The organism is Cohnella panacarvi Gsoil 349 (assembly GCF_000515335.1).
Taxonomy (GTDB): domain Bacteria; phylum Bacillota; class Bacilli; order Paenibacillales; family Paenibacillaceae; genus Cohnella; species Cohnella panacarvi.
This window is the reverse complement of sequence record NZ_KI911563.1, coordinates 750401-865743: the sequence shown is the minus strand read 5'-3', so window position 1 is coordinate 865743 and position 115343 is coordinate 750401. Positions and strand designations below refer to the sequence as shown.

98 protein-coding genes (1 of these 98 cut by a window edge) are annotated in these 115343 nt (G+C 56.4%); 69 read left to right on the top strand and 29 right to left on the bottom strand.

Annotated features, from left to right (window positions below; all coding sequences use genetic code 11):
• Positions 1–78: 78 nt before the first annotated feature.
• Positions 79–1344 carry an FAD-dependent oxidoreductase gene (locus tag COHPA_RS0104000; RefSeq protein ID WP_027084910.1) on the bottom strand — a complete coding sequence of 422 codons (1266 nt, stop codon included), beginning with the start codon at positions 1342–1344 and terminating at the stop codon, positions 79–81.
• Between the two features lie 254 nt (positions 1345–1598).
• On the opposite strand from COHPA_RS0104000, the gene COHPA_RS0103995 reads away from it, so the two are divergent.
• From COHPA_RS0103995 to COHPA_RS0103920, 16 genes are all read left to right on the top strand, one after another.
• Positions 1599–3233, top strand: a complete 1635-nt coding sequence (locus COHPA_RS0103995) for a response regulator (RefSeq protein WP_027084909.1) — start codon at positions 1599–1601, stop codon at positions 3231–3233.
• A gap of 119 nt (positions 3234–3352) precedes the next feature.
• Complete coding sequence (locus COHPA_RS24185; RefSeq protein WP_027084908.1) at positions 3353–4978, top strand: sensor histidine kinase; 1626 nt, start codon at positions 3353–3355, stop codon at positions 4976–4978.
• A 167-nt stretch (positions 4979–5145) separates the two neighbouring features.
• Complete coding sequence (locus tag COHPA_RS0103985; RefSeq protein ID WP_027084907.1) at positions 5146–6078, top strand: ABC transporter permease; 933 nt, start codon at positions 5146–5148, stop codon at positions 6076–6078.
• Between the two features lie 24 nt (positions 6079–6102).
• Positions 6103–7014, top strand: a complete 912-nt coding sequence (locus COHPA_RS0103980) for a carbohydrate ABC transporter permease (RefSeq protein WP_027084906.1) — start codon at positions 6103–6105, stop codon at positions 7012–7014.
• 89 nt (positions 7015–7103) lie between these two features.
• Positions 7104–8705 (top strand): ABC transporter substrate-binding protein, encoded by a 1602-nt coding sequence (locus tag COHPA_RS22945; protein ID WP_027084905.1) that lies wholly within the window; start codon positions 7104–7106, stop codon positions 8703–8705.
• 87 nt (positions 8706–8792) lie between these two features.
• Positions 8793–10145 (top strand): hypothetical protein, encoded by a 1353-nt coding sequence (locus COHPA_RS0103970; RefSeq protein ID WP_027084904.1) that lies wholly within the window; start codon positions 8793–8795, stop codon positions 10143–10145.
• 18 nt (positions 10146–10163) lie between these two features.
• Positions 10164–13298, top strand: coding sequence for an alpha-mannosidase (locus COHPA_RS0103965; protein ID WP_027084903.1), 3135 nt, complete (start codon positions 10164–10166; stop codon positions 13296–13298).
• Between the two features lie 6 nt (positions 13299–13304).
• Positions 13305–13964, top strand: a complete 660-nt coding sequence (locus tag COHPA_RS0103960; RefSeq protein WP_035119368.1) for an SGNH/GDSL hydrolase family protein — start codon at positions 13305–13307, stop codon at positions 13962–13964.
• Positions 13965–14220: 256 nt separating this feature from the next.
• Complete coding sequence (locus tag COHPA_RS0103955) at positions 14221–14754, top strand: hypothetical protein (protein ID WP_027084901.1); 534 nt, start codon at positions 14221–14223, stop codon at positions 14752–14754.
• A complete protein-coding gene (locus COHPA_RS0103950) occupies positions 14747–16249 on the top strand; it encodes an AAA family ATPase (protein WP_027084900.1) in 1503 nt (500 codons plus the stop codon). Before COHPA_RS0103955 ends, COHPA_RS0103950 begins: the two co-directional genes overlap by 8 nt.
• 140 nt (positions 16250–16389) lie before the next feature.
• Entirely contained in the window at positions 16390–16941 is a 552-nt protein-coding gene (locus tag COHPA_RS0103945; RefSeq protein ID WP_425393676.1) for an RNA polymerase sigma factor, read from the top strand.
• Positions 16941–18125, top strand: coding sequence for a hypothetical protein (locus tag COHPA_RS0103940; RefSeq protein WP_027084898.1), 1185 nt, complete (start codon positions 16941–16943; stop codon positions 18123–18125). Before COHPA_RS0103945 ends, COHPA_RS0103940 begins: the two co-directional genes overlap by 1 nt.
• An 84-nt stretch (positions 18126–18209) precedes the next feature.
• The gene (locus COHPA_RS0103935) at positions 18210–19079 is read left to right on the top strand and encodes a 3-hydroxyacyl-CoA dehydrogenase family protein (protein WP_027084897.1); all 870 of its coding nucleotides are present in this window, start codon (positions 18210–18212) and stop codon (positions 19077–19079) included.
• Positions 19076–20293: an acetate/propionate family kinase gene (locus COHPA_RS0103930; protein WP_027084896.1), complete on the top strand. Its 1218-nt coding sequence runs from the start codon at positions 19076–19078 to the stop codon at positions 20291–20293. Before COHPA_RS0103935 ends, COHPA_RS0103930 begins: the two co-directional genes overlap by 4 nt.
• A 51-nt stretch (positions 20294–20344) precedes the next feature.
• The gene (asnS, locus tag COHPA_RS0103925; protein WP_027084895.1) at positions 20345–21652 is read left to right on the top strand and encodes an asparagine--tRNA ligase; all 1308 of its coding nucleotides are present in this window, start codon (positions 20345–20347) and stop codon (positions 21650–21652) included.
• Positions 21653–21699: 47 nt separating this feature from the next.
• Positions 21700–22407, top strand: a complete 708-nt coding sequence (locus tag COHPA_RS0103920) for a DnaD domain-containing protein (RefSeq protein WP_027084894.1) — start codon at positions 21700–21702, stop codon at positions 22405–22407.
• Between the two features lie 111 nt (positions 22408–22518).
• On the opposite strand, the gene mtnB is transcribed toward COHPA_RS0103920, so the two are convergent.
• The 7 genes from mtnB to COHPA_RS0103880 form a co-directional block, all read right to left on the bottom strand.
• Complete coding sequence (gene mtnB, locus COHPA_RS0103915) at positions 22519–23166, bottom strand: methylthioribulose 1-phosphate dehydratase (RefSeq protein ID WP_027084893.1); 648 nt, start codon at positions 23164–23166, stop codon at positions 22519–22521.
• Positions 23163–23873, bottom strand: coding sequence for a 2-hydroxy-3-keto-5-methylthiopentenyl-1-phosphate phosphatase (locus COHPA_RS0103910; protein WP_027084892.1), 711 nt, complete (start codon positions 23871–23873; stop codon positions 23163–23165). The genes mtnB and COHPA_RS0103910 overlap by 4 nt, the downstream gene beginning before the upstream one ends.
• Positions 23870–25093, bottom strand: a complete 1224-nt coding sequence (locus COHPA_RS0103905) for a 2,3-diketo-5-methylthiopentyl-1-phosphate enolase (protein ID WP_027084891.1) — start codon at positions 25091–25093, stop codon at positions 23870–23872. Before COHPA_RS0103905 ends, COHPA_RS0103910 begins: the two co-directional genes overlap by 4 nt.
• A gap of 19 nt (positions 25094–25112) precedes the next feature.
• Positions 25113–25988: a pyrroline-5-carboxylate reductase gene (gene proC / locus COHPA_RS0103900; protein ID WP_027084890.1), complete on the bottom strand. Its 876-nt coding sequence runs from the start codon at positions 25986–25988 to the stop codon at positions 25113–25115.
• A 12-nt stretch (positions 25989–26000) separates the two neighbouring features.
• Positions 26001–27248: a glutamate-5-semialdehyde dehydrogenase gene (locus COHPA_RS0103895; protein ID WP_027084889.1), complete on the bottom strand. Its 1248-nt coding sequence runs from the start codon at positions 27246–27248 to the stop codon at positions 26001–26003.
• The gene (proB, locus tag COHPA_RS0103890) at positions 27245–28369 is read right to left on the bottom strand and encodes a glutamate 5-kinase (RefSeq protein ID WP_027084888.1); all 1125 of its coding nucleotides are present in this window, start codon (positions 28367–28369) and stop codon (positions 27245–27247) included. Before proB ends, COHPA_RS0103895 begins: the two co-directional genes overlap by 4 nt.
• Positions 28370–28854: 485 nt before the next feature.
• Complete coding sequence (locus tag COHPA_RS0103880) at positions 28855–30030, bottom strand: pyridoxal phosphate-dependent aminotransferase (RefSeq protein WP_156926591.1); 1176 nt, start codon at positions 30028–30030, stop codon at positions 28855–28857.
• Positions 30031–30167: 137 nt separating this feature from the next.
• Between COHPA_RS0103880 and COHPA_RS0103875 the strand changes: the two genes are divergently transcribed.
• A complete protein-coding gene (locus COHPA_RS0103875) occupies positions 30168–30965 on the top strand; it encodes a carbon-nitrogen family hydrolase (RefSeq protein ID WP_027084886.1) in 798 nt (265 codons plus the stop codon).
• Between the two features lie 45 nt (positions 30966–31010).
• On the opposite strand, the gene COHPA_RS0103870 is transcribed toward COHPA_RS0103875, so the two are convergent.
• Complete coding sequence (locus COHPA_RS0103870) at positions 31011–31913, bottom strand: LysR family transcriptional regulator (RefSeq protein ID WP_027084885.1); 903 nt, start codon at positions 31911–31913, stop codon at positions 31011–31013.
• A gap of 241 nt (positions 31914–32154) precedes the next feature.
• On the bottom strand, positions 32155–33402 hold the full coding sequence (locus COHPA_RS22940) for an IS3 family transposase (RefSeq protein WP_027084884.1): 1248 nt from the start codon (positions 33400–33402) through the stop codon (positions 32155–32157).
• 529 nt (positions 33403–33931) lie between these two features.
• Between COHPA_RS22940 and leuC the strand changes: the two genes are divergently transcribed.
• The 4 genes from leuC to COHPA_RS0103845 all read left to right on the top strand — a co-directional run bounded on the left by leuC (position 33932) and on the right by COHPA_RS0103845 (position 40574).
• Complete coding sequence (gene leuC, locus COHPA_RS0103860; RefSeq protein WP_027084883.1) at positions 33932–35356, top strand: 3-isopropylmalate dehydratase large subunit; 1425 nt, start codon at positions 33932–33934, stop codon at positions 35354–35356.
• A gap of 15 nt (positions 35357–35371) precedes the next feature.
• A complete protein-coding gene (gene leuD / locus COHPA_RS0103855; RefSeq protein WP_027084882.1) occupies positions 35372–35974 on the top strand; it encodes a 3-isopropylmalate dehydratase small subunit in 603 nt (200 codons plus the stop codon).
• A gap of 192 nt (positions 35975–36166) precedes the next feature.
• Complete coding sequence (locus tag COHPA_RS0103850; protein ID WP_027084881.1) at positions 36167–37789, top strand: N-acetylmuramoyl-L-alanine amidase family protein; 1623 nt, start codon at positions 36167–36169, stop codon at positions 37787–37789.
• A 55-nt stretch (positions 37790–37844) separates the two neighbouring features.
• Positions 37845–40574: an S-layer homology domain-containing protein gene (locus COHPA_RS0103845; RefSeq protein ID WP_027084880.1), complete on the top strand. Its 2730-nt coding sequence runs from the start codon at positions 37845–37847 to the stop codon at positions 40572–40574.
• A gap of 51 nt (positions 40575–40625) precedes the next feature.
• On the opposite strand, the gene COHPA_RS0103840 is transcribed toward COHPA_RS0103845, so the two are convergent.
• Complete coding sequence (locus COHPA_RS0103840; protein WP_027084879.1) at positions 40626–41177, bottom strand: DUF3231 family protein; 552 nt, start codon at positions 41175–41177, stop codon at positions 40626–40628.
• Positions 41178–41341: 164 nt separating this feature from the next.
• Here COHPA_RS0103840 and COHPA_RS0103835 point away from each other — a divergent pair, with 164 nt between their 5' ends.
• From COHPA_RS0103835 to COHPA_RS0103780, 12 genes are all read left to right on the top strand, one after another.
• Positions 41342–42244, top strand: a complete 903-nt coding sequence (locus COHPA_RS0103835; RefSeq protein ID WP_027084878.1) for an aldo/keto reductase — start codon at positions 41342–41344, stop codon at positions 42242–42244.
• 133 nt (positions 42245–42377) lie between these two features.
• Positions 42378–42770 (top strand): hypothetical protein, encoded by a 393-nt coding sequence (locus tag COHPA_RS26020; protein ID WP_027084877.1) that lies wholly within the window; start codon positions 42378–42380, stop codon positions 42768–42770.
• Positions 42771–42784: 14 nt separating this feature from the next.
• Complete coding sequence (locus COHPA_RS0103825; RefSeq protein ID WP_027084876.1) at positions 42785–43519, top strand: response regulator transcription factor; 735 nt, start codon at positions 42785–42787, stop codon at positions 43517–43519.
• Positions 43516–44565 carry a sensor histidine kinase gene (locus COHPA_RS0103820; RefSeq protein WP_027084875.1) on the top strand — a complete coding sequence of 350 codons (1050 nt, stop codon included), beginning with the start codon at positions 43516–43518 and terminating at the stop codon, positions 44563–44565. Before COHPA_RS0103825 ends, COHPA_RS0103820 begins: the two co-directional genes overlap by 4 nt.
• A gap of 60 nt (positions 44566–44625) precedes the next feature.
• Positions 44626–45861 carry a molybdopterin-dependent oxidoreductase gene (locus COHPA_RS0103815; protein ID WP_027084874.1) on the top strand — a complete coding sequence of 412 codons (1236 nt, stop codon included), beginning with the start codon at positions 44626–44628 and terminating at the stop codon, positions 45859–45861.
• 127 nt (positions 45862–45988) lie between these two features.
• On the top strand, positions 45989–46663 hold the full coding sequence (gene nth, locus COHPA_RS0103810; protein WP_027084873.1) for an endonuclease III: 675 nt from the start codon (positions 45989–45991) through the stop codon (positions 46661–46663).
• Positions 46660–50361 (top strand): dynamin family protein, encoded by a 3702-nt coding sequence (locus COHPA_RS0103805; protein ID WP_027084872.1) that lies wholly within the window; start codon positions 46660–46662, stop codon positions 50359–50361. The genes nth and COHPA_RS0103805 overlap by 4 nt, the downstream gene beginning before the upstream one ends.
• Before the next feature lie 259 nt (positions 50362–50620).
• Complete coding sequence (locus COHPA_RS0103800; protein WP_027084871.1) at positions 50621–52405, top strand: ABC transporter ATP-binding protein; 1785 nt, start codon at positions 50621–50623, stop codon at positions 52403–52405.
• Entirely contained in the window at positions 52402–54201 is a 1800-nt protein-coding gene (locus COHPA_RS0103795; protein WP_027084870.1) for an ABC transporter ATP-binding protein, read from the top strand. Before COHPA_RS0103800 ends, COHPA_RS0103795 begins: the two co-directional genes overlap by 4 nt.
• A 161-nt stretch (positions 54202–54362) precedes the next feature.
• Complete coding sequence (locus COHPA_RS0103790) at positions 54363–55178, top strand: GDSL-type esterase/lipase family protein (RefSeq protein ID WP_027084869.1); 816 nt, start codon at positions 54363–54365, stop codon at positions 55176–55178.
• Positions 55179–55195: 17 nt separating this feature from the next.
• Positions 55196–56170, top strand: a complete 975-nt coding sequence (locus COHPA_RS0103785; protein ID WP_027084868.1) for an ABC transporter ATP-binding protein — start codon at positions 55196–55198, stop codon at positions 56168–56170.
• Positions 56163–57152, top strand: coding sequence for an ABC transporter permease (locus tag COHPA_RS0103780; protein WP_027084867.1), 990 nt, complete (start codon positions 56163–56165; stop codon positions 57150–57152). The genes COHPA_RS0103785 and COHPA_RS0103780 overlap by 8 nt, the downstream gene beginning before the upstream one ends.
• A gap of 64 nt (positions 57153–57216) precedes the next feature.
• On the opposite strand, the gene COHPA_RS0103775 is transcribed toward COHPA_RS0103780, so the two are convergent.
• On the bottom strand, positions 57217–58386 hold the full coding sequence (locus tag COHPA_RS0103775; RefSeq protein WP_027084866.1) for a S1C family serine protease: 1170 nt from the start codon (positions 58384–58386) through the stop codon (positions 57217–57219).
• A 316-nt stretch (positions 58387–58702) separates the two neighbouring features.
• On the opposite strand from COHPA_RS0103775, the gene parE reads away from it, so the two are divergent.
• Positions 58703–60676, top strand: a complete 1974-nt coding sequence (gene parE / locus COHPA_RS0103770) for a DNA topoisomerase IV subunit B (protein ID WP_027084865.1) — start codon at positions 58703–58705, stop codon at positions 60674–60676.
• A gap of 89 nt (positions 60677–60765) precedes the next feature.
• Positions 60766–63270, top strand: coding sequence for a DNA gyrase subunit A (gene gyrA, locus COHPA_RS0103765; RefSeq protein ID WP_027084864.1), 2505 nt, complete (start codon positions 60766–60768; stop codon positions 63268–63270).
• On the opposite strand, the gene COHPA_RS25770 is transcribed toward gyrA, so the two are convergent.
• Entirely contained in the window at positions 63267–63443 is a 177-nt protein-coding gene (locus COHPA_RS25770) for a hypothetical protein (RefSeq protein WP_169733244.1), read from the bottom strand. The genes gyrA and COHPA_RS25770 overlap by 4 nt on opposite strands.
• 189 nt (positions 63444–63632) lie before the next feature.
• Here COHPA_RS25770 and COHPA_RS22930 point away from each other — a divergent pair, with 189 nt between their 5' ends.
• Positions 63633–64139 carry a MarR family transcriptional regulator gene (locus tag COHPA_RS22930; protein WP_027084863.1) on the top strand — a complete coding sequence of 169 codons (507 nt, stop codon included), beginning with the start codon at positions 63633–63635 and terminating at the stop codon, positions 64137–64139.
• Positions 64140–64235: 96 nt separating this feature from the next.
• Here the strand turns inward: COHPA_RS22930 and COHPA_RS0103750 are convergent, their stop codons facing one another.
• The 3 genes from COHPA_RS0103750 to COHPA_RS0103740 are packed head-to-tail and all read right to left on the bottom strand — an operon-like array spanning position 64236 to position 67210.
• The gene (locus tag COHPA_RS0103750; protein WP_027084862.1) at positions 64236–65486 is read right to left on the bottom strand and encodes a CapA family protein; all 1251 of its coding nucleotides are present in this window, start codon (positions 65484–65486) and stop codon (positions 64236–64238) included.
• 39 nt (positions 65487–65525) lie between these two features.
• On the bottom strand, positions 65526–66395 hold the full coding sequence (locus tag COHPA_RS0103745) for a class I SAM-dependent methyltransferase (RefSeq protein ID WP_027084861.1): 870 nt from the start codon (positions 66393–66395) through the stop codon (positions 65526–65528).
• Between the two features lie 56 nt (positions 66396–66451).
• Complete coding sequence (locus tag COHPA_RS0103740) at positions 66452–67210, bottom strand: response regulator transcription factor (RefSeq protein WP_027084860.1); 759 nt, start codon at positions 67208–67210, stop codon at positions 66452–66454.
• A 168-nt stretch (positions 67211–67378) separates the two neighbouring features.
• Between COHPA_RS0103740 and COHPA_RS0103735 the strand changes: the two genes are divergently transcribed.
• On the top strand, positions 67379–69466 hold the full coding sequence (locus tag COHPA_RS0103735; protein WP_027084859.1) for a sensor histidine kinase: 2088 nt from the start codon (positions 67379–67381) through the stop codon (positions 69464–69466).
• Positions 69467–69487: 21 nt separating this feature from the next.
• Here the strand turns inward: COHPA_RS0103735 and COHPA_RS0103730 are convergent, their stop codons facing one another.
• Positions 69488–69829 (bottom strand): helix-turn-helix domain-containing protein, encoded by a 342-nt coding sequence (locus tag COHPA_RS0103730; protein ID WP_027084858.1) that lies wholly within the window; start codon positions 69827–69829, stop codon positions 69488–69490.
• 183 nt (positions 69830–70012) lie between these two features.
• Here COHPA_RS0103730 and COHPA_RS0103725 point away from each other — a divergent pair, with 183 nt between their 5' ends.
• The gene (locus tag COHPA_RS0103725; protein ID WP_027084857.1) at positions 70013–70282 is read left to right on the top strand and encodes a Clp protease/crotonase-like domain-containing protein; all 270 of its coding nucleotides are present in this window, start codon (positions 70013–70015) and stop codon (positions 70280–70282) included.
• A gap of 353 nt (positions 70283–70635) precedes the next feature.
• A complete protein-coding gene (locus COHPA_RS0103720; protein ID WP_027084856.1) occupies positions 70636–71388 on the top strand; it encodes an SDR family NAD(P)-dependent oxidoreductase in 753 nt (250 codons plus the stop codon).
• A gap of 46 nt (positions 71389–71434) precedes the next feature.
• On the opposite strand, the gene COHPA_RS0103715 is transcribed toward COHPA_RS0103720, so the two are convergent.
• A complete protein-coding gene (locus COHPA_RS0103715; protein ID WP_027084855.1) occupies positions 71435–71746 on the bottom strand; it encodes a Dabb family protein in 312 nt (103 codons plus the stop codon).
• 60 nt (positions 71747–71806) lie between these two features.
• On the opposite strand from COHPA_RS0103715, the gene COHPA_RS0103710 reads away from it, so the two are divergent.
• On the top strand, positions 71807–73153 hold the full coding sequence (locus COHPA_RS0103710) for an MFS transporter (protein WP_051421737.1): 1347 nt from the start codon (positions 71807–71809) through the stop codon (positions 73151–73153).
• Here the strand turns inward: COHPA_RS0103710 and COHPA_RS0103705 are convergent.
• Positions 73134–74021, bottom strand: coding sequence for an AraC family transcriptional regulator (locus COHPA_RS0103705; protein ID WP_027084853.1), 888 nt, complete (start codon positions 74019–74021; stop codon positions 73134–73136). The genes COHPA_RS0103710 and COHPA_RS0103705 overlap by 20 nt on opposite strands.
• Before the next feature lie 139 nt (positions 74022–74160).
• Here COHPA_RS0103705 and yicI point away from each other — a divergent pair, with 139 nt between their 5' ends.
• The 10 genes from yicI to ltrA all read left to right on the top strand — a co-directional run bounded on the left by yicI (position 74161) and on the right by ltrA (position 87548).
• Entirely contained in the window at positions 74161–76482 is a 2322-nt protein-coding gene (gene yicI / locus COHPA_RS0103700) for an alpha-xylosidase (protein WP_027084852.1), read from the top strand.
• A 156-nt stretch (positions 76483–76638) separates the two neighbouring features.
• Positions 76639–78432 (top strand): histidine kinase, encoded by a 1794-nt coding sequence (locus COHPA_RS0103690; protein ID WP_027084851.1) that lies wholly within the window; start codon positions 76639–76641, stop codon positions 78430–78432.
• Positions 78419–79957, top strand: coding sequence for a response regulator transcription factor (locus COHPA_RS0103685; protein ID WP_169733243.1), 1539 nt, complete (start codon positions 78419–78421; stop codon positions 79955–79957). Before COHPA_RS0103690 ends, COHPA_RS0103685 begins: the two co-directional genes overlap by 14 nt.
• 132 nt (positions 79958–80089) lie before the next feature.
• The gene (locus COHPA_RS0103680) at positions 80090–81046 is read left to right on the top strand and encodes an ABC transporter permease (RefSeq protein WP_027084849.1); all 957 of its coding nucleotides are present in this window, start codon (positions 80090–80092) and stop codon (positions 81044–81046) included.
• 14 nt (positions 81047–81060) lie between these two features.
• Positions 81061–81969, top strand: a complete 909-nt coding sequence (locus COHPA_RS0103675) for a carbohydrate ABC transporter permease (RefSeq protein ID WP_027084848.1) — start codon at positions 81061–81063, stop codon at positions 81967–81969.
• An 86-nt stretch (positions 81970–82055) separates the two neighbouring features.
• Positions 82056–83777, top strand: coding sequence for an ABC transporter substrate-binding protein (locus COHPA_RS0103670; RefSeq protein WP_027084847.1), 1722 nt, complete (start codon positions 82056–82058; stop codon positions 83775–83777).
• A 315-nt stretch (positions 83778–84092) separates the two neighbouring features.
• Positions 84093–84428, top strand: coding sequence for a PadR family transcriptional regulator (locus tag COHPA_RS0103665; protein WP_027084846.1), 336 nt, complete (start codon positions 84093–84095; stop codon positions 84426–84428).
• Positions 84425–85174, top strand: a complete 750-nt coding sequence (locus COHPA_RS24180; protein WP_027084845.1) for a VanZ family protein — start codon at positions 84425–84427, stop codon at positions 85172–85174. The genes COHPA_RS0103665 and COHPA_RS24180 overlap by 4 nt, the downstream gene beginning before the upstream one ends.
• The gene (locus COHPA_RS0103655; RefSeq protein ID WP_027084844.1) at positions 85171–85707 is read left to right on the top strand and encodes a DUF1697 domain-containing protein; all 537 of its coding nucleotides are present in this window, start codon (positions 85171–85173) and stop codon (positions 85705–85707) included. Before COHPA_RS24180 ends, COHPA_RS0103655 begins: the two co-directional genes overlap by 4 nt.
• A 449-nt stretch (positions 85708–86156) precedes the next feature.
• Positions 86157–87548, top strand: a complete 1392-nt coding sequence (gene ltrA, locus COHPA_RS0103650; protein ID WP_027084843.1) for a group II intron reverse transcriptase/maturase — start codon at positions 86157–86159, stop codon at positions 87546–87548.
• A gap of 56 nt (positions 87549–87604) precedes the next feature.
• Here ltrA and COHPA_RS0103645 read toward each other — a convergent pair whose 3' ends face one another.
• From COHPA_RS0103645 to COHPA_RS0103630, 4 genes are all read right to left on the bottom strand, one after another.
• Positions 87605–88243, bottom strand: coding sequence for a hypothetical protein (locus COHPA_RS0103645; protein ID WP_027084842.1), 639 nt, complete (start codon positions 88241–88243; stop codon positions 87605–87607).
• A 14-nt stretch (positions 88244–88257) separates the two neighbouring features.
• Entirely contained in the window at positions 88258–88665 is a 408-nt protein-coding gene (locus COHPA_RS0103640; protein ID WP_027084841.1) for a permease prefix domain 1-containing protein, read from the bottom strand.
• On the bottom strand, positions 88662–88991 hold the full coding sequence (locus COHPA_RS0103635) for a PadR family transcriptional regulator (protein ID WP_027084840.1): 330 nt from the start codon (positions 88989–88991) through the stop codon (positions 88662–88664). The genes COHPA_RS0103640 and COHPA_RS0103635 overlap by 4 nt, the downstream gene beginning before the upstream one ends.
• Before the next feature lie 230 nt (positions 88992–89221).
• The gene (locus tag COHPA_RS0103630) at positions 89222–89638 is read right to left on the bottom strand and encodes a VOC family protein (RefSeq protein WP_027084839.1); all 417 of its coding nucleotides are present in this window, start codon (positions 89636–89638) and stop codon (positions 89222–89224) included.
• Between the two features lie 141 nt (positions 89639–89779).
• Between COHPA_RS0103630 and COHPA_RS0103625 the strand changes: the two genes are divergently transcribed.
• Together COHPA_RS0103625 and COHPA_RS0103620 are read left to right on the top strand one after the other, a co-directional pair.
• A complete protein-coding gene (locus tag COHPA_RS0103625; protein WP_027084838.1) occupies positions 89780–90259 on the top strand; it encodes a DUF6530 family protein in 480 nt (159 codons plus the stop codon).
• 1 nt (position 90260) lies between these two features.
• Positions 90261–90650 (top strand): GIY-YIG nuclease family protein, encoded by a 390-nt coding sequence (locus COHPA_RS0103620; protein WP_027084837.1) that lies wholly within the window; start codon positions 90261–90263, stop codon positions 90648–90650.
• Positions 90651–90731: 81 nt separating this feature from the next.
• On the opposite strand, the gene COHPA_RS0103615 is transcribed toward COHPA_RS0103620, so the two are convergent.
• Complete coding sequence (locus tag COHPA_RS0103615) at positions 90732–92159, bottom strand: AAA family ATPase (RefSeq protein WP_027084836.1); 1428 nt, start codon at positions 92157–92159, stop codon at positions 90732–90734.
• Between the two features lie 299 nt (positions 92160–92458).
• On the opposite strand from COHPA_RS0103615, the gene speD reads away from it, so the two are divergent.
• The 4 genes from speD (at position 92459) to COHPA_RS0103595 (ending at position 95524) form a co-directional block, all read left to right on the top strand.
• A complete protein-coding gene (gene speD, locus COHPA_RS0103610; RefSeq protein ID WP_027084835.1) occupies positions 92459–93271 on the top strand; it encodes an adenosylmethionine decarboxylase in 813 nt (270 codons plus the stop codon).
• A gap of 121 nt (positions 93272–93392) precedes the next feature.
• Positions 93393–93971 (top strand): LURP-one-related family protein, encoded by a 579-nt coding sequence (locus COHPA_RS0103605; RefSeq protein ID WP_027084834.1) that lies wholly within the window; start codon positions 93393–93395, stop codon positions 93969–93971.
• A gap of 1 nt (position 93972) precedes the next feature.
• Positions 93973–95154 carry a winged helix-turn-helix domain-containing protein gene (locus COHPA_RS0103600; RefSeq protein WP_027084833.1) on the top strand — a complete coding sequence of 394 codons (1182 nt, stop codon included), beginning with the start codon at positions 93973–93975 and terminating at the stop codon, positions 95152–95154.
• 190 nt (positions 95155–95344) lie between these two features.
• Positions 95345–95524, top strand: a complete 180-nt coding sequence (locus COHPA_RS0103595) for a hypothetical protein (protein ID WP_027084832.1) — start codon at positions 95345–95347, stop codon at positions 95522–95524.
• A gap of 60 nt (positions 95525–95584) precedes the next feature.
• On the opposite strand, the gene COHPA_RS0103590 is transcribed toward COHPA_RS0103595, so the two are convergent.
• Positions 95585–96109, bottom strand: a complete 525-nt coding sequence (locus tag COHPA_RS0103590; RefSeq protein WP_027084831.1) for a DUF3231 family protein — start codon at positions 96107–96109, stop codon at positions 95585–95587.
• 189 nt (positions 96110–96298) lie between these two features.
• Between COHPA_RS0103590 and COHPA_RS0103585 the strand changes: the two genes are divergently transcribed.
• From COHPA_RS0103585 to efeB, 4 genes are all read left to right on the top strand, one after another.
• The gene (locus tag COHPA_RS0103585) at positions 96299–97279 is read left to right on the top strand and encodes an aldo/keto reductase (RefSeq protein ID WP_027084830.1); all 981 of its coding nucleotides are present in this window, start codon (positions 96299–96301) and stop codon (positions 97277–97279) included.
• A gap of 241 nt (positions 97280–97520) precedes the next feature.
• On the top strand, positions 97521–99008 hold the full coding sequence (locus tag COHPA_RS0103580; RefSeq protein ID WP_027084829.1) for an FTR1 family iron permease: 1488 nt from the start codon (positions 97521–97523) through the stop codon (positions 99006–99008).
• A 36-nt stretch (positions 99009–99044) separates the two neighbouring features.
• A complete protein-coding gene (gene efeO / locus COHPA_RS0103575) occupies positions 99045–100235 on the top strand; it encodes an iron uptake system protein EfeO (RefSeq protein ID WP_027084828.1) in 1191 nt (396 codons plus the stop codon).
• Between the two features lie 26 nt (positions 100236–100261).
• The gene (efeB, locus tag COHPA_RS0103570) at positions 100262–101500 is read left to right on the top strand and encodes an iron uptake transporter deferrochelatase/peroxidase subunit (protein WP_035119993.1); all 1239 of its coding nucleotides are present in this window, start codon (positions 100262–100264) and stop codon (positions 101498–101500) included.
• Positions 101501–101564: 64 nt separating this feature from the next.
• Here the strand turns inward: efeB and COHPA_RS0103565 are convergent, their stop codons facing one another.
• Both COHPA_RS0103565 and COHPA_RS0103560 read right to left on the bottom strand, forming a co-directional pair.
• Positions 101565–101828 (bottom strand): DUF2653 family protein, encoded by a 264-nt coding sequence (locus COHPA_RS0103565; protein WP_027084826.1) that lies wholly within the window; start codon positions 101826–101828, stop codon positions 101565–101567.
• Positions 101829–101845: 17 nt separating this feature from the next.
• A complete protein-coding gene (locus COHPA_RS0103560; RefSeq protein WP_027084825.1) occupies positions 101846–102286 on the bottom strand; it encodes an SHOCT domain-containing protein in 441 nt (146 codons plus the stop codon).
• Between the two features lie 172 nt (positions 102287–102458).
• On the opposite strand from COHPA_RS0103560, the gene COHPA_RS0103555 reads away from it, so the two are divergent.
• Entirely contained in the window at positions 102459–103022 is a 564-nt protein-coding gene (locus COHPA_RS0103555; protein ID WP_035119992.1) for a DUF309 domain-containing protein, read from the top strand.
• On the opposite strand, the gene COHPA_RS0103550 is transcribed toward COHPA_RS0103555, so the two are convergent.
• A complete protein-coding gene (locus COHPA_RS0103550) occupies positions 102985–103560 on the bottom strand; it encodes a beta-class carbonic anhydrase (protein WP_027084823.1) in 576 nt (191 codons plus the stop codon). The two genes, COHPA_RS0103555 and COHPA_RS0103550, sit on opposite strands and share 38 nt — an antisense overlap.
• A gap of 28 nt (positions 103561–103588) precedes the next feature.
• A complete protein-coding gene (locus COHPA_RS0103545; RefSeq protein ID WP_027084822.1) occupies positions 103589–103924 on the bottom strand; it encodes an iron-sulfur cluster biosynthesis family protein in 336 nt (111 codons plus the stop codon).
• A gap of 134 nt (positions 103925–104058) precedes the next feature.
• On the opposite strand from COHPA_RS0103545, the gene COHPA_RS0103540 reads away from it, so the two are divergent.
• From COHPA_RS0103540 to COHPA_RS22920, 8 genes are all read left to right on the top strand, one after another.
• Positions 104059–105591: a carboxypeptidase M32 gene (locus COHPA_RS0103540; protein ID WP_027084821.1), complete on the top strand. Its 1533-nt coding sequence runs from the start codon at positions 104059–104061 to the stop codon at positions 105589–105591.
• A gap of 134 nt (positions 105592–105725) precedes the next feature.
• On the top strand, positions 105726–106790 hold the full coding sequence (locus tag COHPA_RS0103535; RefSeq protein WP_027084820.1) for a hypothetical protein: 1065 nt from the start codon (positions 105726–105728) through the stop codon (positions 106788–106790).
• A gap of 34 nt (positions 106791–106824) precedes the next feature.
• On the top strand, positions 106825–107865 hold the full coding sequence (locus COHPA_RS0103530; RefSeq protein ID WP_027084819.1) for a hypothetical protein: 1041 nt from the start codon (positions 106825–106827) through the stop codon (positions 107863–107865).
• Between the two features lie 124 nt (positions 107866–107989).
• Positions 107990–108964: an aromatic acid exporter family protein gene (locus COHPA_RS0103525; RefSeq protein ID WP_027084818.1), complete on the top strand. Its 975-nt coding sequence runs from the start codon at positions 107990–107992 to the stop codon at positions 108962–108964.
• 100 nt (positions 108965–109064) lie between these two features.
• Positions 109065–109628, top strand: a complete 564-nt coding sequence (locus tag COHPA_RS0103520) for an outer spore coat protein CotE (protein WP_027084817.1) — start codon at positions 109065–109067, stop codon at positions 109626–109628.
• Positions 109629–109836: 208 nt separating this feature from the next.
• Positions 109837–111270 carry a putative amidoligase domain-containing protein gene (locus tag COHPA_RS0103515; RefSeq protein WP_027084816.1) on the top strand — a complete coding sequence of 478 codons (1434 nt, stop codon included), beginning with the start codon at positions 109837–109839 and terminating at the stop codon, positions 111268–111270.
• A 168-nt stretch (positions 111271–111438) separates the two neighbouring features.
• Positions 111439–114093 carry a DNA mismatch repair protein MutS gene (gene mutS / locus COHPA_RS0103510; RefSeq protein WP_027084815.1) on the top strand — a complete coding sequence of 885 codons (2655 nt, stop codon included), beginning with the start codon at positions 111439–111441 and terminating at the stop codon, positions 114091–114093.
• Positions 114094–114095: 2 nt separating this feature from the next.
• Positions 114096–115343 carry the 5' portion of a S41 family peptidase gene (locus COHPA_RS22920; RefSeq protein WP_027084814.1) on the top strand. 183 nt of this gene lie beyond the right edge of the window, so only the first 1248 of its 1431 coding nucleotides appear in the window; its start codon is at positions 114096–114098; the stop codon falls past the right edge of the window.

Genomic DNA, 115343 nt, shown 5'->3' with positions numbered 1-115343 from the left:
ACAGATTGCGTGCGAGCGATAGCGTTTAGCATGGCCACATAACGTTACTGCGGCGCACCTCCGGGACAGTCCCTCGTGTTATCGATGCGGATGCTCCGGCTTCCAGAGCCTGACGTTCTGGGCAGCCATCGCGAGGTGCAGCTCATCGATCGGAACGTCCCGGCACTCGCAAGCCCGATCGATAGAGAGGGAAGCCGCGATTCCGGCAGCTTGCCCCAGCGCATAGCAGGTCGCTTGAACGCGCATGGACGACATCGCGACATGAGTGGCGGAGATGGCGCGGCCTGCAACGAGCAAATTGCCGAAAGCAACCGGAACCATGCACCGGTATGGAATATCGTAACCGTCGACATGCCGTTCATCCGTCGTTCGGTGACCGTCGGGGCTGTGGATGTCGATCTCGTAATTCGTTTGAGCGACGACATCTTCGAACCGCCTGCCGTTCGTTAGGTCGGATTCCGTCAACGTATACAGCCCTTGGATTTGGTTCGTCTCCCGCACGCCGGTCTGTCCGGCGACATGCGACAACGCATAGTTCTCGAAGCCGTTGCGTTGCAAGTAGTCGACGATCGAGAACACTTGTCTTAACGCTTCCGGTTCCGCGGCATTCACATCCGCGATCCGAGCGCCGTGGCCTTTCACTCTGGTCATGTTGACGAGCAGCATGCCGTCATCGTTCTGTTCCCAGAACAGATGCCGGCCTTGAGGAAGTTCATCCACGCTCCGATAGGCGGGGCACCCTTCCGGCAAATAGCGTCTGACGGGCTTGCCCGTATTCTGCATCATGAACATAAGCGTCATCGGTTGCGTCATTCCGTCGCTTTCTCTTCCGGACGTGAACGGGACGCCAAGCTCGATCGCCATTCTCGCATCGCCGGTGCAATCGATGAACCGCAAGCCCCGTATCGCTTGTAGTCCTTCCCGAGTCGATACGATAACGGCTTCCACGGCGCCATCGCCTGCGACGGTGCCGACGAATTCCGCGTGGAAGAACGTCTCGACGCCTTCCTTGCGCATCTTCTCGTTCAAATAATGGCGTAGAACGAAAGGGGAGAATTGAGGAGCGATCGATTGGTCATGGCCCGGAGGCAATGCGGAATCGAGCATCTCGGCAATGAATTCCCTGTAAATGCCGGTGACGTTGCCGATCGGCATGAAGATGCTCACGTTGCCGAGGGTTCCCATTCCCCCTAGCTGTCCGGATTTCTCCAGTAGAATGACTCTTTTGCCGGAACGGGCGGCCCCGATCGCGGCTGCCGTTCCTGCCGGCCCCCCTCCCACCACGATGACGTCAGCGGAATCGTATACGGGAATTTGTCGCTTATAGGAATAGGCGGCGCTCATCTTCTTTCACTCTCCTTGTTGTCTTCCTCTAACCTCTTCATTCAGATTATAGAGAATCGCATACGGTCTAGCGATGAAGTAATTCCATACGGACGTGATCGATTCGAAGATGTTTCAGGTCGCCGAACGAATCCCATGAACGTATAGAATTGCATCACGAACTCCTCGCGGTAGATCATCGACAGGACGGTGAGTCAACCTTATAATGGTACAAATGCCGCGAAAGCGCTTCATCGCCCATCGGAGGTGCCGCCATGTACAAAATATTAGTGGTCGACGACGAACCAAGGGTATGCATCGGCATACGCAATTTCCTGCTGTCTTCGGACATGAATATTTCCGTCGTCGAGACGGCTTTGAACGGGTTCGAGGCGATCGACTATTTGCGAATGGATCGTTACGATCTCGTACTGACCGATATCCAGATGAGCCGGATGAGCGGACTCGAGCTGATGGAGACGATCTATCTGGAGCAACCGAATCTTCCCGTTATCGTCATATCCGCGCACGAGAATTTCGAATTCGCCACGAAGTCGCTTCGGTTAGGCGCGCGCGATTATTTGGTTAAACCGGTGCAACAAGCGGAGCTGCTCCGCGTCGTCCGCAGCGTGCTCGTCGAGAAGGAGGAGGCCGGCAAGCTGGCGCTCGAGCAGACGATGCGGAAGCGTTCGAGCGACGCGGCCGAGGCGGAACGAAGACGCGAAATTCTCATGGAGCTCGTAACCGAACGAGGGCTGTCGAACAAAGATTACGACGAGCTAGTCGCGGAGCTGGGCGATCAGATCAAAGGCCCGAATTACGGGATCGTCTCCGTTCGTCTGGATCTGAGCCGAGGAGGCTTCAGCAACAAAGCGATGGTCCTGCAAGATCGGAAACTGCTGAAATACGCGGCGCTGAACCTGTTCGAGGAGAGCCTGTCCGAATGGAACGGCTTAACGTTGGGCGGATTCGGGAACGAACTGATCGGCATCGTGCAGCCGAACGATCGGGATTTGGCGGGGCAAGGCTTCACTTTGCAGTCTCAGATGCATTTCATCGGACAATTCGTATCGAACAATTTCAAGCAATATTTGAACTTGGACGCGACGATCGGGATCAGCAGCCTGCGCGACGACGTCGCCTTATTGCCGAAGCTCATGGAAGAAGCGGTCAGCGCCGCCGAATGGAAGAAGCTTCATCCCGAACAGAACGTGTTCCATTACGAGGATATAGCCGCGCAAGAAAGCCTGAATATGGTCGGATGGATGGCTAAAGTGGAAGAGTGCGTCCGGCGGTTGAAGTCGGACAGCGACAGCGAGCGGATCGTGCAGGACATGGTCCAAGCTTTGAACGATCTCGGACAGGAATCGGAGCAGGTTCATAGTTATTTCGGCATGCTGGTATACAGAGTCTACGGATTGCTGCTGGACAACGGGCAGGGCAACGGCGTTTCGATTCGGCGCTTCGATCCTGAAGTCTATTTTCGGGATATGTCCGTCCCCGGTAAGCTCGATCGTCTTCCATCTTACGTTGATGAGGCCGGCCGGACGTTGCGCGAGTTAGCTCGCGAACGGGAGATGACGATACTTGCCCGCATTATGGGCTATATCCGGCAGCATTACCGCAATCCCGAGCTTAAGATCCAAGATATCGCGGCAGAAGCGCATTTCAGTCCCGCTTACTTCGGCTATTGGTTCAAACGGGAAACGAAGAAGAACGTCTGGGATTACGTGACCGAGCTGCGCATCGAGGAAGCGAAGCGACTGCTTGTCACGACGCCCAAGAAGCGATACGAGATCGCCTACGAAGTCGGCTACGAATCGCCGGAACACTTCAGCCGCATGTTCAAGCGCTACGCCGGGGTCAGTCCCGCCGATTATCGCAAAGAGGGTCAGGGGGAATACGACTGAAGCTCAAATATAAAGTCACGATCGCTTTTGCGTTATTCATCGTCGGCCCGTTCCTGGTCGTCGGGTGGATCTCTTCTTATAAAACCGTTCAATCCATGCAGGATGAAGTGGGACGTACGATGCTTCAACTGGCGAAGCAGAACCATGCGACGATCCAGAAGACGATGTCGGCCGTCAACGACAAGACGATTACGTTCCTGGACAACCATCTGATCGACCGTACGGGTCCGAACGAGTTCTGGTACAACGTAGAGACGCTCGGAGACATCAATCGGGCCGACGAAATTCTGGATCGATGGTCATCGGACGGCACGGGCTACACGCTGTATATGATGAATACCGAAGGGAAACGAACGCAGTTCGATCTGTCGCACAAAGCGAGCGGCTTCAAATACTTCGATATCGGACTCGAACAGCTCCCCGCTTGGACCGATCAGGCCGTCAGCAAACGGGGAGCCGGGGCGTTTCGTCTCATTCGCTCTTCCGACGGCTTGGTTACGGTAAGCTTCGTAAGAAGCATCCTGAATAGCCAGAATTATAACGAGGTGTTGGGATTTCTGGTCGTCTCCCGCCTGGAGGTGCTGCTTCGAAGAGATCTGTTGTCCGTAGAGCTTCCGGAGCATGCCGGTACGATCTATTTGTATAACGACCAGGACGAGTTGCTTATGCAAGCCGGCTCGACGGACAGATCCGCGGCGATCGTTCCGGAATCCGCCAGACAGACGGAGTCGGGTTACTTCTTTGCCCGCGAAAACGGGGAAAGATGGTTGTACGCGCATTCTTACGAGCAACTGTATCACACGAATCTCGTCTACCGCATTCCGTTGGATTCGATTACCGGCAGCCAGACGTCCTTCCAATGGACGATCATGATCTTATCGGCGATCTACTTGGCGCTCGTACTGCTGTTTGTCCTTTACTTGCTGCGCGTTATCGTTAAGCCGTTGCATCGGCTCGTCTCGATAACGAAGATATACGAGCCCGGCGTTAAAATGGATATGAGCGGAGAACTGATACGCCCGGACGAATTCGGAATTTTATACGGCGCGTTCATGCGGATGACGCGGAGATTGGATCGCTCGATCGAGGACAATTATCTGATGAAGCTACGCCAGCAAGAAACCGAACTCGCTACCCTTCACTCTCAGATCACCCCGCACCTGCTATACAATACGCTCGACTCTATTTACTGGTATGCGCTCGATAACGGCAATACGGAAGTCGGAGAAATGGTCATGGATCTGTCGATGCTGCTGCGTATCGGTCTCAGCAAAGGGAAGACGATGATACCGATCGATGAAGAAGTGAAGCACGTACAGGCATACTGCCGGCTGCAGGCGAAGCGTTACCCGGGCACGTTCGAGGCGCATTGGGATATCGAGGAGGATGCGTTAGCGTATACGACGCCGAAAGTCATCGTGCAGCCGCTCGTCGAGAACGCGATATTCCATGGGGTAGGCGGCATGGACGGAGAAGGCGAGATCTGGATTCGCGTACGCCGTACGGAAAATACGATCGAGATGACGGTCGAGGACAACGGCTTCATGAAGGTGGACATCGACAGGCTGAACGCGATCGTGCGAGGAACGATCGAGGACGCGGGTTACGGCATCCGTAACGTTCATAAGCGCGTCCAATTGCATTACGGCGAATCCTACGGGTTGCAGTACTACCCGCGGGAAGGCGGGGGAGTGAAAGCCGTCATCACCCTCCCGTTGCGCGAGCGACGTCAGGACGAACGATGATAGGAGAACAAACGCAGCCATTCCGGTTGCGTTTTTTTTTGTATGGTTGCAACGATTGTCGACAGCGTCGAAACGCGCCTTATACATCACACGGTTATTGGAATATATCATCGTCTTGCATGGGGGGCCTAGCCTATACTGAGATCAATCGAGAGGAGAGGACGCATGTGAAAGAGAGAACGGGGATCGCGCTCTTTATCCATTCTCTATGGAAGTTCAGGTTTCTGACGTTGATGCTCCTGCCGGCGCTGGCCGTGTTGATCGTCAACAATTATATGCCGATGTTCGGGGTATTCATCGCCTTCAAGAATATCAACTACATCGACGGTATTTTCGGAAGTCCTTGGGTCGGGTTAACCAATTTCGAGTTCCTGTTCAACTCCGGCTCGATATGGCGAATCACGCGCAATACGGTGGGATACAGCCTCGCCTTCATGGTCGTCAACACGGTGCTGTCCGTGGCGATCGCGATCGCGATCAACGAGCTTAGAGGCCGATTGGCGAAGACGTACCAGACGTTCTTGATCATGCCTTATTTCTTGTCCATGATCGTTGTCGGTTACTTGGCCTACGCGTTCCTGAATACGGACAAAGGATTTCTAAATTCGTCTTTGCTCGATTGGTTCGGAATCGACCCGGTTTCCTGGTATTCGGAGAAAGCCTATTGGCCTTACATTCTGATTCTGGTCAACGCGTGGAAGAACGTCGGCATCGGCGCGGTCATCTATATCGCCGCGATCGCGGGCATCGACAACGAATACTATGAGGCCGCGGTCATCGACGGGGCGACGAAGTGGAAACAAACTTTGCATATTACGCTGCCGCTCATACAGCCGATCATCGTTATCTTAACGATCTTGTCGATGGGAAGCGTGTTCAATTCCGACTTCGGATTGTTCTACCAGGTTCCAATGGATTCGGGGGCGTTGTATCCCGTCACGGATACGGTCGACACTTACGTCTACCGCGTGCTGATCGAGCTTAATGATATCGGAATGTCTTCGGCGGCTGCTCTGGCGCAATCCGTGCTCGGATTCATCCTCGTGCTGCTCACGAACTCGGCGGTGCGCAGAATCAATCGGGAACAAGCGCTATTCTAGACAGAGAATCGAGGTGAACCCATCATGACCTATTCAACCAGCCGTCGAGAGAATACGATCTCCAAGGCCGCGAGCGCGGCGCTTCATATCAGCTTCATCCTGCTCGCTCTTGTATGCGTCCTGCCCGTCGTACTCGTCGTCATCGTATCCTTCACGCATAACGATGCGTTAGTCACCGAAGGTTACCGCTTCTTCCCGGAGAAGCTATCTTCGATCGCCTACGAGAGCTTGTTCAAGGATTACGGGACGATCGTGAGAGCGTACGCCGTCAGCATCGGACTTACCGTCGTCGGAACCGCTCTGAGCGTCATCCTGATGGCGTTGTACGCCTATCCGATTTCGCGCCGTGATTATCCGTTTCGCACGTTCTTCACGTTCATCCTATTCTTCACGATGTTGTTCCATGGAGGCGTGGTGAGCAAGTATATCGTTTTCACGCAAGTATTCGACTTATTGGACTCCTATACGGCTCTGCTGCTGCCGCTGCTCATTATTCCATTCAACGTGATCATTATGCGAACGTTCTTCCAATCGACGATTCATCCCGCGCTGATCGAATCGGCGAGAATCGACGGAGCCGGCGAATTCCGCGTGTTCTTCCGGATCGTCCTTCCGTTGTCGCTGCCCGTACTCGCCACGATGGGGCTGCTGGGTATGATCGTGTTCTGGAACGACTGGTTCAATTCGCTTCTGTTCATCCGGACGGAGGAGAAATATCCGCTGCAATATCTGATGCTCCGGGTGCTCAACGACGTTCAATTCCTGCGGGCGAACGTGCAGCTCGCGGCGCAGAATCCGGAGCTGATGCGCAATCTGCCGAACGAATCGCTTCAGATGGCTTTCGCGGTCGTCGGCATGGGACCGATTCTGCTCGTGTACCCGTTCTTCCAGAAGTTTTTCATCAAAGGCCTGACGGTAGGCGCCGTCAAAGGCTGATTCCCTGCGGTAGAACCGGCTCGCGGAACCATGGCCGCCGGCCGATCTATACATTATGATTTAATTATATTAGGAGGGGTACGAAAGCAATGAGACAAAGAAGATCGATCGCGGTTGTCGTCGCCGTCGTGCTTGCGGCCATGCTGGTGCTGCAAGCTTGCTCGTCGAACAAGAATAACAACGCGGGAAGCGAAAGTCCGAGCGCGGTTTCCAGCGCAAGCGCTTCCGAATCGCAGAAGCCGTCCGAATCGGCTTCCCCGGCGTCTGAGCTTAAACCGTACGAAGTCTCCATCACTTACTTCGGCACGCCGGAAGCGGACGTCGCACTGGTCGAGGAGAAGCTTAGCGAGTTCTTCAAGGAGAAGATCAACGCAACGATCAAGCTTCAACCGATCTCTGCGAGCGACTATCAGAACCGGACTGAACTCATGATGAATACGGGCGAGAAGATGGACCTGGTGTTCACCGCGTCCTGGCTCAATTACTTCGGCAACGTAACGAAGGGAGCTTTCCTTGAGCTGGACGAACTGCTCGATAAGCACGGCCAAGGCATCAAAGATACGATCCATCCGCTTTACCTGGAAGCGCCGCGCATGAAAGGCAAGCTGTACGCGGTGCCGACGAACAAGGAGATTACGCAAGGGCAATCGTTCACTTATCGCAAAGACATCGTCGAGAAGTACAACATTCCGATCGAAACGATCAACAAGTGGGCCGATCTGGAGCCGTGGTACGAGAAGATAAGCAAGGAAGAGCCCGGCATGCTCAACCAGTTCATTAACGGAGGCTCGGGTAACCAAGGCGGCGGCGTCTACATGATGTTCGAGACGAATTCCAACTATCGTCCGATCGGCCCGACGCCGGGCAAAACCCAGATGTTCTTCGTCGATTACACGTCGCCGGACGTGAAGGTGAAGACGATTCTCGATCCCGAGCTCGTCGACATCAACAAGCGCGAGTTCGAGCTGTTCCGCAAGTATTACGAGAAAGGTTACATCAACGCGGACGCGGCGACCAACAAGGCGGATATCGGGGAATTGCGCCGCCAAGGCAAAATCTGGGTGGCGTCCGGCGTATGGAAGCCGGGCAGCGACATCGAGCTTAAGATCGCGGATAACAATCAATACGATTACGTCTCCCATGTCGTGACGGAACCGATCGTAACGACGGATCTCGCTACCGGCTCCATGATGTCCATCTCGAGAACGTCCGAGGATCCGGAACGCGCCATGATGGTGCTGAACTACCTGCACACCGATCCGTACGTGGTCAATCTGATCGTGCACGGCATCGAAGGCAAGCACTACAAGAAGGTCGGCGACAACCGTATCGAGCCGATCGCCGATTCCGGTTACGGCGCATCGGCGCTGTTCTGGGTCATCGGCAGCCAGATGCTGAACTACTTGAAGCCGGGTCAGCCGGACGATCTGTACGAGAACTGGAAGAAGTTCAACGACACGGCCGTTCGCTTCCCGTTAATGGGCTTCGTGTTCGACGATACGAAGGTGAAGAACGAGGTCTCCCAGCTCATCGGCATCGTGTCGGAATACAAGACGCTCGCTACGGGCGCGCTGTCCAACCCGTCCAAGCTGCTCGACGAGCGGAACGCCAAGCTGAAGTCGGCGGGCGTAGAGAAAGTGCAAGCCGAGCTGCAAGCCCAGATCGACGCTTGGCTGGCGGATAATAAGTAAGCAGTGTCTCAAACTTGCTTCGGAGAGTCTCCTTCGGGAGACTCTTCGCTGTCAAGACAACGATGCGGCAAAGGAGATTCGACGACCATGAAACCCGAAAATTTAATTTATACGTTCGTCAGCTACGCGACGCATGTCGATACGAGTTGGGGGAAAGGCATCGCGATCGACGGGATCGATCGGACGGCCGCGATCGCGCATAAGCACGGCATTCCGGTTACCTGGATCGTCAACGCGACATCCGCGCCGGTGCTCGCGGACCGCATCCGGTCGTGGCACGACCAGTACGGCGACGACGTCATCCTGCAGACGCCCTTCTACGCCGACGAATCGGAGAAGTCCAAGGCGCGGTTGAAGGAATCGCTCGAGCACGGTTGGCGCGTCTTGCAAGAGACGTTCCCATGGGCGAAGACGAAGATCGTCGCTCGCGGCAGAATCTACAACGAATTCCTCGAGGTCGCGGAGGAGCTAGGATTCGACGGCATATGGGGCTATTGCTGGGAGCAGACCTGGTGGGACGGCATTACGCACAAGGGAATCCCGTGGGGCTCTTGGTACATCGACGGCTCTCGTTTCAAAGCGCCGCATCCGGGCAAGGGCAAGCTTGTCGCCAGCGAATGGACGGCTCGAGACTTGCATGCGACGTACCACTCCGGCAGTCCATGCGTCTACTCCACCGATCCGAACGACGTGCTGCGGGCGGGTTTGTGCACGGGAGAGGATATCGCGTATTGGAAAAACTTGTTTCACGGCTATCTAGACAATACGGACCATAACGAGCGGGTTTATTTTCTGCAGCAGCAGGAAAGCCACGAGATGGAATACACCGACCGGTTCGCCGTCTATCCGGCTTCCCATGTCGAAGAGTGTTCGGGCATGCTCGATCTGTTTTTCGAATACATCACGCAATATCCGATAACGCTAACGACGCTCCCGCTTGCAATAGAAGAATATCACAAGCGGAACGAGAAGACGGCGGCCTCGTACATGCTGACCCGGGATACGCTTCATCGTCCGGACGTGAACGAATACACGATGACGCTAGGCGGCACCGCGTCAGGTCCTTGGCCGGATACGTTCCACTATTACGACAACGAATGCCAAATGGCGTTCGTCTATGGGGCGTGCGCGCCCGATCGGCTGCGGAATTACGTCGGCAAAGGCGATATGGGCGATACGTTCGAAGAATCCGTTCCGCAAGTGTTCGTGAGCGGTTACGAGAAGACGGAGGACCGCATTCGGATGACGTTCGAGATCGGCTACCACGCCCCGATGCCTTTCGGCCTCGTCTACTGGGACGATCTGGAAGGGTTCGAGGTCGGCTCCTGTTCGGATGGAGTCGCGGCGAAGCGGATTCAAGATCGGCTTGTGTTCCTGCGGTTCCAACTGACGGGAGCTCCGGCGAGAATCGAGCTCGTTCTGGAGAAAAGCGCACACTAGGAGGAGAGGAGGAACGGAATGTTCTGGATCGAGGAGAAGCTTGCGGCAAGGATCGACGAGCTTGAGCCATACCGTTATCGAGATCCGGTCAAGCTCCGCCGATTTCTAGCGCTGACGGACGCGGAAGGAGCGATCGGAGCAAGGCCGCCGACCGAAGGGGATTGGGAGGGCATGCAGCTCGGCGAGCGCTGGCAAGGGCGGGATCGCTATGTATGGCTAGCGGCGGACGTTGAGATCCCTAGCGAATGGAAAGGCAGGAAATCGGTAGGTCTATTCGATTTCGGCAAGACGGACCCTGGCAATTGCGGCGGGTTCGAAGCGCTGTTGTATCTGAACGGACAGCCGTATCAAGGGGTCGACGTCAATCATAAGGAAGTGTTCCTGCCGCCGGGCTCGGAAGGCCAGAAGTTATCCCTTTGCTTCAGGCTTTGGTCCGGCCTGGAAGGCGGAGGAGAGCCGCGGGAGCAGGAGCACCGGCTGAACAAGGCGGAGCTGGCATGGCTGGACGAGGCGGCGGACGACTTGTACTACACGGCCAAGGCGACGCTAGCCACGATCAAGGAGCTGGCGAAGGAAGATCCGGCGCGCTTGGAGCTGTTGAACGCCTTGGATCGCGCTTTGTTTCGGCTCGATTGGGCGAAGCCCGGATCCGATCGGCACTACGACACGATCGCCGACGCGCAAGCGTTGCTGCGGTCGGAAATCGGGCGAATCGGCAAGTCGCATCCCGTAAGCGTCACCTGTATCGGCCACACGCATATCGATGTCGCCTGGTTATGGCGATTGAAGCATACGCGGGAGAAGTCCGCAAGGTCGTTCTCGACCGTGCTTCGCTTAATGGAGATGTATCCGGAGTATACGTTCCTCCAATCCCAGCCGCAGCTCTATGCCTACATCAAGGAAGATTACCCGGAAATATTCGCGCAGTTGAAGCGGAGAATCGAAGAAGGTCGCTGGGAAGCGGGCGGGGCCATGTGGCTCGAAGCCGACTGCAATATCCCGAGCGGCGAATCCCTCGTGAGGCAGATTCTAACGGGTACGCGGTATTTGGCGCGGGAATTCGGCGTTCGATGCACGTATTTATGGCTCCCGGACGTATTCGGGTACAGCTGGGCGCTGCCCCAAATTCTGAAGCAATCGGGCATCGACACGTTCATGACGACGAAGATCAGCTGGAACCAGTACAACCGTCTTCCGCACGATACGTTCTTCTGGCGGGGAATCGACGGCACGGAAATACTGACGCACTTCATTACGACGCCCGAGAAATCGGACATGTGGTGGTATACTTACAATGGGGATGTCACGCCTTTCACGGTTAAAGGAATATGGGACGGGTACCAAGACAAGAACGTCAACCGCGAGCTTCTGCTTGCGTACGGATATGGAGACGGCGGAGGCGGCGTCAACCGCGACATGCTGGAGATGCGGCGGAGGCTGCAAGAAATGCCGGGGCTGCCGAACGTGGAGACCGGGCGCGCCGATACTTATTTCGACCGACTGCAACGCACGGTCGCGGAGACGGACCGATACGTACACACGTGGGACGGCGAGCTATATTTGGAATATCATCGCGGCACTTATACGAGCCAAGCCGCGATCAAGCGATGGAACCGCAAGCTTGAGCTCATGCTGCGCGAGACCGAGTGGCTGAATACGATTCGGAGCGCCGGCATGGCGGAATCTAGCTGGCAGACGTATCCGCAGCAAGCATTGAACCAAGCTTGGACGATCGTCCTTCGCAATCAATTCCATGACATCATTCCCGGCTCCTCGATTCGCGAAGTGTACGAAGACGGCATCCGGGAATACGAAGAGGCGCGGTTGATCGTCGAAGAAACGTGGAGAGAAGCGACGTTGGCGATCGCCGATCCGTCGCCTTCCGAAAACGGAGTTACGTTGTTCAACGGCTCTTCCCGGCAGCGTTCGGATCTCGTGAGATTGGAAAGCTGGGACGGCGATAGACGGTTCGGATTGCGCGACGCCGCCGGCAACCGGATGGGGATGCAGGTTGCGACCGACGGCTCCGTATATGTCTTCGCGGAAAATTTGCCGGCCATGGGGTTCGCGACGTTCGACATCGATGACGAGCTTGTCCCCGGGCATGCGACACCTTTTCTCGCGCGGCCCGACGGAATCGTAACGCCTTTCTATGAAGTCTCGTGGAACGGGAAGGGGCAGCTTACGAGAATTTACGATCTTGAGAACCGCCGCGAATTATTGAGGCCGGGCGAATGCGGCAACGTGCTGCAAGCGTTCGAGGATAAGCCGAAAAATTTCGACGCCTGGGACATCGATATTTTCTACCAAGAGAAAATGCGGGAAGTCGACGAGCTCGTAAGCGTCGCCGTCAAAGACATCGGCGAACTGTTCGCCTCCATCGAGTTCGTCTGGACTTACATGGACTCGAGGATCAGTCAGGAGATGATCGTCTACGCGAACGATCGCAGGATCGATTTCGCGACCCGGATCGATTGGAAGGAGCGGCAGCAGCTCCTGAAGGCGGCGTTCCCGGTCAATGTGCGCGCGACCGAGGCAACTTACGACATCCAGTACGGGAACGTCAAGAGGCCGACGCATTGGAATACGAGCTGGGACGGCGCCAGGTTCGAAACCGTCGGTCACCAATGGGCCGATCTATCCGAACGGGGTTACGGCGTCAGTCTGCTGAACGATTGCAAGTACGGCTACGACATCAAGGATCACGTCATGAGGCTTTCGCTGATCAAATCCGCGATATGGCCGGATCCGTCCGCGGACGAAGGCATACATCAATACACTTATGCTTTGTACCCGCATGAAGGCGATTGGTGCGCCGGAGGCACAGTAGAAGCGGCATGGGCGTTAAACAATCCGATACGTTCGGCGCGAGGATCAGCCTTCGCGAAGCGATTCTCGTTATTCGAGCCGTCGGCTTCGCATGTGATGATCGACGCGGTCAAGAAGGCGGAAGACGGGAACCGGCTCGTCCTGCGCGTCCACGAATTCGCGGGCGCTCGCGGAGCGGTAACGATCCGGAGCGATGCAACGATCCGGTCCTGGCAGCTTTGCAATTTGCTGGAAGAGCCGACGGGAGAACGGATCGAAGACAGCGCGGTCACCTTTAGCATTAACCCTTACGAAATCAAAACATTCATCATCGATATGGGATAAGGAGAGATGGAGATGGGACGGACAATTTTATTTCAGGGAGATTCCATTACCGATGCAGGCCGGTCAAGAGAAGCAGGGGCGAATCAAGCGCTCGGTCATGGATACGCGAGCTTGATTGCAAGCCGTATCGGGCATGCGCTCGCCGAACAGGGCCATCGATTCTGGAATCGAGGAATCGGCGGGAATCGCGTGTCCGATGTATACGCGAGATGGAACGAGGATGCGATAAGCCTGCAGCCGGATATGATCAGCCTCTTGATCGGCGTTAACGACGCATGGCGCATCATGTGGAAATTACCCGAAGGGGCAACGGACCGATTCGAAAGAGTATACCGTCATTTGCTCGAGGAGACGAAGGAAGCGTTGCCGAATACGGGGCTTGTCCTATGCGAGCCGTTCATCCTTAACGCAGGACCTCCCGCCGATCGGTGGGAAGAATGGCGCGAATTTATATACCGCTACGGGACAATCGTGCGAGAGCTCGCCAAGGAATACGATGCCGTCTTCGTTGCGCTTCAAGAGCCGTTCGAGCAAGCGACAGCAAGGGCCGAGCCGAGTTATTGGATGCATGACGGCGTGCATCCTTCCCCGGCCGGGCACGAGCTGATCGCGGACGAATGGATGAAAGCCGTGCAGAATAGCAAGCTTGCTTTTTCCGGACTATAGTGCCGTTACTGCATTCCGTATCATAACGCGCCGAACACGCCGCTTGCGGCGTGTTTTTCGTATTCGTACCTGATTCCCGATACCAAGCCGACCCGCGATTACCAACGATCGGCTAGAGATTCGTCTATCAAAAGCTGATATACTCGTTGATGTACCGAATGATTGATTCGCAGATTGATTTGATTCATGACTTGCGACCGAACGCGCGAATCCTACACGACCCTATAACGACACACCTAGAGGAGGACCACACGCGATGAAAATCAGAATACTTCCTTTAACGATAACTGCCGCCTTGACCGCGGCGATTCTATTCGGCGGTTGGTTCGCCTATCGCCATTACGGCATCGTACAGCCGCTAGATCGCATTGCCGGTTCCGTTCCGGGCGTGACGAACGCCGTCGTCGAGACGACGAACGGACACGTGAACATCGACCTGCAGTTGAAGCAGGACGCGAATATTGCGGAAGTTTACCGCCGGTTGAAGAAGGACGGAGCCTCCGAGATCGGAAGCAAAACGTTGACGCTCTCCGCCGAAGGGACCGCGAACGAGAAGCTTGAACAAGCATGGAGCTATTCGCTGTTCGACGTTGCCCAAGCGATGGAGAACCGTCAGTATACCGGCATTCGCGAAGCGATGAACAAGCTGTCGGACCAATATCCCGGCGTTACCGCCGAAACTTCTATGGACGAGGACAACGTCTACGTGACGCTGCGCGACGGCGAGAACGCGAAGTTCGTTATTCTTCCTCGACAACCTGCTGCATTGGAGGTGTGGCCGAATGCGTAATCTATCCCAATACGGCAAAGAGATCGCGATTGGCATCGTTCCGGTCGCGCTTGTTTTTCTCCTCTATATCGGACTTCCGCCGGCGGTGCTCGTGATGGGCGCCTTCATGTTAACCGCCGTGTTTCTGTTCATGCGTGCCAGAGGCGGCGGCCTGGCGATGGGCGCGGCCGGCAAGAAGGTCGCCGCCCGCAAGCCTTCCTTCTTGAGCTTCGAGGATATCGGCGGTCAAGATCAGCCCAAACGCGAGCTGAAGGAAGCGCTCGAATTTCTCGTGCAACGCGATCGGATCGAGAAGCTTGGCATCAGGCCGATGAAAGGCATTCTGCTGACCGGGCCTCCGGGAACGGGCAAGACGCTGCTGGCCAAAGCGGCGGCGCAGCATACGAACTCCGCGTTCATGGCGGCGTCGGGCAGCGAATTCGTCGAGATGTACGTCGGCGTCGGAGCGGGCCGAATCCGCGATCTGTTCAAGGAAGCGCGTCAGCAAGCGATCAAACAAAAACGCGACAGCGCGATTATTTTCATCGACGAGATCGACGGCATCGGCGGCAAACGGGACGGCGGGCAGCATCGGGAATACGACCAGACGCTTAACCAGCTCTTGACCGAGATGGACGGCATCCAAGGCGACGAGGACGTTCGCGTTCTGTTGATCGCGGCAACGAACCGCAAGGAACTGCTGGATGCGGCGTTGCTCCGTCCGGGCCGATTCGATCGCCACATTCAAGTCGATCTGCCGGACAAGACGGGACGAGAGCATATCCTGAACATTCATGCCCGCAATAAACCGATCGATTCCGGCGTATCGCTCTCCAAAGTCGCGGAGGAGACGTTCGGCTTCTCCGGGGCTCAGCTCGAGAGCGTCATGAACGAAGGCGCGATCTACGCGCTTCGCGACGAATCGCCGACGATCGGCATGGAGCATCTATCCCGTGCGATCGACAAAGTGATGATGGGCGAACGCATGGACCGCGAGACGACGCGCGAAGAGCGCGAACGCGTTGCGATCCACGAGCTGGGCCACGCGATCGTCGCGGAAAGCGTCCGTCCCGGCAGCGTAGCGCAAGTATCTCTTACGCCGCGCGGTCAAGCGCTCGGATACGTACGCCACAATCCGCAGGCTGACAGCTATCTGTATACGAAACGCGTACTGGAAGAGCAGATCATGATAGCGCTTGGCGGCGCGGTTGCCGAAGAACTCAATTACGGCGGACGCAGTACCGGCTCGCGAGGCGATTTCGAGCATGCGACGGGCATCGTGAGAACGCTGATCGAGTCGGGCATGTCGGATCTGGGCATCGTTCATCCGCAGGCGCTTACGCAGGAGATGTGGTCGAAGGAGAACGCCGCGATTCTGGATGCGCTGACCGAGCAGACTCGGACTTTACTATCCGCTCATATGGAGACGTTCAAGCAGATGCTTGCCGTTCTGATCCAAGAAGAGACGTTGTCCGGCGAGCAGCTTCGCTCTCATATGAAGCAGCTTGCTGCTTAACGCTCACATCCACCTGTACCCTCGCTTGTCGGAATTCCGCCAGGCGGGGGTTTTTTAGCTAACCTTTAACTAGCGAAATGAAAAGTATGATAGATTGAACTTAGTTCATATTTCGTTCGTTTATAGGGATAGAGGTGGCAGTGTTGAATCCGCAGCATCAATTCGATTTTCTTAAATATAGAGTCGACGCGAACGACGACAAGGAATTGTTGAACGAGCTCATGACGGCGTACGGCAAGGAAGTATGGAACTACGCCTTTAGCATAACCCGCAAATGGGATCTCGCGGACGACATTACGCAGGAAGTATTTATTAAGGTGTTCCGCAACATGCACGCCTTCCGAAGGGACGCCTCGGTTAAAACTTGGCTGCTTACGATTACGCGGAATACGGCGATCGACTTCAAAAGGTCGGCGTTCATGCGCAAAGTCACGTTAATGGACGCTTACGAGGACTACGGACACCGGCAGTCGGCAGAGAAGGAAACGATGGAGAAGCTCGCGACGAACGATCTCTGGAAGCTCGTGCTGCAGCTCCCGATCAAATATAGAGAAGTAATGATTCTATTCGCGCATCACCAGTTGTCCTTGAAGGAAATCGCCCTTATGCTGGACGTTTCCGAAGGAACGGTCAAATCGAGAATGTTCCATGCACGCAAGAAATTGGCGAAAATGAAGGAGGCGAACCTATAGTGGACGACAAAGAGCTCAGAGAACATCTTGCGCAGGGTCCACTGGCTAGGAACGGCTTCGACGAAGCGTTACGAAGACGAATTCACGAACAGATCGACAACCCCCGCAGGCGAACGCGGCGGATATGGGCGCCGATGGCGCGTATCGGAGGAGTCTTCGCGGTCTTGTTCGCCGTGCTCGCCGGCGCATGGATCTGGCAGGCGCAATCGAACGGCGATTCGGCGAGCGAGCGCATGATGGTCGAGACTGCGCTGGACGCTGCGCCGGCCGCGAGCGCTCAGACGGCATTAACGACGGAGCCGCCGCGATCCGCGATGCTGATCGGTTTGCGCAAGGACGTTCCTTCCAGGGAAACGAGTACATACCGTACCGTTCTCGTTACGCCGGAGGACGGGGAACTGCGGGTGAGCGCGAGCTTGGAAGGCATCTACATGCCGTATAAGCTGAAGTTCTACCGGCTCGACGCGGTCGGCGACTCAGGCGGCAGGGGCTCGCAGACGCTCGCGTCCGTACCCGCCGGAGAGACGCTGCCTGTCGCGATCGCGACCGATCCGGCTTATGTCACGAACGAGAAACTGCTGTTCGCGGGCAATAAGTACGTATCGTTGCTGCAGACGCAATCCGATCCGGACACGGGCGAGTCTACGTCCCGCGTTTGGGTGAAGGATGTCGAGCAACTGGCGCCGGCTTTGCGCGAGAACGCCGTCAAATCACGGGAAGAGCCTCACTATGAGCTGACGCAGCTCGTTCAATTATCGAGCCTGCGCACGGACGAATGGACGATTGCGCGTCAGTCGGGACAGTGGGTCGTCAAAGTGCCCGGCACCGCTGAAAGCTCGGAGCAAATGCTTAACAGAATTTCGAACTCCACGGGAATCGGACCGAAGCTGCCGACGGAAGTCGCTTCCTATGACAAGCTATGGCTGAACTGGGAAGACATCCGCGCCAAGGAGCCCGCCGCGATCGACGCGTACACGTCGCCGACGGAAGATTTGCTCGCGGTGCAGACGGCGGACGCGCTCTCGATCGCAGCCTACCGGATGAAGGAAGAGGACATGAAGCCGTTAACGATCAAGCTGGAGCACGGCGAAAACATCGTCATGGTCCAATGGGCGCAAGACGGCTACGTTAACAATTGGAAAACGATGCTCGGTCAATGGATTGGCACAACTAACCATTACTGATTATGATAAAATGAAGATACCCGCGAACACTAATGGGTATCTTCTTCTTTTATTATCATCGGCGGGCAATGGAGGCATAATCGTATGTTTCGTGTAATCGGCGTCGTGGGCGCAGGGACGATGGGACAGAGCATCGCGGAAATGCTGGCGGTCAAAGGGATGGACGTCCATCTCGTGGAGAAAACGCCGGAGCGGCTTCAGTCGGCCGTAGATATGCTGGAAGCGAGCTTGGATCGGCAAATGGAGCGTTGGGCAATAACGGCGGCAGAGAAGAAATTAACGCTGAATCGCATACATATGGAAACGTCGCTGTACCATCTGGCGAGCTGCGATCTCGTCATCGAGACGATAAGCGAAGATTTGGACAGCAAAAAAGCGGTCATTCGGCAGTTGGACGGCATTCTGTCCAAAGACGCGATTATCGCGAGCAACACGTCAACGCTAAGCTTAACGGAGCTCGCGGGAGCGTCGCAATACCCGGAGCGCGTCATCGGCATGCATTTCGTCTATCCGACGAATCGAATCGACGTCGTCGAGATCATTCGCGGCTTGCAGACGTCGGACGATACGTTCGGCAGGACGAAAACGTTCGTCGAAGAGGTGTTGGCGAAAACCGGCGTCATGGTGTACGAATCTCCCGGTTTCGTGACGACTCGCCTGGTCTGCCTGCTCATTAACGAATCGTTGCACGTGCTCGAGGAGGGCGTCGCGTCGCCCGAGGATATCGACAACGCCATGCGCCTCGGCTATCAATTCGAGCACGGTCCTCTGGAGATGGCTGACCGGTTCGGCCTCGATGCCGTGCTCGCCGCGCTCGATCGAATGTTCCGCGAATTCGGGGAGCTGAAGTATCGGCCGTCGTTCCTGCTCAAGAAGAAAGTTCGCGCCGGGCAACTCGGAGTCAAGACGGGCGTCGGATTTTTCAAGTACGACAAGGACGGTGAAAGGCTATGAACATTCTCGTCATTAACGCCGGAAGCTCGTCATTGAAATACCAACTGTTCGACATGTCCACGGAAGCCGTGCTAGCCAAAGGGCGCGTCGAGCGGATCGGCATGGATTCGTCCATTCTGACCCACGAGGTGGAGGGACAGCCCGAAGTCAAAGAAGTCAGCGAAATTCTCGACCATACGACCGCGATCCGCAAAGTGCTCGACATGCTGACGCATCGCAAGGTCGGCGTGCTGCGGAACATTACGGATATTAAGGCGGTCGGGCATCGCGTCGTGCACGGAGGGGAATCGTTCAGCGAGTCCGTGTTGATCAACACCGAAGTGAAGCTCGAAATCCGCAGGCTGTTCGATCTGGCGCCGCTGCACAACCCTGCCCATATGATGGGGATCGCCGCCGTCGAGGCCAACTTGCCGGAAGTTCCGCAAACCGTCGTATTCGATACCGCGTTCCACCAGTCGATGCCGAAGATGACGTATATGTACGCGATTCCGACCGTGCTGTACCGCAAGCATAAAATTCGTAAATACGGCTTCCACGGGACATCCCACGATTACGTCAGCAAGCGCGCCGCGGAATATTTAGGCCGGCCGTTGAACGAACTGAAGCTGATCAGCTGCCATATCGGCAACGGAGCAAGCTGCACGGCGATCATGTACGGCAAGTCTTATGATACGAGCATGGGCATGACGCCGCTCGAAGGGCTCATGATGGGAACCCGCAGCGGGGACCTGGATCCGGCGGTCGTTCCTTTCACGATCAATAAAGAGGATTTGACGCTGAACGAAGTGAATTCGATGCTGAACAAGCACAGCGGTCTGATCGCCATTTCCGGCATTAGCAGCGACATGCGCGAAGTCGTGGACGCGATGAACGAAGGCAATCCGAACGCGAAGCTGGCTTTCGACATGTACGCGTACCGGATTCGCAAGTATATCGGCGCTTACGCCGCGGCGATGAACGGGCTCGACGCGATTATTTTCACGGCGGGCGTCGGAGAAAATTCGGACGTGCTGCGTCGCGCGATTTGCGAGCAACTGACGTTCTTCGGGGTACAATTGGACGAGGAGCGCAACGCCGTACGTTCGTCCGAGCCGCGCCGGATAACGACGGACGATTCGCGGGTTGCCGCGCTCGTCGTGCCGACGAACGAGGAGCTGCTCATCGCTCGAGATACGTATCGGATCGTTAAACCGATATTAAGCCGCAAGGAGTAAATATTCGTTCGGTACGATGGATGGCGATAACGACAAAGGAGACGGTGTGACATGACAACTTCGCATTCGGACAAAGTGACGATCGGAGCGATCGGGAGTTACGTCGGGCAGACGGTAACGTTCGGCGGCTGGCTCACCCGGAAGCGGTCCAGCGGCAAGATCCAATTCCTTCAATTGCGGGACGGAACGGGCTACATCCAAGGCGTTCTCGTGAAAGAAGAAGCGGACGAAGCGACGTGGAACAACGCGGGCAAGCTGACGCAAGAAAGCTCCTTGTACGTCACGGGCGTCGTTCGCGAGGAGCCGCGCAGTCCTTCGGGGTACGAGCTGGCGGTGACGGGGATCGAGATTATTCAAATCGCGCACAACTATCCGATCACGCCTAAGGAGCACGGAGTCGACTTCTTGATGGATCATCGTCATCTGTGGCTGCGGGCGCCAAGGCAGCGGGCGATTCTGCGCATTCGCGCCCAAATCATCTCGGCGATCCAAAGCTTTTTCGATCGGAACGGCTTTACGCTCGTCGACCCGCCGATCTTAACGCCGTCTTCGGCCGAAGGAACGACCAACCTGTTCCATATCAAATATTTCGACGAGGACGCCTATTTGACCCAGAGCGGTCAGCTATACATGGAAGCGGCGGCGATGGCGCTCGGCAAAGTGTATTCGTTCGGCCCTACGTTCCGCGCGGAGAAGTCGAAGACGCGCCGTCACTTAATCGAGTTCTGGATGATCGAACCGGAGATGGCGTTCGTCGACCACGAAGAGAACCTGCGCGTGCAAGAGAGGTTCGTGTCCCACGTCGTCGGCAGCGTGCTCGAGCATTGCCGCGCGGAGCTGGCGACGCTGGAACGGGACGTCAGCGCGCTCGAGCGCGTCATGCCACCGTTCCCTCGCATCACGTACGACGAGGCGCTGGAGCTGCTCAAGGAGATCGGCATGGATCTGCCATGGGGCGAAGATTTCGGCGCTCCCCACGAGACGGCGATCGCCGAGAAGTTCGACCGTCCGGTGTTCATTACGCACTATCCGGCGAGCTTCAAAGCGTTCTACATGAAGCCGGATCCGAATCGTCCGGAGGTCGTGTTATGCGCCGATATGATCGCGCCCGAAGGCTACGGGGAAATTATCGGCGGCTCGCAGCGGATCGACGATCCGGAGCTGATGGCGGCGCGGTTCGAGGAACATAACTTGTCTGAAGAGGCGTATCGATGGTACATGGATTTGCGCAAGTACGGCACGGTTCCGCATTCCGGATTCGGGCTCGGGCTGGAGCGCACGGTCGCATGGATTTGCGGCTTGGATCACGTGAGGGAGACGATTCCGTTCCCGCGCATGCTATACCGGCTTTATCCTTAATCGGCGGCATCGTTCGCCGAACCGCATGCGAGGAGAGGGGACTGGTTATGAACGGGCGCAATGAATACGCAAGAGGATTGGCGGAGGCTTATATGGACGGAGCGGCGAGTATTCCTTATACGCTGCTTCGGTCTTATCGCGCGCTTAAGCTTAGCGACACGGAAGCGATGCTGCTGCTGCAACTGATCGCGTTCCGCCAGCTGGAGCAGAACGAATTTCCGACGATCGAGCAGCTGCAGGAGCGAATCGGCTCCTCGTCCTCGGTCGTCGGACAAGCGGTGCAGAGGCTCATGAAGATGGGCTTCGTCGCGATCGACGAAATGTACGATCCGCTGACCGGCGTGCAGTCGGAGAAGTATAATTTGGCCGGATTGTTCCAGAAGCTGGCTTTGTATAACGCTACAGCCGAAGAGGCAGAGACCGCTGCGGCTTCGGATGGGAATCCGGGAAGCGGCGGCGGAGTCGCATCGTTCGCGGCGGCACCGTCGCCGGCGGGCACGTCTAACTTGTTCGTGCTGTTCGAGCAAGAGTTCGGCCGTCCGCTGACTCCGATGGAGTACGAGACGATTAACGGCTGGCTGGATCAAGATCAATACGCGGAAGAGCTTATCCGCTTCGCGCTGAAGGAATCCGTGTTCGCGGGCAAGCTGCATTTTCGCTATATCGATCGCATTCTGCTAGAGTGGAGCCGCAACCGCGTGACGAACGTGGAGGAAGCGAGACTTCACGCGCAGAAGTTCCGGACGGGCAGGTAAGCTTCGGGAAAGAGAAAAGCTTCGACGAGCAAGGCTGGCGCCTTGCTTGCCGAAGCTTTTTGTTATTGCGTGCGAAATAGAGTCGCCGCGTGTGCTTATTTCTCTTTCCCATCACATGCGTTGGAGCAACGCCCACTTATACGCGTACTCGAACAAGAACTCGAACGCTTCGAGGTGGCGCTTCGCCTCGAACGCGTCCTTGCCCCAGGCGCACACGCCGTGTTTTCGGATGAGCAGGCCGGGGATACGAGCGTCGAGGACCTTCGTGATTTCCGGAACGATGCGCGGCACGTCGGCGTAGTTCGGCACGATCGGGATGTCGATGACGGCGTCCTCGTCCCATATATCGAACGCCTTGATGAGCTCGACGCCTTCGATCCGAACGGCGCGCTGCTCCCAGAACATCTCGGATACGAGGTTGTTATGTACCGAATGAATGTGGAAAATAGCGCCTGCGCCGGTCAATCGGTAAATTTCGCGGTGCAGCGAAGTTTCGGCGGACGGCTTCAGGTTCGTCGTCTCGCTGCGGTTGCCGTCCTGGTCCACGAAGAGGAAATCCTCGGACGTGGATTTCGTCTTGTCTTTGCCGCTCGCCGTGACGGCGAAGTGGAACGACTCCGGCGAGAACGGACCGACGCGCATCGACAGGTTGCCGCTCGTGCCGGGGAACCAGCCTCTGGAGGCGAAGTCTGCCTTTACCTCGGTAAATTCGCGCAGCACGCGCTGCTTTTCCTCTAACGTAATATCCGCGAAGCTCATTCGGACAACCCTCCTTGCTCCAAGTGGCGAATGATATCATGGAACGTCTCGAACGGAATGTGCGGGTATCCGAGCTCGCGGCACCGATCCGTAAGATGGGAGCGAGAGAAGACGAGATCGACGATTTTGGCGCCTTCGAAGTCGGTAATGCTGTCGCCGATCAGAATGCGGAAGTACTCGTCCTTCGGAAAACGGCGGATAACCGTCGTCTTGCACATGCCGCAGCCGCCGTTCGTGCACTCATCGTCGCATTCGTGGGGCCAAGTGATCCTGATTTTCTCGCCGTTAAAATCGCTTCCGTTGCAATACATATGGTCCGCCGGGATGCCGAACGGAGCGAGAAGAGGCTCGATGAAGAAATCGATGCCGCCGCTTGTGACATAGAAAGGAACGTCGTGGTCCTTGCACCATTGCAGCAGCTCGGGAAACCCGGCGCGGATGCCCGCAGACTCAACGATATATCGCGTGACTTCTTCCTTCATAGAGGTGGGAAGAAGGGCGAACATCTCTCCGACGCCGACTTGGAGCGACTTGCGGCCTCCGACGATATCGTTCACGATCGTCTCCCAACCGGGAGGATTGAAGTGCTTCATGACCGCGACGATGTTATCGCTCAGCGTAATCGTGCCGTCGAAGTCGCAGAAAAGTACGGGCTTGCGCGGAAAAGCGACTTTGCCGTTAGAGCTTGTCGTGTCGTGTATGCTCAAGATGTGCGTACCCCCCAGCGTTCGATCGCGATGCGCAGTTCTTCGTGTTGTTGCGCGTATTGTTCAAGCGATTGGCCTTTGATCACGGCATCCACGGCTTGACGGAAAGCCCGTCCTCCGGCTGCCGCTCCTAACGGATGGCCATGAACGCCGCCTCCGGCGTTGACGACGACATCGGGCCCGAAGTCTTGCAGGATAAGCGGGACAAGGCCCGGATGAATACCCGCGGACGGTACCGGCACAGCCGGCTTTTGCGGCAACGGCGCGTTAAGCAGCGCTTCCTTGACCGCCAAGTTCTCGGCTTTCGGCATAACGACCGAGCCGTACGGGGACGGGAATAGGCTAAGGTCGGCTCCGGCGATGCGCATCAGCTTGCCCAGTAAGAGAGCAGCGGACATGCCGTGGTATTGGGAGGGATAGATCGCCCCCGCGAGCGACGGATGAGCGGCAATCGGCACGGTAATGTCAGGATCCGCTGCGAGTTCGGCCAGGGCATCGAAACCGTATGCGAGCACGTTGAATAGCAAGCCGTTCGCCCCGGCGGCGATCGCGCGTTTGGCGTTCGCCTTCAATTGGAATGTCGAGCCGGTCAAATTCGCGAAGTAGATCAGCTTCTGGCCGGTAGTCCGCTCCGCCTCGCGCGCGGCGTCCATGCAAGCTTCGACGCGCTTCTCTAGCGGAGTGAGCGGGTTCTCGAACAGGATTTCGTCGTCCTTGATCAAATCTACGCCGCCTAGCGCCTGCTGGAGGAACTGCTCGCGCAGACCGGTGAGATCGTGGCCGATGACGGATTTGAAAATGCTCATGACGAGCGGCCGATCATGAACGCCGAGCAGGTCGCGAACGCCTTGCATGCCGAGCTTCGGTCCCGGGAACGCGCTTAGGAATTCGGTGGACGGCTGCAGATCGATCAGCTTGATTCGGCCGTCCATCGATAGCTTGCCGAACGCGGTCACGAGCAGGGCAGGGAGGTCGCGGCTGAAGTTGACGTCGGGATAAGCGATCGTCATGTCGGCATAACGCCGACCTTCGCCGCCGTCATGGACGTCGACCGATACGACTTGCCCGAGATGCTGCTGCATTTGGGCTTTCGCTGTTTCCGGGAGCTCGGTCCAACTGCCGACGGTGAGACCGACGGCGATGCCGGACGCTTTCTTGTCGAAGTCCGCTTTGTCGTCATATAGACGATAGGTCGCCAGGCTGTATTTAGAGTAATCCATCGTTCATGTTTCCTTCTTTCTATTGACGTTGCTGAGAGGCCGCTTCGGCGCGGATCGCTTCGCCCATCTCGCGCGCGCGTTCCGCGCAGCGCAGAATCGCTTTGTTCATGCCTTCTTCGAAGCCGAACTGACGCATAACTTCAAGAGCGGCGAACGTCGTGCCGTTAGGAGACGTCACTTTGCGGCGCAGCTCGGCCGGATCTTCGCCGGTGAGCTTGACCATCTCGCCTGCTCCGCGCACGGTTTGCGCCGTAAGGGCCGTAGCTGCCTCGCGGGACAAGCCAAGCTGAACGCCCGCGTCGATCATCGCTTCCATCATGAAATATATATAAGCAGGACCGCTTCCGGATACGCCGTTGACCGCCTCGATGAGCGGCTCGTCGACGACGACGCTCAAGCCGATCGCATCGAAGATGGCCAGCGACAGATCGCGCTGCGCGTCCGTCACCGATTCGGAGAAGCTGATTCCCGTCGCGCCGAGCCCGATCGTGCTGGACGTGTTGGGCATCGTGCGTACGACCGGCTGCGGGCGATCGAGAAGCTGGTGAATCGTAGCGATCGAAAGTCCTGCGATTACCGAGAGCAATAGCTGTTCCGGACGGAGCAGCGGCCGGAGCGAACCGATCGCGGCCGCTGCGTCTTTAGGCTTCATGCCGAGGACGATGACGTCCGCCGTTTTCAGTGCGTCCAGCTTATGATTGTCCTCGATCGCCGGAATGACCCCGTAAGCTTGCGAAAGCTCGCGCAGACGCTCTGCGTTCGAGCGGTTTACGACGGTAATGCGGGTAGGCTCGGTCAGCTTCGCTTCGACAAGCCCGCGAAGAATGGCTTCCGCCATCGAGCCCGCCCCGAAAAAGGTAATGCTCACGTTAGTCAATTTAGATTTATCGGTCATGTCCGTATTCTCCTATTTGCGAATTTGTCCGGAGCCGATGATCCGGTACTTGGTCGAGGTCAACGCAGGCAAGCCCATCGGACCGCGCGCGTGAAGCTTTTGCGTGCTGATGCCGATTTCCGCGCCGTAGCCGAATTCGAAGCCGTCGGTAAAGCGGGTAGAGGCATTATGGTAGACCGCCGCCGCATCGACCTCTTGCAGGAAGCGCTCGGCATGGTCCGCGTTCTCGGTGACGATGCATTCGGAATGCATCGTGCCGAAGCGGCGAATGTGGTCGAGCGCCTCGTCCAGAGAGTCGATGATGCGGACGTTCAGAATGTAGTCGTTGTATTCCGTCGCGTAATCTTCGTCCGTAGCTGTCTTATCGACGCTGATCAGCTTCTGCGTACGGTCGCAGCCTCGAAGCTCGACGTTCGCTTTGCGCAGGGCGTCGGCAAGCGCGGCAAGGTGCGTGCCGGCAAATTCGCTGTGGACGAGCAGCGTCTCCATCGAGTTGCAGACGGATGGGCGCTGCGCCTTCGCGTTGACGGCGATCTCAGCAGCCATAACGGCGTTGGCGGTTTCATCGACGAACGTATGGCAAATGCCCGCGCCAGTCTCGATGACCGGTACCGTCGCGTTCTGCACGACGTTCTGAATTAAGGATGCCCCGCCGCGCGGGATTATGACGTCCAAGAGGCCGTTCAGCTTCAGCATTTCGTCGACCGAGCCGCGGCTTGGGTCTTCGATGAGCTGAAGCGCGTCGGCAGGCAGCGCGGATCGCGACAAAGCTTGGCGAAGCACGTTCACGATATAGCGGTTGGAAGAGAGGGCTGCAGAACCTCCGCGAAGAACGACCGCGTTCCCCGTCTTTAAGCAGAGCGCCGCCGCGTCGACCGTAACGTTCGGACGGGCTTCGTAGATGATGCCGATGACGCCGATCGGAACGCGGCGCTTCTCGATGAACAAGCCGTTCGGACGATGGCCGGTTTCCAATACTTCGCCGACCGGATCGGAGAGCTCGACGATTTGACGGATGCCTTCCGCGATGCCCGCGATTCGCTCCGGCGTAAGCTTGATGCGATCAAGCAGGGAAGATGATGTCCCGTTCTCTCTTCCGCGGGCGAGGTCATCCTCGTTTGCCGCGAGAATGCCGGCATGGTCGGCCATTAGCGCGTCCGCCATCATCAATAGAGCTTCGTTCTTCTGCGCGGTTGTCAGCGTACCTAGCTTAACGGCCGTTGCTTTGGCCGCCTTCGTTTTCATAATGACTTCGCTCATGAGTGATCTGCCTCCTTAACGATCGTAGATCCCACCCATTCGTCGCGGTGGATCACTTCGACTCTCGAAACTTCGATTCTGCGCATGGCCTCTTCGCTGGATAAACCGGCTACTGCGGTCACTTGCCATGCGGCATAGTGGGTGACGCCGCGTCCGAGCATCCGCCCGTCCGCTCCCACGACTTCGACGACGTCTCCGGGGTGGAAATCTCCGCTTGCCGAGACGACGCCAGCGGGCAGCAAGCTGCTGCCGTTATTCATCAGCGCGTTCTCCGCGCCCGGGTCGACGGTAATTCGGCCTTGCGGAACGGAGAGAAAGCCGACCCATTGCTTCTTGGACGACAACGAATGATGCGACGAGGCGAAGTACGTGCCTTTGCCTTGGCCGCGAACGGCGTCGGACAAATCTCCGGGCTCGACCGCCCGGCCGACGAACAGCGGTACGCCGCCTTGCATCGCGATGCGCGCCGCTTCGATTTTCGAACGCATGCCGCCCGTGCCTACCGCCGTACCTGCCCCGCCTGCTACGCGATACAGCTCGTCGGTCAACACCTCGATTCGGTCGAACCGGACCGCGTCCGGATCTTTGCGAGGATCGGCCGAGTAGACGCCGTCCATGTCGGTCAGGATGTAAAGGCCGTCGGCTTTTACCAAATTGGCTACGAGCGCGGACAGCGAGTCGTTGTCGCCGAATTTGATTTCGTCGACCGCGACCGTATCGTTCTCGTTAATGATCGGCAACGCTCGCTGCTTGAGCAGCTCCTCGATCGTTCGCTGGGCGTTCTGCGCCCGATTTCGATTGCTGAAGTCGGGACGCGTGAGCAGAATTTGCGCGACGGCGATGCCTTGCGTTTCGAACGCCTCTTGATAGGCTTGCATGAGTAGCGCTTGGCCGACCGCCGCGGCCGCCTGCTTTTCGTGGATGATCTTAGGCTTGGACGGATAGCCAAGCTGCTTGAAGCCCGCCGCCTGGGCGCCGGAGGTGACGAGCAGCACTTGATGTCCCGCCCGATGCAGCGAGGCAAGCTCTTCGGCGAAGAATAGCACTTGCTCGCGGTTCAGGCCGCCTTCCTCGGATGTGAGGGAGCTGCTGCCGATTTTGACGACGATACGCTGACTCATGATTCCCGACAACTCCTTGGGTGGACGAATGATTGATTGGATTACAATTGTTGCTGGTGGCTCCGGGTAATCGCGGAATAACGGAAATCCTTTCCGCTAACCCGCGCAATCTCCGTATCGAGCTTGACGAGTACGCAAAAAGCAGCTTCCGTCCTCATCAAAGGACGGAAGCTGCTTAGCATCCGCGGTACCACCTTCGTTGACGGGGCGACTAATAGTCGCGGTCCGTCCGCTCAACGCCCTGGTAACGGCAGGGGCCGTACGGCTCATCGCCGTCCGCTCGGGGATGGGGGAAGCGGGGGACAAGGTAAATTCTTTCAGCCATGAAATTTACTCTCTGGACATGCCCGGATCCGGTTCGTTTCCCGTCATTGCGTTGCTATCGGTTGCATCGAATTAGCTATCGACGCTTAGTATACTTACAATACCATGCGGCGCATGGGATGTAAAGGAAGCGAAGACCTTGTCCATGGCGTACCGCCGGATTAGAACAGCTTCAGTCTGCCGATTCTCGAGGCTACCTCTTTAAGCCGTTCTTCGCTTGTCAGCAAACCAAGGCGAACGTAGCCCTCGCCGCTCGCGCCGAAGCCCGTGCCCGGCGCCACGACGATATCCGCTTCCTCTAGCAAAACGTTTGCGAACGACACGGACGTGCGGCCCTTCGGAATCGGCAGCCAGCAGAAGAACGAACCCGCAGGCTTGGGTGCTTCCCATCCGATCTCGGAAAGCGCGCCGTACAGCGTGTTGCGGCGGCTTTCGTACGTGGCGACGAGCTGCTCGACGGAAGCTTGGGAGCCGGTCAACGCTTCCGCGGCCGCTTCTTGAATACCGCCGAACAGACTGCAGTACATATGGTCTTGAATCAGATTGATCATCTCGATGATTTGGGCGTTGCCGAGCGCGAAGCCGACGCGCCAGCCGGCCATGTTGTACGACTTCGAGAGCGTATAGAACTCGACGCCGACTTCCTTCGCACCTGGCGTCTGCAGGAAACTGACCGGCCGCTTGCCGTCGAAGCCGATCGCTCCGTAAGCGAAGTCGCTGGCGACGACGATTCCGTTCTTCGCCGCGAACTCGACCGTCTCTGCATAGAACGAAAGGTCGGCGGTAGCGGCAGTCGGATTGTTCGGATAGTTAAGGAACATGAGCTTCGCGCGTTTCAGCATATCCGGGGCGATGCGCGAGTAATCCGGCAGGAACGCGTTGTCCGCCGTGAGCGGCATGAACGCCATCTCCGCGCCCGCGAGCGCGACGCCCGACCAATAATCCGGATAACCCGGGTCGGGCACGAGGCATACGTCTCCCGGGTTCAGCAAGCATTGGCTCAGCTCCACGAGGCCGGTTTTGCCGCCGAACAGGATGGCGACTTCGGTATTCGGGTCGAGGTCGACGCCGTAGTCTTCCTTATAGCGCTTGGCTACGGCTTCTTTCAAGAACGGATAACCGCGAAAAGGCGGATATTTATGATAGAGCGGGTTGTCGGCCGCTTGCTTGAGACGTTCGACGATCGATTGCGGAGTAGGCAGGTCGGGGTTGCCTTGTCCGAGGTTGATGACGTCGCGGCCGCTCGCGGCGCGCGCGTTCGCTTTGGCGACCAGCGAAGCGAAGAACTGTACGGGCAGCGTCTTTAGCCGCTCGGCGGATGTAATCGAGTAAGACATCGTAAAGAAATTCAACTCCGTCATTCTTAGGATAGGTTGAATGTAGCATAATTGCGCGGGAATCGGCAAACGGTTGTTGCCCTGCCGAATCCGATGCAGTAACATGGATGCAACAGTGAATGAGGAGTGGAATGTAGATGACAACGGCGCTTCGAATCGCGCTTGTTCAATTGAATATCGTAGCCGGCGATCCGGATGCCAACTTCGCGAAGATGATTGCCGGACTGGAAGAAGCCGCGACGGCGAACCCGAAACCGGACCTGATCGTCCTGCCCGAGATGTGGAACACGGGATATGCGCTCGATCGCATCCAATCGCTCGCCGATCGGAACGGCGAGCGCACGAAAGCGGCGATCACGGCATTGTGCCGTAAGCATGGCGTCAGCGTGCATGCAGGCTCAATCGCGCGACTGAACGATACGGGCGTAACGAACACGACTTATATTTTCGACGCGCAAGGCAATGAAATCGGGCAATATTCGAAAATTCACCTGTTCCAGCTCATGAACGAGCACCTTCATCTCGAAGCCGGCGAGCAAACGGGGCGGTTCGAGCTTGGCGGAGTTGCCGCGGGGACGATGATTTGCTACGACATCCGTTTCCCGGAGCTCGCCCGCAAGCTTGCGCTCGAAGGCGCCAAAATCCTGTTCGTGCCGGCGGAATGGCCGCATCCGCGCCTCCACCACTGGCGGACGCTGCTTCAGGCGCGCGCCATCGAGAACCAAATGTACGTCGTTTCCTGCAACACCGTCGGAGAAAGCGGAGGGGCGAGCTTCTTCGGCCATTCAATGGTCATTGATCCGTGGGGCGAAGTGATCGCCGAGGCGGAAGAGAAAGAAACGATCGTTCACGTTGGAATCGATCTCGGGCTCGTGGACGAAGTGAGAGGACGGATCCCGGTGTTCGCGGATAGAAGGCCGACCTTATATAAGTAAGTAATAGCGAAAGACCCCGTCCGGCGGACGAGGTCTTTCGTTATGTTATTCGCCGATCTTGTCGAGCGTGCGGCGGAACGTCTCGATGAACGCTTCAGCGGCGTTCGATAAATATCTGCCTTTGCGATAAGCGATGACGAGCGTTCGCGTCGGCTGTCCTTCGATCGTCAGGTATACCGGCGCGCGGCCTTGCGAGTCGTTCAGCATCATCATGCTCGGAACGAACGAAATGCCCATGCCGGCGGCGACGAGCGATTGGACGGTGTTGATGTTGCCGCTCTCGAAGACGATTCGGGGCTCGAAGCCGGCTCTCCGGCACAAGTCGTGGGCGATCGCGCGGAAGCCTTGGCCTTTCTTCAGCAGGACGAACGACTCGTCCGCGAGCTCCGCGATCGGGATCGGTTTCGAGCGTTCGCGTTGCGCCAGCGGGCTGTCCGGCGATACCGCGAGACAAAGCTCCTCGTCGATGAGCGGTTGATAGGCGAGCGACTGCTCTTCGAGCGGCAGCGTCAGCAGGCTGACGTCCGTGCCGCCGCTGGCGGTCAGTTGCTCGAGATTGCGCGTCGACTCTTCGATCAGCACGATCTCGATATCGGGGTAAGCTTTGCGGAACACGGGAAGCACGTACGGTAGCACATGCGCGCCGGTCATCGGCAAGCTGCCGACGACAAGGCGGCCTTTGCGCATGTCGGCGATATCTTCCATTTCGCGGCGCAGCTGGTCGGCCATATCGATAATCTGCTGAGCTTTCTCTACGAAGACGGAACCGGCATAGGTCAGCTCGACGGAGTTCGTGCTGCGCTTGAATAGGAGGACGCCGAGCTCCTTCTCTAGCTTGGACAGTTGCTGGCTGAGAGACGGCTGCGCGATATGCAACTTGTCCGCGGCGCGGGAAAAGTTCCGTTCGGCGGCGATTTGGATGGCGTATTGCAATTGGCGGAATTCCATGACGGAGTCGTCCTTTCGGATGGGTGTGAGGGAATCGGATTTCGGTGAAATAGAGGTACATATGCCTTTAAAATCGTCGCAGCTTCGCGCTACTCAGGCGCATTTAGTGACACTTTGTGTGCTTATTTCGCTCAACCAAGCTACTCAGGCGCATTTAGTGACACTATGTGTGCTTATCTCGCTCAACCCGGTTCAACCCCCTAAGTTTGGACACATTCGCCCACACTCTAGGTGTAACGCATCAAAGCGCGATTTTTTGCGGTTCGAGCAATCCGAGTTCATATTGACGTAGGTACTCTGCAGGAGCTAAATCGTGCAGACTACCATGCATCCGTCTTTCATTGTAAAACCGAATAAATCTGTCCACTGCAGTAAAGGCGTGCTCGTAAGTTTCGAATGAATTCCGCTGGTAGCAGTCCCTTTCTAAAATGCTGTGGAACGATTCGATGTAGGCGTTCTTGTTCGGTGTCTTATTGGGAGTTCGTTCGTGCTCGAAGCCCATTTCCTCCGAATACACGTGGAATGCGTTGCTAATAAACTGCGGTCCATTATCCGTACGTATAACAAGCCGCTGGTCAGCCTCAAAGACGCCTCGCTTTAGCAAGCCATGGTGTACGATCCGTTTGATATCTTGGGTGTCACAAGCTTTGCCACGGTGATACGCGACGATGCAGCGGTCGAAAACGTCGATGATGCTGGCCAAGTAGAAATGACGACGCTTTCCCGTCACGTAGCCGTACTTAATGTCCATCTGCCACAGTTGGTTTGGCCCTGTGACCTCGCGATTGTTGGCCAGCTTACGAGGCACTCGATTGGTAATCTCTCGTTGTGGCTTTAGGACGCCAAGTGCCTTGCAGAGTCTGTAGACCTTCTTCTTGTTGATGCAAAGACCATAGCGGCGCCGCAGACATTTCGTTAACTTCCTGTAGCCGTACGTAGATTCCTCTTCGCGCGCGAGCAAATTCCGGATGTAGCCCTTAATTCGCCCATCCGGTACTTTCTCGCTCCTATTGTTCCAGCTGTACCCCGGGATGGGCCTACCACCTTTGGAAGCATGCTTGGTTAGCGGATGTTTCAATCGGTAGTAGTACGTAGAACGAGGGACGCCGCAAATCCGAAGAACTGTCCTGATCGCGTATCCCGCTGCAATCCATGGCAAGGCTACTTGGAGTCTGAACTCGACCGTGGAGTCGTTTTTTTTTACCAGATCCCTGAGAATGGCGATCTCAAGTTCTTTCTCGCCAAGCATCTTCATGGCCTGTTCGTATTTTTTCTGCAGATCTTGCGTTTCTTTTGCGAGTTGATCCGCTTGCTGCTTCTTTTTCACCATATCAGCCTCTACCTCATCCCAGTATTGACGCACCCATTCTCGTAAGGCAGAAGGAGACATCCCGTGTTCCCGTGCTACGTGCTCTGTCCGATACCCGGAGACCACTAGCCCCACGTATTCCTTCTTCTTGTCCTCATTACAGAAAAAGCGTCTCTTCACTGAACATTTCCCCCACTCATTTTAGTGTACTTCGAGTGAAGGAATGTGTCCAAAGGGATTAGGGGGCTAAATAGAACCAAGCTACTCAGGCGCATTTAGTGACACTACGTGTACTTATTTCGCTCAACCAAGCTACTCAGGCGCATTTAGTGACACTATGTGTGCTTATTTCGCTCAACCAAGCTACTCAGGCGCATTTAGTGACACTACGTGTACTTATTTCGCTCAACCAAGCTACTCAGGCGCATTTAGTGACACTACGTGTGCTTATTTCGCTCAACCAAGCTACTCAGGCGCATTTAGTGACACCATGTGTGCTTATTTCGCTCAACCAAGCTACTCCGGCGCATTTAGTGACACCATGTGTGCTTATTTCGCTCAACCGGATTTCGGCGGAACAGAGATACGTATGCCTCCCCAATTATAGTCTGGAACTATTAACCTTATAGATATTATATCTTGGAACAATGAATGTTCCAATGGTATGATGGGTTCAAGCTATGAGAGTCATTATTGAGGTGATCGAGACATGAGTAAAAAACTTACGATGTTCGAGAAAATTTGGAACAATCACGAAATCGTTGCCGAAGCAGGCAAACCTAGCATTCTGTATATCGACTTGCACCTGGTGCACGAAGTAACGTCCCCGCAAGCGTTCGAAGGCCTGCGCTTGTCCGGCCGCAAAGTCCGCCGTCCCGAGCTGACGTTCGCGACGATGGACCACAACGTCCCGACGAAAGACCGTTTCAACATTAAGGACCCGATCTCCAAGCAGCAAGTCGACACGTTGACGGCCAACTGCCAAGAGTTCGGCGTTAAATTGTACGACCTGAACACGCTTGACCAAGGCGTCGTTCACGTTATGGGACCGGAGCTCGGCCTGACGCATCCGGGCAAGACGATCGTGTGCGGCGACAGCCATACTTCGACGCACGGCGCGTTCGGCGCGCTCGCGTTCGGCATCGGTACTTCCGAGGTTGAACACGTGCTTGCGACGCAATGCTTGCAACAAACGAAAGCGAAGACGATGCTGATCCGCTTCAACGGGAAGCGCAAGCCGGGCATTACGGCTAAAGACTTGATTCTCGGCCTCATCGCGAAGTACGGTACGGACTTCGGTACCGGCTACGTTATGGAATATAGCGGCGAAGCGATTCGCGAGCTGACCATGGAAGAGCGCATGACCGTGTGCAACATGTCGATCGAAGCCGGTGCTCGCGCGGGTCTGATCGCTCCCGACCAAACGACGTTCGACTACCTCCGCGGCCGCGAATACGCGCCGCAAGGCGCAGCGTTCGACGCGGCGGTAGAGCAATGGAAAGCGCTGTGCACGGACGAAGGCGCCGAGTTCGACAAAGTGCTCGACTTCGACGTCGAATCCCTCGTACCGCAAGTTACGTGGGGCACGAGCCCTGGCATGGGTACGGGCATCACTTCCTCCGTTCCCGTACCGGAGCAACTGCCGACGGAGAACGAGCGCAAAGCCGCGACTAGCGCGCTTGAGTATATGGGCCTCAAACCGGGCACTCCGATGACGGCGATCGATATCGACTACGTCTTTATCGGCTCCTGCACGAACGGACGCATCGAGGACTTGCGCGCTGCCGCTAAAGTCGCTCGCGGATACAAAGTCAGCTCTAACGTAACGGCAATCGTCGTTCCGGGCTCCGGCCGCGTTAAGCTGCAAGCGGAAAAAGAAGGCTTGGACAAAATTTTCGTCGAAGCGGGCTTCGAATGGCGCGACGCAGGCTGCTCCATGTGCCTCGCGATGAACCCGGACGTGCTTCAACCGGGCCAACGCTGCGCCTCGACTTCGAACCGCAACTTCGAAGGACGTCAAGGCCGCGGCGGACGCACGCACCTCGTATCCCCTGAAATGGCTGCGGCGGCAGCGGTTCAAGGACGTTTCGTCGACGTGCGCAACTGGGAATTCAAGTCCGAAGTGACGGCGTAAAGGAGAGCGATACACATGCAACCATTTAAACAACTGAACGGTCTGGTCGCACCGGTCGACCGCGTTAACGTAGATACCGACGCGATTATTCCTAAGCAATTCCTCAAAAGAATCGAAAGAAGCGGCTTCGGCCAATTCCTGTTCTTCGAATGGAGATGGGATGAGCAAGGCAACGTCATTCCGGAGTTCAACCTGAACAAACCGCGCTACCAAGGTGCGGAAGTGCTGCTGTCCCGCGCCAACTTCGGCTGCGGCTCGTCCCGCGAGCACGCGCCGTGGGCGATCCTGGATTACGGCTTCCGTTGCGTCATCGCGCCGTCGTTCGCCGACATTTTCTACAACAACTGCTTCAAGAACGGCATTCTGCCGATCAAGCTGAGCGAAGAGCAAGTCGACGACCTGTTCAAGCGCACGGAAGCGAACGAAGGCTACAAGCTGAACGTCGATCTGGAGAACAAAACGATCACGGACGGCAACGGCCTGAGCATCGCGTTCGACCTCGACGAGCATCGCCGCCAGTTCCTGCTGCAAGGCTTGGACGATATCGGCTTAACGCTGAAGCACGAAGCCGCGATTTCCGCTTACGAGGCTAAACGCGCAGCTTCGGTTATCGCTTGAATCTACGAATCATGTCTATTTAAATAGGCCTTTTGTCCCTGGTTCGGCAGAATTCGGGACAAAGGGTCTTTTTTTCCTTTCTTACGCAACTTTTCATAGGGAATCTCGTCTAATTTTGCGTGGACAATCGATAGGCAGTCGTTAGTCGTTAAGGTCGATCATTCCGCAAATCTATTTACATCGAGGTGAAGCATGAAGAAGTGGTTGCCCTTGTTGTTCGTCGTCACCGTCATGCTATTCCTTAGCGCCGGTATGGCTTATGCCGAGAAGGCAACGGTAACGCCCAAGCTCATTCTGGACGGCAAAGTGCTGCAACCTCCGGTGGCGCCGAAGATCATGAACAATTTCGTGATGGTGCCCGTGCGGATCGTGACGGAGAGCTTAGGGTACAAAGTCGATTACGAGAAAAAAAACAAACAAGTAACGGTATCGGGAGGCAAGACGAAGATTGTCATGCAGGTTGACCAGAAGACGGCTAACGTCGACGGGAAATCGAAAAAAATGGACATGCCCCCGACCATGGAATCTAATAGCGTTCTCATTCCATTGCGTTTTGTTAGCGACTCGGTCGGAATCGACGTGTTCTGGGACAACGCGACGAAGTCGGTGTTCCTGTATACGAAGGAAGCTCCGAACACCGGTAACGGTTCGGAAGGGGTTGAGGCCGTTCCGCCTGGAAACGCTTCCGGTTCGGAGACGGGCGGCGGTACCGGTTCATCGCCGGGTACGACGCCTAGCGACGGCGAAGCGACGAATCCGGACGCTACGCCGGGTACGACGCCTAGCGACGGCGGAACGACGACTCCGGGTACGACGCCAACAGATGGCGGTACGACTTCCCCGGGTACTAACCCGGGCACGACGCCAGAAGGCGAGGGAGCGACGACGCCGGGAGGCGAAACGCCGCAGAACGTTGCGGGAACGCTTTACCAAATCAGTTACGAGTCCGACCAAATCCGTCTGAAGTACAGCGGAAAGCTCGAGCCTAAAGTGTCAACGTTGACGAACCCGGATCGACTAGTCGTCGATTTCCCTAACGTCGCGTTCGCGGACACGTTCTACCCTGCGCTGCCGACGGATCCGGCCCTCGGAAAGACCGGCGAGTTCCAAGTAACCGGCCACGAAGCGCTGCAGAAAGTGCGATACTCGCAATATTCGAGCGCTCCGTCGACGATCCGTCTCGTTCTGGATTTGAACCAACCATGGCCGCACGAGATTCAGCATGATGCGTTCCTCGGAGATTTGCTCATCTCATTGAAGAAGCCGACGCCCGACAAGTCGACGTTCACCGTCGTTCTTGATGCGGGCCATGGCGGCAAAGATCCCGGAGCATTAAGCCTTAACGGCAAATGGGAGAAGGAGTATAATCTCGCTCTAACGCTTAAGGTTCAGCAGATTCTCGCCGCGGACGAGCGGATCAAGCTGGTGCTCACAAGGTGGGACGATTCGTATCCCAAGCTCGAAGATCGCGTTCTGATCGCGAAAGACGCCAATGCGGATCTGTTCCTGTCCGTCCACGCGAACAGCTACACCGCCTCGACGAACGGTACGGAGACGTACTATACCCGAGAGGAGAGCTTGGCGTTCGCGCAAACGATGCATGCCGCTCTCGCGCCGGCTACCGGCTTGAAGGATAACGGCGTGCGCAGCAAAAACCTGCATGTGACCCGCGAGACGACGATGCCTGCCGCACTGCTCGAGATCGGTTACTTATCCAGCAAGATCGACGAGCCTCAGATGTGGAAGGAAGAGTTCTTGAACCGGGTCGCCGAAGCGATCGCCAAAGGCATCAAGCAATACTTGCAATTAAGTTGAAGTTGACCGGCCCTCGATGGGGGCCGGCATGCTTGTATAAAGGGAGAGGATACTGTTGGGGAACAATCCGAACGTTAAAAAATGGATTTCCAGTATCGTAGTCGCTTCCGTCGTGTGGTCGGGAGCCTCTTGGACGACGCAGACGGCAAGCGCCGCGGCAACGCCGTTCAGCGACGTCGTCGCGGGGCATTGGGCGGAGAAGCATATCGCCAAGCTGGCGATGCAGAATCTATTGGTAGGAAGCAACGGCAAGTTTTATCCGAACAATCCGGTTAGCCGCCAAGAAGCGATCATCATCGCGCTCCGCTTCATGGGAATCGTGGGCGAGGCCGATGCGTCCGCTGCCGCGGTCATTCCTGCGGCGCTGAGCGTTAAGGCCGACTACACGAAGTACATAAATCTAGCGCTTCAGAAGAAGCTCATTCTCATCGGCGAGGAGACCGCGCTGGCCAAGTCCGAGCCGGGCAAAAGCTGGGGCGGAAGTCCGGCGACGCGCGAATGGATGGCGAGATTGCTCGTTCGCTCGATCGGCAAAGAAGCCGATGCGGCGGCGATCGCCGAGCAGGCGACCGATTTCGCCGACGATGCGAAGATCGACGCGAATCTTAAAGCTTATGTCAAGGTCGCGGTAGACAGCGGATTGGTAAGCGGAGTGACGTCGACGGTCAAAGGCCAGACGGTGACGGAATTCAAACCTGCCGATCAATTGACCCGCGCAATGGCCGCAACGTTATTCAGCTTAGCGGAATCGCAAGTCTCGGTAGCCTACAACGGACAAGTCGAAGGCATCCTCCTCAACATGACGTCGGATCATTTGACGGCGCTGCTTGCCGACGGCACGACGAAAGATTTTTCGATCTCGGACAGCACGGTATACTACCGCAAGGACGATAATAAGCCGATCACGCTGGCAGCATTAAGACTTTACGGCAAAGCGATTCTTATTACGGGCGCCGACGGCAAAGTCGGATACGTCGAGATGACGGACGAGAATCCGCAAGTGAAGACGGTCGAAGGCAAGCTGACGCTCGTGACGGCCGGCAAATACAAGTTTACTTTGCTGATCGGCGACGAGTATAAGGAATATTATTACGACGCGGGCCGTCCGCCGGCGATTACGGACGCGGCCGGACAAACGATCAACTTGGCGGAATTGCCATTGAACGTCGACGTCAAGCTTACGATACGGGCGGATGACAAAGTCATCGCGGTAGCGGTCAAGCAGTCGATCGTCAATAAGTCGGGCACGGGAACGGTTTCCGGATGGAGTCCGCAGACGTTAACGTTGTCCGTGTCGGACTCCGCCGGCAAGGCGGAGACGTTCCCCGTCGCGGCGAACGCGCCGATCAAGCTGAACGGAACGACGAACTTGGCGTTCGATCAGCTGCTTGTCGGAGACACGATCGCTTACGAAGTCAAGAACGGCAGCGTATCGAGCATCGTCGTGACGCGTGTCGAGAAGCCGGTCACCTCGGTTAGCGGAGCGCTCGAGTCGATCGATAAGACGGGCAAGACGATCGTATATAAAGTCGACGGAAAGCTTGAAGTCAAATATTTGGCGGATGCACCCGCTGTGAGAATAACCGGTTTCAACGACGCGACGGTCGACGACCTCATCAAGGGCGATACGGTCACGATGACGCTGGACAACAATGGCAAGGTCACGGAAATATCGGTGACGAACCGTTCCGTTGAATCGGTGCTGGGAGCAGCCGTCGTTAAATACGACCCGACGATCAAAGCCTTGACGTTCAAAGATCCGAGCGGCAAACAAATAACGAAGAACGTAACCGACAATACGAGAATCGATCTGAACGGAACGAAGTGGACGCTAACGGCCGCTAACTCCTACATTTCGACGGCGGGCACGAGATTGACGATCGGCTATAACGGCGAGAACATCGTTTATATTTCTATTTTCTCGAAGTATACCGGCGTCGTAACCGAGAACAACACGACGAGCAAGACGCTAAGGCTGACGCTCGAAGGCGTGACCGCGGGCAGCTCGGTGACGTTATCCTATCAATACCCGGCCGTGGAAATCTACGGCAAGAACGGAGAAACGTTCGCGGACGTGAAAGTCGGGGATCGGATTACGGTACTCATGAACGCGACTCAGGATCAAGTCATCGCCATGTACGTGCATAAGAGCGTCCAATTCGAGGTGATATCCGTCGACAGCGGAGCGAGAAAGCTGAGAGTGAAGCTTCCGGGCTCATCTTCGGTCGAGGATCGGACGCTAAGCTCCGACGTAACGATTAAGAACGAGAACGGCGTAGACGTAAGCCTATCCTCGATAACGGCAGGATCTGTCGTGAACGCGACGCTGCAAGGCGATACGATTAGCGCGATTCGCACGGTTTCCGTCACGTTGGGTAAAGTATCGGCGGTAGACGCAGCCGCGGGCACCATTACGGTGCTGACCCGCTCCGGCGAAACGATCACGAAGACAGTCGGCGCCAATGCGACCGTAAAGCGCGATAATACGCCTATCGGAGGTTTGGCGGCCATTCAAACCGGAGATTTGGTCGAAATCGTTAAAGACGAGAACGATCGCGGAATCATCGAAGTCGCCGCCGCCGTGAGCCGGACCTTCTGGAAAATCGAATCCAGCACGAAAATTTACGTGAAAAGGAAAACGGTAACGGACAAAAACGATTTCGCGATTTCCCCGCAAGTGTACGTGCATCAGGGCGCGACAACGTTGACTTTGAATTCTCTGAGAGATGGAGACGCCATAACGTTGTATTTGCTTAGAGGCGTCGTCGTCGAAATTTCCAAGTAATCGCCATAAGAAAGGGACTGCTCGCGGGCAGTCCCTTTTTGCCGTATAAATTCACTCCCTCGTCGGCGCACCCGGGGGAACGAACGCTGGCGGAACGTTGAGCCAGCCGCGCTTCTGCATCGCTGTCTTCAGTTTGGCTGCGAACATGAGCTTCTCGGCTTGGAATTGAATGAACAGAAGCGCGACGTCCGTTCGTAAGGAGTCGATCGCGGAACCTGCTGCCTGAAGGATGAGGCTGGCAATCTTCAGAACGAGCTCGTTGGCGAGCACGCCGTCCGGCATTCGGGCGCCAAGCGGGACGGCGTTAGGATCCGATCGGGGCAGGTCCTCGGACGATTCCGGAAGGGTTATACCCTCTTGCAGCATGAATGCGCGCAGACGGTTTCGTTGACTTGTCCCGAGCGCCAAGTCCTCCTCTAACAGCGCTAGGAGCTCGGAGTCGGTCGTCATACTGATACCGGATTGAACGGTCGTATGGGCAAGCTCCAGCCCGGCCAAGTACACCCAGCAACTCATCACTTCTCCGACGTGCAACGGTTTCGGATCTTTGTCGTCGGTTAACGATTTAATCGATTCGACTGCCGCTTCGAAGATATTGACCATAACGATCACTCCCGCAGAATTGTTATTAGGGTATCATCTCCTGAACTTCCAACAATATGCGGTTGTCTTGGACAGACGGGAATGTTCGCTAGGCATGCAAGCGGAGAGTAGTATAATGGAAGAAACAAACAGGAATGCCTGTCGCATAAGGAGTGTATCCCGAATTGAAAATGAATCGAATAGGCGGCTCCGAGCTGCTCGTCGGAGAAATCGGACTCGGCTGCATGTCGCTCGGTACGGAAGAGCGGATGGCGATCGGCATCCTACACGAGGCGCTCGACCGCGGCGTTAATCTGCTCGATACGGCGGACTTGTACGACGCGGGTCGCAATGAGGAATTGGTCGGCAAAGCGATCCGGGGGCGGCGCGATCGCGTCGTGCTGGCGACCAAGGTCGGCAACCGGCGTGTACCCGGACGGAGCGGGTGGTCGTGGGACCCGTCCAAGGCGTATATCTTGAGCGCCGTTCAAGAGAGTTTGCGCCGGCTCGGCACGGACTATATCGACCTTTACCAACTGCACGGCGGTACGCTCGACGATCCGATCGAGGAAACGATCGAAGCGTTCGAGCAGTTGAAGAAGGAAGGCGTAATTCGCGCGTACGGCATCTCGTCGATTCGCCCGAACGTCATTCGCGAATACGTCGCGCGTTCAGGCATCGTAAGCGTCATGAATCCTTATAGTATCGTCGATCGCCGCGCCGAGGAAGACGTACTGCCGCTGTTACGGGAGTCCGGCATCAGCGTTATCGCGCGCGGACCGCTCTCCAGCGGAGCGCTTGCGGCGAACCGGGAACCGGATAAGGGCGTGCCGGATTATGAGCTGGAAGAGCTTGTTCGGTTGCGGGTGAGGTTGGAGCCGCTGACGAATGACGGGCGAAGCTTGACGCAGTTGGCCATTCGATACTCGCTTAGCCATCCCGCGGTCGCGGCAACCGTTCCTGGAGCTAGCTCCCGCGAGCAGTTGATCCTTAATCTAGCGGCTGCGGACGTGCCGGAGCTGACTGAAGACGAGGTGCGTCTCGTGCGCAGCCTCAGCATAGCGAATCGCTACGCGTTGCACAGATAGGCTGCGGATGTAAGGCTTTCGTAAGAATTATCTTATACAATGGCAATACATTCGTTGCGAATCGGTTAGTTCTTTCCCTTAAGCTATGAGAGTGTTCCGCAAGGAAACCGATCATGGAAGGGGAAAAGGGAGAATGAAGAAGAGATTGTGGATGGCCGCGCTGATCGCAGGATTGTCGCTTGCGTTAAGCGCCTGCGGGGACAACGGCAATAACGGCAACATGAACGACAAGGCGCCCGCTAGCGCCGGCATGTCCGACTCGGATATGAAGAGCGACGACATGACGAAGGACGACATGACGAAGGACGACATGACGAAGGACGACATGACGAAAGACGACATGACGAAAGACGACATGATGAAGGACGACATGATGAAGGACGACATGATGAAGGACGGCATGACGAAGGACGACATGACGAAGGACGACATGATGAAGGACGACATGATGAAGGACGACATGACGAAGGACGACATGATGAAGGACGACATGATGAAGGACGACATGACGAAGGACGACATGTAGTTAGGAGGAGCACGATGGCGGCTGCCCGGATCGTCGTTGCGGATGACGAACGCAATATTACGGACGTATGCAAACGCTACCTGGAGCGTGAAGGTTACGAGGTCTGGGCGGCTGCCGACGGCGAGGAAGCGCTCTCGCTGTGGCGGGAGCACGCACCGGATTTGCTGGTATTGGATTACATGATGCCGAGACGGGACGGCTTGCAGGTGTGCGACGAAGTGCGCCGGACGAAGGATACGCCGATCATTATGCTGACGGCGCGCGGCGAAGAAGCGGACCGTCTGCTAGGCTTGACGATGGGCGCGGACGATTACATGACGAAGCCTTTCAGCCCGCGGGAGCTCGTGCTAAGAGTGCGTAACATACTTAGAAGAAGCGGCATCGGCTCACCGTCCGCCGCGTTACCCCGCGAACCGAGCGCGGAAGACAGGTCTACGCATCTCGGCTTCGACGGGCTGACCATTCACGTCGATGAACGCAGAGTCGTCGTGCAAGACAGGGAGATTGAACTGACCGTCAAGGAATTCGATTTGCTGCATCTGATGGCTACGTATCCCGGGAAAGTGTTCTCGCGCAACCAACTGCTGAACGCCGTATGGGATATGGCTTATGAAGGGGACGCTTCCACCGTGACGGTTCACGTTCGCAGGCTACGAGAGAAGCTGGAACCGAATCCCTCCGATCCGATTTGGATCAAGACGGTGTGGGGTATCGGCTATAAGCTGGAAAGCAAAGGGGCGACGACGTGAAGCTGCGCACTTACTTGCTGTTAGCCAATTGCATCAGCATAGCGTTCATCATCGGTTTCCTGCTCGTATCGTTCCAATACATGCTCGTTACCAAGAAGCAGCTCGTCTGGCTCGTTACCGCGACGATCGGCTCGGGCATCGCCTCGGCGGGCCTGCACTTCCTGCTCGTCCGCCCATTGGAGTCGTCTGTCCGGCGCATGCGGGACGGAGCGGCGAGCATTGCTTCCGGCGATCTGAAAGCCCGCGTGACGCAACAAACGAGACTAGCCGAATTCAGGGATCTGGCTGTTCAGTTTAACGCGATGGGGGCCAGCCTGGATCGCAGCTTCGCTCAAGTAAAGGCCGCGGAACGCGCGCAGCGGGAACTCGTCGCCAACATCGCTCACGATCTGCGGACGCCGCTAGCCTCCTTGCAGTCTTACGCGGAGGCGCTCGAGGACGGAATCGTTCAAGACGAAGAGTCGTTCGGCAGATACGTGTCCACGATCCGGTCGGAGACGATCCGACTGGGCGAGCTTATTCAAGACGTATTCGACCTGTCGACATTAGACGCGGATAAGGCAATGAACAATCCGGACGCCCAAAGCGAGGCCGCCGTCTTCGAAGATTCGCTGGTCGGGCTGCTGTCTCGCTTCGCCCCGCAATTGAACGCGAAGTCGCTGCATCTTCGCGTGCTGGCGCCGGAGCGTTCCCTCGCGATCCGGATGTCCGCCGTACATCTCGTGCGAGTGCTGCAGAATTTGATCGAGAACGCCGTTCGCCACTCGCCGGAAGGCGGCATTATCGTCGTGGAAGCGAAGGAGCTGCCTGAGCGCCGAATACGGATATGCGTGACCGACGAGGGGGCGGGCATACCGCCGGAGGAACGCGAGCGGATATTCGAGCGGTTCTATCGGGTGGAAAAGTCGCGCAACCGCGCGGGCGGCGGTTCCGGGCTCGGACTCTCCATCGCCAAGCTGCTCGTCGAGCAATACGGCGGCGAGATCGGGGTCGAGCCGGCGACAGGGCAAGGAAGCCGGTTCTGGTTCACGGTACGGGAGGCGTAAACGGAACGGACGGCGCAAATGCATGGAACTAACTATCATTCGATGCGGAGGGATGTCCGGATGTCAGAGTTATGGCAAAAGCTGCGTAAGGGCTACGGCAAGAAGCTGGCCGCGCTGCATGCGTGGAACGGATGGATCGTCGCCTTCCTCGCGCTGTCCGGCCTCATTCTGCTGAACGGCTACTGGAGAGGCGTGCTCGGGGAAAGCCGCGTTTGGCTGAAACAGGCTCATATCTACATCGGTCTGATCTCGCTGTTGCCGGTTCTCTATTATTTGCTGCTCGCAGGCAAGCATTGGAAGCAACTTAAGGATAAGCCGTGGCAGAAATTCAACGTGCTCGTCGTGCTCGCCCTGCTGCTCGGCTGGTTAATCTCCGGGGCCGTACTGTGGCAGTTTCATCTTGCCGGCCCGCGCGCGTCGAACGCGGCGCTGTTCATCCACGACGCGCTCACTTGGGTCGGGCTTCCTTATATCATCTATCACTCGGTCACCCGGGTGAAGTGGCTCAAGGAGCCCGGCCGCAGAGCCGTGCAGACGGGGAAGGCGGCGCAGCCTCTTCATCCGGCGGCGCCGCAGCCCGTATACACTCGCAGAGCTTTCATCCGCGGCGCGGTCGGGGTCGGCTTGGCCGTAACCGTCGGCCCTTCGTTCCTGAAGTGGATCGGCCGGACGATCGGTCCGATCGGCGGCGGCCAGAACATCGACAAGCTGATCGAGAATAACGCCAACCGTCTCGCGCCCGATCCGCTGCCGCAGCCGGCTTCGTCTCCGCCGATCGGGGGCGGCGCGCAAGGATTTTTCCGCGTGTACACGGTTACGTCCATACCTTCCTTCAATAACGACAATTGGTCGTTCGCGATCGACGGTCTCGTCGACCGGCCGATGAAGTGGAAGTGGGAATCGTTTCTACAATTAAAGCGTTCGGTGCAGGTTAGCGATTTTCATTGCGTCACCGGCTGGTCGGTATACGACAATACGTGGGAAGGCATCCCGGTCAAGCGGTTTTTGGAAATGGTCGGCGTCAAGAACGAAGCGAAATCGGCGATATTCCACTCCGGCGACGGCGTGTACACGAGCGGCATTACGCTGGAGCAGCTGGCTAAGGACGACGCGATGGTCGCCGTTCTGCACGACGGCAAGCCGATTCCGAGCGATCTCGGCGGACCGGTTCGCCTGATCATGCCGAAGATGTACGCCTACAAATCGGTCAAATGGTTGTCAAGGATCGAGCTCATCGAAGGGGAACATATCGGCTATTGGGAGCAGCGAGGTTACAAGAACGAAGCATGGGTATAAAAGAATCGATGATCGGGACTGCCTGCGGGCGGTCCCGTTCTGCTTTGTTTAGCGGCGAGGGGCTATTGCCGGGCGGTCTATCTTTCGGTACACTGAAATAATGACTTAGTATGGATGAGGAGAAGCTATGAAAGCGACGAAGATACGGCAAACGCTGGATACGATAGCCGAGATGTTTCCCGATGCGCGATGCGAGCTGGTCCACGACAATCCGTTCGAGCTGACGATCGCGGTGCTTCTATCGGCGCAATGCACGGACGAGACGGTGAACAAGGTAACGGCGGATTTGTTCCGCAAGTACAAGACGCCGGAAGACTATCTAAGCGTGCCGCTCGAGGAGCTGGAGAACGATATCCGCCGAATCGGTTTATTCCGGAATAAGGCGGCGAACATACAGAAACTGTGCAGAATCGTCATCGACAAGCACGGAGGGGAAATTCCGCGCGAGCATCATCTGCTGACCGAGCTGCCGGGCGTCGGAAGAAAGACGGCGAACGTCGTCATGTCCAACGCGTTCGACGTGCCCGCGATCGCGGTCGATACGCACGTCGAGCGCGTGTCGAAGCGCCTTGGCATCGCGAAGCCGGACGATTCGGTGCTCGAGGTCGAGAAGAAGCTCATGCGCAAAGTCCCTCGGGACGAATGGACGATCACTCATCATAGACTCATATTTTTCGGACGTTACCATTGCAAGGCGCAAAACCCGAAATGCGAGATTTGCCCGTTGATCGAGCATTGCAAGGAAGGGAAAGCCCGCATGACCAAGACGCCGGGAACGAAGAAAAGGAGCGTAACCTCGTGAGCCATATCGACATGCAAGCTCCTATCGAGATTGCGGATGAAGAGCGCCTGCGATTAACCGAATACCGAACCGCGTTAACGCGCATGGCCGAAAGCGTCATGTCCCAAGGCGACGCGGTTCAGGCCGATAAGCTGCGGGAATTGAACGATAAGCTAGGCAGCGGGCGGTTGACCGTCGCGTTCTGCGGACATTTCTCCGCGGGCAAATCGACGCTCGTGAACGCGCTGTGCGGCGCGGAGCTGTTGCCGTCCTCGCCGATCCCGACGAGCGCGAACGTCGTGACGATCGTGAACGGCGAGCCGTTCGCCGAGACGGTTTTCCACGAAGCGTCGGGCGAGGCGCACGCAGCGAGACGTATCGGCGTCGAAGAGCTGCACGGCTATGCCGTAGACGGGGAAGGCGTATCGACGATTCGCGTCTCTTACCCGATTCCTTTGCTCGGCGAGCAGCTCGCGCTCGTAGATACGCCCGGAGTCGACTCGACGGACGGCTCTCACCGCGCCGCCACGGAATCCGCGCTCCATCTCGCGGACGTCGTCTTCTACGTGACGGATTACAACCACGTGCAGTCGGAAGTAAACTTCCGCTTCCTGCGCAGCTTGGCGAGATGGGGCAAACCGACGTACGTCGTCGTGAACCAAATCGATAAGCATCGCGAAGACCAGCTCTCGTTCCCGGAGTTCGAGCGCAGCTTGCGCCAAGCGCTGAAGCAGTGGGATATCGAGCCTGCGGGCGTTCTGTTCCTCTCCATGAGGGAGAAGGACCATCCGCTTTCCCAATGGGAAGAGATGAATCGGATGCTGCGCGACTTGCAGCCGTTAGCCGCGCCGCTCATGATTCGCAGCGCGGAGCGCTCGGCGATCTATCTCGCGGAGCAATTCAAGGAGACGCTGCGAGCCAGCGATAGGGAAGAGAGAGAACGGCTGCAGCGAACGGTCGGAGAACAATCGGACGCGCAGAGAGCCGAAGCTAGGGCTAGCCTGATCGCCGGGCTGGACGAAGCGCGGCGCGCAGGAGACGTTCGCCGCGAGAAGTTCCGCCACGAGCTCGACCGCTTGCTCGGCAACGCGAACTTGACGCCGGCGGAAACCCGCGAGAAGGCGCAGCGCGTGCTCGAGGCGATGCAGCCGGGCTTTAAAGCGGGCTGGTTGTCCGGCGCGGCGAAGACCGAAGCGGAGCGCGACAGAAGGCTAACGCTTCTGACGAACGACTTTAGCGGGCAGATTAGCGGCCATCTGGTCGGACACCTACGCGAACTGCTTAGGCAAGAAGCCAAGAGCGCGGGAGCGGAAGGCGCTTCGTTCGAGCAGACGCTCGACGCGGCTTTCGCTCCGGTCGGCGGCGACTGGCTGAAATCGCTCGTGAAGCCGGGAGCCGGAGCGGACGGTCAAGCGACGCTGCACTACTCGGCGGAGATCAGCGCCGAGCTGAAGTCGCTCTACCGGAAAGCGGCTCTCGGCGTATTCGACGAGCTTGAAGCGGGCCGCAGCTCGGAACGGGACGAGGCCGTTGCCGCCGTGCAGCTTCAGTTAGCGGAGCTGGATGACCGGGACGCGGCCGCGAGCGAGATCGAGAAGCTCGAGGCATCGGCGCGCGAGCAAGAACGGCGGTTGCTGGAGGCGCTGCCAGCTTCGCCGGCTAACGATACGATCGCATTGCCCGTACCTGCTAGCATTAGCGCGAGCCGCATGGAAGCGATGGCGGCATCGGCCGAGACGGCGCATTCGGCGGTGAGCATGGCCGTCCCACGGGCCGGAGCGAATGCCGCTGCCGAGACGGCGGGCGAGCAAACGCCAAGCGCCGGCGATCCGCAAGGAGCGGCGGACCTGCTCGAACGCGCCGCCGCGCAATTGCGCAGGCTGCCGGCGCTTAGCGCCATGGCGGACGGCCTCTCGGCCAAAGCCGCGCGGTTCCGCGACAAGCGGTTCACGATCGCGCTGTTCGGCGCGTTCAGCGCGGGCAAGTCGTCGTTCGCCAACGTGCTCGTCGGCCAATCCGTGCTGCCCGTGTCGCCGAACCCGACGACGTCCGCGATCAACCGCATTCTAGCGCCGTCCGATGGCGAGACGGCAGGATCTGCGCGCATCACGATGAAATCGAAGGAAGCCTTCGCCGAGGATATCCGCCTATCGCTAAGACGCATCGGCATCGACAGATCCGAATTGGGCGCGGCGGGCGATAATATCGAGCGCATGCTCGCGCTCAAAGCCCGGATCAGCGCGGACGAGCTGCATCCGCGAGGACGCCCTCACCTGGCGTTCTTGAACGCGGCGGAGACCGGCTGGTCCGAGTACGGCAAGCTGCTCGGCAGCAGCTTCGTCGCGGGCGAAGAAACGTACCGCATGTACGCGGCGGCAGAGCAAGCGGCTTGCTACGTCGCGGAAATCGATCTGTATATCGATTCCCCGCTGACGAGAAGCGGCGCCGTGCTCGTCGACACGCCGGGGGCGGACTCGATCAACGCCCGCCATACGGGCGTGGCGTTCCAGTACATTAAGAACGCCGACGCGGTGCTGTTCGTCACTTACTATAACCATGCGTTCACCGAAGCCGACCGCGAGTTTCTGAACCAGCTCGGCAGCGTCAAGGACGTATTCGAGCTCGACAAAATGTTTTTCGTCATCAACGCCTCCGATCTCGCGTCTTCGGAAGCCGAGCTCGCCTCCGTGTGCGACCACGTGGAGACGCAGCTATCGAAGCACGGCATCCGGGGCGCCCGGTTGTTCCCGGTATCGAGCCTGCTCGGCATTCAAGCGAAGCAGCGCGGCGACCGGGAAGCGCTAGCGCGCTCGGGGGTCGCCGCGTTCGAGCAAGCGTTCCAGACGTTCTCCGAGCAGGAGCTCGGCGGGCTGGCGTTAGCGGCGGCGCGCAAGGAGCTGGACCGCGTCGATAAGCTGCTGGAAAGCTGGCTGCGGTCGGCGAACGCCGACGCCGGCACGCGGGAAGCGAAAGCGCGCAGGCTGCAGCTTGAAGCGGAGTCGTGGATCGCGCAAGGGGAAGCGATGCTTCCGCCGGCCGCGGCGCAGCCGTTGCTGCAGGAAGCCGGCGAGCAGCTGTACCATCTCCGGCAGCGGGTCCGCTTCCGGTTCAACGCGCATTTTCAATCGGCTTTCCATCCGTCGGTGCTGCAGGACGACGGACGCGATCTGAAGAAGCTGCTCGTCGCCTGCTACGGAGATTTGCAGCGCGCGATCGGCGAGGATCTGCTGCAAGAGCTGCGTTCCGCTGGGCTACGGCTGGAAGGAGCGCTTAACGGCATTATCGATAACGTCATTCAGACGAAAGCGTCGGCCGGAGGCATGGCGGAGGAAGGATTCACGCCCGAACCCGCCAGGCGGGCGGCTTTGGAGTTGCCGTTGTACGAACCGTTCGCAAACGGTCCGTTCGCGGACGCGAAACGGCTGTGGAACGCCTTCCGTTCGCCGAAGGCGTTCTTCGAGAAGGATGGCAAAACCGCGCTCAGAGACGAGCTGCTGACGGAGCTGTTCCAAGAGATCGACCGCCGGTTCGAGGAACTGAAGGCGCAATGGGAGTCCGCCCTGTCCGATGCGCTGCGGCAAGCGCTCCGCGCAGCTTCCCGCGAGCTGGCCGGGCAACTGGCTGCTTTCGCTTCAAGCCTTAGCCAATCGCTGCTGGAGCCCGGCGAAGAACAACTGCTTGCCGAAGTTCTCGGCGAGTGGCGGCATATCCGTCAATAAGATTGAAATTCGGCCTTCTTCCGTCATCGCGAGCGACGGAGGGAGGCCTTTGCTTTGCCATGCGTCCGATTGCTCGGTATTTCGTTGTAACTACGGGATGTTGGGTATGATTTCCGACGATTATGGCGTTATCGGGAGAATATGGCGAAACGATGGCGGCATCCTCGGGGTTAGAGGGCCATAGAGGCCAATTTGCGAGATTGCCGGCAACATTTTAATGCGTTAAACTGCCGGTGTAAACAACGAGAGGGGGAGCATATTGGACGTTTTTCGCGCGTTAAAAGGGTTCTTCTGGCAAGATAAAAAATTCTTGCTCGGGTCAGTCATCGGGTTAGCCATTGCGACGGCGTTAGGCTTGGTGTATCCTCTTCTGCTTCGAACGTTAATCGACGATATGATCGTTCCCGGAAAGTACGACGGCGTCACGGGACTCGCCTTCGGGGCGGTCGGCATCATCGTCGTCAAAGCCGGATTCCAATATGTACACGGTTTCAGCGGCTCCCGCGTAGGCAATAGACTCGCCTACAGGCTGCGCAATAGCTCTTACGAGAAGCTGCAGCAGTTATCTTTTACTTATTACGATTCGGCGCGCACGGGCGATCTGATGTCCAGGCTGACGGCCGATATCGAGGGCATTCGGAACTTCATCGGCTTCGGTCTGGCCCAGTTGCTGAATACGATGTTCTTGGTGCTGTTCGGATTCGCGATGATGTTCGCGATCGATTGGATGCTGACGTTGGCGATCATCGCGATCATTCCTGTAATCGGTTTCGTAGCCATCCGCTTCGAGCAGAACATTCACCCGGTGTTCCGATCGATCCGCGCCGCGGTGAGCCGTCTCACGGTCAGCGTGCAGGAGAATATTACGGGCGTCAGAACGGTCAAATCGTTCGCGCGCGAGCCGTTCGAGCTGGAAAAATTCGCGGGCGGCAACGAGGATTATCGGGATAAGCACCTGAAGCTCGCGGGCGTATGGGCGAAATATTTTCCGATTATCGAGTTTATCGCGAACTTAAGCGTAGCGGCGCTGCTGCTCATCGGCGGCTGGCGCGTCATTAACGGCAGCCTGACGCTCGGCTCCCTCGTCGCCATGTCGGGGATGCTCGGCATGGTCGTCGCGCCGCTATGGGGCCTCGGATTCCAAATCAACAACTATACGCAGTCCAAAGCTTCAGGAGAACGGCTGCTCGAGCTCATGAACCAGCCGATCGCCGTCAAGAACGCCGAGATGAGCCTCGTGCTCGAGGCAGGAACGTTCCAAGGGCATATCCGATTCGACGACGTCAGCTTCCGGTACGCGAATCGTCCGAACCAGCCGTCCGCGCTTATCGGCTTCAATTTCGATGTTCCTCCCGGCTCCGTCGTCGGCCTGCTGGGCGGGACGGGCTCGGGCAAAACAAGCGCGGTGGCGCTGCTGCTGCGGGCCTACGACGTCGGCGAAGGCGCCGTAACGATAGACGGAGTCGATATTCGCCATATCGAGCTGACGAGCTTGCGCGAACAGATGGCGATCGTGTTCCAGGAGTCGTTCCTGTTCTCCGCGACGATCAAAGAGAATATTTGCTACGGCAATCCTAACGCAACGATGGAGCAGATCGAAGAGGCAGCGAGGCTGGCGCAGGCGGACGGTTTCATCCGGGAGCTGCCGCTAGGCTACGAGACGATCGTCGGAGAGCGCGGAATGGGCTTGTCCGGCGGCCAGAAGCAGCGGATCGCGATCGCCCGCGCGCTGCTGCGCAAGCCGCAGGTGCTCATTCTGGACGACGCGACGAGCGCGCTCGACATGGAGACGGAGCATCTTATCCAGCAATCGATCCGCCAAGTGATGGCCGGCCGCACCGTGTTCGTCATCGCGCACCGGATTTCGTCGCTGCGGCACTCGGACGAGATCGTCGTGCTCGACCGCGGCCGCATCGTGCAGCGGGGCGTTCACGATAAGCTGATCAAGCAGCCGGGCTTGTACCGGGAGACGTATCGCATTCAATATGCGGACCGCCCGGAAGAGCTCGACGCGGCGCCGGACGAAAGGCGGGTGACGGGATGAGCCGCAGATTCGTCTATCAGGACGACCAGACGATCGAAACGCCGTTCAACTGGAAACAGGTCGGCAGAATGTTCGTGTTCGTGAAGCCTTACCGGAAAGAAGTCGCGCGCGTGGCGTTCGTCATGACCGTGTTCGGGATGCTTTCCCGCCTAGCGATTCCCTATTTAACGTATTTGGCCATCGACCGTGCCATTCACCCCGTGGACGGCGAGGGCAGCATGAGCATGCTTGTCGCGATCGTGCTCGCGATGCTGGCGATGTACGGCATGCGCTGGTGGGCGCAGCACTACACGATCAAGCAGACGAACATCACCGGGCAGAAAGTCATCTCCGACCTTCGGACGGCTTTGTTCAAGCATATTCAGTCGCTGTCTTTCCGCTTCTTCGATAAGCGGCCGGCGGGTTCCGTTCTCGTGCGCGTCACGAACGACGTCAACTCGTTGCAAGAGGTGTTCACGAACGGCGTCATTAATACGATTATCGATATTCTCCAGCTCGTCGGCATTACGATCATTCTGCTCGTCATGGAGCCGAAGCTGGGAATCGCCGTTATGATTACGGTGCCGATCATGTTCCTCGTCTCCTCGAAGCTGCGGCGCACGATCCGGCATTGCTGGCAGGTGGTGCGGATCAAGCAGTCGCGCATCAACGCGCATTTGAACGAAAGCATCCAGGGCATACGGGTCACGCAGGCGTTCGCCCAGGAGCGGGAGAACATCGCGTTCTTCGACGACATGAACTCGAGCAACATCCGTTCGTGGAACCGCGCTTCGGCGTTCAATCAGCTGTTCGGGCCGGTGATCGAAGTGACCTCGGCCATCGGGACGCTCATTCTTCTGCTGTACGGGACCTACCTGATCAAGACCGACGCCATGACCGTCGGCGCGCTAGTCGCGTTCATCACGTACGTCGGCAGCTTCTGGGAGCCGATCACGCGCCTTGGCCAAATGTATTCGCAGTTGCTCATCTCGATGTCGTCGGCGGAACGGATCTTCGAGTTCATGGACGAGAAGCCGGCCGTTCCGGAGCGGGATAACGCGAAGAAGCTGCATGCCGTGGAAGGCCGGGTTACGCTGGACAACGTGTCGTTCGGGTATGAGGCGGACCGTCCCGCGCTAAAGGGCATTAACCTCGACGTGAAGCCGGGCATGTCGGTCGCTCTCGTCGGGCACACCGGTTCCGGCAAAAGCACGATCGTAAACTTGATCTGCCGGTTCTACGATACGGTAGAGGGCCGGGTGCTGCTTGACGGCGTAGACGTAAGAGACGTCACGATCGATAGCCTCCGCTCGCAGATCGGCATCGTCATGCAAGATACGTTCATCTTCTCCGGGACGATCCGGGACAATATCCGTTACGGGCGCCCGGACGCGACCGACGCGGAAGTCGAAGCGGCGGCGCGTTCCGTCCGTGCGCACGACTTTATCTCGATGCTGCCGGACGGTTACGATACGGAGGTGCAGGAGCGGGGCAACGCGCTCTCGGTCGGCCAGCGGCAGCTGCTCTCGTTCGCCCGGGCGCTGCTCGCCGATCCGCGCATCCTCGTGCTCGACGAAGCGACGGCGAGCATCGACACCGAGACGGAGCTTCGCATCCAAGAGGCGCTAGCGGCGCTGCTTCAAGGAAGAACGTCGTTCATCGTCGCTCACCGCTTGTCGACGATCCGTAACGCGGATCTTATCGTCGTCCTCGATCACGGCGTTATCGTCGATCAAGGCACGCACGAGGAATTGATGAGACGGCCCGGACACTACCGGGACTTGGTAGAAGCGCAATACAGGTATTTATCCGCTTAATAGAGTTGTCATAGAATGCCCGGTTGCGCCATGCTCGCAGCCGGGCTTTGCCGTTCTCCGGCGTTCGATTTGAAAAACCGCGCGAGAACCGTTATCGTGTTGCTTAAGGAATATGCAGGAAAGGAAAGTCGGCAGTAGACGCACTCGAGGGGGAGAGACGGATGAAATCTAGCATTTGGCTATGGCGCGTGCTTGGACTGACGACGCTCGCTTGTTTGATCGCGCTCGCCGTCGGCTTCGGCTGGGCGCTCAAGGATACGTGGTTCCCCGAGGACGGGCTGGCGATTCCGGAGACGGAGGATGGCGCGGCCGCGACGGGCGGAGCTTGGGCGGACAAGCCGGAGCTGTTCGTCGCTTCGCTCGGCGATTCGCTGACGTACGGAGTCGGAGATCCGACGGGGCGAGGCTATGTGAAGCGGGTGACGGACAGGCTGGGAGACGTTCTTAACAAGCCGGTGACGCTCGTGAATAACTTGGCCGTTAACGGCGCCCAAATGAAGCACTTAATCGAGAAATTCAATGAAACGGGGTTTAAATACGCGATAGCGAAAGCCGACCTCATCTTGTTCACGATCGGCGGCAACGATCTGTTCCAGCTCGCGCAGGACGGCGGATCGATTATCGAAGGCGGAGACCTCTCTCCAGAGCTGCTGAAGGATCGGCTTCCGGAGGTGACGCCGAGACTCGAGCAAGTTTTCGCGAAGCTGCGGGAATTGAACGCGGGCGCGCGTATCGTATACGTCGGCTTATACAATCCGTTCTACGACCTGGCCGAGATGAGAAGCGGCAGCGGAATCGTCGCGGAGTGGAACGCCAAAGCCTACGAGCTGGCGCAAGCCGACGGCAACGCGACGGTCGTGCCGACGTACGACCTGTTCGAGACGAACGTGACGAAATATTTGTCGCAGGACCATTTTCACCCTAACGCCGAAGGGTACGACCGCATCGCGGAAAGGATCATGCAGGCGCTCAATTAACGGAGGGGGGAAGCTTTATGGCAACGCTCGCGCAGGCGGAACGTGACATCGTATTGTCCGTGCAGGGCTTAAAAAAGAACATCGGCGGCAAACCGATCATTCGCAACGTATCGTTCGACGTGTTCGCCGGTGAAATATTCGGTTTCCTCGGACCGAACGGATCAGGCAAAACGACGACGATCCGCATGCTCGTCGATCTCGTAAAACCGACCGCGGGGCGAATACTCGTCTGCGGCGACGATATCGGCGCTCATCCCGAGCGCGCGCTATCGCACGTCGGCTGCATCGTCGAAAACCCGGAAATGTACAGCTTCATGACGGGATGGGAGAATCTCGAGCATTTTGCCCGCATGCAGCGGGGGATTACGAGGGAAAGAATCGCGGAGGTCGTCGAAATCGTCGGTCTCGACCAGCGTATCCACGATAAAGTGAAGACGTATTCGCTCGGCATGCGGCAACGGCTCGGCATCGCCCAGGCGCTGCTATGCAAACCGAAGCTGCTCATTCTCGACGAGCCGACGAACGGTCTCGATCCGAAAGGGATCAAGGAACTGCGGGAATTCATCCGCATGCTCGCCGGTACCGGCATGAGCTTGTTCATCTCCAGCCATCTGCTCAGCGAAATCCAGCTCATGTGCGACCGCGTCGCGATTATCGCCCACGGGGAGGTCATCGCCGTCGGAGAAGTAGACGCGCTCGTATCGCAAGCCGGTTCGTATACGGTGTGGCAGGTCGACAATCCGGAGGAAACGCGGCGATTGTTCGAAGCTCAGCCGGCCGTTCGGATCGTGGCCGAAGAAGAGCACCGCATCGATGAAACGATCCAGAGCGGCTGGCAAGACGCGATCGTGACGGTCATGGACGAGGCGAGCGTGTCCGCATGGGTTAACAAGCTCGTCGGCGCCGGGATCGGCGTGAGATCCGTTCAGCGCGTCGCGCCATCGCTCGAGGAACTATTCCTGAAGGTGACGGAGGGTGAGACGATTGGGTAACCTGCTCGCGCTCGTGCAGAACGAGACTTTGAAAGTGTGGAAGAAAAAACGTTTTGCCGTCATCGTCCTGATCCTGCTCATTCTTATTCCGGTGTTCGTGTACGCGCAGATGAAGATCGCCCAGACGAACGAGGAGCAATTCAAAGGGGATTGGCGCGCGAACCTGCAGGACCGCATATCCGACAATACGAGGGCGCTGAGCAGCGATCGGATACCGGAGGAATGGAAGCAATGGCGGAGGGCGCTCGTCCAGCAACTGCAGTATTATCTCGATCATGACGTAAATCCGCAGACGCCGAACGCGGTGACGTTCACGAAGCAGTTCATCGACAACGCCGTCAATCTATTCATTCCGCTGATGGTGCTTGCGATCGCTTCCGATCTTGTGTCTTCGGAACGTTCGACCGGCACGATCAAGATGCTGCTGACGAGACCGGTGCGACGATGGCGCATCTTACTGTCGAAGCTGTTGACTCTGTCGCTGTACGTTTCGCTAATCATCGTGACTACGATCGCGCTGTGTTACCTGATATCCGGAGTGATCTTCGGCTATTCCGGTTGGGATGCGCCGGTATTCGTAGGTTTCCAAGTGAACGGGGCGGAAGTGGATACGGCGAACGTGCATGCCGTCACGCAAGGCGTGTACCTGCTCATGCAAGCCGGCCTTGTATGGTTCGCCGCGATGGTCGTGGCGATTATCGGGCTTATGGTGTCGGTGCTCGTCCGCAGCACGGCCGCCAGCTTCGTGACGATGATGGCGACGATTATCGCGGGGACGATTTTGTCCGCGATGGCTTCCTCCTGGACGAACGCTAAATACATTTTCAACGTAAACCTCGAGCTAAGCTCTTATTTGCGCGGAACGCCTCCGCCGATCGAAGGGATGACGCTTGGATTCTCGCTGGCTGTTCTAGGAATTTGGGGCATCGGAGCGTTGTTCGTGTCGTTCTTCGTCTTTACGAGACAAGATATCCTGAACTAAGAGACAATCCCCTTAAGCGGAGGTCGCGAACGGCTCGCGATCGCCGGCTTAAGGGGATTGATCGTTAACGGGAGGATAGACGGTTCAACTCTTGGACGACGTATTTGATCGGAATCGCGAATTCGAGCAACGTGCCGTCGACCCCCATCGAAGTGACGCCGATGACGTCGCCTTTCTCGTTCAACAGAACGCCGCCGCTGGAGCCGTGATCGATGTCCGCGGTATGTTGGATGTAGGTCATCCCGTCGTAGGCCCGGATCGAGGAGACGATACCTTCGGACAGCGTGTTCTCGAAGCCTTGCGGGCTGCCGATCGCATAGACTTTCTCGCCTATCGCGGGAATCGCGGTATTGTAGTCGAGCGAATACTCGGGAGACGATCCGATCGGGTCTCCGTTTACGGAATACTTCGTCGACAGTCTTACGCCGTATAAATCCGCTTCTTCGTCCTCGAAGTAATACCAGTCCGTAATATCGTAGTCGGTGCCGTTAAGCCTGACGATGATTTGCGACGCGCCTTCTACGACATGATAGTTGGTAACGAACACATCGTCGTCGATGACGAAGCCGGAGCCCTGCGCGAGCAGTTCGCCGTCTTCGTCATAGGTCAATACGACGCCGACCGCGTTCTGGAGCTTGCCGATTTCTTTGGACGTCAGTACGGGCTTGAATAAATTTCCCGTGACGGTCCACAATTCGGATATGTCGGCGAGTTTGCCGTTCAGGAAGTCGTTGTAGGTGCTTCTGTCGATCGAGATCGTACCGAGCTCGCTCCCGTCTTCATCGATATATCTCACTTCGATACGGTCCGCGTTCAGCTTGGCAAGCTGCATGAATTTGCCGTCGATCATTTCCCAATCCCTGTCCTCGTCGTCGATTCTGACGAAATAGACGTAGGCGGTCGTTTCCCCGCCGACCATCGAGAAGGATACGTCTCCGAGCGTTCTCAGCACGCCTTTCAAAGGATCGGCAGGTACGGCGGCTTTATTGACGTTGACGGTCAATTTCTTGGCATCGTACGTATATGGGACGCCAGCGGTCTTCAGCAGGCTTAGCGGCACCATTGGTTGTCCATTCACGACGATCGGAGGCGTGCTCTTCGTCTTGAACTCTTTGCCGGATACGAAGGCTTTGACGATAGCGAACCCTTTGTAGCTTCCCCACTGGCTCGCCGCGCTTACGACACCCATGAACATAAAACTCGCAACGAGAATGAATAGCATTTTTCTTAACATCGGATTATGACTCCCCCAATCTCCTGGCGCCGATCAACGGCATCCTGTTCAATGGTATAATAAGCCGGAGAAAAGCGTCAAGAAAACGTTTACACTGTCGATATTTTACGTTTTTTCTGTCGATATGTTATGTTTGTGAAGATATAGGCGACGTTCGGCAGGGGATAGAAAAGGGGTTCGCTTTGCCTGCGTTCGCCTAACGCGGAATGGGAATAAGGTTATTCGGCTTATTGAACATTGGCGCGGTTATGAATTAGAATGATACGGTAAACGCGTCTGCGGGACAGACGCTCTAGACTAACAAGGGGGACCATCCTTGAGCGAACAAATGGACTTGTTCACGGCTTCGGCCGCCGCGGTTGACAGCGGATACGGCGCGGATGACATTCAAGTACTCGAAGGCTTGACGGCCGTCCGCAAAAGACCGGGGATGTACATCGGCAGCACGACGTCGTCCGGTTTGCACCACTTGCTATGGGAAATCGTCGACAACGCGGTGGACGAGCACCTCGGCAAGTTTTGCTCCAAGATCGACGTTACCGTACATAAAGATAACTCCGTCACGGTACAGGATAACGGCAGGGGAATCCCGACGGGAATGCACAAGGCCGGTATTCCGACGCCGCAGGTCGTCTTCACGATGCTCCACGCGGGCGGCAAATTCGGCGGCGGCGGCTATAAGAAATCGGGAGGACTGCACGGCGTAGGCGCTTCGGTTACGAACGCGCTGTCCGAGTGGCTGGAGGTCGAAATTTACCGCGAAGGCAAAATTCATAAGATGCGCTTCGAGACGTGGGTCGACGCGAGCGGCAAGGAGCATGTCGGCGAAACCGTCGGCGGCTTGCAAATCATCGGCAACACGAACCGGACCGGAACGAAAGTCACGTTCAAGCCGGATGCGAAAGTGTTCCACGGCAACATCAGCATGAACTACGATACGCTCTCCGAACGGCTGCAGGAGATCGCGTTCCTGAACTCGGGCCTGAAGGTTATCTTGAAGGACGAGCGCGCGGGCAAAGAGGATATTTTCCATTACGACGGCGGCGCGAAGCAATTCGTTCAGTTTCTGAACGAAGAGAAGACGGTTCTGCACGACGTTATCCACTTCGCGGCCGAGAAGGACGACATCGAAGTCGAGATCGCGCTCCAGTACAACGACGGCTATACGGAGACGCTGGCATCGTTCGTCAACTCGATTCCCACGCGCGGCGGCGGCACGCATGAGACGGGCTTTAAGACGGCTTACACGCGCGTCCTGAACGAATATGCCCGCAAGACCGGCCAGCTCAAGGAGAAGGACAAAAACCTCGAGGGCAACGATTTGCGCGAAGGGCTGATGGCCGTCATCAATATTAAGATGGCGGAAGTCGAATTCGTCGGTCAGACGAAGGACCAGCTCGGCAGCGCGTCCGCGCGCAGCGCCGTCGACGCGATCGTGGCGGAGAAGATGGCGGTATTCCTGGAGGAAAACCCGCAAGTCGGAGGATCGCTGATCAAGAAAGCCGTGCAAGCGTCCAAAGCCCGCGAAGCCGCCCGCAAAGCCCGCGAGGAAGTACGCAGCGGGAAGAAGAAGAGCGAGAGCCCAAGCCTCGGCGGCAAGCTGTCGCCGGCGCAGTCCAAGGACTACACCCGCAACGAGCTGTTCATCGTCGAAGGCGATTCGGCCGGCGGCTCGGCCAAGCAGGGGCGCGACTCCAAGTTCCAGGCGATCTTGCCTCTGAAGGGCAAGCCGATGAATCCGGAGAAGGCGAAGCTGCTCGATATCTTGAAGAACGAGGAATACAAAGCGATCATCGCCGCCATCGGCGCCGGGATCGGCTCGGAATTCGACGTCGAGGAATGCAATTATTCCAAGATCGTCATCATGACCGACGCCGACACGGACGGAGCGCACATTCAGGTGCTGCTGCTGACGTTCTTCTATCGTTACATGAAACCGCTCATCGACGCGGGCAAAGTGTTCATCGCCCAGCCTCCGCTGTATAAGATAACCCGCAAATCCGGCAAGCTGGAGACGGTGCGCTATGCATGGACGGAAGACCAGCTCGCCAACTATTTAAAGGAATTCGGCAAAAACGCGGAGCTGCAGCGTTATAAAGGACTTGGCGAGATGAATCCCGACCAGTTGTGGGAGACGACGATGAATCCGGAGTCGCGCACGTTCCTCCAAGTCCAGATCGAGGACGCCGCCAAAGCGGAACGCCGCGTAACGACGCTCATGGGCGATAAAGTCGACCCAAGAAAACGATGGATCATCGAGAACGTCGATTTTACGGAATATGAGGAGTAATCTGTGACCCCGTGCAACTCCGCAGCGCCACCAGCGCACAGGGTATGAGATGGTTTCGAATATTCCGTAAATGTTGAGGGGGAAATTCATTGAGTTTGCTGGAAAACTTTTTGCCCGCGTTCCTGGAAGAGGTCGTCGGCGACCGCTTCGGACGCTATTCCAAATATATTATTCAAGACCGCGCGATACCCGACGTACGCGACGGTCTCAAGCCCGTTCAACGGCGTATTCTGTACGCGATGTACGATTCGAGCAATACGCCCGACAAGCCGTATCGCAAGTCCGCGAAGACGGTCGGCGACGTTATGGGCAATTACCATCCGCACGGCGACTCTTCGATCTACGAAGGCATGGTCCGGATGGCGCAGCCATGGAAGATGGCCCATCCGCTCGTGGACGGCCACGGCAACTGGGGTTCGATGGACGACGATCCCGCCGCGGCGATGCGCTATACGGAGGCCCGGCTTTCATGGATCGCCATGGAGCTGCTGCGCGACATTGAGAAGCGGACCGTGCAGTTCAAGGACAACTTCGACAATACGACGAAGGAGCCGGTCGTGCTGCCGGCCCGTTATCCGAACCTGCTCGTCAACGGCGTAAGCGGCATCTCGTCCGGTTTCGCGACGGAAATTCCGACGCACAACCTGCGCGAAGTGATCGACGCCTGTATCGCGATCATGAACAAGCCGGACATTACCGTTCCCGAGCTTATGACGATCGTTCGCGGTCCCGACTTTCCGACCGGCGGCATCATCATGGGCGAAGACGGCATTCGGGAAGCTTACGAAACCGGCAAGGGCCGGATTTATTTGCGTTCGAAGACGGCGATCGAGGATTTGCGCGGCGGCAAGCAGCAGATTGTCGTTACGGAAATTCCGTACCAAGTCGTCAAATCCAAGCTCGTGAACGCCATCGATAACCTTCGGCTCGAGAAGAAGGTCGAAGGCATCGCTGAGGTGCGCGACGAGAGCGGTCGCAACGGCCTTCGCATCGTCGTGGAGCTGAAGAAGGACGCGGATGCGGAAGGCATTCTAGCGTTCCTGCTCAAGAAGACGGATCTGCAGACGGCTTACAGCTTCAACATGGTCGCCATCGTCAACAAAGCGCCGCAGCAGCTCGGCATCAAGGCGATGCTGGACGCGTACATCGGGCACCAGAAAGAAGTCGTGACTCACCGTACCCAATACGATCTGGAGAAAGCGGAGGATCGTGCTCACGTCTTGGAAGGTCTCGTCAAAGCGCTGAACATTCTCGACCAAGTCATCGAGACGATCAAGCGATCGAAGAACCGCCAGGACGCGCAGAACAACCTGATCGCCGAATACGGCTTCTCCGAGCGCCAAGCGGATGCGATCTTGACGCTCCAGCTTTACCGGCTAACGAATCTCGAGATTACGCAGTTGGAGAAAGAACATGGGGAAATGCTCAAGAAAATCGCGCTGTACCGCTCGATTCTGGACAACCCGCGCAAGCTGCTCGGCGTCATCAAGGACGAGCTCACGGAAATCCGCGACAAGTTCGGCATCGACCGCCGATCGGTTATCCAGGGAGAAGTCGAGGAAATCAAGGTCAATCTAGAGGTGACCGTCCCTGCGGAAGACGTCATCGTGACGCTCAGCCGGGAAGGATACGTAAAGCGTACAAGCTTGTTGTCGTTCACGCGTTCGGGCGGGGAACTCGAAAGCGCGGGTGTGAAGGAAGGCGACGTCATTCGCTGGAGCCTCGGCGTAAGCACGCTCGATCCGCTTCTGATCTTCACGCAGAGAGGGCAATACTACCTGCTGCCGGTCCATCAGATCCCGGAATTCAAGTGGAAGGACACCGGAACGGCGATCGTCAACCTGCTGCCGGGACTGACGAAGGACGATCGGATCGTCGGCGTCATTGCGGCCAAGCCGGCGGAGCTGGCGTCAACGCAAACATCCGATGGCGATTCCGGGGATGAGGGCGGGCCTGTCCTCGTGTTCGCGACGAGAAGAGGCCAAGTGAAACGCACGGCGCTGGCCGAGTACGCCACGAGCCGCAATATGGCGATCGCCGCCTGCAAAGTCGCGGACGGCGACGAGATCATTACGGTGTTCCGTTCCGACGCTCCGGCAGATCTGATGCTCGTGACCGAGCAAGGCATGAGCATTCGGTTCAGCGAATCGGAGGTTAGCCTGCAAGGCAAAGTCGCGGGCGGGGTAAGAGGCATTGTCTTGAAAGAGAACGACGCGGTTACGGGCGCGTTCCAAGTCGCGGGCGACGAAGGAGAAGTGCTTGTCGTTACGGACCACGGCTACGCCAAACGTTCGCTGCTGCTTGACTATCCGATTCAAGGGCGCGGCGGCAAAGGCATTCAGACGTTCGAATTCAAGGAAGGCAAACGCGTAAAGCCGAACGGCACGAAGCTGATCGACGGCTTCCTCGTCAAAGAAGCGGTCACTTTGTTAATATTGAGCGCAAGCGGGGCGCTGTCGGAATTCACTTCGGAAGCGGCGCCGATCGACGATCGCAGAGGGCAAGGCAAGCAGATGACGGCCGTAGAACGAGGCGACGCGGTAATCGTCACGTTCAAGAAGCCGCTGCCAACGCTCATCAAATCCAACGATTAATCGTAAGGTCCGTTAGCCGGCTCGCTTCGATCGATCCATTTCAACATCATATCCAATACGACCCACAGCGGCACCGGCTCGCACAGCCGATCCAGCCACTGTGGGTCTTCTATTAACCCGGCGTCCTTCGCCATTCTGCCGATCATTCGTATTCTCTCATCCATAGAAGCCATATCCAAGCCTCCTTGCTTATCCTACTCGATTCTCCACGTTTTCCTATTAGCATATGTCATGGATTGTCGGGACGTTCGCGGATATGGTGGACCATGTCGGAAACATTTAATTGCATTAATCTATCTTTCGACATGGCCTCTGCGTATAATAAAAGAGAAGGCATTGTTCGGGATGAAAGGAGCGCACTCATGGAAAATGCGGCGGATTTTGTGAAAAGCTGGGCTAAGCTCACGAAAGATTGGAACACCCGAATGGAAGAGGAATTGGCTCCCGGGCTGACGGTCGGCCAACTGGAGGTGCTGGAGCTGCTGCAAGCGCACGAACCGATGAAGCCGTCGGATTTGCTCCCGCATCTGGAGACGACTCCGGCCGCGATCACGACGCTGCTAGACCGGATGGAGCGCAACGGACTGGTCGAACGGAATCGGGACGAGGGGGATCGCCGTATCGTCTGGGTGACGATGACGGTCCTAGGGCGCTCGGAAGTCGAGCGCGGCGTCAACGTTCGCAATGCGATCGTCGGCCGTTCGCTGGATCGCGTGTCCAGCCATAACCGGCAGCTGCTCGTCTATTTGTTCGGCAAAGTCGCCGGAACGCGCGACGCGCCCGCCGCAGCGGCGGCCGCGAAGCAGCAATCCGCCGGCGAATCGCCCGGGGAAGGCAACGAAGAGAACGTAGAATCGAATGCGATGTAACGCAGGTTACCTATTCATCATAAAAAGAGGCATATATCCCCGTATTTTCCGGATCGATTCCGCGAATACGGGGATATATGCCTTTGTCGAGCCGATTTAGTCGCCGGACCCGACCTTTTGCTTCAGAAGTTTGTTCGTGCCGTCCAGCATTCGCCGCATGTCAGCGTAATCCTGCGGCTCCAGTTTCGGGTTGTTACGGCTGTGCAGCGCCTGTTCCAATGGAATAATCGTATAATAGCGTTGCTTGCGGATCGATTCGATATGCACCCAAGTCGGAATCGTCTCCACTTGCTTAAGCTCGATGACCGAGGTTCCGTCCGCCAGCTCGGTTTTGGCGATATTCACCTTAAGAATAAGTCCGACGTCTTTCCAATCTCCCGTCTGATTCGAGATAAAATTGCCGAGAGAATAGATGACGACTCCATTGCGGGCGATGCCGCTTACGCTCTCGGATGCCGGAATCGATACCCGTTCGAGAGGCTGCACGACGTGTGGATGCGATCCGAGGACGATGTCCGCCCCGGAGGCGATAAGCTTATGGGCGAGCTGGATTTGCTGCTTGCTCGGCATACGGTGATATTCGAGTCCAAAGTGGAGGGATACGGCCACGACGTCCGCTCCCGCGCTTCTCAGCGATGCGATCTCCGCGACGATCTTCTTCGAATCGATCAAGTTGACGCTGAATGGCTTGTCCTCGGGAATCGGAATCCCGTTCGTCCCGTACGTGTAGGCGAGGAATCCTAGCTTAATGCCCTCCCGCTCCACGATCGTAAGACGCCCGGCATCTTCCTCGTCGACAGCCGTTCCGACGGGGACGAGTCCGGATTTCCTGACGTTCTCGAGCGTTCGTACAACGCCCGGGAAACCTCGGTCCATCGAATGGTTATTGGCCGTGGATACGACGTCAAACCCGGCGTCCACGAGCGCGGTCGCAAGCTCGGCCGGGGCGTTGAAGCGAGGATATCCCGTATACTTCAACGCTTGGCCTGCTAACGGAGTTTCGAGGTTGCCGAATACCCAATCGCCCGTTTGGAAGATCGGCTTCACCTGATCGAACCAAGGGTTAAAAGAATATCGTTTGCTCGCGGCATCATAGTAGGCCGGAAGCTGTGGCATATGCACCATAATATCGCCGACGGCGATTAGCGTAGCTTCCCGTACGGTCGATTGCGGCGGTTGATCGACGGCAGCGGGCGGAGCGTCTGACGTATCGATCAGCGGAGGTTCGGACGGTTTGACGAGCGGATTGCCGTCTCCGGCAGGATTGTGCGCCGCGTTCGAGCAAGCGCCGGTCAAGAGAGCCATGGCGACAATGCCTATCCATGCAGCCTTGCGGTATAGATTCACGATTCACGCTCCAAACACTGACATGACTTGCGTCGCGGTTTACTTATCGCTCTCCCAGCGCCCATAGATCCCGCAAGGAAGCGTTAATGAGCTGCGGGTGATCGGCAATCCGATTTCTCCGCAATCGATCGTGCCGCCGAATTTGCGGCCGATAGACAGATGCAGCAGGTTGCGAAGCACGGTAGGGGAGATTCCCGTCGTATAAGAGTTGATCAGGACGAACAACGGCCGGTCGGACAGAATGGACATGCACGACTCCAGGAACGGGAACAGATTCTCTTCCAGCTTCCACATCTCGCCGTTCGGTCCGCGTCCGTAAGACGGCGGGTCCATGATGATCGCGTCATATTGGCGCTCCCGTCTTTGCTCTCGTTGCACGAACTTGAACACGTCGTCCGTAATGTAGCGGATCGGTGCGTCCTGCAACCCGGACAACTGCGCGTTTTCCTTCGCCCATTGCACCATGCCTTTAGCGGCATCGACATGGCAGACATCCGCGCCGGCTGCAGCCGCGGCGACGGTCGCCCCGCCCGTATAGGCGAACAGATTAAGCACGCGGATCGGACGATCGGCGGAGCGGATCGTATCCATGATCCAGCTCCAGTTCACCGCTTGCTCGGGGAATAAGCCGGTATGCTTGAAGTTGGTCGGCTTAATATGGAATCTTAATGGACCGTATGAGATGCTCCAACGTTCCGGCAGCGTCTTGCGGAACGTCCATTGCCCGCCGCCGCTGTTGCTCCGGTGGTAATGGCCGTCGGCTTTGCGCCATTCATCGTTCTCGGATACGAGGGGCCATATAATCTGAGGGTCGGGACGGCGCAGGATGACGTTGCCCCAACGCTCCAGCTTTTCGCCGTTGCCGGTATCCAGTAGTTCGTAGTCTTGCCAGTCTTGTGCCATTCGCATCGCGTGTTTAACTTCCTTTACATTCATCGTCTAATCGGATGATTAATGGTCGCAGCTTATTCGTTCGCTGCATGTTCGGTTTCGCAGGCCTCGTCTTCGTCCGAGGAGTCCGGCGTAAAGCGGTAGCCGAATCCGCGCACGGTACGAATCCAACGCGGGCGGGAAGGGTCCTGTTCAAGCTTTTTGCGCAGGTTGCTAATATGTACCATTAAAGTTCGCGTGTCGCCCATGCTGTCGGTCTGCCAGACTCTCCGGTAGAGGTCTTCCAGCGGAAACACCCGGTTAGGTTCCCGCGCCAGTACGGACAGCAGCTCGAACTCTTTAACGGATAAATTCAATCGGTCGCCGTGCAAGCGGACTTCCAGGCTGCGGAAATCGATCTCCATTCCGTTATATTGGATCGTCGTCGCCGGTTCTTCCGCGCTTCGCTCGCGGGTGCGGCTTCTGCGCAGATGCGCCTGCACCCTGGCGACGAGCTGGCTCGGGCTGAACGGTTTCGTTACGTAATCGTCTCCGCCTTCGGATAAGCCGCGGATAATATCGTTATCCTCGCTTTTACAGCTTAAGAAGAGGATAGGGACGTCGGAGGAAGAACCGGATCGAAGTCTGCGGCACACGTCGATGCCGTCCATCCGCCCTAAGTTCACGTCCAGAATAACGAGGTCCGGAAGCAGGGTGGCGGCAATCCGCAACGCGTCTTCTCCGTCATGCGCGACGTAAACGTCGAAACCTTCTCTCTGCAAGTATAAGGTGATTAATTGAGTGATTTCGACTTCGTCATCCACGACTAGCACTTTAGCAGCAGATTCCTTCATAGGCTTATCCCCCATATCGATCGGTCGGACTATCACGCTATATTATAACGAAAGCGTTGACGTGTAAGCAATCCACCGTTACAATGACGTTCGAATGGAAAGATCGACGCGGGTCGGCGACCGGGGGAGCGTGCGGAAGAGGTGTCACGCAAGGGGAATACAGGACTAATGAAGCTAGGCAAACGGCTGTGCGGGTTAACCGTGTTTCTAGCGCTCGTATGGGCACTGACCGGCTGCATGGCAGCGGACCCGTCTCCTAAGCCTCCGGAAGCCAAGCAAGGCGTTCTTGACTTGACGGATTGGAATTGGGTTAAGGATGGCCCCGTGCCGTTGAACGGAGAATGGGAGTTCGAATGGCTCGGTTCAGGCGTCCGAACGGAATCGTCGGACAGGCTGGCCACGACGATGCAAGTTCCGGGCATTTGGGGTTCGACGATGCCCGGCGACGGCAATGATTTGCCCAACCGGGGACACGCCGTCTATAGGCTGCACATTCATCACGATCCGACGGAACGTCAATTGGCGATCCGAGTACCCAATATTATGACGGCCTACGAGCTCTACGTGAACGGGCAGCTTTCGGCTAGCCGGGGCATTGCCGGTCACGATGCCGAAAGCACAGTTCCGTATCAAGTACCTGCGACCGTTATCTATAACGCCGCCGGTACGTTGACCGAGCTTGAATTGCATGTATCGAACTTCGACCACCGCCGCGGCGGCATCCGTTCGTCGTTCATTTTCGGCGAGAACGATCAGATCCAGAAGTTAAGCTTTAATTACGAAGCACAGGAAATGATCGTCTTCGGTTGTTTGATCATGATCGGCATTTACCATCTCGGGCTGTTTGCGCTCAGAAGACAAGAAATCGCGAACCTGCTGTTCGCATTGCTCTGCTTGTTCGTGGCGTTGCGAATGGGATCGATCGGCGAAGGCATGTTCGTACAATGGATTCCGGGATTTAACTGGACGACTGCCATTCGATTCGAATATATCGCGTTCGCGGTCAGCGGGTGGGCCGGATACGGTTATTTCTATCGCATGTACCCGCAGGAAGTGAACCGGATCGGTTATTTGGCGGCCGGTTGGGGTGGCGTCGCGCTCGTGCTGTTTACGATCGCGACGCCGACGTACGTATTCTCGTCATTCCTCGTCGCTTATCAATTTTACGTGCTCGCGCTTGGATTCTCCGCTTTCACCTCGATATTGCTAGCGGGCATTCGCAGACGCGAAGGGGCGAAGCTCGCGCTCGTGGGCGTCTCGGGTCTGCTGATCACGATCGTTAACGATATGATGTTCTATAACGGATTCAGGCAATCGATCGACCTTGTGCCATTCGGCTTGTTGTTCCTTATTCTCATGAACTCCTTCATTATATCGTTCAGATTCTCTCAAACTTACGAACGCGTGGAACAGATGTCCGAGGAGTTGAAGGATTGGAACAACTCGCTCGAGCTCAAGATCACCGAGCGGACGGAGGAGCTGCAGCGCTCTTACGCGACGGTGGAGAACGCCAAGTCGGAGCTGGAGCGGATGGAGCATGCGCGAAAACAGCTCGTCAGCAACATTTCCCACGATTTGCGAACGCCGATTACTTTGCTGCAGGGTTATCTGGAAGCGCTTCGCGATCATGTCATCAGTGACGAAGAACAGCGGAATGCGACGATTCGGCTTATGCTGACGAAGGTCGAAGGCTTGAATTCGCTCATTCAGGATTTGTTCGAAATATCGGTGCTGCAATCAAGGAAAGTAGAGCTTATCCTAGAGAGTCTTGCGCTGGCGGATTGGCGGGATAATCTGCAGGAGCAGTACGGGATGGAGTTGGAACAGAGAGGGATTCGGTTCGATTGCTCGTTGAACGATCCTGCCATCGCCTTCATGCAGGTGTCGATCGACGTTCAACGCATGAATCGCGTATTCGAGAACTTGGTCTATAACGCGACCCGGTATACGCCCAGGGGAGGCAGCATTGAAATTGCGTTCGCCGCGTCCGTCGAGAGCGGCTGCGTGAAGCTGTCCGTGTCGGATAACGGGGAAGGGATCAATCCCGAAGATTTGCCCTATATCTTCGATCGGTTCTACAAGAAAGACAAATACCGGCATTCCCGGTCGGGAGGCAGCGGGTTGGGACTGGCCATCGTCAAAGAAATCGTCGAGCTGCACGGAGGAACGATTCGCGTCTTTAACCGAACGCCGACAGGCAGCACGTTCGAGATCACGTTACCGCTGTGCCATGACGAAGCCAAGAGCGCGGGTTAAACGAAGCGGCTGGCGGATGCGCTAGCCGCTTTCCTCGTTACGCTGGCGTATTAAATCCCTTAAGAGATGGATCGATTGCATGCGCTGCTCATGGCTCATGTGCTTGAGCAGATCGAGGACTTCGTTCGTTTCCTGGACCTCCGGCGTTTCGGGTTTTGTTTTACCCGTAGATCCGCCTATAATATAATCCAAGGAAACGTCGAAATACGCAGACAGTTTAATGAGAGTATCGTAAACGGGCTGTCGATTGTTAATTTCGTAGTGGCTGTAAGCCGATCGCGTAATTCCGATATAACGCGCGACTTCGCCTTGCGAGATTTTCTTCTGAAGCCGCAAAGCTCTTAAACGATCGCCCATTGTCATGTTCCCTAACTCCTTGAACTCTCAAGTCTCTACTATTACTATCACTAATTTATGATACGTAACGTATCATGTCAAGGGGTAGAGATCGTATTTATGCACGGAAATAGAGATGTTATTCAAAATGTAAGCTAAAAGTGAATCAAAATATGATACAAATTGTATCAAACGAAGGAGATGCAACGCATGAACGTACAGGTGCTGGGCGCGACGATGAGTTACACGGAAGAGAAAGGATACCTCGGTCACGTGCGGTTTGCGGTCGAAGGCCATAAACAGCCGTACGAAATTACGCTGCAAAGCGACGATGGCAAGTACGACTGGAACTATGCGCTTAATTTCAGCAACGAGCCGGGCAGCGAGGAAGAAATATCTGTCGTGGACGAGCGGTTGGAGGAAGACGACGAGCTGTTCGACATGTTCGTAGACACGGTGAAGGAAGCGTTGGGGAAGTAGCGATCGGAGACCATCCGTTAAGGATGGTTTTTTCGCGAATTAGGAATAAAAGCAAATCGACAGTTAAGGTTCCGCATAAAGCAAAAATGGAGGAAATAACAACCGATCGAAGTTAAATAATCAATGAATGGAGAAAATCCGAATTTGGGAATAAAATAACTGCTTTTCGTCGCTATTGAGCCCAACATAACTCCAAGTAACGAGAATAGCTGCAAAAGGTTTTTATTTCACGCTAACGGCCGGACTGTCGTTATTCGTTCCGCCGCCCGTTTTGACGTTCTCTCCAATGCCGATTATAATGGTAGACGTTCGATTGTAAACGCGCGTTCACAACGATGCAAAGGAGAGTACATATGGTTAACGTTAGAGGAAAATGGGCGCTCGTCACGGGCGCAAGCCGCGGGGTCGGCTACCAGACGGCAATGTATATGGCGAGGAAAGGCTGCAATCTCATTCTGCACAGCCGCAACCTGGCGAACACGAGAATGATGGAGCAAGATGTCCGGGCGCTCGGAGTCGAGGTTTACAGCGTGCAAGCCGAACTGGCCAACCCTAGCGAAGTCGTCGGGATGTTGGATGCAATCGAAGCGAAAGGAACGAATATCGATATCGTCTTCAATAACGCGGCGGTGCAGATCGCTTATCGCAGCGACTACTGGACGACTCCCCAGGAAGATTTCGACATGAGCTTCCGCATTAACTTCAATGCCCCGGCGACGATATGCCTTCGTCTTCTTCCCAAGATGATCGAGCGCGGCTTCGGACGCGTCATCAACACGACGAGCGGCATCCGCAACGAGCCGGAACAGCTCGGCTACGCGGCAAGCAAAGCGGCGCTGGACAAGTTCACGAAGGATCTGGCGTCCCGTCTGGAGGGCACGAACGTCATTATGAGTTTGGCGGATCCGGGCTGGTGCAGGACGGATATGGGCGGCTCTCAGGCGCCGAACGCCGTCGAAAGCGTCGTGCCGGGCATCGCGGTCGGCGCATTCGTGGACGATAAGAAGAGCGGAAGATTGTTCCCCGCGCAAGCTTTCGTCGGCATGACGCTGGAGGATGCGGTCGCGAAAGCCGAGTCCATCGAGGCAAACCCGTATACGATCTGAAAGAGACGACAAATAGAAAAGAGACCGCGAAGGTCTCTTTTGCGCATTATATCGCTTCGTAATCGATTTCGAGAAACTTCTCGACCTCGACCTTCCAGCGCTCGTTAACGAACGCGGAGTGCGCGGGATGATCGTTATACGCCTCATAGTCCGCTTGACTGTCGAATACCATGGAGAATCCGAAGTCGTAATCGTTCTTAGGGCTGACCTGCCGGAACACCTGAAAGTCGTTGACGACGGGAATTCCGCTCAGGATGCTTCGTCCGTCTTCCAGGAAACGGCGCTCCTGCTCGGAACCTTGCGCGTGCTTCAAACTGAATATAACCGAATGAATGATGCGAGGATTGCGGTTCGACATATTGAATTCTCCTTATCGGAAAGCTATTATTAATTGCTATTGTAAAAAGGAGGAGTCCGAATGTCCAGTCCACAGCGTTCAATTACCGATACATCTGCGGCGCGATCGAGCAGGCTCCCCGTCATGATCAGCATCGTTCTGGCGATGCTCGTCGCCTCCATGGATACGACGATCGCGAACACGACGATGGGGGTCATCGCGGACGAGCTCGGCGGCATGCAGCTTTACGCATGGAGCTTCGCCTCTTATATGATCATGTCTACGGTCGTATCCCCCGTAGCGGGCCGCATCTCGGATTTATTCGGACGCAAAACGATATTCTCCAGCGGACTTATTCTGTTCTTGGCGGGTTCTATCCTGTGCGGATTGTCCGAATCGATGCTGCAGCTCGTCCTGTATCGGGCGCTTCAGGGAATCGGCGCCGGCATTATGATGCCGTTCCCGGCTATTATCGCAGGCGATCTGTTCTCGATCGAGAAACGGGGCAAAATCCAAGCGCTATTCACCGGAATGTGGGGCTTGTCCGCCGTATTAGCCCCGATGCTGGGCGCGTTCTTCGTGGAATACGCGAGCTGGAGATGGATTTTCTACATTAATATCCCGATCTGCATCGTTTCGGTGATCCTGCTGAAGTTTTATAAGGAGGAGTACACCCCGCGCAAATCGACGATCGACTTCGGCGGATCCGTGCTGTTCGCGATCGGCGTCAGCTTGCTTCTGTTAACGACGACCGTGGAACAGTATGCATATGCCTACGGGGCAGGAGGAGCAGTCGCGATGATCGCGTTCTATCTCTACGAGCGCAGACACGCATCGCCGATTATTCCGTTGTCGCTGTTGCGCAACCGGGCGGTAACATGGATTAACGTTAACGGATTTCTGGCATGCGTATCGCTGTTCGGCACGTCCAGCTTCGTCCCGCTGTTCCTGCAAGAGGAAGGGTACTCCATCTTCGAGAGCGGCCTTGCGCTCCTAAGCATGTCGTTCGGCTGGATGGCGGTGGCCGTTCCGGCGGGGAAGTGGATATTGCGCTTCGGCTATTCGAAGCTGCTGATCGTCGGCAATGCGATTCTCGTCGTCTCCGGGCTGTTGCTGTTCCTGATGGAGCACGGCAACGGATTCTGGTACGTCTTCGTTGCGCTAATCGTGCAAGGACTCGCTTTCGGCTTGATCTCGACCGTGTCGACGATCGGTTCTCAGCAGTTGGTCGAAGCGCATCAGAAAGGAGTCTCGACGTCGCTCAGCCTGTTCTCGCGGAATATCGGCACCGCGATCGGCGTAACGATCATGGGCGCGATATTGAACGGAGCGGGCGATTTCTTCACGGGCATCGACCAACTGTTCTTGTTCGGCTTCGCCGCTTCGATCGTCGCGTTCGCCTCATCGTTCATGATCCGACGCGTATAAGCTTTTTCCGGTAATCGCTGGGCGTACAACCGTAACGCCCGCGAAAGACGACGTTGAAGTAGCTGAGGCTGTTGAAGCCGACGTCCAAGGCGATCTCCATCATTTTGTCGTCCGTCTCTCTTAGCCGCGCCGCGGCTTGTTGGACGCGGTAGCCGTTCATATACTCGACCGGGCTCTTGGTCGTGATTTTCTTGAAAAACCGGCAAAAGTACGATTCGCTCATGCAAGCGATTCCGGCAAGCTGCCGCAGCGTGATCGTTTCGGCATAATGCTGCTCGATGTGTTCTATGACCGCTTTCAGCCTATCGATCCGGTAATCGTCTTGCTCGCGTCGCGGACCCGCCGTCGGTTCGCTAAGCGCGAGCATTCTGGACAAGCAAATAAATAATAAGCCTTTGATTTCCATCTCCGAAGCCAACCGCATATCGCGGTTGGCTTTCGCGATTCTATGAAGCATATCCAGCAGTTCGATTGCCGGCCCCGTCCGCCTCTGCAGATGGACCGGCAATCGTAACGTTTCTTGGATGACGGGGACGATATATTGGTCGAACAAATAGTCGATCGAACCGTTCCCGAACAGGCTCGGATGGAACACGACCGCCACGAACGAGCATGGCTCTTCGCCAAGGACCGAGCCGGAATGGAGCAGGCCGGAATTCACGAAGATCGCTTCTCCCGCGTTTAATTCGTAATCGCTTGCGTCGACGCGGAAAGCGGCACGTCCTTCCGTAACGAGCAGAAACTCGAGCTCGTCGTGCCAATGGAGGTACAGCAGCGGATGGTCGGGCGAGCACGTAATCTCGTATAGGCTGACCGGATAGACCGGCGTGCCATGCTTGCGTTCTTCTTTCAGCAGCGATTTGTTCATGGAAGTCGATTTGCCTCCCTCTTGTCGATAGATGAAGTCAAAATCATGTTATTAATGAGCAATTTTCACGAAGAAGTCATGGAATAATGACAATATCATTATAGCATGCAAGCATATTTTTCTTCATGGGGGAATATCGGTGAAATTTACGGACGGTTACTGGCAAACGCGCAAAGGCGTCGAGCTTCAAACCCCGGTCGATGTTCGCGAAGTTCGCGAATCGAAAGGCACGCTGACGGCATACTGCGCGGTAAAACCGATCAGAATCAAAGGCGATACGCTGAACGGAACGATGCTTACGGCGGAAATCAGCTCGCCGATGGAAGACGTGATCCGCGTTCGTTGGATTCACCATGCGGGCGCAAAGCGGCTCGGCCCGAATTTCCGGATCAATGAGGACGAAAGCGTCAACGCGACAACGGAGCAGACGGACGAACACGCGACGCTGACGACCGGAGGCCTTACGGCGAAGATCCGCAAGACCCCGTCTTGGGGGTTGACGTTCGCTTATAACGGCCGCAAGTTGACGGGAACGGCTCATAGAGCAGCGGCATACATTAAAGACGTTGACGGAACGCCGTATTTCCGAGAGATGCTCGACCTTGGCGTCGGCGAACAAATTTACGGCCTGGGCGAGCGATTTACTCCTTTCGTCAAAAACGGACAAGTCGTCGATACGTGGAACGAGGATGGCGGGACGAGCAGCGAGCAAGCGTATAAGAACGTGCCGTTCTATTTGTCTAGCAACGGCTACGGCGTATTCGTGGGCCATCCGGAGCGGGTATCGTTCGAAATCGCTTCCGAGGTCGTCTCCAAAGTCGGCTTCAGCGTGCAGGGCGAGACGCTCGAATATTTCATCGTCGGCGGCGAGACGCTGAAGGACGTTCTGAACAACTACACGAAGCTGACCGGCAAACCCGCGCTTCCGCCCGCATGGTCGTTCGGCCTGTGGCTAACGACGTCGTTCACGACCGACTACGACGAGGCGACGGTGAACGGCTTCATCGAAGGCATGGCGGAGCGCCGCATTCCGCTTCGCGTGTTCCACTTCGATTGCTTCTGGATGAAAGAGTACGAGTGGTGCAACTTCGAATGGGATAAGGCGATGTTCCCCGATCCGGAAGGCATGCTCCGTCGCTTGAAAGATCGCGGGCTGAAAATTTGCGTATGGATCAACTCCTACATCGCGCAGAAATCTCCTCTGTTCCAAGAGGGCATGGAGAACGGCTATCTATTGCGCAGAGCGGACGGCAGCGTATGGCAGTGGGATATGTGGCAGGCGGGCATGGGTCTCGTCGACTTCACGAACCCGGCCGCGACCAAGTGGTTCAAAGACAAGCTGAAAGCGCTCATGGACATGGGGGTCGATTGCTTTAAAACCGACTTCGGCGAGCGTATTCCTACCGATGTCGTCTACTACGACGGCTCCGATCCGATGAGAATGCACAACTACTATACGCAGCTTTATAACCAAGCGGTATTCGAGGCGCTAGAGGAGAATCGCGGGAAGAACGAGGCGATGCTGTTCGCCCGTTCGGCAACGGCAGGCGGCCAGATGTTCCCGGTTCACTGGGGCGGCGACTGCTCCGCGAACTACGATTCGATGGCCGAGACGCTTCGCGGCGGCTTGTCGCTCGGCTTGTCCGGCTTCGGCTTCTGGAGCCACGACATCAGCGGGTTCGAGCGGACGGCTCCGGCGGACATCTACAAGCGTTGGGTCGCGTTCGGGATGCTCAGTTCGCACAGCCGGCTGCACGGCAACGAAACGTACCGCGTGCCATGGCTGTTCGACGAAGAATCCGTAGACGTCCTTCGCTGCTTCACGGAGCTGAAAAGCAGTCTGATGCCGTACTTGTTCGGCTGCGCGGTCGAAGCGGCGGAGAAAGGCTTGCCGATGATGCGCGCCATGCTGCTCGAGTTTCCCGAGGATCTGACGACGCGCTATTTGGACACGCAGTACATGTTGGGCGAACGCTTGCTCGTCGCGCCGATCTTCAACGAAGAAGGAATCGCCAAGTATTATGTTCCGGCGGGCCGATGGACGAACCTGATCGACGGGAAGAAGATCGACGGCGGCAGGTGGGTGGAAGAGAAGCATGGCTATAGCTCGATTCCGCTGCTCGTGCGTCCGAATTCCCTCATCGCGATCGGCAGCAATAACCAACGTCCGGACTACGATTATGCCGACAACGTCACGCTCCATCTGTTCGAGCTCGAAGACGGCGCTACGGCGACGGCTACGATCCACGACTTGAACGGCAAGGCTGTCGTTCATGCGAGCGCGGCTCGCAGGGGTAACGCGATCGAAATCAAGGTCGAAGGCGAAGGCAAGCCATGGCAGGCCGTTCTCCGCGGCATCGAAACCGTCGCCTCCGTGGAAGGCGCGGAAACGCGCAAGAGCCCCGAAGGCGCGAGGCTCGTGCCGCACGGCGCATCAGGGATGGTTAAGATCGTTATTTAAGCTTGAATCGTCATCGTTAGTGACCGAAGCGGAACCAGCCGACATCGTCGAACCGGAACCATTCGCCATCGGCGGCAGCGGCAACGCTGTCGCCGCTTTCATGTTTCGTCGTAAAGTCCATGAACAATTCGTGCTGTCACGAGAGGAGGCCCAGCCGTGTTTCGTCTGATGTCGCAAGCCTTCAACAACGTGAAATTAAGGACGAAGCTGATCGTTTCGTTCGTCGCTGTCGTGTTCTTGCCCGTCCTGATCGTCGGTATCTTCCTGACTCGCGAATTGCGCGCCATGACGCTCGACAACGCGATCGATCAGACGTATACGAACGTACAGCGCGTCAAAGCGCGAACCGCCGAGCTGATGAACGTCCTGTACGACAGCGCGTACCGAATCGCGAATAACGAGAAGCTAGAGAGCGTCACGAACCGCCGCTACGATTCGACTTATGAGGTCGTTAAGGCGTACCGGGAATTCACGGGTTTTAACGAGGAGCGCCGCTTGTACGGAGAGATCGATAACATTCGCCTGTACGTCGAGAACAGTACGCTGCTCAACAACTGGGAGTTCATTCAGCCAAGCGAGGAGATCCAACGAACGGATTGGTACATGAACGCGTTCAGGTACTTCGGCAACACCGTCAACTGGTACTACTTGAAGGACGAGCGAGACAATCGCGATTACTTAAGCCTCGTGCGCAAAGTCGCTTTTCCCGATTACGCGTCGAGCGGCGTGCTTGTCTTGAACGTTAACATGACCATGCTGACTTCGATATTAAACCAGGAATCGTTCGAGACGATGATCGTGGACGGGAGCGGTACGATCGTCGCCGCCAACCGCTTGGGATTAGCGGGAAGAACGCTGTCGGACATCGATTTGGATCCGGAGATCATGACAGGGAAGGGCAATAGGTTCGAGACGGATGTGGAAGGCGCGGCATCGCGGGTTTTCGTAGAGCCGTTCGTGCCGGAATCGAGCGCCAACGCGCTGCGGATCGTATCGGTATTCTCTATCGGCAACATCGTGAAGGACGCGGATCGGATCAATCAATTGGCGCTTACGGTGATTACGGCAAGTTTGTTGATCGCCGTCGTTCTCGTGTTCGGCGTATCGACGATCCTCTCGAAACGAATGCTTCGGCTTAGCAAGCATATAACGAAAGTCGCGACGGGTAACTTGGACATCTCGATGCATATCGACGGCAAGGACGAGATCGGACAGCTGTCCCGCCAGTTCAACGCGATGGTGTCCAGCATTAACGGGCTTGTCGCCGAAGTGCAAGAGACGAACAGGCAGAAAAGCCTGCTGGAGTCGAAGCAGAGCGAAATCAGGCTGAAGATGATGGCGAGCCAGATGAATCCCCATTTTCTGTATAACGCGTTGGAATCGATTCGGATGAAAGCGCACCTGAAGGGCGAGAAGGATATCGCGCAGGTCGTCCGCCTGCTCGGGAAGCTGATGCGCAAAAACCTGGAGGTCGGTCAAGGTCGAACGAGTCTGGCCGACGAGATCGACATCGTGCGCTGTTATTTGGACATTCAGAAATTCAGATACGAGGATCGGCTAACCTACGAGCTGCTGGTCGATCCGAGCCTGACTAGGATGCCGATACCGCCGCTCATCATCCAGCCGCTCGTCGAGAACGCCGTCATCCATGGCCTGGAGAATAAGCTGGACAGCGGCAAAGTCGAAGTTCGCGTCGCGAGAGCCGGAGGCGTAATGGCGGTCGAAGTCGGCGACGACGGAGTCGGCATATCGCCGGACAAGCTATCGGAGCTGAAGAGGAAGCTCAGCGACACGGAAGACAGCGAGAACCATCGCATCGGTCTGAAGAACGTGCATATGAGGCTCGTTCTGTCTTACGGTCCGGAGCATGGACTCCGGTTCGACAGCGAGCCGGGAGTCGGAACGCGCATCTCATTCACGATACCGATCAAGGAGGATGTCTATGTATAAGGTGCTGATCGTCGATGACGAACCGCGTATTAGAGACGGGCTTTCTACGCTCATCGATTGGGGCGAGCTCGGATTTGTCGTCGTGGACAAGGCGGCGAACGGAATCGAAGCGATGAACAAATACAAGCGCCTGGAGCCGGATCTCATTATCGCGGATATTCGGATGCCGGAAATGAACGGACTGGAGCTCGTGAAAGCGATACGCTCGGCCGGAGGCGCGATGCACGTGCTCATCTTGAGCGGTTACGCGGATTTCGAATACGCGAAGCAAGCGATGACGTTAAGAATCGACGGATACTTGCTGAAGCCGGTCGACGAGGACGAGCTCATGGATTACTTGGCGAAGTTGAAAAAAGAGTTGGATCAAGAGAGCGAATACAAGCGGTCGGCCGACCGAGAACGGGGAACGAGTACCGAAACGGCCATTCTGGCCATGCTTTCGGAAGACGGCGCGAAGCACGGTCAACCGCAGGCGATTCGGGAATGGGACGCCTTCGAGGTCGTGTTGATCAAACCTCACGGGCTCGGTACGGAAGAAGCTTTGGCATACGCGCAAATTCGCAAAAACTTAGAAGATAAATTCGAACCGGCGGGGCGCGGTATCGTGTTCCAGCTAGAACCTTACATCGGGTTGTTGCTATCGGGCGGATACCACCGGGAAGAGTGGAGCCGGCGCCTGCTGTACCAAGACATCCAAGCGGCATGCGCCGAGTATGCGGACGATTTCACGGCGGCGGCGGGCAATCAAGCAACAGTCTGGTCGGAGCTTAGAAGCTCTTACCTCTCCGCGCTCGATCTGATGAGGCGACGGTTCTTCCTCGAAAGCGAGACGATCGCCACGGCGGGATCGGGTACGCCGTTCGTAGCCCGCTCGCAAGCCTGCTCGGATAAGCAAGCCTTGGACGGAGCAATGGCCGGGCAGAAGCTTTACTGGGCGGTCGATATCGGCAAGCGCGAATCGATCGTGCGGCAGGTGGAGGAGGCAGCGGCGGCGTTGATCAAGCTTGGAAGAGGGGAGACGGAGTTCAAAGCCGAGTTCGTGCAGCTATTGTCGGACGTGCTCGACAAGCTTTCGGTCAGCCGGCCGGAGTTCAATACCCGGGAATATCGGGCAAGGTTGCTGGAATTATATACGGAACTTCATTGCCGTTCTTTCCTTCATCGTATCGTCGGCATTCTCGTCGATATCGCCGACTCGATCGAATGCTCCTCCGGTCGCTCGCCAATCGCGCGCATGATCGATTTGATCCATCGTAACTACAGCGACAACTTGAAGCTGGAGAAGCTTGCGGAGCTGTTCAATTACAATAGCGCCTATCTAGGAAAGCTCTTTAAGAGCGAGACGGGCGAGCATTTCAACACCTATCTGGACAAAGTTCGGATCGAGCATGCCAAGAAGCTATTGGAGCAGGGGATGAAGGTGTATCAAGCGGCGGACAAAGTCGGATATGCGAACGTCGATTATTTTCATGCGAAGTTCCGCAAATACGAAGGCGCGTCCCCGTCCGCGTACAAGAAAAAGTAAACGTCGGCTGGATTTGAATCCGCTTACACTAATTTTGATATGATTTTGCGTCCAATCCTTCGGGTAGTTCCCGCGTTCGGCATCGGCTAACATGAACTCATGCAGCAACGGCAACCTAGCAGGAGGGATTCTATGAAAGCGGTCACAATAGACGGACAACCGCAGGTTCGACGAGACAAGGGCACGTTCTGGAGAACGTTCCTGCGCAACAAGTACTTGTACGCGATGTCGCTTCCGTTCGTCTTGTGGGTTTTCGTATTCAGCTACTATCCGTTATGGGGCTGGACGATGGCTTTTCAGAAGTACAAGCCCGCTTTGTCGTTCGGCGAACAGCAGTGGGTAGGCGTCGACCATTTCAAGACGCTGTTCCAAGACGATACTTTCTATCAGGTGCTGCGCAATACGCTGGCCATGAGTTTTATAGGCATTATAGCCGGATTCCTCGTGCCGATCGTCTTCGCGATCATGCTCAACGAAATCCGCAGCATGGCATTCAAGCGAGTGGCGCAAACGGTTTCGTACTTGCCCCACTTTGTATCGTGGGTCGTCGTCGCGGGTCTCGTGACGAAGATGCTCTCGACCGATAACGGCGCGGTCAACGACTTCCTGATGTGGCTGGGCATCATGAACGAACCGATTCAGTTCATGGCTAAAGGCGAACTGTTCTGGGGGATCGTGACCTTGTCCGACGTATGGAAGGAAACGGGCTGGAACACGATCATCTATTTGGCGGCGATCGCCGGCATCGGGCCGGAGCTGTACGAAGCGGCCAAAGTGGACGGCGCAAGCCGGCTTAGACAAATCTGGCACATTACGCTGCCGGGCATCCGAACGACGATCGTGATCTTGCTGATCATGTCGATCGGCCACTTGATCCAAATCGGATTCGAAAAGCAATTTTTGCTCGGCAACAACCTTGTCAGAGATTACTCGCAAGTACTCGACTTATACTCGCTGGAGTACGGCTTGCAGATGAGCCGCTATTCGTTCGGTACGGCGATTAATATTTTCAACTCCGTCGTCAGCATCATCCTGTTGTTCGCGGCGAACGGTCTGTTCAAACGAATAACGAAAGAAAGCATCATGTAAGGAGGCGTGCCGACATGTCAACGAAGCAATCACCGATGGGCACGCCGATGTCGGACCGGATTTTCAACCTCGTCGTCTACGTCTTCGTTATCGGCGTTATGATCGTCACGTTGTATCCGTTCCTGAACGTGCTCGCGCTATCTTTCAACGATTCCATCGACAGCGTGCGAGGCGGGATTACGATCTACCCGCGCGAATTTACGCTGCGAAACTACGATCTCATTTTCTCGTTTCCTAGTCTTCTGACCGGCTTCAAAATATCCGTGCTGCGTACGGTAATCGGCACGATCGTCGGTCTGATCAGCGCGTCGATGCTGGCATACGCGCTCAGCCGTCCGGATTTCCAGGGCCGCAGGTTCGTGTCCGTGTATCTCGCGCTTACGATGTACGTCTCGGGCGGTCTCATCCCGTTCTACTTCCTCATTAAGGACTTGCACATGATGAACACCTTCGCGGTGTACATTATCCCGGGTCTCGTCAGCGCCTTCAACGTATTCATCATCCGTTCGTTCATGGATACGATTCCGTACGCACTGCAAGAGTCGGCCAAGCTGGACGGCGCGAACGATTTCACGATTTACTGGCGGATCATTCTGCCGATGTCGAAGCCGGCGCTGGCGACGATCGCGCTATTCTTGGCGGTCGGACAGTGGAATTCTTGGTTCGATACGTATCTGTACAACGGCTCCAACGAGTCGCTCACGACGCTGCAATTCGAGCTGATGAAAGTGCTGCAGAGCACGACGTCCGGCAACAACGCGGATATTCATAACCCGAACCTCACGCAGGTCATGTCCACGGTATCGCCGGAGTCGGTCAAGATGGCGATTACGATCGTCGTCACGTTGCCGATCCTGCTCGTCTACCCTTTCCTTCAACGTTACTTCGTAAAGGGCATGACGCTGGGCGCCGTCAAAGGCTAAATCCGAACGGGCGCAATGAACACCGGTATGAACGGGGCAACCCGTTACTACAATATAGCTTCTCATACGATACAGGAGGGTTAAACATGAAACGAGAGATGAAGTGGTCAGGTCTTGTCCTGACGACGACGTTGTTCGCCGGTCTGCTTGCAGCTTGCGGCAATAACAACGACAATGCCGGCAATGCAAGCCCGAGCATCTCGGCCAATCCGACCGCGACGAGCAGCGCATCCGAGGACAATCTCGCACCTCTGACCATGACGTTCTACAGCGAAGATCCGAATCCGAACTGGGCGAACATGCAAGACGAAGTCGGCAAGGCGCTCACCGCGACAACCGGCATCACGCTCGACGCCGAATACGCCGTCGGCGACCCTGTGCAGAAGTCTTCCCTGATCGCGGCAAGCGGAGAGTATCCCGATCTGATCAGCGCCAAAGGAAGCATCAGCAAATTCGTCGACGCAGGGGCCGTCCTCGACTTGACGGATCTGATCGACCAATACGCTCCTAACATCAAGAAAGTATTCGAAGGCCAACTGGGCCGCTTGAAATACAGCGAAGTCGATCCCGCCATTTATGTGATTCCTTCCTATAGCACGGTCGGCCAACAATACTTCAACGCCGGCGGCGGCTTCGAGCTTCAGCATCGCGTCGTGAAAGAGCTAGGATATCCGCAGATCAAGACGGTCGCGGACTTCGAGAAAGCGATCAAGGATTACTTGAAGCTGCATCCGAAAGACGAGAACGGCAACCCGAACATCGGCTTGTCCCTGAACGCGGACGACTGGCATATGTTCATCTCCGTTACGAACCCTGCGTTCCTGACGACGGGCGGCGCGGACGACGGCGAGTTCCACATCGACATCGATACGCAAGAAGTCACTTACCATTTCCGCCGCCCGGAAGAGAAAGAATATTTCCGCTGGTTGAACCACATGAACGCGGAAGGCCTGCTCGACAAAGAAAGCTTCGTTCAGAAGTATGACCAATACAAAGCCAAAATCGCCACCGGCCGCGTTCTCGGTTTGATCGACCAGGACTGGGATTACGGCGACGGCGAGAAAGCGCTGAAAGCGGAAGGCAAATTCGAATACGGCTACGGCCACTATCCGGTTACGCTGACCTCCGAATACAAAGAAGCATCGTTCTGGCCAAGCGGCTTCATGGCAGGCAACGGCTTAGCGATCTCCAAAGACAACCCGGATCCGGTTCGCGCAATCAAGTTCCTGGACTATCTCGCTTCCGACGAAGGCCAAGTTCTGATGAACTGGGGCATTGAAGGCAAGCACTACAAGGTCGAGGGCGGCAAACGCGTGATTCCCGAAGACGTGAACAACCGCAAAATCAACGATGCGACGAAGTTCCAGAAAGAAACCGGCATCGGCAACTACAACCTGCTGTCCGCTCACTACGGCGACGGCGTGAAAGACCCTACCGGGAACTACTACACGACGAACTTCCCCGAGCAAATCGTAGCCGGCTTCAACGACGTCGAGAAAGAAACGCTCGCGGCTTACGGCGCGACGACTTGGAGAGACCTGTTCCCGAAAGAAGAAGAGTTCAAGGTTCGTCCTTGGGGCGCTTCCTGGAACATTCCGGTTCCGACGGAAAGCGATTCCGTCGTCCTCGAGAAGAAATTGCAGGATATTACGTGGAAACGGATCCCGCAAGCGATCTTGGCTAAACCGGAAGAGTTCGATAAAATTTGGGATGACTATCAGAAAGAATTGATCGCGGCCGACGTAGAGAAAGCGGAAGATCTCCGCGAAGAGCTCGTCAAAGCCCGCGTCAGAATGTGGAGCGAATAAGACTTAGGTTATAAGAGAAGAGAGCTCGTGACATACGGGCTCTCTTTTGCTGCGGGCGGTGCGTATAGCGTGAGGTTAACGTAAAGTACGATAAGGGAAAGAGAAGGATAGAGAGACGGACGTGATCGTCTGTTCGCTGCTCTTTCCTTTTACATTTGAGCCTGATCGGCTGGATAATCAATTATCTGTATTCGGTGCAGGTAGCTCGGAAGTTACTCTCTAGGGTTGATCCATTGTGCGATCGATTGGATAACCTTGCCATACTACTTACTATGTTATACGATGTACATAGAATAACAAGATGATCGGATCGAGGTGGATGTTACGGATAGGGAAATTTGGAAAGGCAGCATCGATATTATACTGCTGTCCATTATCGGGAAAGGTCCGACATACGGCTACGAGATCATACAGAACCTGAGAAGGGTAAGCGAGCAAGCGTACGAAATGAGCGAAGGCACGTTATATCCCGCGCTAAGGCGATTGGAGGAAAAACAATTGTTGACCTCTTCCTGGGGGGACTCCGAAACGGGCGGACGGCGCAAATATTACGAAATTACCGAGGAAGGCAGACATTCGTTAGCCGGCAAGCTGCAGCAATGGCGGTTAGTAAGCCGTCTGATTTCGATCAGCGCGGAGGGCATGGGATGAGCATCGTACAAACGTACGTCAAAGAGATCGTCGCCAAGATGAAGACGGACGATCGGGAGAAGATGGAGCTGGAGCTGGAACTGACAGATCATTTGACATTGCTCAAGAACGATTACGTTAGTAAAGGATATACCGAACAAGACGCGGAAAAGTGCGCGATATACGACTTTGGACAAGCGGATAGGATCAGCCACGGACTGAATCAGACGGTAAGCCTGTCTAAGCGGCTGCTTAAGTTCGCGGTCTGGACGATGTTCATCGTCTATTCGCTCGTCGTCTTGAAACTTCTGTTCATTGGCGGAATCTATCAGGTTCGAGTGAACGATCTTAACCAATACGCTTGGATTTTCCACAAGCGCGCAGGCTGGGGGTCCTACAATATCGAGCCTTTTTCTACGCTTCGCCAGTATATTTTCCACTCCGATCGGTATAATCCCGGCATTATCGAGAGAAATCTCACGGGGAATATCGCGTTGTTCGTCCCGTTCGGCTTGCTAGCGCCTATGCTTTTCGCTTCTTTGCGCGCGTGGATCAGATTTTGGCCTTTCGCCCTGGCGATCTCGATCGCCATAGAAGCGATCCAGTACTATACGCGGTCGGGCGTAGGGGACATCGATGACGTTATCCTCTACGCGATCGGCTGTTACGCCGGATATGGGATGTTCTCGGCAGCGAGATTTACGAAGAACCGATTGTTCGAGAAGAGACGGAACGATACCATGAAGCGAGAGGAAATGAGATTATGACCTTATACATGGCGTTTTTACGCGGAATTAACGTCGGCGGGAACCATATCGTGAAGATGGCTGAACTTAAGCGTACGCTCGAGGAAGACGGCATGCACCGGGTGCAGACGTACATTCAAAGCGGCAACATCCTGTTCGAATCGGACGAAGCGGCATCCGAGCTGGAAGGGCGATTCGAGCGGTTGCTCGAGGCGGCGTTCGGCTTTCCGATGCCGACGATGATTCGAAGCGCCGATGAGCTGAAGAATATCATGCAGCGCTGCCCGTATTCGTTCGCCGAGGTGACGGAAGGCCAAAGCATTCATCTGTCGCTGCTTAAGCGGGAGCCGTCCGAGGAGGAAATCGCCGCAATACCGGATATCGATACCGGGCGCGACGAGTATCGGATCGTCGGGCGGGAAATATACTGGTTTTTCAACCAAAGCATGCTTGACTCGAAGCTGCCTCGAAAGCTGCAGAAGATCGGTCCGGCGACGATGCGCAATTGGAAAACGATCGTGAAGATGGACGAGCTCGCTCGCGCGCGCGGCTAGACGAACGAACGGCATAAGGCTGCGCGCCTTATGCCGTCGTACGATGTACGCCCAGCATGGGCGTCATCTCTACGGTGAAAGTCCGGAATGGGGGCTGGCAAGCGCCTACCATAGCCAAGAGCAAGGGTGTCCGCCGCGAGGCGGAATCCGAAGGAAGCTGGAGGCAAACGCACGGCTCGAGGTACACGAATCCAATTTGAGGCGGTTGCAGTCGGATGAGTCACCATCACATGACGAAATCCTAAGCTGCCAAAGGCTGCAGCCGTAAACTTGGGCGAGCGCGGGCGGAAAGATGACGTTCTTATCTGGGGAGACCTGTGGAATATGCGAAGTATTTGCGTAACCGTGGCTGAGAAGTCGCGCTGAATCCGCAGGAGTCAGCAGAAGCCATAGTACGGTGTTGTTGCAACAACACCGGAAGGGCTGAACCTAAAGGAGANAAGAAATCGATGCGTTCGCGCGAAGAACAACGACAGCAGAATATCCCGCAAGGGAGCTCGCGGCAAAGGGTAGCGGTGAAACCGCAAGGGTATGCCGGAGCGCCGAGTTCTTCGTCGGCACAAACCGACCTTTCTTCTCGCGAAGGAAAGCACGACTTGCTGGATCAAATGCTCGAGGAGGGAAATCTCCGAGAAGCCTACAAGCGAGTGAAACAAAACGGAGGAGCGCCCGGCATAGACAACGTGACGGTAGCCGAGCTACAAGCACACGTATGGGAATGCTGGGAAACCGTGAAAGCGCAGCTCCAATTGGGTACGTACAGACCGATGCCAGTCAAACGGGTGGAAATCCCCAAACCCGGAGGCGGGGTGCGGCTGTTAGGTATCCCAACCGTAATGGACCGCTTGATCCAACAAGCCCTCATGCAAGTAATGACACCGATTTTCGACCCGTTATTCTCACCGAACAGCTTTGGATTCCGCCCAAGGAAACGTGCCCATGACGCAGTAAAACAAGCGCAGTCCTACATTCAAGAAGGAAATCGCTGGGTCGTAGACATAGATTTGGAGAAGTTCTTTGACAGAGTGAACCACGACATCCTCATGGCAAGGGTAGCACGAAAAGTCGCGGACAAGCGTGTCTTGAAGCTGATTCGTTCCTACCTCAATGCCGGAGTCATGGTCGACGGGACAAAGCAGGAGACGCTGGAAGGAACGCCGCAAGGCGGTCCGCTCAGCCCGCTTTTAGCTAACATCCTGTTGGACGATCTGGACAAAGAGTTAACGGAACGCGGCTTGAAGTTTGTGCGTTATGCGGACGACTGCAACATCTTTGTCCGAAGCAAGCGTGCAGGTGAACGCGTAATGGCGTCGGTCATTCGCTTTGTAGAGGAGAGGCTCAGACTAAGAGTGAATCGGGACAAGAGTGCGGTAGACCGCCCATGGAACCGCAAGTTCCTTGGATTCAGCTTTCTCAGCAACAAAGTCGCGACGATTCGAATCGCGCCGAAGAAACTGGAACAACTAAAGGAACGCGTCAGGGAGATAACCTCGCGTACGCGAGGCGTCTCGATGGAGAAGAGGCTGCAAGAATTAAATCGCTACCTGATGGGTTGGATAGGCTACTTCCGGCTAGCATCCGTAAAGACGCACTGCGAACGACTCGACGAATGGATTCGCCGAAGACTACGCATGTGCCTATGGAAGCAGTGGAAACTACCTAAATCCAGGCTCCGAAACTTACGTGCCCTAGGTGTACCGGAGTGGGCGGCAAGAATGATGGCAAACGCTCGCCGCGGATGCTGGGAAATGTCCCGAAACATAAACAACGCCCTTAATCGCTCCTACTGGAGTGACCAAGGGCTGTTAAGTCTGACAACTCGTTATCTTGAAACTCGTTAACTTTTAGGAACCGCCGTATGCGGACCCGCATGTACGGTGGTGTGAGAGGTCGGGGGCTAGCCGCCCCCATCTACTCGATTGCGGGAATAATAGTACATGCTGAGCGGCCACCATGCGAACGCGAAAATCGGATAGATCGCCCAAACTTCCGTCGTCGTGACCGCGTTCAGGGTAACGAAGAAAACGGCGCTTAGAAGTGAGCCTATGACGGAGAATAGGAACCATTGCCTGACGATGCCGCAGTAGATGGCGAGCGGCCACCATAGCACGACGAAAGCAGGGAAGATCGCCCACGGGAACTCGGGCGAGACGGTGACGTTCAGCAGCGCGTAGCTGGCTATGACGCCGATGCTGCCGATGACCGCCATGGCGAACGTCTTGGCGAATCGTCCCGCGAACATGACGATCGGCCACCAGACGATGGCCAGTGCCGCGTATAGGAACCAAGGGTGATCCGGTGAATGGAGCCTATTTTCCGTAAACAAGAACGCGATGACGAGCAAGCTGTCGTACAAGGCGAACTGCTTGGTCTTGCCCCTGGCCGCGAACGCCATCGCTAACGGCCAATGCAGGACGGCGAACGACGGCTCGATGAACCAGTAATCGTCGGGAGTCGTCAGCAGATTGACGATGAAGAAGAATAAGATCGACATGAAGCTTCCCGTCACGGCGAATGCGAGCTGTTTGCTTTTCATTGGGTTCAGCTCCCTTATTGCTTATTGGCTAACCATCTGTAGAACATGGTCAGCGGCCACCATAGAACGCCGAAAGTCGGGTAGACGAACCAGATCGTATCCGGCGAGGTGTAGAAGTTAATAAAGATCATGAGTCCGATAATGAGCGCGCTGCCCCAAATCGAGAAGCCCAAGTGGATGCCGTAGCGGTTTCTCGCGTTCCGCGCGGCTTGACCGCCGCCCAGCTCTTCCTTGATGTCCGCGATATCCCCGAAATCCACGATCGCCTTATTGATCGCGTCTTCCTCGGCCTTTCCTTTATGAATCAAATCTTGAACTTTCTCCTCGAGGTTCTGGACGATTTCCGCCTTCATCGCTTCTTTCGCTTCGCTATCCGGTATATCCTTAAACCATTCTTCGACGTGCGATCTGATCTTTCTCACGTTAATCCCTCCATGAATATGTTCATAATGTCTTTGATTTCGTTCCATTCCTCGATCGTTTCCCTCAAGTACGCGCGGCCTAGCTTCGTGATCTTGTAATATCGCCGTTGTCCGCCGTGCGAGACGTCCCCGAGGTAAGATTCGATCAGTTCCTTGCGTTCCAGCCGTTGAAAGACGGCATACAGCGTCGCTTCTTTGATCTGGAACCGCTCGTTCGTACGCGCTGCGATCTCTTTGGAAATTTCGTAGCCGTAGCGATCTTCCTCGTAGATGAGGCGCAAGATGATGGCGTCCAAATGTCCGCGTATAGCATCGCTTCTAATCATTCGTTGTCCTCCTGAACCAGAATCGATCTTGGCTGAGTACTCTGCCTGCAAGTGTTCTGTCTGTTAGTGTTCTATCACATAGAGTTCTACCTGATGGAGTAAATTTACCACACATTACTCTGCGTGTCAAAGTAATTATTTCGTGACCAGATTCCTTAGGGCAACTCGGCAATCCAAGCCTATACGAATAATGGAGCCGCCCGTCGGGGCGACTCCATTACGTCGTACTTTTATTCGGCGATATGATTGAACATCCAATGGATGCCGAATCGATCCGTCAGCATGCCGTAATATTTGCTCCAGAACGTCTCCTGCAGCTCCATCGTTACCGTACCGCCGTCCTTCAGCCGGCCGAACAATCCGTTCATTTTTTCCTTGCTGTCGCTATTCACGACTAAGTTTACGTTATTGCCTGACGTGAAGGGCGTCCCGGGGAACGTATCCGAGAACATGACGTTGCTGCCCTCGATCGTAAGGCGTGCATGCATGATCTTATCTTTCGCCTCGTCGGGGAGCGGAAAGTCCGGATGCGGCGGCGCGTCTCCGAAGGTCATCAGTTGAGCGGGCTCCGAACCGAAGACGTCGGTATAGAATCGGATCGCTTCCCGCGCGTTGCCCTGAAAATTCAAATACACGTCCAATGCCATGAACTCAGCCTCCATCACGATAGATAGGTTTTCGCAAGAATATTGTACCATAGGCCCGTCCGAATTATGAACGAGCGTCATAACCTTGACATGAAGGTTAGTAATTTAGTAAATTAGTAAATATGAAAAGGAGATGACAACGTGAAAATTCCGACTTCGTTAAAACATAAACCCGTAATCGTATCCGAGAATTACGCGAACGTGGACGGGAGATACGCGGGGCAGACGGACACGCAGGGCCTCTCGCTAGGACTGGCGCAATGGAACGATCGGGGCAAAGTCGACGTCTCGGCGAAAGTGTGGCGGCATACCGGGGACAAGTGGTCCCGCCAATCCGAGGAACTCCCGCTTCACCGGGTGATGGACCTCGCGATATTGATCGCCCGTTCGCTCTCGTATTTTCGCGAGGCGTATCGTTATCCGGATCTGTACGACCCGGCGAATCCCGTTATCGATAGAATCGGTTTGCAAGGCGACGCGATGACGGTGGAAGTGTGTACAGACAACGAGAAAATCAAAGAGGACATCAAGCTGTTCAACCAAGCGCTTAGCAACGATGGGGAGTTGATCGGAGAACGGCTGCGCACGCTTTCCAACATCCTCAAGGAAATGGGTTATTGACATGACGCTGGACAAACAACAGAAGAAAGATCTGGCCACGGCGTATAAACAGTCGTTTCGCCCGATGGGCGTCTATCAAATCCGCAATACGGTCAACGGAAAAGCGTTGGTCGGAAGCTCGATGGATTTGGATGGCATGAACAATCGGCTGGCTTTCTCGAAGCAAATGAACGCGAATACGTTCATGGAGCTGAGGGACGATTGGAACCGTTACGGCGGCAACGCATTCGTATTCGAAGTGCTCGACCGAATCAAGCCGCGCGAGGAGCAAATGAACGACCCGTCCGAGCTCGATGGGTACAAGGAGGAAGTAGAGACGCTGCTCGAATTGTGGCTCGAGAAGCTTCAGCCTTACGGGGAGAGAGGATACAACAAGCCCAAGAGACGATAGCGGCGCATTAACCTCGACCTCTATCGTTTGGGCTAGTTTCTGAAGGCATTAAACCGGATGTCGGCGATATTCATGGGGGGATTACCGGCGTTCGCGTTCATGCTCCTGCTCCATGGACAATAACGTCTCGGCAAGCAGGTTTTTGGCTTTCTTCAAATTCCGATAATAGGTCGCCATCGAATAGCCGAACCGTTCCGCGGTTCTCGCATGGGAACGCGTGTCGGCCATATAGGCTTGCTCGAGCAGCTTGCTTAACGCGAAGCTAGCGTCGGATTGCTCGCTCATCCCGCGAATGGCCCGCCGAAGAGCGGCGCGGAACGGACTTGCGGAGTCTTTGGCCGACGGGTTCTCGGCCATCAGCCGAGGGAACATCGACGCGAAGTCGGCAAGCGTCTCGCTTTGATTCGCCAGATTGGCGTAATGAAGCAGCAAAACGCCGAGGGCATCTACGATCCGCCGCGTAGCGGCCGGCGGGTTAGGCGCTTGAACCGGTGAAACGACCGACTTCTCGGCAGGCGATCGTTCGTTCACGCGATCCGTCATGGTGCGGAAGGCGTGCGGTTTCCGGCGTTGGAAATCGAGGGCGACCCATGTTCTGAACGGATCGCTTAATGTCCAACCGTTATCGGTAACTTGGATAAGCGGCAATCGCGCGAACGCGTTGAAATCGAAGGCGGAAAGTTCCTGTTCCACGAGCGCAGACAAGCTCTCTTGGTTAAACTCCGGTATCAAGGAGGACGCTTCGATCAGCTTATACGTCAGAGGTTGATCGATATGCCGCAACAGATGCCCGACAAGAATGCTGCAAAGCGAGAGCAAGTCCTGCTGGTCGTATCCGCGACGGATGCGCTCGATCGCAAGCTCCAGCGCCATCGGGACGCCGCCGGCAAACCGGGAGATGGCGTCCTGCAGTCGTTGATCGTGAATGTGATGGCTCCTCATATAGGCAGCCTGTTCTTCGTAGGAGAGGGGCGACAGGCGAATACGTTGCTGTAGGCGGTGCCACACGCCGGAGGAGGACGCGTTCGCGGCGGTCGTACCGGCCGTGACGACCGCAATCCTGCTATCGAGCAAGAGGTACCAGCTTCGGAGCTCGCGAGCCAGCGGCTCGTCTTCCTCGACGGCGTCGAGAAGCAGAACGACCGACCGCTTGCCCGTATTTCCGATACGATTGATGGTGTCGGCCAGCTTAACGCCCGAGGATTTCCCCGGTATGTCCGGCTCGTCTCCGAATCCGTTGCGCGATAGCTGTACGCCAAGCTCGAAGAACAGCTCCTCCGCGGAGCCGAATCCGGAGCAATCGGCATACAGGCATAGCGTTGCCGCGTCTTGGGTCGTTTCGAAGCGCTTCAGAAGCGCGGTCTTACCGATTCCGCTAGGTCCGTGCAGCCGTATATTCGTCCATTCCGGTCTGTTCGATGATAGGATCGCCGTTAGAGCCTGCAGTTCATCGGTTCTTCCGACGAAGCGGCCGATTTCGGCGACTCTGAGCAGTTGTTCGACTAACATGCCTAATCTCCTCGCGCGTATGAAATAAGCTCCTACCCCTTTCGATAGGCGGCGGACGAATCCTCTTATTCCCGTCATAACTGTTAGAAAATGCTACTTAAGTTCGAAAAACGAGCCGCGTTCGTCATGTCCGAGGTCCGATTTCTTGTCACGGTCACCCGAGGCGTCATTGCGATTGTCACGGGAACAGTCATGCGAACATCTTCCGACATTCAACATAAATCCCTCCGTTTGATCGCATCCTAACGGTTAACATGCGATAGTACGCAAAGCGGCGAAACGTCGGGAGGAGCGCGCGGATGGTTCTAACTACGGAGCAACGAATTACGCTGCACGGGTTTAACAATTTAACGAAATCGCTTAGCTTCAACATGTACGATATTTGTTTTACGAAGACGAAGGATGAACGCAAAGCCTATCTAGCGTATATTGACGAGCAGTACAACGCGGACCGGCTGACGGCGATATTGAAATCCGTGGCCGACATTATCGGGGCGCACGTGCTGAACATCGCCAAGCAGGATTACGAGCCGCAAGGCGCCAGCGTCACGATGCTCGTGTCGGAGGGGCCGATCGAGCAGGAGCCGAGCGAATCGTTCGAGGAATCTCCCGGGCCTCTCCCTGGGGCCGTCGTCGGGCACTTGGACAAAAGCCACATTACGGTGCACACCTATCCCGAGTATCATCCGGACGAAGGAATAAGCACGTTCCGAGCCGATATCGACGTCTCGACTTGCGGGGAGATCTCGCCGCTGAAAGCGCTGAATTACCTTATTCATTCGTTCGATACCGACATTATGACGATGGATTACCGGGTAAGAGGGTTCACGCGGGATATTAACGGACATAAGTTGTTCATCGATCATGAGATTAGCTCCATCCAGAACTACATCCCGCCCGAAGTTAAGGACATGTACCAGATGATCGACGTGAACGTTTACCAGGAAAATATCTTTCATACGAAATGCAAGCTGCGGGAATTCGACCTGAATAACTACTTATTCGGCTATACGGCCGACTCTCTGAGCAAGGAAGATCAGCTTGAGATCGAGAAAAGCGTCAAATGGGAGATGGACGAAATTTTCTACGGCAAAAACATGGTGTACGATTGAAGCGAAGAGGTGCGGATAAGGAAGAGAGAACGCCTCTTCCTTTTGGCGTGCGGAAGGAGTTCCCGGCCGTCTGTCGAATTTTTGGATAGAAGCAAATGACGCGTAGGAGGCCAGGTTTTCCATGAATCCGAAGTTCACGCATACGCAATACCTCGTCAGAAAACAAATTTTAACGTTGGCGGGAGCGAAAATCGATATTTTCGACGGCAACGGCCAACCGATCCTGTACTCGCAAATGAAGGCGTTCAAGCTGAAGGAAGATATCCGGCTGTTCTCCGACGATACGATGCAAGAAGAGCTCCTGTCGATACAGGCGCGCAGCGTCATCGACTTCTCGGCTACCTACGACGTGGTCGATTCCGTGACCGGAGAGAATCTCGGATCGCTCCGCCGCAAAGGAATGAAGTCGATGCTGAAGGACGAGTGGGTCATTCTGGACCGAAGCGAGACGGAAGTCGGGCTGATTAAGGAAGACAGCCCATGGATGGCGTTGCTCAGACGGTTCCTGACCAATCTCATCCCGCAGAAGTTCCATGTTGAGATGAACGGCGAACGCGTCGCGTTCTTTAAGCAAGACTTGAATCCATTCGTCGGAAAACTGAATTTGGATTTCTCGCTCGATACGAATCAGCGGCTGGATCGGCGCTTAGGGCTTGCCGCCGCGGTGCTGCTTATTGTTATCGAAGGGCAGCAGGGATAGAATGAGCGAATATCGAATGACGAGCGGGCAAGCCCGCAAGTTCCTTCTGCTTAAGCATGGACTGCTCGGAGCTTACAAATTCGCGGGTAAACGAGGCATATGCGAATTCGCGAAACAAGCGGGCTGCATTCAGTTCGATCCGATCGACGTATGCGGCAAGAACGCCGAGCTCGTGCTTCAATCCCGGATCGGCGGATTTAAGAAGGAGATGCTTAGCGAGCTTCTGTATCAAGACAGAGAGCTGGTCGATTACTTCGACAAAATGCTGGCGATCTTCCCTGTCCAAGACTGGCCGTATTTCGAGAGAACCCGGGAGCTTTACCGGAAGCATGGGCGAAGCCGCGACAAAGTCGACGCGGTAGCGGAAGAAGTCAAGCGGTTCATTCGGGAGAACGGTCCGGTCAGCGCGAAGGATTTGCCGCTGAAGGAAACGGTCGATTGGTCATGGAACGCGACGACGCTGGCGAGAGCGGCGCTGGAGACGTTGTATTTTCGCGGGGATTTGATCGTTCACCACAAGAGAGGAACGATTAAGTCTTACGCGCTCGCCGAAGACTATATCGAACCCTCTATTCTATGCGCGGCGGACCCGAACCGGACGGAAGCGGAATTCGCGAGGTGGATGGTGCTGCGGCGCATCCGTTCCGTAGGAATGCTGTGGAATAAGCCGTCTGACGCTTGGCTCGGGATCGACCGATTGAAAGCCGAGGCTCGTAAAGCAGCGTTCGCGTCGTTGCTTGCGGAAGAAGCGATTATTCCTTGCGCCGTGGAAGGAATATCAGAACCGCTATACGCATGCGCGAACGACGAACCGCTCCTCCGTTCGGCGCTCGCCGACAAGCTCGAATACGATCGCCGGGTAGAGTTCATCGCTCCGCTCGATAACTTGATGTGGGATCGCAAGTTGATCCGGGCTTTATTCGATTTCGATTATAAATGGGAAATTTACACGCCGGCCGCCGAGCGAAAGTACGGGTATTACGTTCTTCCCGTACTGTACGGCGACGCGCTCGTCGGACGCATCGAGCTGGTCGCGGACAAGAAGGCGAAGCGGCTTAACGTCGCCCGGTACTGGCCGGAGGACGCGGAGGAGACGGACGAAGAGTTCCGCAGGCTGTTGCGCGAACGGGTAGAACGGTTCGCGGCATTCAACGATTGCGAGGAAGTTATCGGCGAACCTTAAGAGGGGGTGTCCTAAAGTCGAATCGGCTCGAGTGACACCTCTTTTATTAACATTAGATAATGACGATATTGTGATAACGAGCTGTACTCCATGCAGTTGAGGCGGAAAACGGATGTATGTGTGCATAGGCTCGTTCGTACGCATACTAACCCGGCATAGGGTATTGACTTAACGGAAGGGGAGTTCGTTCATGTCCAACAAAAAGTGCTATTACGCGTTCGAGGATCAAGCCGGCACGACGCTTGAATTCCAAGCGACTAGCTTGCGGCAAGCCATGGTGATGAAGAAGAAGATGGCCCGCGATTTAGGGATTCCTAAAGAGGCGTTCGATCTGACGTCCATTAGCAGGAAACCGGCACCGAGCGAATAAAGGGAACGGATAAAATAGGCGGCTGCAGAGGTAGGATCCTCGAGCCACCTATTTCTTCATTCACTTCTTCGATTCCTCGCGCGTCGGGCGATCCAACACAAGCGGGGGAGGAATCAGCCAACCCTTGTCCTTGCTTAGTCTGAGCGCCTTTAATCCGATCGCCGCTCTCGTGGCATGGTATTTCGCGAACAAAGCCGCGACGTCTTCGCGAATGCATTTGGCCATGATTTGACTGCACAGGACTAGCCCGGCGGCCGTATCCGCCGATAGCATCGCGGCGATCTCCATATCCGAGAATCTGGCTCCGACCGGGATGTCCTCGAGCTTCGCTTCCGGGCGATCCGGCAAGCCTAAGGACGGAACGAGCCCGTTGTGAACCAAGATCTCGTCGCACTCCGAGGCTTCCAACTCCGCTTGATTGATCATGTCTCCGACGAGACTCTTCAGATCCTTGTCTCCCGCATGATAGCTTAACGCGCGATAAACCGACACGCAGCCTTTGGCGCCCATCGAAAATTGCCAAACATCGTAAGCTTCCCCGTAATGCAATGGCTCGTTCTTCGGACTGCCGCTTAAAATTCCCATAACGTATGCACTCCTCGTGGTTAGTTGCTGCCGATTCAAAGATGGAACTCGGTGGACTGAAGTTACGTTCTCCAATCGCGGCGGGCGTTATGCGATAGAAGTCCGTACGAGGAGGCCGTTTTGTGTTTGGAATTCGAATTCGATACAATGATGAAGGTTCGATCATGCGGAAGAGGGGCGTGAAGGAAAGTGAAATTCAGTCAACTGGGCCGGTCCGGCCTGAAGGTCAGCAAGCTATGTCTGGGGACGATGAACTTCGGCGTCGATACCGACGAGAAGGAGTCGTTCCGCATCATGGACGCGGCGCTCGATGCGGGCATCAACTTCTTCGACACCGCTAACATTTACGGTTGGGGCAAGAACGCGGGCAGAACCGAGGAAATTATCGGCCGCTGGTTCGCTCAAGGGGGCAATCGCCGGGAACGCGTCGTTCTTGCGACGAAGTTCTACGGGGATATGAGCGACGAGAACGACGGGCCGAACCAAGAAGCCGGATTGTCCGCCTATAAGCTTCGCCGTCATCTGGAAGGCTCCCTCAGACGGCTTCAGACCGATCATATCGAGCTATACCAAATGCATCACGTCGACCGTAACGTCTCTTGGGACGAGTTATGGGAGGCGTTCAACGTGGCGCTGCACCAAGGCAAGATCGGCTACGTCGGCTCCAGCAACTTCGCCGGCCGAGACCTTGTGAAAGCGCAGTACGAGGCTCGCAACCACCGCATGCTCGGGCTCGTGAGCGAGCAGCATAAATACAGTCTGCTGTGCAGGCTGCCTGAACTGGAAGTATTGCCTGCGGCAGAAGAGCTCGGCATCGGCGTCATCGCATGGAGCCCGCTCGACGGAGGCTTGCTAAGCGGTCATGCGCTGAAGCCGATCGAAGGCTCCAAGCGCGCGAACAATCCGGAGCGGACGGAACGGTACCGCGAGCAGCTAGTCGCGTTCGAGGCGCTGTGCCGCGAGCTCGGCGAGAGCGAAGCGAACGTTGCGCTTGCCTGGACGCTCGTTCAGCTTTCGATGACCGCGCCGATCATCGGCCCGCGAACGCTCGGACAGCTGGAAGGCGCGCTGCGCGTCGTCGACATTCAGCTCGACGAAGCGACGTTGAAGCGTCTGGACGAGATTTTCCCGGGTCCCGGGGGTTCCGCGCCGAAAGCATACGCTTGGTAAGCCGCGAAGCATACGACCATCCGATTTCATGACGAAGAGACGAAGCGAGCGCGCTTCGTCTCTTTTTTTTCCAACGTTCGAATATTGTGAGATAAATGTGAACGAATACACCTTCGAATATTTAGAATTTATAAGGTTTTCATTGACGGGCGTCATCAGGCTGATATAATTTGATATTGATAATTATTATCAATTAGTTGTACGGTAAAGCTACACGATATCGGTAAGGGGACGGTCGACAATGCCATACGGGGACCGCAGACTACGACTGCATTTCAATCGACTAACGATACTATTCGCAATAATGCTTTTGATCTCGAGCATGCAGACGATCCAGGGGAAAGCGTACGCCGAACCGGGGGTACAGGATACGACCAACGCCCTCGCTGAAACCGAGCGAATGATCCAGCAGCTGGATTCAGGGAGTATAGAGCAGGGTTCGGAATCATTCTCGGCCGTTAAGAAATGGTGGAACGCGAACAAAGCCGAAGCGAAGCGGCAATCGCTCGATATGGCGCTCGAGATCGACGGCAAGATCGCCGCCTTATCGCTTTCGTTCGTAATCAAAGATTCGAAGCAAGCGGCGACCCACGCATCCGATTTGAGATTTTCGCTGCAAATGTACGCGGAAGGCGCGTTCGTCATGAACGACGGGAAGACGAACCTGTCGCTCGGCACCTACGTGTTGAAGCTCCGTCAAACAGGGGACTTGATCGACCGAGGCGAGCTCGAGCAGGCAAGGTCCGAAACGAAGCTGTTACAACGTCAATGGCTGACCGTCGAAGGTGACGTCGTCAGCCAATCGCAGTCCGTATACAGCGATTCGGAGCGGGACTTGGTGATGCTCGACGCCTACTTGTCCGGAGAGGGCAAGCCGGAAGAAGCGTCCATGGTCGTCGATCGGATGATCCGGTCGCTGTCGCCGCTCATCGACGCCCAATATTCGTGGTGGGATGCGGCCTTGATTCCGATTCGCGAAGGAATCGAAGCGCTGCTCGTCGTGGGCACGCTGCTCATGTTCGCGAAGAAGTCGAACTCCAAGCCGGCGCAGAGATGGGTCGCTTACGGCACGATGGCCGGCGTCGCGCTAAGCATCGTCGTCGGATTCGGCGTGGCGCTATTGTTGTCCTCCAGCGCGTTCGGCCGGAACAACGCTTTGATCAATGGATGGACCGGCGTGTTCGCCAGCTTGATGCTCCTGTATGTCAGCTACTGGCTGCACCGCAATTCCGACGTGAAACGGTGGAACGGGTTGATCAAGACGAAGAGCGACATGGCGATATCCGGCGGCAAAATGTTGTCTCTCGCATTAATCGCCTTTTTCGCGATTACGCGCGAGGGGCTGGAGACGGTCATCTTCCTGATCGGGATGGCGGGTAAAATGCCTGCCACGTCTCTCGTCGGCGGCATCGTTGCCGGATTCGGCCTTCTCGCCGTCGTCGCGTTCGCGATCATCAAGGGCGGGAATCGGCTTCCGATCCGTCCGGTATTCCTCGTCTCCAGCTTGATCGTGTTCTACCTATGCTTTAAATTCATGGGCTCGGGGATCCACAGTCTTCAAATGGCTGGAATCGTCCCTTCTACGGTGGACGATTATTTGCCCGAGAGAGCGTCTTTCAGTTTGTATCCGTCTTGGTACAGCACGTTGCCGCAGCTATTGTTCGTAATGGCGGGATTATCCGTTATCGTTCTGCAGCGCGTTCGCCATACGGCTCAAAAATATAAATAAGGCTTCATGCTAATTAGAATGAGGAGTGTTGGAATCATGCACGCACGTACGGACAATCGGTTCTCCAAGCTAGGATACATCGGCATTTTCGCTTTGCTCGCGGCGACTCTGGCCGCTTGCGGCAATAACAAAGATGCCGAGTCGGCCGCTCCGGCTAGCGCTCAGCACGCCGAAACCCCGGCGAATGACAATAGCGCGATTCAAGAAGGTACGAACAAGCTGCAGGAAGTGACGAAGCAGCTTCAGGAAGCGATCGGCAGCCAGAACGCGGACGAAGTCAAGAAGCTGGGCAAATCGGTGAACGATGCGTGGCTTGCCTACGAAAATTCGGTACGCCAGGCGTTCCCGCTTGAATACGTGGAAGTCGAGAAATACGTCATGCCGATCTTCTCGGCGTCTGCCTACGACAAAGTCGATTTTGAAGCGCTGACGGTCACTGCAGCCAAGCTGCAAGGCGCGCTAGACGCGTTGAAGAACGCGAAGCCGACGACGGCGAATACGTCCGAGTTGCTGCTTCAGGCGGTCGACAACTATAAGAAGTACGTGCAGGAGCAAGCGGACCAAATGGTCGTGCAGGCGAAGCTGTTCACGGATGCGGTCAAAGCCGGCAATATCGACGAAGCGAAGCGCCTGTATCCGCAAGCCCGCGTCAACTTTGAAAGAATCGAGCCGATCGCCGAAAGCTTCGGGGACTTGGATCCTCGCATCGACGCGCGCGAGGCGGACGTAGAGGATATTGGCGCATGGACGGGTATTCACCGGATCGAAAAAGCGTTGTGGGCGGAAAATTCGCTCGCAGGCATGGATAAATACGCGGACCAGTTAGTTGCCGACATTCAAGAGCTGCAGCAGAAAGTAAGCTCGTTCGAGCTGGAACCGAAAGGAATGGTAGCCGGCGCGATGGAGCTGCTTAACGAAGCGGCGACGTCGAAAATCACGGGCGAGGAGGAAGTGTTCTCGCACCTCGATTTAGTCGATTTCGCGGCGAACGTCGAAGGCTCTAAAACCGTGTACCTATCGATCATTCCGGCGTTGAACGAGAAAAATCCGGATTTGGGCAGCCAATTGGATACGCAGTTCCAGAAGATGGAGCAGGTGCTCCTTGCCTACCAGAAGAACGGGGAATACGTCACTTACGATAAGCTGACGACCGAGCAAATTCGCGAGATCAGCGACGAACTGAGCGTATTGTCCACGCTGATGTCCCAGACGGCAAGCATTCTATAATCCACAAAGGAAGGGACGGAATGTCCATGGGCGAGGAATCGAACAAAGGCGGAATGTCCCGGCTTGATTTTCTGAAAATGTCAGCGGTCGCGGGCGTCGGACTAATCGTAGGCGGAGCGGGCATGAAGGTCATTGAACGCGCAACCGGTTCGGACCGTAACAAGGCGGTTGACGGGAATATCGAGGGAGAACAAGTCGAGATGTACGGCGAGCACCAAGCAGGCATCGTTACCCCGCAGCAGACGTACATGTACTTGGCCAGCTTCAAGATCGTCGCTGCCGATCTTGCCGCCGTCATTCGCCTGATGAAAGATTGGACGAAGTTCAGCGACCTCAGCACGTCGGGAGGCTCGATGCGGACGGGCGACAATCCGATGCTGCCGCCTAGCGATACCGGCGAAACTTACGATTTGCCGGCGTCCGGACTCACCGTAACTTTCGGGTTCGGGCCTTCCTTATTCGGCGTCGGAGGTGGGGACCGTTATGGGCTGGCAGGCAAGCTGCCGATCTACTTGAAGGATATTCCGAGGATGCCGCGCGAGAAGCTGGATGCGACAATGTCCGGAGGAGACGTTATCGTGCAAGTGTGCGCGGACGATCAGCAAGTGGCGTTCCACGCGATCCGCAACTTCATCCGATTGTCGACCGGAGCGGCTACGCTGAATTGGCTTAACGAGGGATTCATTAGCGGTCGCCCGGGGACGACGCCGCGCAACTTGTTCGGCTTCAAGGACGGCACGGCGAACGTCTTGCACCAGACGTCCGCAGGCTTCGACCAAGTCGTGTGGGCGGGCGAAGACGAGCCGGAATGGATGAGAGGCGGCACGTACATGGCGTTCCGTAAAATCAGAATGCTGCTCGAAGTATGGGATCGCTCTTCGATGGCGGAGCAACAGGACACGTTCGGCAGGTATAAAGAGTCCGGCGCGGCTTACGGCAAACAAGGAGAGTTCGATGAAGTCGATGCCTCGAAGCTCCCGGATACGGCGCACGTCCGCCTGGCCAAGGAGTCCAAGCAGCTCATTCATCGGAGAGGGTACTCTTATACGGACGGCGTCGATCCTCGAACCGGCAACGTTAACGCGGGACTCTTGTTCATCAGCTACCAGCGCAATCCGGAGGAGCAATTTATTCCGATGCTGAAGCTGATGCAAAGCAACGACAAGCTGAACGAATACACGCTCCATATTGCCAGCGGCATGTTCGCCTGCCCGGGCGGCATCCGGCAAGGAGAATATATCGGACAGAAATTGTTCGAATCTTGATGATCGCCGCAAAAAAACCGTTCCCTAGCCGATAACGGCTTCTAGGAACGGTTTTTTGTGGCGATTAGGCGATATCCGCCCAAATCTCGTCTTCGACGTCGAGCGTAATTTGCGAAGGAAAGACGCGTTGATCGTACTCGGCGAGCATATACTGCATGATCGCTTCTTTCAGGTTCGCTTCGATAATAAACCGGCTGCGGCCTTGCACCCACACTTCCGCGCTGAAGCCTTGTTCCTCGTCGTACAGCAGCTCGACTTCGACGCTGTCGACCGGAACCTCGTGCCGCTTGGACATATGCAAGCATACGGCGTTGACGATCTCATCCATCGATAACCGCATCGAGATTACCAGCGAGGGCCGTTCGTGTTCGGGTCATGCGGCTGACGGCGACGGTTCTTGAACCGATCGTAGATCGCGCGGAACACCGCGAACAGAACGAACAGCGCGAGCACGTTAATAATCAAGCCGAAGAAGTTGCCGAGCGCTCCCATTCCGGCGAACATGCTGCCGAACATGAGACCTGCAAGACCGCCGATCATCATGCCTTTCATGAAGCTGCCGCCGGAGAAGAAACCGCGGTTCGCCGTCGTGCCGGCCGTCGAGGCAGAGTTCGACTTCGTCGTCGAGGATTGACTAACGCCGCTGTCCGATTTGGAAGGCGTCTTCGTGAACGACTTCTTGCCGGAGCTGAACGAACGGGGTTTGGCGTCAACGCTTGCCATTGGAACGGTTACGGCGATCGTGAACGCGAATAGGCTGAAGATCAATAATGCTTTTTTCCACATGAGTTTGTTGTCCTCCAGTAGGTTAGAAGATGTTAATGGGTAGTAATACGTGCCTGGTCGCATCCGGTTTCGTTAATCGAGCAAGAAAATTGTGGAGTGATAACGAGCGTGAATTGAGCTATGCTTGTTGCAAGAGAGTCATCAACGATAGAAGCGGAAAGGACAGGTTATGATGCCATCCCTATCATCCTATCCAGACGAATACATTCAATACTTAGCCGAATATTACGGTTCGCGAGACTACTTCGAATGCCATGAGATCATGGAAGAGCATTGGAAGGAGCATCCGGGCTCGCCGCAGCTCGGCTGTTGGCTCGTGCTCATCCGCATCGCTGTCGCTCAGTACCATGCCCGCCGAGGCAATCGGACCGGCGCGCTCAAGCTGATGGGCAAGGCGGCGGAAGAGACGGATCCCATCCGATTCGGCGAGATCGGCATCGACGGCGCGAAGCTGAAGAAGCTTCTCGGCGACACGTATCGCCGCTGGAGCGCCAGCCCGGTCATCGCTTATGAAGATTTGGACTTGCCTTTCACCGACTCGGGCTTGCTTGAACAAGCGCGGAGCAGAAGCCTTGCCTTAGGTTATCCATGGGGGATACGAGGGAGCGAGGCGGGGGATTCCGTCATTCATCGTCATAAGCTTAGAGACCGCAGCGACGTCATCGAGGCGAGAGAACAGTCGGTCAAGCGGAAAGCGCTTAGCCGATCGATTCCAAATACCGATACCCGTCAATGACTTTCTCGAGCTCGCCCGTCAACGGATCGATAATAAGTCCGTGAATCGGCGTGTTCGGCGGCAACAACGGGTGATTGCGAACGATGTCCACGCTGTTCTCGACGCTTTCCCGCACGCTGTCGAAGCCGGTAAGCCAGCGGTTCAGGCTGACGCCGGAATGGCGAAGCGTATGGATCGTCTGTTCGGGCACGCCGCGTTCGAGCATATGCTCCACGACCGTCTCGGGGTCGATCCCCGTCATTCCGCAATTCAGATGTCCGATGATGAATATTTCGTGCGCGTTCAACTCGTACAGGGCTACCAAAATGCTGCGCATAATGTTGCCGAACGGAGACGTGATGATCGCTCCGGCGTTTTTGATGATTTTCGCGTCGCCGTCCCTGAGGTCCATCGCCTTAGGCAACAGCTCCGTCAACCGCGCGTCCATGCAGGTGACGATGACGATCTTCTTGTCCGGATAATTCCGTTCGATTTCCTCGTAAGCCTTGTTGGCGACGAATTGCTCGTTGAACGCCATAATTTCATCGATCTTGCGCATGACATGCCTCCGTTTCCTGCAACGGCCGTTACTTCGGAACGGTCGTTCGATCCTCAAGCTTTAATCGGTTCGTATACGTCTGCCTGTCGCTCGCCAGCTTAAAGCTGCGATGTTCGGGCAAGTAATCGACGCGAAGCCGGTCTTCGAAAAAGATCATATGCTGAGGCTTGACCCATACTTCGCCGGAATTGCTGCCGATCCGGACGTCTTCCGGATCGGGACTCTTTACGTTCCAGAACGTCGGAACGCCGTCGACCGAGCAGCCGCACCCTTCGGAATCGAAGACGAGCTTCCAACGCTTCGTTTCCGGTCCGAATCGCGCTTCGATCTCTCGAACCGCGCCGTCGCTCCATTCGATGAACATTCGAATCGCTCTCCTTTCGTGAGCCTTCATGCATGTGTTGATTATAAAGATTACGGGGAGTATGATCAAGGAGACTTTATCCAAGGTGTGAGCTTACATAACAGAAACCGATGCCGAAGGGAAGTGCGTTGTCGATGAACAACAATAACCTTACGTCCGCGCCGGACGCGCTGCGGCGTTTCCGCGCGTTAACCGGCCGAATCAAACATTTCGAAGAGCTGCTCGGCGTCGTCTATTGGGATATGCGCACCGGCGCGCCGCGCAAAGGCATCGCGCAGCGGTCGGAAGCCGTCGGGACGCTGTCGGCCGAATCGTTCAAGCTGGCGACTTCCGCCGAGATGGGCGAGCTTCTCGCCGAGCTGACGGCGCCGGAACAGCTCGCGACGCTTAGCGAGATCGATCGCAGGTTAGTCACGGAGACGAATAAAGAATACGAGCGGAACCGCCGAATACCGCCGGATATGTATCAGCAATACGTGGTTCTAACCTCGCAAGCGGAGTCGGCTTGGGAAGAAGCGAAGGAGAACGACGACTTCGAAGGGTTCGTTCCGTACTTGGAGCAAATCATCGACTACAATCGCAAATTCATCGAGCTGTGGGGAGCGAAGGCGACTCCGTACGATACGTTGCTCGATATGTACGAACCGGGCCTCACGACCGTGGAATTGGACCGATTGTTCGGCGAGTTGCGCGCGCGTCTCGTGCCGCTAGCGGATGCGATCGCGAAATCCGAGCATAAACCGGATACGTCCTTCCTCGAAGGAACGTTCGACAAAGAGGCCCAGAAACGGTTCAGCAAGCTGATTCTGAAAGAGATGGGCTACGACTTCGAAGCCGGCAGGCTGGACGAGAGCGTTCATCCGTTCGCGACGGGGCTGTCCACGGGCGACGTGCGGATTACGACCCGATACTTGCCAAGCGACGTGACGAGCGCCTTGTTCGGCACGATTCACGAAGGCGGCCACGCGCTGTACGAGCAGAACATAATGCCCGAGCTCGCGGGAACGCCGCTATCGACGGGCACTTCGATGGGCATTCACGAATCGCAGTCCCGTTTATGGGAGAACGTCGTCGGCCGCAGCCTCGGCTTCTGGCAACGGTACTTGCCGGATTTGAAGAAGGAATTCCCGGATCAGCTCGCCCTCGTGACGCCGGAGCAATTTTACCGCGGGATTAACGTCGTGCAGCCGTCTCTTATTCGGATCGAAGCCGACGAGCTCACGTATAACCTTCATATTATGATTCGGTACGAAATCGAAAAAATGCTGTTCAACGACGGTTTGAATCCGCGAGATTTGCCGGAGGCGTGGAACAAGAAGTATACGGAGGCGCTCGGGGTAACGCCGTCCACGAACGCGGAAGGCGTTCTGCAGGACGTACACTGGTCCGGCGGGGCTTTCGGCTATTTCCCGTCGTACTCGCTCGGCAATATGTACGGCGCCCAGATGATGGCTACGGCGCGCGAGCATATGCCGGAGCTGGACGGCCAGATCGCGGCGGGCAATCTGTTGCCGCTCAAAGAGTGGCTTACGGAGCGGGTATACAAGTACGGCAAGCTGCTTGATCCGGCCGACATTATCGAAAGGATAAGCGGCAGGCCTTTACAGTCGACGTACCTGTGCGACTACTTGGAGCGGAAATACCGGGACATCTATAAGCTGGATTAATACCGCCGGGTGTTTCGGGAGTTTGCCTATTGATCTATAATTCTACATGAAACGGGGCTTATCTCAGTCATTTTTTGCAGATGATTGATGATCGAGCCTTTTTTTTATATAACAAGAGAGAAAGGAGGGAGTTAATGTCCCCCGGGAAAATGTTGCCCATCGTGGTGCCCGACATTGTATCGTACGCGCACCTCACCTGTTTTCTGTCCGTGATGTATACCGATCCGCAGTCGTTGAAGTGGGTGTACAGCAACTATGTTCAACTGCACATGGATGCGGAAAGCATGTTCACGGACTATTTAACGCCGGGTCCCGAACAGCACATGATTCCTTGCTTGCACGGTTCGCAACGCGTCAATCGGGAGACGATCGTCCGGTTCTCGCCCAGCTTCGTCGATTTTGTCCGGTTTCAAATCGACAACGGCTATTATTGCTGGACGTATGTGAACGAGTATTACGTTCCGAATACGTTCGCTTTCGAGAATCAATCGTTCACTCACCCGCTCATGGTCTACGGCTACGACGATACGGAGCAAAAGTTCAGCGTCGCCGGATTTTTCGCCCAGCGAAAATACGGCATGCGCGAGCTGCCCTACGAAACGTTGGAGAAAGCGTTCAAGGAAGTGGAGCAGCCGTCGCAAAGCACGGAGCAGGACACCGTCATTCTGTTCAAGCTTCACGAGAAAAAAAGAGCGGAATGCGAATTCAGGCTGGCTTGGGTCATGGAACAGCTTAGCGATTATCTGCATGCCAGAAGGTCCGGCTACCTCAAAGGCGCGTTGGCGCCCAATGTGCCCCAGGGCAGGGTGTACGGCCTCGGCATTTACGACGTCTTGCGGGTTCCGTTTACGAAGGAGGAGCTGCTGTCGGATAGCCAAGGGATCGACCACCGCCCGCTTTACGTGTTATGGGAGCACAAGAAGATGATGAACCGGCGGATCGCTTACATGGCCGAACAAGGGTATTTTTCGTTCTCCGATGCGGTCGTGGAAGGGTACAGGAAGGTGGAGCAAGAGGCGCTGTCCGTATGGAACTTGTTCTTGAAATTTCTAATGACCCGGGACGCCAGGCTCGCTCGGCAGATCGTCGAACGTCTAGAGGCGTTGAAAGAGAATGACGCGCTCGCGATCGCGCGAATGCTGGACGAGTATGAAGCCTCTAATATCAAGTGGGATGGGAATGAGGAACGGACGCATTAACGTATCGAAAATCCGAGTACAAAGGAGGTCTGTTATGCGCGCCAGACGGGTATTGCCCTTCGCTTTACCCGATATTACGTCCTATGCGCATTTATCATACTTTTTATCCGTTATGCACACCGATTCGGATACGCTCAAGTGGGTTTACAGTAATTTCGTCCAACTGAGGATGTCTGCCGATCTGTTTATCGATTACTTCACGCCTCAACCGGAAAATGACGTCATTCCATGCTTGCATGGGTCTCAGCGGATCGAACGCCGAACGGTGAATCATTTTTCGCCCGACATTATCGACTTTATTCGGTTTCAAATCGACAACGGTTATTATTTTTGGACGTATGTGAACGACTATTATGTCCCGGAGACGCTTGCATACCGTAATCATTCCTATACGCATGCGCTTATGGTTTACGGGTACGACGACATCGAGCGAGTGTTCTATATCTCCGGCTTTTTCGCGGATCAGCGATACGGAACCCGGACTATCCCTTACGAGTTGATGGAAAAAGCTTTTGCGGAAACGGAGTTCGATCCTAATGAACCGGCGCAAGAACTCGTTTATTTGATTAAAATTCACGAGCTGCGAAAAAACCAAACCGACTTCAGGCTGAGATGGGTCATGGATCAATTGGAGGATTTCCTCCAATCCAAAGATTCGTCCGAACGATTAGGCGCGTCGCAGATCAATTCCGGAATCCGCTGGGTGTACGGCATGAACATCTATGACGAGCTCAGGCGCCGGATCAGGGCGGATCTGCAAGAGGGAAAACGGCTAGTGCTCGACCCAAGGCCGTATTACATTATATGGGAACACAAAAAGCTAATGAACCGTAGACTCGCTTATATGCGCGAACAGGGCCATTTCCAATTCAGCGATGAGGTTAGGGATGGTTATCTAGCCGCCGAAAATTTAGCGCTGACGATTCGCAATATGAAGATCAAGTTTATGATCACGTCGCACGATAAGTGGCTGCGTCAAATCGATCATCGCCTGGAACAACTGAAACTGCTCGAACGAAATCTTATCGCGGCTATGCTGGAGCAGTACTGCAACGATGCAAATCGTTGTCCGTAGGCCGCGATACAGCCTCCGGTCCCGCGGGCATGCGGGGTCGGGGGCTTTAAGTTTGTCCAATCGGGTTGATTCTCCTAACGGTCAGACGTATGATCATAGTGACTTCAAGGAGAAGAGGAATACAATGGTAGGCTTTCGAGTCATTAAGACCGCCGTTGCCGCGCTCTTCGCGATTTACACGGCTTATCTGATCGGAGTAGACAACCCGCTCGGTGCGGGCTTGCTGGCTATACTCGGCGTGGAAACGACGAGGTGGCGCGGGCTTCGTTCCGTGTTCGCCCGGTTCATGGCTTCGGTGGTCGGGCTTTTCTTGGCATCCGTCCTGTTCGAGGCGATCGGCTTTCAGATTTGGGTATTATCGATTTACATCTTAATCGCGTATCCGGCGCTGGTTAGAATCGGACTCAAAGACGGTATCGTCACGGGCTCCGTCGTCGTGTTCCATCTTTTCGCAAGCGGGAATGTCGATGCGCATACGATCGGAACGGAGCTGGCGCTGCTCTTGATCGGGCTAGGTTGGGCCACGGTGTTTAATCTGGTTTACATGCCGAAGGAAGGGAAGTCGCTCGTGAAGCTGCGGCACGAGACGGAGTCGGGATTTTCGGCGATATTCCGGGAGCTCGCGATTCATCTGAGGAATACGGATAACGTGTGGGCGGGAGAAGAGATGCTGGCTTCGTCGAAGGCGATCGAGGACGGCATCGAGACGGCCGGGAGGGCGCGCGAAAACCGGCTCATTCCGCAGGACGAACCGTGGCTCGTCTATTTTCATATGAGGAAAAGCCAGCTGGAATCGATCCAGCTCATGATGGAGTCGGTCGCCTTTGTCTCCAGCCGCGTCCCGCAAGCGGAGCTGATCGCCCGGCTGTTCGATCGGTTGACCGAAGACGTGAAATCGGAATTTTACGAGGGGGAAACGGAACGCAAATTAAACGAATTGGATGCGAGTTTCCGAGGCATGCCGCTTCCCGCCACCCGCGACGAATTCGAAACGAGAGCCGCTCTCTTCCAATTAACCCGGGAATTGCGTCGCTATTTGTCTATCGCCAGCCGCGTCAAAAAACGGAAGTCTCGTTCCGCTTCTTCGATCATACAATGAGTCGTAAATGCTCTGTGCAGGCCCTACATTTTTGTCACTCTAGACGAATGTCCTGCATAGACTTTAAGTGACTTGATCGTATGGAGGAGGTCTACCGACAATGGCTATTGCGGATAAACGGCTGCAGTGCAGGGAAATCATCACGAAGGCGGTTTGCGGAAAAGGCCGGAAGTTCCAGGCGGTTTCCCATACCGTGACGCCGCCGCACCACCCGACCAGCATACTGGGCGCGTGGATCATCAATCACCAGTATGAAGCGGTGAAATCGGGGGACGGAATCGAGGTAATCGGGTCATACGATATTAACATCTGGTATTCGTACAGCAAGAATTCGCAGACGGATGTTGCCAAGGAGACGATCTCGTACGTTGAGCTCGTTCCTCTATCGTACCTTGACCCGAAACATCGCGCCTCCACGGAAGAGGTCTCTGCGGAGGCAACGCAGGAGCCTAACTGCGTGGAAGCGACGATTACTGCCAACGGTTCGTCCGTCTCGATCCGCGTCGAACGGGAATTCGCCGTGGAGATGGTGGCGGAGACGAAGGTGTGCGTCGCGGTATGCCCGGGCGGCTGCGACGACGATGGAAAAGATGGAGACTTCTCACTTGGCGACGACGGAGATTTCGAAGATCTCGATTCCGATCTGTTAGACGACGAGTTATAATCGGTTCGGTCTTTAGGCCGGTACTTATGTCTATGCTGAAGCGGAACAGAAGTCGAGGGCGAATGCCCGATGTAGACGGTGGGAAAAGCCTGTTTTTGGCGATGGCCGGCGCAGGCTCCATGGAATTGAACACGGAACAGGGTCATTCGGCTTCGGCGGTCTATCGCCAGCGGGACGGCCCTTCCCGTTTTTTCGGGGGGTATCGCTCGTGGGCGAACAAGCGGCGCAAGCGGGGCAAGTGTGGCTGGATCGCGGGGGCGTCGCCGCTTCGCGGTGGATGGCGTTGTCCGGCATCCCCGTTCTGCAGGCAGAGTCCCGTGCGAGGGACAACGATTGCGTGCTCCTTACATCGGTATCCCCTTCGCTCAGGGAAGGCGCACGAGAGGGGCAATTCTCATCGTTATCCCCTTGGCTCATGAACGGCAGTGCCGGGCAGCATGCGATTATTCCGCGTGCGGAAATCGAGAGGAGATTGCAGCGGGAAGGGTTGTCCGCTCGCATGGACGGCGATGCTGATTACGGACGGGGGTATGGGGGACGGAGGTTTTCCGTAAGTCTATTCGATCTGTCGGTCATCGAGGTTCGTCGCATCGTTCACCATACAAGCTACATAACGGACGGGAAACGCGGTACCTCCGTGGACGAGAGGCTGCGCAACATTATCTCAAAGGCGGCCGTGCGCGCGCTCTACGTGCAGGGGTTGGACTTCGGCGAAGTCGATCTAGAGCTGGACGATTGGGGGCGCGCGACGATCCTGGACGTGCGCGCAGTCTATTTACGGCTGTCCGCGGAAGGCGAAGCAGATCTTGCCGCCGCCGTATCCGAGTTCGCTTCAGTATGGGCGTTCGAAACGGGACAGGGAGTCCGCGTCATGCTCGGCGCGGATCCCGAATTCGTGATGCTTCGGCCGGACGGCGCTATCGTTCCCGCGTCGCGTTACTTGCCCCGGGACGGCGACGCGGGCTGCGATTCCGTCGTCATCCGCGGCGTCCGCCGCTGGCCGCTCGCCGAACTGCGGCCTGCCCCCGCGGCGGAGCCCGCAGCCGTCGCAGCGGATGTGCGCCGCCTGCTGAACGTAGCGTCGCGCAGAACGGCCGGCGCTGCCCTATCGTGGCGCGCCGGCGCAGTTCCCGTGCGCGGCCTGCCTCTAGGCGGTCACGTGCACATTAGCGGAGCGGCCCTGACAGGCGAGCGTCTGCGCGCTTTGGACAACGCCGTCGCACTGCCGCTGCGCTTGCTGGAGCCGCCGTCCGCCGCGTCTCGCCGCCCGCGCTTCGGGGCGCTCGGCGACTTCCGCCGCCAAAGCCATGGCGGCTTCGAATACCGGACGCCGCCGAGCTGGCTCGTCTCGCCGCGCCTCGCTTGCGGCGTGCTCGCCCTTGTCAAGGTCGCGGCCGAGCATGCCCGCGACCTTGCCGCGTCTCGCCCGCTGGACGACGACGCCGTCCGCGACGCGTTTTACGCCGGCGACCGCGACGTTCTGCTCTCCGGCGCAGCCGCCGTGCGCGAGTCGCTGGCCAATACGAGCGGATACGGCAAATACGAGAAGTACATCGGCCCGCTCTTCCAAGCGATCGATCAAGGTCGAACGTGGAATGAAGCGACCGATTTGCGGGAACGCTGGGGAATCCCGGTCAGGTGAGGGTTAGCGAGATTAGCGACGCTTCAATAGATCGAGTTAGTCGAACTGGCGTGCGGGTAATGGGGTGTTCTGCTGCCTATAGCAGACATCGCCCCTCTTTATTTGCTATAATAAAGCGAATATCCGTTCGAATGATCGAACATTGACGATACATACTCGGAGGTTACGATGTCCGGTTACACTCCCATGATGGAACAATATTTGGCCGTGAAAGCGACCGCGACGGACGCGATTTTATTTTACCGTCTCGGCGACTTTTACGAGATGTTTTTCGACGACGCGCTGACCGCCTCGCGGGAGCTTGAGATTACGCTGACGGGCCGCGGGGCCGGTCAAGAGGAACGCATCCCGATGTGCGGGGTGCCTTACCACGCCGCGGAAGGCTACATCGCCAAGCTGATCGACAAAGGCTATAAGGTCGCGATCGCCGAGCAAGTCGAGGACCCCGCGACCGCCAAAGGCGTCGTGCGCCGCGAAATCGTGCGCATCGTCACGCCGGGCACGGTCATGGATACCCGCGCGCTCGGGGACGGCGCCAACAACTTCATCGTCGGCGTTGCGGCCTCCGGCGACCGCTACGGCTTCGCCGCGTGCGACTTGACGACCGGCGAGCTGTACGTGACCTCGTTCCCGGCCACGGGCGAAGCCGTCAAGAACGCGCTTAACGTCTACCGTCCGTCCGAAGCGGTCGGAGACGGAACGGCACTCGCGCTATTGACCGAGGGCATCGCGCCGACGAACCGCTCCATCGTAACGACGACGCGCGAAGAGTCCGATACCCGCGCGCTCGCCGAGCAATTCCCGGACGAACAGTGGAATCGGCATGAAGCCGTCCGTCAGCACGCGGTCGCCAAACTTATCGTCTATCTTAACGAGACGCAGAAACGCTCGTTGTCCCATATCCGCGCCATTAAAGCCTACGAGTCGGAAGCGTTCATGTCGCTCGACGCTTTTACGCGGCGCAATCTCGAGCTGACCGAGACGGTGCGCGACCGTTCCCGCAAAGGCACGCTGCTGTCGCTGCTCGACCGCACGCGTACGGCGATGGGAGCGCGACTTCTTAAACGCTGGATCGACCAGCCGCTTCTCGACCGCAGCCAACTCGACAGCCGTTTGGACGCCGTCGAGGCGCTCCATCAAGACTGGCTTCAGCGCAAGGAGCTCAGGGACGAGCTCGGAGAAGTGTACGATCTCGAGCGGCTGACGGGTAGAATCGCCTACGGTACCGCGAACGGCCGCGACCTTAACGCGCTCAAGACGTCATTGCAGCGCGTACCGGCCATCCAACGACTATGCCAGAACCTGGGCGCTGCTCCGCTAAGCAGCCTTGCCGACAGGATGGACGCTTGCGAAGATCTCGCCACGGCCATCGAGCAAGCGATCGCGGACGAGCCGCCCGCGAATCTGAAGGACGGCGGATTGATCCGCGCCGGTTACGACGCTAAGCTCGATTCGCTGCGCGAGGCGAGCCAGAACGGCAAGCAGTGGATCGCCGAGCTCGAACGCCAGGAGCGCGAAGCGACTGGCATCAAGTCGCTCAAGATCGGCTTCAACAAAGTGTTCGGCTATTATCTCGAAGTGACGCGCGCCAACCTTGGCAGCTTGCCGGAAGGCCGGTACGAGCGCAAGCAGACGCTGGCGAACGCCGAGCGCTTCGTCACGCCGGAGCTGAAGGAGAAGGAGGCGCTCATCCTCGAAGCGGAGGAGCGGATGGCCGATCTCGAGTACGAGATTTTCCTGAAGCTTCGCGATCGCATTTCGGAGCAAATGCCGCGTCTACAGCGGTTAGCCGAAAGCATCGCGGCTTTAGACGTCCTGCAGTCATTCGCGGAAGCGAGCGCCGAGCGCAGATATTCGCGTCCAAGCTGGACGGAAGGCGACAACTACGAACTTCTCATCGAAGAAGGCAGGCATCCCGTCGTCGAGTCGGTGAACGAGAACGGCGTGTTCATCGCCAACGACACCCGATTATCCCAATCTGACGGTTCGATTCTGCTGATAACCGGTCCGAACATGGCGGGCAAAAGCACCTACATGCGCCAGGTCGCCATGATTTGCCTAATGGCGCAGATCGGCTGCTTCGTTCCGGCTCGCCGGGCCGTGCTGCCTTTCATCGACCGTATTTTCACGCGGATCGGAGCGGCCGACGACTTGGTCGGCGGCCAAAGCACGTTCATGGTCGAGATGAAAGACATTCAAGTCATGACGGAACAAGCGACCGAGCGGAGTCTGATCATCATCGACGAATTGGGCCGCGGAACGTCCACGGACGAAGGAATGGCGATCGCGCAATCGGTGATCGAGTACGTGCACGATCATATCCGATGCAAGGCGCTCGTCTCGACCCATTTTCATGAACTGGCTCACTTGGAGGAATCGCTTTCGGGGCTGCGCAACGGCTGCATGGCGGTCAAGGAAAGCGCCGAAGGCGTCACGTTCCTGAGGAAGCTCGTCGCGGGAGCGGCGGATTCCAGCTACGGCATCTACTGCGCGGAGCTGGCGGGCTTGCCGGATACGATCGTATCGAGGGCGTACAGCTTGCTGAAGGACGGCGGATCGATCACCAGACGCGAAGCAGCGGTTACGAAGGAAGCCGCACCGAATAGAGATGCAGCGGAAGCTGCGGCGAAGAGCGTTCTTCAACTGTCGATGTTCGAGGAGCCGCCTGCGCAGGTCAAACCGTTCAAAGCCGCAACGACTCCCGCGCAAGATAAACTGCTGGACAAGCTGCGCAAGCTGGACGTCATGCGGATGACGCCGCTTCAAGCGCTGGAATGGTTGAACGATGCTAGAAACCAACTTACGGAAAGCGGTGAAGGGTAACGTTGACGAAATTACGCGGATGGAAATCGCCGATTGCCGTACTGTTAGGTTTAACGCTGCTGCTGGGTTTAACCTCCGTCGCTACCGCGGCGGACACGCCGGAGCAGATTAAGGAAGTAAGAGAGCTTCTCCTGAACTATCATTACGGGAATCCGTCCGAGCGGTCTTTGGCCATTAACGATATCGACCAAATGATCGCGACGCTGGACGATCCGTACACGGAGTTTTACGACGAGAAGGAATGGAAAGCTTTCAATTCCGTATTGGAAAAAACGTTCGTCGGCATCGGCATCGTCATGAGGGAAGACAAAGGCTCGGTTTACGTCGACGAAGTGCTTGAAGGCAGTCCGGCCGAGGCCGTCGGCATCGCTGCCGGAGATCTGCTCACCGCAACGGGCGGCAAGTCGCTCCAAGGGAAAACGACGGCCGAAATCCAGCAATTGCTGCTCGGCGAAGAAGGAACGAAAGTTTCGCTCACCGTAACGCGAGGCGGCAAGAAGCTAAGCTTCATTATCGTCAGAAAGCAAATCCATTTGAACGCCGTCACATCGAGCATGCTCGGCGACGGAATCGGTTATTTGGCTTTATCCGGATTTACGTCCGATGCCGCGACGGAAGTGAAAAAGCAACTGGCCGAGCTGGAGAAGAACGGCATGAAATCGCTCGTATTCGATCTTCGCGACAACGGCGGCGGTTATGTGGATACGGCGCAAAAAATCGCGGGCCTATTCCTCGAGAACGGCGTGCTCGCCTACATGCGCGATCGCGACAATAACGACGAAGCGCTTGCGGTGACGGGGACGAGAAAGTCCTATCCGCTCGTCGTGCTCGTGAACGGCAACTCCGCGAGCGCCTCGGAGCTGCTCGCGGGCGCTCTGCAAGATTACCGGGCGGCCAGCTTGGTCGGGATGCGAACGTACGGCAAAGGGGTCGTGCAATCGATCGTCGCGCTGAAGAGCGGAGGCGTGCTCAAACTGACGATCCGGCAATATTTGACGCCCAAAGAGCATAAGGTCGATAAGGTCGGTTTAACGCCGGACGTAGTCGTCGAAGATCCGGCCAGCCAGCTCGTCAAAGCTTATCGCATGGTTGGCGGTCATAAAGTAACGATTACGGCGAAGAACGATATCGTGACGATGGGCGATGTCCGCATGGCGGAGCCGTCCGCCGCTTTCAAGAACGATAAAGGCGTATGGTACGTCAACATCCGCATGGGCGCATCCGTGGCTGGAGCGGATCTGGCATACGAC

Bases quoted from the DNA above. Each gene is read 5' to 3' on its own strand.
- COHPA_RS0103675 (WP_027084848.1), top strand. From the start codon at position 81,061: ATGTCAACGAAGCAATCACCGATGGGCACGCCGATGTCGGACCGGATT.
- proC (WP_027084890.1), bottom strand. From the start codon at position 25,988: ATGACCGATAAATCTAAATTGACTAACGTGAGCATTACCTTTTTCGGG.
- COHPA_RS0103955 (WP_027084901.1), top strand. From the start codon at position 14,221: ATGAAAATCAGAATACTTCCTTTAACGATAACTGCCGCCTTGACCGCG.
- COHPA_RS22930 (WP_027084863.1), top strand. From the start codon at position 63,633: ATGGAAAATGCGGCGGATTTTGTGAAAAGCTGGGCTAAGCTCACGAAA.
- speD (WP_027084835.1), top strand. From the start codon at position 92,459: ATGGTTCTAACTACGGAGCAACGAATTACGCTGCACGGGTTTAACAAT.
- COHPA_RS0103840 (WP_027084879.1), bottom strand. From the start codon at position 41,177: ATGGTCAATATCTTCGAAGCGGCAGTCGAATCGATTAAATCGTTAACC.
- COHPA_RS0103875 (WP_027084886.1), top strand. From the start codon at position 30,168: ATGACAACGGCGCTTCGAATCGCGCTTGTTCAATTGAATATCGTAGCC.
- COHPA_RS0103960 (WP_035119368.1), top strand. From the start codon at position 13,305: ATGGAGATGGGACGGACAATTTTATTTCAGGGAGATTCCATTACCGAT.
- COHPA_RS0103620 (WP_027084837.1), top strand. From the start codon at position 90,261: ATGACGCTGGACAAACAACAGAAGAAAGATCTGGCCACGGCGTATAAA.
- asnS (WP_027084895.1), top strand. From the start codon at position 20,345: ATGACAACTTCGCATTCGGACAAAGTGACGATCGGAGCGATCGGGAGT.
- COHPA_RS0103670 (WP_027084847.1), top strand. From the start codon at position 82,056: ATGAAACGAGAGATGAAGTGGTCAGGTCTTGTCCTGACGACGACGTTG.
- COHPA_RS0103785 (WP_027084868.1), top strand. From the start codon at position 55,196: ATGGCAACGCTCGCGCAGGCGGAACGTGACATCGTATTGTCCGTGCAG.
- COHPA_RS0103730 (WP_027084858.1), bottom strand. From the start codon at position 69,829: ATGACAATGGGCGATCGTTTAAGAGCTTTGCGGCTTCAGAAGAAAATC.
- COHPA_RS0103655 (WP_027084844.1), top strand. From the start codon at position 85,171: ATGACCTTATACATGGCGTTTTTACGCGGAATTAACGTCGGCGGGAAC.
- COHPA_RS0104000 (WP_027084910.1), bottom strand. From the start codon at position 1,344: ATGAGCGCCGCCTATTCCTATAAGCGACAAATTCCCGTATACGATTCC.
- mutS (WP_027084815.1), top strand. From the start codon at position 111,439: ATGTCCGGTTACACTCCCATGATGGAACAATATTTGGCCGTGAAAGCG.
- ltrA (WP_027084843.1), top strand. From the start codon at position 86,157: ATGCGTTCGCGCGAAGAACAACGACAGCAGAATATCCCGCAAGGGAGC.
- COHPA_RS0103720 (WP_027084856.1), top strand. From the start codon at position 70,636: ATGGTTAACGTTAGAGGAAAATGGGCGCTCGTCACGGGCGCAAGCCGC.
- COHPA_RS0103615 (WP_027084836.1), bottom strand. From the start codon at position 92,159: ATGTTAGTCGAACAACTGCTCAGAGTCGCCGAAATCGGCCGCTTCGTC.
- COHPA_RS0103790 (WP_027084869.1), top strand. From the start codon at position 54,363: ATGAAATCTAGCATTTGGCTATGGCGCGTGCTTGGACTGACGACGCTC.
- COHPA_RS0103525 (WP_027084818.1), top strand. From the start codon at position 107,990: ATGGTAGGCTTTCGAGTCATTAAGACCGCCGTTGCCGCGCTCTTCGCG.
- COHPA_RS0103535 (WP_027084820.1), top strand. From the start codon at position 105,726: ATGTCCCCCGGGAAAATGTTGCCCATCGTGGTGCCCGACATTGTATCG.
- COHPA_RS0103905 (WP_027084891.1), bottom strand. From the start codon at position 25,093: ATGGATTACTCTAAATACAGCCTGGCGACCTATCGTCTATATGACGAC.
- COHPA_RS0103530 (WP_027084819.1), top strand. From the start codon at position 106,825: ATGCGCGCCAGACGGGTATTGCCCTTCGCTTTACCCGATATTACGTCC.
- COHPA_RS24185 (WP_027084908.1), top strand. From the start codon at position 3,353: ATGCTTCAACTGGCGAAGCAGAACCATGCGACGATCCAGAAGACGATG.
- mtnB (WP_027084893.1), bottom strand. From the start codon at position 23,166: ATGAGCTTCGCGGATATTACGTTAGAGGAAAAGCAGCGCGTGCTGCGC.
- COHPA_RS0103680 (WP_027084849.1), top strand. From the start codon at position 80,090: ATGAAAGCGGTCACAATAGACGGACAACCGCAGGTTCGACGAGACAAG.
- COHPA_RS0103775 (WP_027084866.1), bottom strand. From the start codon at position 58,386: ATGTTAAGAAAAATGCTATTCATTCTCGTTGCGAGTTTTATGTTCATG.
- COHPA_RS0103950 (WP_027084900.1), top strand. From the start codon at position 14,747: ATGCGTAATCTATCCCAATACGGCAAAGAGATCGCGATTGGCATCGTT.
- COHPA_RS0103825 (WP_027084876.1), top strand. From the start codon at position 42,785: ATGGCGGCTGCCCGGATCGTCGTTGCGGATGACGAACGCAATATTACG.
- COHPA_RS0103745 (WP_027084861.1), bottom strand. From the start codon at position 66,395: ATGCGAATGGCACAAGACTGGCAAGACTACGAACTACTGGATACCGGC.
- COHPA_RS0103600 (WP_027084833.1), top strand. From the start codon at position 93,973: ATGAGCGAATATCGAATGACGAGCGGGCAAGCCCGCAAGTTCCTTCTG.
- COHPA_RS0103710 (WP_051421737.1), top strand. From the start codon at position 71,807: ATGTCCAGTCCACAGCGTTCAATTACCGATACATCTGCGGCGCGATCG.
- efeB (WP_035119993.1), top strand. From the start codon at position 100,262: ATGGGCGAGGAATCGAACAAAGGCGGAATGTCCCGGCTTGATTTTCTG.
- COHPA_RS0103980 (WP_027084906.1), top strand. From the start codon at position 6,103: ATGACCTATTCAACCAGCCGTCGAGAGAATACGATCTCCAAGGCCGCG.
- COHPA_RS0103850 (WP_027084881.1), top strand. From the start codon at position 36,167: ATGAAGAAGTGGTTGCCCTTGTTGTTCGTCGTCACCGTCATGCTATTC.
- COHPA_RS0103795 (WP_027084870.1), top strand. From the start codon at position 52,402: ATGAGCCGCAGATTCGTCTATCAGGACGACCAGACGATCGAAACGCCG.
- COHPA_RS0103580 (WP_027084829.1), top strand. From the start codon at position 97,521: ATGCCATACGGGGACCGCAGACTACGACTGCATTTCAATCGACTAACG.
- COHPA_RS0103920 (WP_027084894.1), top strand. From the start codon at position 21,700: ATGAACGGGCGCAATGAATACGCAAGAGGATTGGCGGAGGCTTATATG.
- COHPA_RS25770 (WP_169733244.1), bottom strand. From the start codon at position 63,443: ATGGCTTCTATGGATGAGAGAATACGAATGATCGGCAGAATGGCGAAG.
- leuC (WP_027084883.1), top strand. From the start codon at position 33,932: ATGAGTAAAAAACTTACGATGTTCGAGAAAATTTGGAACAATCACGAA.
- COHPA_RS0103595 (WP_027084832.1), top strand. From the start codon at position 95,345: ATGTCCAACAAAAAGTGCTATTACGCGTTCGAGGATCAAGCCGGCACG.
- COHPA_RS0103965 (WP_027084903.1), top strand. From the start codon at position 10,164: ATGTTCTGGATCGAGGAGAAGCTTGCGGCAAGGATCGACGAGCTTGAG.
- COHPA_RS0103545 (WP_027084822.1), bottom strand. From the start codon at position 103,924: ATGTTCATCGAATGGAGCGACGGCGCGGTTCGAGAGATCGAAGCGCGA.
- COHPA_RS0103520 (WP_027084817.1), top strand. From the start codon at position 109,065: ATGGCTATTGCGGATAAACGGCTGCAGTGCAGGGAAATCATCACGAAG.
- COHPA_RS0103935 (WP_027084897.1), top strand. From the start codon at position 18,210: ATGTTTCGTGTAATCGGCGTCGTGGGCGCAGGGACGATGGGACAGAGC.
- efeO (WP_027084828.1), top strand. From the start codon at position 99,045: ATGCACGCACGTACGGACAATCGGTTCTCCAAGCTAGGATACATCGGC.
- leuD (WP_027084882.1), top strand. From the start codon at position 35,372: ATGCAACCATTTAAACAACTGAACGGTCTGGTCGCACCGGTCGACCGC.
- COHPA_RS0103715 (WP_027084855.1), bottom strand. From the start codon at position 71,746: ATGTCGAACCGCAATCCTCGCATCATTCATTCGGTTATATTCAGTTTG.
- COHPA_RS0103970 (WP_027084904.1), top strand. From the start codon at position 8,793: ATGAAACCCGAAAATTTAATTTATACGTTCGTCAGCTACGCGACGCAT.
- COHPA_RS0103705 (WP_027084853.1), bottom strand. From the start codon at position 74,021: ATGAACAAATCGCTGCTGAAAGAAGAACGCAAGCATGGCACGCCGGTC.
- COHPA_RS0103725 (WP_027084857.1), top strand. From the start codon at position 70,013: ATGAACGTACAGGTGCTGGGCGCGACGATGAGTTACACGGAAGAGAAA.
- COHPA_RS0103645 (WP_027084842.1), bottom strand. From the start codon at position 88,243: ATGAAAAGCAAACAGCTCGCATTCGCCGTGACGGGAAGCTTCATGTCG.
- COHPA_RS0103815 (WP_027084874.1), top strand. From the start codon at position 44,626: ATGTCAGAGTTATGGCAAAAGCTGCGTAAGGGCTACGGCAAGAAGCTG.
- COHPA_RS0103735 (WP_027084859.1), top strand. From the start codon at position 67,379: ATGAAGCTAGGCAAACGGCTGTGCGGGTTAACCGTGTTTCTAGCGCTC.
- COHPA_RS0103605 (WP_027084834.1), top strand. From the start codon at position 93,393: ATGAATCCGAAGTTCACGCATACGCAATACCTCGTCAGAAAACAAATT.
- COHPA_RS0103540 (WP_027084821.1), top strand. From the start codon at position 104,059: ATGAACAACAATAACCTTACGTCCGCGCCGGACGCGCTGCGGCGTTTC.
- COHPA_RS0103870 (WP_027084885.1), bottom strand. From the start codon at position 31,913: ATGGAATTCCGCCAATTGCAATACGCCATCCAAATCGCCGCCGAACGG.
- COHPA_RS0103590 (WP_027084831.1), bottom strand. From the start codon at position 96,109: ATGGGAATTTTAAGCGGCAGTCCGAAGAACGAGCCATTGCATTACGGG.
- COHPA_RS26020 (WP_027084877.1), top strand. From the start codon at position 42,378: ATGAAGAAGAGATTGTGGATGGCCGCGCTGATCGCAGGATTGTCGCTT.
- proB (WP_027084888.1), bottom strand. From the start codon at position 28,369: ATGAGTCAGCGTATCGTCGTCAAAATCGGCAGCAGCTCCCTCACATCC.
- nth (WP_027084873.1), top strand. From the start codon at position 45,989: ATGAAAGCGACGAAGATACGGCAAACGCTGGATACGATAGCCGAGATG.
- COHPA_RS0103565 (WP_027084826.1), bottom strand. From the start codon at position 101,828: ATGGATGAGATCGTCAACGCCGTATGCTTGCATATGTCCAAGCGGCAC.
- COHPA_RS0103635 (WP_027084840.1), bottom strand. From the start codon at position 88,991: ATGATTAGAAGCGATGCTATACGCGGACATTTGGACGCCATCATCTTG.
- COHPA_RS0103995 (WP_027084909.1), top strand. From the start codon at position 1,599: ATGTACAAAATATTAGTGGTCGACGACGAACCAAGGGTATGCATCGGC.
- COHPA_RS24180 (WP_027084845.1), top strand. From the start codon at position 84,425: ATGAGCATCGTACAAACGTACGTCAAAGAGATCGTCGCCAAGATGAAG.
- COHPA_RS0103880 (WP_156926591.1), bottom strand. From the start codon at position 30,030: ATGTCTTACTCGATTACATCCGCCGAGCGGCTAAAGACGCTGCCCGTA.
- COHPA_RS0103740 (WP_027084860.1), bottom strand. From the start codon at position 67,210: ATGAAGGAATCTGCTGCTAAAGTGCTAGTCGTGGATGACGAAGTCGAA.
- COHPA_RS22945 (WP_027084905.1), top strand. From the start codon at position 7,104: ATGAGACAAAGAAGATCGATCGCGGTTGTCGTCGCCGTCGTGCTTGCG.
- COHPA_RS0103895 (WP_027084889.1), bottom strand. From the start codon at position 27,248: ATGAGCGAAGTCATTATGAAAACGAAGGCGGCCAAAGCAACGGCCGTT.
- COHPA_RS0103550 (WP_027084823.1), bottom strand. From the start codon at position 103,560: ATGCGCAAGATCGATGAAATTATGGCGTTCAACGAGCAATTCGTCGCC.
- COHPA_RS0103630 (WP_027084839.1), bottom strand. From the start codon at position 89,638: ATGGCATTGGACGTGTATTTGAATTTTCAGGGCAACGCGCGGGAAGCG.
- COHPA_RS0103555 (WP_035119992.1), top strand. From the start codon at position 102,459: ATGCCATCCCTATCATCCTATCCAGACGAATACATTCAATACTTAGCC.
- COHPA_RS0103685 (WP_169733243.1), top strand. From the start codon at position 78,419: ATGTCTATGTATAAGGTGCTGATCGTCGATGACGAACCGCGTATTAGA.
- COHPA_RS0103930 (WP_027084896.1), top strand. From the start codon at position 19,076: ATGAACATTCTCGTCATTAACGCCGGAAGCTCGTCATTGAAATACCAA.
- COHPA_RS0103560 (WP_027084825.1), bottom strand. From the start codon at position 102,286: ATGTGGAAAAAAGCATTATTGATCTTCAGCCTATTCGCGTTCACGATC.